99 protein-coding genes, 1 tRNA gene and 2 pseudogenes (2 of these 102 running past the window's edge) are annotated in these 114,047 nt (G+C 60.7%); 41 read left to right on the forward strand and 61 right to left on the reverse strand.

The window, feature by feature from the left end:
* The 3 genes from MHAR_RS03090 to MHAR_RS03100 all read right to left on the reverse strand — a co-directional run.
* Positions 1–198: the beginning of a class I SAM-dependent methyltransferase gene (locus MHAR_RS03090; protein ID WP_014586161.1), read on the reverse strand. Its footprint begins 591 nt before the window's first position; only the first 198 of its 789 coding nucleotides appear in the window; it begins with the start codon at positions 196–198; its stop codon lies off the left edge, out of view.
* 49 nt (positions 199–247) lie between these two features.
* On the reverse strand, positions 248–1,411 hold the full coding sequence (locus MHAR_RS03095; protein WP_014586162.1) for a Fic family protein: 1,164 nt from the start codon (positions 1,409–1,411) through the stop codon (positions 248–250).
* A gap of 93 nt (positions 1,412–1,504) precedes the next feature.
* The gene (locus MHAR_RS03100) at positions 1,505–2,854 is read right to left on the reverse strand and encodes a hypothetical protein (protein WP_143763250.1); all 1,350 of its coding nucleotides are present in this window, start codon (positions 2,852–2,854) and stop codon (positions 1,505–1,507) included.
* Positions 2,855–3,022: 168 nt separating this feature from the next.
* On the opposite strand from MHAR_RS03100, the gene MHAR_RS13205 reads away from it, so the two are divergent.
* Positions 3,023–3,910 carry a hypothetical protein gene (locus tag MHAR_RS13205; protein ID WP_014586163.1) on the forward strand — a complete coding sequence of 296 codons (888 nt, stop codon included), beginning with the start codon at positions 3,023–3,025 and terminating at the stop codon, positions 3,908–3,910.
* Positions 3,911–4,083: 173 nt separating this feature from the next.
* Here the strand turns inward: MHAR_RS13205 and MHAR_RS03110 are convergent, their stop codons facing one another.
* From MHAR_RS03110 to MHAR_RS03145, 8 genes are all read right to left on the reverse strand, one after another.
* Positions 4,084–4,596, reverse strand: a complete 513-nt coding sequence (locus tag MHAR_RS03110; RefSeq protein WP_338039956.1) for a heterodisulfide reductase-related iron-sulfur binding cluster — start codon at positions 4,594–4,596, stop codon at positions 4,084–4,086.
* Between the two features lie 75 nt (positions 4,597–4,671).
* Complete coding sequence (locus MHAR_RS03115; protein WP_014586165.1) at positions 4,672–4,893, reverse strand: type II toxin-antitoxin system HicB family antitoxin; 222 nt, start codon at positions 4,891–4,893, stop codon at positions 4,672–4,674.
* Positions 4,894–4,899: 6 nt separating this feature from the next.
* Positions 4,900–5,124 (reverse strand): type II toxin-antitoxin system HicA family toxin, encoded by a 225-nt coding sequence (locus MHAR_RS03120; protein ID WP_081472251.1) that lies wholly within the window; start codon positions 5,122–5,124, stop codon positions 4,900–4,902.
* 128 nt (positions 5,125–5,252) lie between these two features.
* Positions 5,253–6,140, reverse strand: coding sequence for a CoB--CoM heterodisulfide reductase iron-sulfur subunit B family protein (locus MHAR_RS03125; RefSeq protein WP_014586167.1), 888 nt, complete (start codon positions 6,138–6,140; stop codon positions 5,253–5,255).
* Complete coding sequence (locus MHAR_RS03130; protein WP_014586168.1) at positions 6,137–6,796, reverse strand: 4Fe-4S dicluster domain-containing protein; 660 nt, start codon at positions 6,794–6,796, stop codon at positions 6,137–6,139. Before MHAR_RS03130 ends, MHAR_RS03125 begins: the two co-directional genes overlap by 4 nt.
* Positions 6,793–8,139 (reverse strand): 4Fe-4S binding protein, encoded by a 1,347-nt coding sequence (locus MHAR_RS03135; RefSeq protein WP_014586169.1) that lies wholly within the window; start codon positions 8,137–8,139, stop codon positions 6,793–6,795. The genes MHAR_RS03130 and MHAR_RS03135 overlap by 4 nt, the downstream gene beginning before the upstream one ends.
* Positions 8,139–10,511, reverse strand: a complete 2,373-nt coding sequence (hdrA2, locus tag MHAR_RS03140; RefSeq protein ID WP_014586170.1) for a CoB-CoM heterodisulfide reductase HdrA2 — start codon at positions 10,509–10,511, stop codon at positions 8,139–8,141. Before hdrA2 ends, MHAR_RS03135 begins: the two co-directional genes overlap by 1 nt.
* A 219-nt stretch (positions 10,512–10,730) precedes the next feature.
* Positions 10,731–10,837, reverse strand: a tRNA-Met gene (locus MHAR_RS03145).
* Positions 10,838–10,937: 100 nt separating this feature from the next.
* On the opposite strand from MHAR_RS03145, the gene coaBC reads away from it, so the two are divergent.
* The 4 genes from coaBC to MHAR_RS03165 are packed head-to-tail and all read left to right on the forward strand — an operon-like array spanning position 10,938 to position 14,356.
* Positions 10,938–12,140, forward strand: coding sequence for a bifunctional phosphopantothenoylcysteine decarboxylase/phosphopantothenate--cysteine ligase CoaBC (coaBC, locus tag MHAR_RS03150; RefSeq protein ID WP_014586171.1), 1,203 nt, complete (start codon positions 10,938–10,940; stop codon positions 12,138–12,140).
* On the forward strand, positions 12,137–12,967 hold the full coding sequence (locus MHAR_RS03155) for a pantoate kinase (protein ID WP_014586172.1): 831 nt from the start codon (positions 12,137–12,139) through the stop codon (positions 12,965–12,967). The genes coaBC and MHAR_RS03155 overlap by 4 nt, the downstream gene beginning before the upstream one ends.
* Positions 12,960–13,724 carry a 4-phosphopantoate--beta-alanine ligase gene (locus MHAR_RS03160; protein ID WP_048144305.1) on the forward strand — a complete coding sequence of 255 codons (765 nt, stop codon included), beginning with the start codon at positions 12,960–12,962 and terminating at the stop codon, positions 13,722–13,724. Before MHAR_RS03155 ends, MHAR_RS03160 begins: the two co-directional genes overlap by 8 nt.
* Before the next feature lie 44 nt (positions 13,725–13,768).
* Positions 13,769–14,356: a hypothetical protein gene (locus MHAR_RS03165; protein WP_014586174.1), complete on the forward strand. Its 588-nt coding sequence runs from the start codon at positions 13,769–13,771 to the stop codon at positions 14,354–14,356.
* Positions 14,357–14,420: 64 nt separating this feature from the next.
* Here the strand turns inward: MHAR_RS03165 and uvrA are convergent, their stop codons facing one another.
* The 4 genes from uvrA to MHAR_RS03185 all read right to left on the reverse strand — a co-directional run bounded on the left by uvrA (position 14,421) and on the right by MHAR_RS03185 (position 18,742).
* Complete coding sequence (gene uvrA, locus MHAR_RS03170) at positions 14,421–17,354, reverse strand: excinuclease ABC subunit UvrA (protein ID WP_014586175.1); 2,934 nt, start codon at positions 17,352–17,354, stop codon at positions 14,421–14,423.
* A 229-nt stretch (positions 17,355–17,583) separates the two neighbouring features.
* Positions 17,584–17,865, reverse strand: a complete 282-nt coding sequence (locus MHAR_RS03175) for a nucleotidyltransferase family protein (RefSeq protein ID WP_014586176.1) — start codon at positions 17,863–17,865, stop codon at positions 17,584–17,586.
* A gap of 108 nt (positions 17,866–17,973) precedes the next feature.
* Positions 17,974–18,498 carry a hypothetical protein gene (locus tag MHAR_RS03180; RefSeq protein ID WP_143763251.1) on the reverse strand — a complete coding sequence of 175 codons (525 nt, stop codon included), beginning with the start codon at positions 18,496–18,498 and terminating at the stop codon, positions 17,974–17,976.
* A gap of 43 nt (positions 18,499–18,541) precedes the next feature.
* The gene (locus tag MHAR_RS03185) at positions 18,542–18,742 is read right to left on the reverse strand and encodes an AtpZ/AtpI family protein (protein WP_014586178.1); all 201 of its coding nucleotides are present in this window, start codon (positions 18,740–18,742) and stop codon (positions 18,542–18,544) included.
* 88 nt (positions 18,743–18,830) lie between these two features.
* Between MHAR_RS03185 and MHAR_RS14030 the strand changes: the two genes are divergently transcribed.
* Complete coding sequence (locus MHAR_RS14030) at positions 18,831–18,962, forward strand: hypothetical protein (RefSeq protein ID WP_266335537.1); 132 nt, start codon at positions 18,831–18,833, stop codon at positions 18,960–18,962.
* A gap of 259 nt (positions 18,963–19,221) precedes the next feature.
* On the opposite strand, the gene MHAR_RS03190 is transcribed toward MHAR_RS14030, so the two are convergent.
* Together MHAR_RS03190 and MHAR_RS03195 are read right to left on the reverse strand one after the other, a co-directional pair.
* Positions 19,222–21,174, reverse strand: coding sequence for a hypothetical protein (locus tag MHAR_RS03190; RefSeq protein WP_014586179.1), 1,953 nt, complete (start codon positions 21,172–21,174; stop codon positions 19,222–19,224).
* Complete coding sequence (locus MHAR_RS03195) at positions 21,165–22,106, reverse strand: hypothetical protein (RefSeq protein WP_048144306.1); 942 nt, start codon at positions 22,104–22,106, stop codon at positions 21,165–21,167. The genes MHAR_RS03190 and MHAR_RS03195 overlap by 10 nt, the downstream gene beginning before the upstream one ends.
* Before the next feature lie 164 nt (positions 22,107–22,270).
* Between MHAR_RS03195 and MHAR_RS03200 the strand changes: the two genes are divergently transcribed.
* The 3 genes from MHAR_RS03200 to MHAR_RS03210 all read left to right on the forward strand — a co-directional run bounded on the left by MHAR_RS03200 (position 22,271) and on the right by MHAR_RS03210 (position 24,031).
* On the forward strand, positions 22,271–23,011 hold the full coding sequence (locus MHAR_RS03200; RefSeq protein WP_052300980.1) for a class I SAM-dependent methyltransferase: 741 nt from the start codon (positions 22,271–22,273) through the stop codon (positions 23,009–23,011).
* 96 nt (positions 23,012–23,107) lie between these two features.
* Complete coding sequence (locus tag MHAR_RS03205) at positions 23,108–23,545, forward strand: DUF4870 domain-containing protein (RefSeq protein WP_014586182.1); 438 nt, start codon at positions 23,108–23,110, stop codon at positions 23,543–23,545.
* 57 nt (positions 23,546–23,602) lie between these two features.
* Positions 23,603–24,031 carry a PaaI family thioesterase gene (locus MHAR_RS03210; RefSeq protein ID WP_014586183.1) on the forward strand — a complete coding sequence of 143 codons (429 nt, stop codon included), beginning with the start codon at positions 23,603–23,605 and terminating at the stop codon, positions 24,029–24,031.
* Positions 24,032–24,074: 43 nt separating this feature from the next.
* Here the strand turns inward: MHAR_RS03210 and MHAR_RS03215 are convergent, their stop codons facing one another.
* The 3 genes from MHAR_RS03215 to mscL all read right to left on the reverse strand — a co-directional run bounded on the left by MHAR_RS03215 (position 24,075) and on the right by mscL (position 26,622).
* On the reverse strand, positions 24,075–25,661 hold the full coding sequence (locus tag MHAR_RS03215; protein ID WP_048144788.1) for a sodium:solute symporter family protein: 1,587 nt from the start codon (positions 25,659–25,661) through the stop codon (positions 24,075–24,077).
* Positions 25,661–25,849 (reverse strand): symporter small accessory protein, encoded by a 189-nt coding sequence (locus tag MHAR_RS03220; protein WP_014586185.1) that lies wholly within the window; start codon positions 25,847–25,849, stop codon positions 25,661–25,663. The genes MHAR_RS03215 and MHAR_RS03220 overlap by 1 nt, the downstream gene beginning before the upstream one ends.
* Positions 25,850–26,190: 341 nt before the next feature.
* Positions 26,191–26,622 (reverse strand): large conductance mechanosensitive channel protein MscL, encoded by a 432-nt coding sequence (gene mscL / locus MHAR_RS03225; RefSeq protein ID WP_048144789.1) that lies wholly within the window; start codon positions 26,620–26,622, stop codon positions 26,191–26,193.
* A gap of 285 nt (positions 26,623–26,907) precedes the next feature.
* Here mscL and MHAR_RS03230 point away from each other — a divergent pair, with 285 nt between their 5' ends.
* A complete protein-coding gene (locus tag MHAR_RS03230) occupies positions 26,908–28,305 on the forward strand; it encodes a cache domain-containing protein (RefSeq protein ID WP_048144790.1) in 1,398 nt (465 codons plus the stop codon).
* 131 nt (positions 28,306–28,436) lie between these two features.
* On the opposite strand, the gene MHAR_RS03235 is transcribed toward MHAR_RS03230, so the two are convergent.
* The 4 genes from MHAR_RS03235 to MHAR_RS03250 form a co-directional block, all read right to left on the reverse strand.
* Complete coding sequence (locus MHAR_RS03235; protein ID WP_228369600.1) at positions 28,437–31,196, reverse strand: NB-ARC domain-containing protein; 2,760 nt, start codon at positions 31,194–31,196, stop codon at positions 28,437–28,439.
* Positions 31,197–31,778: 582 nt separating this feature from the next.
* Entirely contained in the window at positions 31,779–32,852 is a 1,074-nt protein-coding gene (locus tag MHAR_RS03240) for a TRAP transporter substrate-binding protein (RefSeq protein ID WP_143763254.1), read from the reverse strand.
* A gap of 138 nt (positions 32,853–32,990) precedes the next feature.
* Positions 32,991–34,670 (reverse strand): DUF6909 family protein, encoded by a 1,680-nt coding sequence (locus MHAR_RS03245; RefSeq protein WP_014586190.1) that lies wholly within the window; start codon positions 34,668–34,670, stop codon positions 32,991–32,993.
* Between the two features lie 16 nt (positions 34,671–34,686).
* A complete protein-coding gene (locus MHAR_RS03250) occupies positions 34,687–36,033 on the reverse strand; it encodes an NCS2 family permease (protein WP_048144308.1) in 1,347 nt (448 codons plus the stop codon).
* A gap of 165 nt (positions 36,034–36,198) precedes the next feature.
* Here MHAR_RS03250 and ade point away from each other — a divergent pair, with 165 nt between their 5' ends.
* Positions 36,199–37,941 (forward strand): adenine deaminase, encoded by a 1,743-nt coding sequence (gene ade / locus MHAR_RS03255; protein ID WP_014586192.1) that lies wholly within the window; start codon positions 36,199–36,201, stop codon positions 37,939–37,941.
* Positions 37,942–38,010: 69 nt separating this feature from the next.
* The gene (locus tag MHAR_RS03260) at positions 38,011–39,159 is read left to right on the forward strand and encodes a TIGR04013 family B12-binding domain/radical SAM domain-containing protein (protein ID WP_014586193.1); all 1,149 of its coding nucleotides are present in this window, start codon (positions 38,011–38,013) and stop codon (positions 39,157–39,159) included.
* On the opposite strand, the gene MHAR_RS03265 is transcribed toward MHAR_RS03260, so the two are convergent.
* From MHAR_RS03265 to MHAR_RS03275, 3 genes are all read right to left on the reverse strand, one after another.
* Positions 39,150–39,488, reverse strand: coding sequence for a hypothetical protein (locus MHAR_RS03265; RefSeq protein WP_014586194.1), 339 nt, complete (start codon positions 39,486–39,488; stop codon positions 39,150–39,152). The genes MHAR_RS03260 and MHAR_RS03265 overlap by 10 nt on opposite strands.
* A 203-nt stretch (positions 39,489–39,691) precedes the next feature.
* Positions 39,692–40,339, reverse strand: a complete 648-nt coding sequence (locus MHAR_RS03270; protein WP_014586195.1) for an iron-sulfur cluster assembly scaffold protein — start codon at positions 40,337–40,339, stop codon at positions 39,692–39,694.
* A 3-nt stretch (positions 40,340–40,342) separates the two neighbouring features.
* Positions 40,343–42,502: a DHH family phosphoesterase gene (locus MHAR_RS03275; protein WP_048144791.1), complete on the reverse strand. Its 2,160-nt coding sequence runs from the start codon at positions 42,500–42,502 to the stop codon at positions 40,343–40,345.
* Between the two features lie 81 nt (positions 42,503–42,583).
* Between MHAR_RS03275 and MHAR_RS03280 the strand changes: the two genes are divergently transcribed.
* Together MHAR_RS03280 and MHAR_RS03285 are read left to right on the forward strand one after the other, a co-directional pair.
* Positions 42,584–43,120 (forward strand): tRNA (cytidine(56)-2'-O)-methyltransferase, encoded by a 537-nt coding sequence (locus MHAR_RS03280; RefSeq protein WP_048144309.1) that lies wholly within the window; start codon positions 42,584–42,586, stop codon positions 43,118–43,120.
* On the forward strand, positions 43,117–44,247 hold the full coding sequence (locus MHAR_RS03285) for an ATP-grasp domain-containing protein (protein ID WP_014586198.1): 1,131 nt from the start codon (positions 43,117–43,119) through the stop codon (positions 44,245–44,247). Before MHAR_RS03280 ends, MHAR_RS03285 begins: the two co-directional genes overlap by 4 nt.
* Positions 44,248–44,250: 3 nt before the next feature.
* Here the strand turns inward: MHAR_RS03285 and MHAR_RS14035 are convergent, their stop codons facing one another.
* Positions 44,251–44,373 (reverse strand): hypothetical protein, encoded by a 123-nt coding sequence (locus MHAR_RS14035; RefSeq protein ID WP_266335538.1) that lies wholly within the window; start codon positions 44,371–44,373, stop codon positions 44,251–44,253.
* A gap of 397 nt (positions 44,374–44,770) precedes the next feature.
* Entirely contained in the window at positions 44,771–45,856 is a 1,086-nt protein-coding gene (locus tag MHAR_RS03290) for a carboxypeptidase-like regulatory domain-containing protein (RefSeq protein ID WP_048144310.1), read from the reverse strand.
* Between the two features lie 365 nt (positions 45,857–46,221).
* On the opposite strand from MHAR_RS03290, the gene MHAR_RS03295 reads away from it, so the two are divergent.
* Positions 46,222–49,425 (forward strand): S-layer protein domain-containing protein, encoded by a 3,204-nt coding sequence (locus tag MHAR_RS03295; RefSeq protein WP_081472253.1) that lies wholly within the window; start codon positions 46,222–46,224, stop codon positions 49,423–49,425.
* A 168-nt stretch (positions 49,426–49,593) separates the two neighbouring features.
* Entirely contained in the window at positions 49,594–50,892 is a 1,299-nt protein-coding gene (locus MHAR_RS03300) for a phenylacetate--CoA ligase family protein (protein ID WP_014586201.1), read from the forward strand.
* A gap of 33 nt (positions 50,893–50,925) precedes the next feature.
* Here MHAR_RS03300 and MHAR_RS03305 read toward each other — a convergent pair whose 3' ends face one another.
* The 5 genes from MHAR_RS03305 to MHAR_RS12375 form a co-directional block, all read right to left on the reverse strand.
* Positions 50,926–51,249 carry a hypothetical protein gene (locus MHAR_RS03305; RefSeq protein ID WP_048144793.1) on the reverse strand — a complete coding sequence of 108 codons (324 nt, stop codon included), beginning with the start codon at positions 51,247–51,249 and terminating at the stop codon, positions 50,926–50,928.
* A gap of 214 nt (positions 51,250–51,463) precedes the next feature.
* On the reverse strand, positions 51,464–51,694 hold the full coding sequence (locus MHAR_RS03310; RefSeq protein WP_143763256.1) for a hypothetical protein: 231 nt from the start codon (positions 51,692–51,694) through the stop codon (positions 51,464–51,466).
* Complete coding sequence (locus MHAR_RS03315) at positions 51,691–52,650, reverse strand: trypsin-like serine peptidase (protein WP_014586203.1); 960 nt, start codon at positions 52,648–52,650, stop codon at positions 51,691–51,693. The genes MHAR_RS03310 and MHAR_RS03315 overlap by 4 nt, the downstream gene beginning before the upstream one ends.
* Positions 52,651–52,696: 46 nt before the next feature.
* Positions 52,697–52,867 carry a hypothetical protein gene (locus tag MHAR_RS13600; RefSeq protein WP_187287846.1) on the reverse strand — a complete coding sequence of 57 codons (171 nt, stop codon included), beginning with the start codon at positions 52,865–52,867 and terminating at the stop codon, positions 52,697–52,699.
* Positions 52,868–53,269: 402 nt separating this feature from the next.
* Positions 53,270–54,940, reverse strand: a complete 1,671-nt coding sequence (locus MHAR_RS12375) for a tetratricopeptide repeat protein (protein WP_014586204.1) — start codon at positions 54,938–54,940, stop codon at positions 53,270–53,272.
* Between the two features lie 847 nt (positions 54,941–55,787).
* On the opposite strand from MHAR_RS12375, the gene MHAR_RS03325 reads away from it, so the two are divergent.
* Together MHAR_RS03325 and MHAR_RS03335 are read left to right on the forward strand one after the other, a co-directional pair.
* Complete coding sequence (locus tag MHAR_RS03325) at positions 55,788–56,339, forward strand: choice-of-anchor E domain-containing protein (protein ID WP_187287847.1); 552 nt, start codon at positions 55,788–55,790, stop codon at positions 56,337–56,339.
* Entirely contained in the window at positions 56,336–62,746 is a 6,411-nt protein-coding gene (locus MHAR_RS03335) for a SpaA isopeptide-forming pilin-related protein (protein WP_014586206.1), read from the forward strand. Before MHAR_RS03325 ends, MHAR_RS03335 begins: the two co-directional genes overlap by 4 nt.
* A 255-nt stretch (positions 62,747–63,001) precedes the next feature.
* Here the strand turns inward: MHAR_RS03335 and MHAR_RS03340 are convergent, their stop codons facing one another.
* The gene (locus MHAR_RS03340; RefSeq protein ID WP_143763259.1) at positions 63,002–64,198 is read right to left on the reverse strand and encodes a hypothetical protein; all 1,197 of its coding nucleotides are present in this window, start codon (positions 64,196–64,198) and stop codon (positions 63,002–63,004) included.
* Between the two features lie 362 nt (positions 64,199–64,560).
* The gene (locus tag MHAR_RS03345) at positions 64,561–65,790 is read right to left on the reverse strand and encodes a TIGR00375 family protein (protein WP_014586208.1); all 1,230 of its coding nucleotides are present in this window, start codon (positions 65,788–65,790) and stop codon (positions 64,561–64,563) included.
* Here MHAR_RS03345 and larB point away from each other — a divergent pair.
* The gene (gene larB, locus MHAR_RS03350) at positions 65,780–66,631 is read left to right on the forward strand and encodes a nickel pincer cofactor biosynthesis protein LarB (protein ID WP_014586209.1); all 852 of its coding nucleotides are present in this window, start codon (positions 65,780–65,782) and stop codon (positions 66,629–66,631) included. The two genes, MHAR_RS03345 and larB, sit on opposite strands and share 11 nt — an antisense overlap.
* Positions 66,632–66,919: 288 nt before the next feature.
* Here larB and MHAR_RS03355 read toward each other — a convergent pair whose 3' ends face one another.
* The 6 genes and pseudogenes from MHAR_RS03355 to MHAR_RS12385 form a co-directional block, all read right to left on the reverse strand.
* Positions 66,920–68,281 carry an energy-coupling factor ABC transporter ATP-binding protein gene (locus tag MHAR_RS03355; RefSeq protein ID WP_014586210.1) on the reverse strand — a complete coding sequence of 454 codons (1,362 nt, stop codon included), beginning with the start codon at positions 68,279–68,281 and terminating at the stop codon, positions 66,920–66,922.
* Positions 68,282–68,289: 8 nt separating this feature from the next.
* Positions 68,290–69,075: a cobalt ECF transporter T component CbiQ gene (gene cbiQ / locus MHAR_RS03360; RefSeq protein ID WP_014586211.1), complete on the reverse strand. Its 786-nt coding sequence runs from the start codon at positions 69,073–69,075 to the stop codon at positions 68,290–68,292.
* Between the two features lie 10 nt (positions 69,076–69,085).
* Positions 69,086–69,367 (reverse strand): energy-coupling factor ABC transporter substrate-binding protein, encoded by a 282-nt coding sequence (locus MHAR_RS03365; RefSeq protein WP_014586212.1) that lies wholly within the window; start codon positions 69,365–69,367, stop codon positions 69,086–69,088.
* The gene (locus MHAR_RS03370) at positions 69,364–70,062 is read right to left on the reverse strand and encodes an energy-coupling factor ABC transporter permease (RefSeq protein WP_048144315.1); all 699 of its coding nucleotides are present in this window, start codon (positions 70,060–70,062) and stop codon (positions 69,364–69,366) included. Before MHAR_RS03370 ends, MHAR_RS03365 begins: the two co-directional genes overlap by 4 nt.
* An 89-nt stretch (positions 70,063–70,151) precedes the next feature.
* Positions 70,152–70,613 (reverse strand): annotated as a pseudogene (locus MHAR_RS12380) (DNA/RNA nuclease SfsA); the annotation flags it as partial.
* 15 nt (positions 70,614–70,628) lie between these two features.
* Entirely contained in the window at positions 70,629–70,874 is a 246-nt protein-coding gene (locus tag MHAR_RS12385; protein WP_081472256.1) for a hypothetical protein, read from the reverse strand.
* Positions 70,875–70,930: 56 nt separating this feature from the next.
* Between MHAR_RS12385 and xseA the strand changes: the two genes are divergently transcribed.
* Genes xseA through MHAR_RS03390 form a run of 3 tightly spaced genes read left to right on the forward strand, consistent with a single transcriptional unit; the run spans position 70,931 to position 73,014 of the window.
* Positions 70,931–72,127 (forward strand): exodeoxyribonuclease VII large subunit, encoded by a 1,197-nt coding sequence (gene xseA / locus MHAR_RS03380; RefSeq protein WP_014586216.1) that lies wholly within the window; start codon positions 70,931–70,933, stop codon positions 72,125–72,127.
* Entirely contained in the window at positions 72,127–72,372 is a 246-nt protein-coding gene (locus tag MHAR_RS03385) for an exodeoxyribonuclease VII small subunit (RefSeq protein ID WP_014586217.1), read from the forward strand. The genes xseA and MHAR_RS03385 overlap by 1 nt, the downstream gene beginning before the upstream one ends.
* A 6-nt stretch (positions 72,373–72,378) precedes the next feature.
* Entirely contained in the window at positions 72,379–73,014 is a 636-nt protein-coding gene (locus MHAR_RS03390) for an SGNH/GDSL hydrolase family protein (RefSeq protein WP_014586218.1), read from the forward strand.
* Between the two features lie 98 nt (positions 73,015–73,112).
* Here the strand turns inward: MHAR_RS03390 and MHAR_RS03395 are convergent, their stop codons facing one another.
* Positions 73,113–73,670, reverse strand: a complete 558-nt coding sequence (locus tag MHAR_RS03395) for a DUF5788 family protein (protein ID WP_014586219.1) — start codon at positions 73,668–73,670, stop codon at positions 73,113–73,115.
* A 417-nt stretch (positions 73,671–74,087) separates the two neighbouring features.
* On the opposite strand from MHAR_RS03395, the gene MHAR_RS03400 reads away from it, so the two are divergent.
* From MHAR_RS03400 to MHAR_RS03415, 4 genes are all read left to right on the forward strand, one after another.
* On the forward strand, positions 74,088–77,285 hold the full coding sequence (locus MHAR_RS03400; RefSeq protein ID WP_228369601.1) for a helicase-related protein: 3,198 nt from the start codon (positions 74,088–74,090) through the stop codon (positions 77,283–77,285).
* Positions 77,278–78,975 (forward strand): ATP-binding protein, encoded by a 1,698-nt coding sequence (locus MHAR_RS03405; protein WP_014586221.1) that lies wholly within the window; start codon positions 77,278–77,280, stop codon positions 78,973–78,975. Before MHAR_RS03400 ends, MHAR_RS03405 begins: the two co-directional genes overlap by 8 nt.
* Before the next feature lie 138 nt (positions 78,976–79,113).
* Complete coding sequence (locus tag MHAR_RS03410) at positions 79,114–82,140, forward strand: DUF1156 domain-containing protein (protein WP_014586222.1); 3,027 nt, start codon at positions 79,114–79,116, stop codon at positions 82,138–82,140.
* The gene (locus tag MHAR_RS03415) at positions 82,140–82,757 is read left to right on the forward strand and encodes a hypothetical protein (protein ID WP_014586223.1); all 618 of its coding nucleotides are present in this window, start codon (positions 82,140–82,142) and stop codon (positions 82,755–82,757) included. The genes MHAR_RS03410 and MHAR_RS03415 overlap by 1 nt, the downstream gene beginning before the upstream one ends.
* On the opposite strand, the gene MHAR_RS14175 is transcribed toward MHAR_RS03415, so the two are convergent.
* Together MHAR_RS14175 and MHAR_RS03420 are read right to left on the reverse strand one after the other, a co-directional pair.
* Positions 82,754–82,885, reverse strand: coding sequence for a type II toxin-antitoxin system HicA family toxin (locus MHAR_RS14175; RefSeq protein ID WP_081472356.1), 132 nt, complete (start codon positions 82,883–82,885; stop codon positions 82,754–82,756). The genes MHAR_RS03415 and MHAR_RS14175 overlap by 4 nt on opposite strands.
* An 84-nt stretch (positions 82,886–82,969) precedes the next feature.
* Positions 82,970–83,203, reverse strand: coding sequence for a type II toxin-antitoxin system HicB family antitoxin (locus MHAR_RS03420; RefSeq protein ID WP_048144799.1), 234 nt, complete (start codon positions 83,201–83,203; stop codon positions 82,970–82,972).
* A gap of 175 nt (positions 83,204–83,378) precedes the next feature.
* Here MHAR_RS03420 and MHAR_RS03425 point away from each other — a divergent pair, with 175 nt between their 5' ends.
* From MHAR_RS03425 to MHAR_RS03435, 3 genes are all read left to right on the forward strand, one after another.
* Positions 83,379–86,342 carry an ATP-binding protein gene (locus MHAR_RS03425; protein WP_048144800.1) on the forward strand — a complete coding sequence of 988 codons (2,964 nt, stop codon included), beginning with the start codon at positions 83,379–83,381 and terminating at the stop codon, positions 86,340–86,342.
* A gap of 24 nt (positions 86,343–86,366) precedes the next feature.
* Positions 86,367–86,582, forward strand: a complete 216-nt coding sequence (locus MHAR_RS03430; protein ID WP_048144316.1) for a hypothetical protein — start codon at positions 86,367–86,369, stop codon at positions 86,580–86,582.
* A gap of 171 nt (positions 86,583–86,753) precedes the next feature.
* Positions 86,754–86,933 carry a type II toxin-antitoxin system HicB family antitoxin gene (locus MHAR_RS03435; protein ID WP_014586226.1) on the forward strand — a complete coding sequence of 60 codons (180 nt, stop codon included), beginning with the start codon at positions 86,754–86,756 and terminating at the stop codon, positions 86,931–86,933.
* Positions 86,934–86,964: 31 nt separating this feature from the next.
* On the opposite strand, the gene MHAR_RS03440 is transcribed toward MHAR_RS03435, so the two are convergent.
* From MHAR_RS03440 to MHAR_RS03460, 5 genes are all read right to left on the reverse strand, one after another.
* A complete protein-coding gene (locus MHAR_RS03440; RefSeq protein WP_014586227.1) occupies positions 86,965–87,459 on the reverse strand; it encodes an RDD family protein in 495 nt (164 codons plus the stop codon).
* A gap of 109 nt (positions 87,460–87,568) precedes the next feature.
* Positions 87,569–88,951 (reverse strand): histone deacetylase family protein, encoded by a 1,383-nt coding sequence (locus MHAR_RS03445; protein ID WP_014586228.1) that lies wholly within the window; start codon positions 88,949–88,951, stop codon positions 87,569–87,571.
* Positions 88,948–90,630, reverse strand: a complete 1,683-nt coding sequence (locus MHAR_RS03450; RefSeq protein ID WP_014586229.1) for a hydantoinase/oxoprolinase family protein — start codon at positions 90,628–90,630, stop codon at positions 88,948–88,950. Before MHAR_RS03450 ends, MHAR_RS03445 begins: the two co-directional genes overlap by 4 nt.
* A gap of 174 nt (positions 90,631–90,804) precedes the next feature.
* Positions 90,805–91,338 (reverse strand): fasciclin domain-containing protein, encoded by a 534-nt coding sequence (locus tag MHAR_RS03455; protein WP_014586230.1) that lies wholly within the window; start codon positions 91,336–91,338, stop codon positions 90,805–90,807.
* Between the two features lie 279 nt (positions 91,339–91,617).
* Positions 91,618–92,202 (reverse strand): SOUL family heme-binding protein, encoded by a 585-nt coding sequence (locus MHAR_RS03460; RefSeq protein ID WP_081472257.1) that lies wholly within the window; start codon positions 92,200–92,202, stop codon positions 91,618–91,620.
* 254 nt (positions 92,203–92,456) lie between these two features.
* Between MHAR_RS03460 and MHAR_RS03465 the strand changes: the two genes are divergently transcribed.
* From MHAR_RS03465 to MHAR_RS03470, 3 genes are all read left to right on the forward strand, one after another.
* Positions 92,457–92,897, forward strand: coding sequence for a hypothetical protein (locus tag MHAR_RS03465; protein ID WP_014586232.1), 441 nt, complete (start codon positions 92,457–92,459; stop codon positions 92,895–92,897).
* Positions 92,898–93,002: 105 nt separating this feature from the next.
* Positions 93,003–93,155 carry a hypothetical protein gene (locus MHAR_RS13610; RefSeq protein WP_014586233.1) on the forward strand — a complete coding sequence of 51 codons (153 nt, stop codon included), beginning with the start codon at positions 93,003–93,005 and terminating at the stop codon, positions 93,153–93,155.
* A 7-nt stretch (positions 93,156–93,162) separates the two neighbouring features.
* The gene (locus MHAR_RS03470; RefSeq protein WP_014586234.1) at positions 93,163–93,693 is read left to right on the forward strand and encodes an Archemetzincin; all 531 of its coding nucleotides are present in this window, start codon (positions 93,163–93,165) and stop codon (positions 93,691–93,693) included.
* A 107-nt stretch (positions 93,694–93,800) separates the two neighbouring features.
* On the opposite strand, the gene MHAR_RS03475 is transcribed toward MHAR_RS03470, so the two are convergent.
* Positions 93,801–94,193, reverse strand: coding sequence for a tetratricopeptide repeat protein (locus MHAR_RS03475; RefSeq protein ID WP_143763261.1), 393 nt, complete (start codon positions 94,191–94,193; stop codon positions 93,801–93,803).
* A 205-nt stretch (positions 94,194–94,398) separates the two neighbouring features.
* Here MHAR_RS03475 and MHAR_RS03480 point away from each other — a divergent pair, with 205 nt between their 5' ends.
* Genes MHAR_RS03480 through MHAR_RS03490 form a run of 3 tightly spaced genes read left to right on the forward strand, consistent with a single transcriptional unit; the run spans position 94,399 to position 96,465 of the window.
* A complete protein-coding gene (locus tag MHAR_RS03480) occupies positions 94,399–95,418 on the forward strand; it encodes a cation diffusion facilitator family transporter (RefSeq protein WP_014586236.1) in 1,020 nt (339 codons plus the stop codon).
* 52 nt (positions 95,419–95,470) lie between these two features.
* Positions 95,471–95,896 carry an OsmC family protein gene (locus MHAR_RS03485; protein WP_014586237.1) on the forward strand — a complete coding sequence of 142 codons (426 nt, stop codon included), beginning with the start codon at positions 95,471–95,473 and terminating at the stop codon, positions 95,894–95,896.
* On the forward strand, positions 95,893–96,465 hold the full coding sequence (locus MHAR_RS03490) for a YbhB/YbcL family Raf kinase inhibitor-like protein (protein ID WP_014586238.1): 573 nt from the start codon (positions 95,893–95,895) through the stop codon (positions 96,463–96,465). The genes MHAR_RS03485 and MHAR_RS03490 overlap by 4 nt, the downstream gene beginning before the upstream one ends.
* Before the next feature lie 54 nt (positions 96,466–96,519).
* On the opposite strand, the gene MHAR_RS03495 is transcribed toward MHAR_RS03490, so the two are convergent.
* The 5 genes from MHAR_RS03495 to MHAR_RS03510 form a co-directional block, all read right to left on the reverse strand.
* The gene (locus tag MHAR_RS03495) at positions 96,520–97,161 is read right to left on the reverse strand and encodes a methyltransferase family protein (protein WP_014586239.1); all 642 of its coding nucleotides are present in this window, start codon (positions 97,159–97,161) and stop codon (positions 96,520–96,522) included.
* 28 nt (positions 97,162–97,189) lie between these two features.
* The gene (locus tag MHAR_RS03500; RefSeq protein ID WP_014586240.1) at positions 97,190–97,804 is read right to left on the reverse strand and encodes a methyltransferase family protein; all 615 of its coding nucleotides are present in this window, start codon (positions 97,802–97,804) and stop codon (positions 97,190–97,192) included.
* Between the two features lie 593 nt (positions 97,805–98,397).
* Positions 98,398–99,885, reverse strand: coding sequence for a class I adenylate-forming enzyme family protein (locus tag MHAR_RS12800; RefSeq protein ID WP_081472258.1), 1,488 nt, complete (start codon positions 99,883–99,885; stop codon positions 98,398–98,400).
* Positions 99,886–100,011: 126 nt separating this feature from the next.
* Complete coding sequence (locus MHAR_RS13210; protein WP_143763262.1) at positions 100,012–101,073, reverse strand: hypothetical protein; 1,062 nt, start codon at positions 101,071–101,073, stop codon at positions 100,012–100,014.
* 372 nt (positions 101,074–101,445) lie between these two features.
* On the reverse strand, positions 101,446–102,303 hold the full coding sequence (locus MHAR_RS03510) for a sirohydrochlorin cobaltochelatase (RefSeq protein WP_014586242.1): 858 nt from the start codon (positions 102,301–102,303) through the stop codon (positions 101,446–101,448).
* A gap of 247 nt (positions 102,304–102,550) precedes the next feature.
* Between MHAR_RS03510 and MHAR_RS03515 the strand changes: the two genes are divergently transcribed.
* On the forward strand, positions 102,551–103,024 hold the full coding sequence (locus tag MHAR_RS03515) for a hypothetical protein (protein ID WP_143763263.1): 474 nt from the start codon (positions 102,551–102,553) through the stop codon (positions 103,022–103,024).
* Positions 103,025–103,203: 179 nt separating this feature from the next.
* On the opposite strand, the pseudogene MHAR_RS14180 reads toward MHAR_RS03515, so the two are convergent.
* The 3 genes and pseudogenes from MHAR_RS14180 to MHAR_RS03525 form a co-directional block, all read right to left on the reverse strand.
* Positions 103,204–103,446: pseudogene (locus tag MHAR_RS14180) on the reverse strand (carboxymuconolactone decarboxylase family protein); the annotation flags it as partial.
* A gap of 176 nt (positions 103,447–103,622) precedes the next feature.
* Complete coding sequence (locus MHAR_RS03520) at positions 103,623–104,237, reverse strand: hypothetical protein (protein ID WP_014586243.1); 615 nt, start codon at positions 104,235–104,237, stop codon at positions 103,623–103,625.
* A 59-nt stretch (positions 104,238–104,296) separates the two neighbouring features.
* Positions 104,297–105,685, reverse strand: a complete 1,389-nt coding sequence (locus tag MHAR_RS03525; RefSeq protein WP_014586244.1) for a hydroxymethylglutaryl-CoA synthase family protein — start codon at positions 105,683–105,685, stop codon at positions 104,297–104,299.
* Between the two features lie 14 nt (positions 105,686–105,699).
* On the opposite strand from MHAR_RS03525, the gene MHAR_RS03530 reads away from it, so the two are divergent.
* The 5 genes from MHAR_RS03530 (at position 105,700) to MHAR_RS13615 (ending at position 110,528) form a co-directional block, all read left to right on the forward strand.
* The gene (locus MHAR_RS03530) at positions 105,700–106,056 is read left to right on the forward strand and encodes a hypothetical protein (RefSeq protein WP_014586245.1); all 357 of its coding nucleotides are present in this window, start codon (positions 105,700–105,702) and stop codon (positions 106,054–106,056) included.
* A gap of 122 nt (positions 106,057–106,178) precedes the next feature.
* Positions 106,179–106,664, forward strand: coding sequence for a pyridoxamine 5'-phosphate oxidase family protein (locus tag MHAR_RS03535; RefSeq protein ID WP_014586246.1), 486 nt, complete (start codon positions 106,179–106,181; stop codon positions 106,662–106,664).
* 199 nt (positions 106,665–106,863) lie between these two features.
* On the forward strand, positions 106,864–108,453 hold the full coding sequence (locus tag MHAR_RS03540) for an FMN-binding glutamate synthase family protein (protein ID WP_048144804.1): 1,590 nt from the start codon (positions 106,864–106,866) through the stop codon (positions 108,451–108,453).
* 296 nt (positions 108,454–108,749) lie between these two features.
* The gene (locus MHAR_RS03545; protein WP_048144320.1) at positions 108,750–110,012 is read left to right on the forward strand and encodes a Glu/Leu/Phe/Val family dehydrogenase; all 1,263 of its coding nucleotides are present in this window, start codon (positions 108,750–108,752) and stop codon (positions 110,010–110,012) included.
* A gap of 282 nt (positions 110,013–110,294) precedes the next feature.
* On the forward strand, positions 110,295–110,528 hold the full coding sequence (locus tag MHAR_RS13615; protein ID WP_014586250.1) for a type II toxin-antitoxin system HicB family antitoxin: 234 nt from the start codon (positions 110,295–110,297) through the stop codon (positions 110,526–110,528).
* Positions 110,529–110,575: 47 nt separating this feature from the next.
* Here the strand turns inward: MHAR_RS13615 and MHAR_RS03555 are convergent, their stop codons facing one another.
* Together MHAR_RS03555 and fdhF are read right to left on the reverse strand one after the other, a co-directional pair.
* Positions 110,576–111,493: a sulfide/dihydroorotate dehydrogenase-like FAD/NAD-binding protein gene (locus MHAR_RS03555; RefSeq protein ID WP_014586251.1), complete on the reverse strand. Its 918-nt coding sequence runs from the start codon at positions 111,491–111,493 to the stop codon at positions 110,576–110,578.
* 2 nt (positions 111,494–111,495) lie between these two features.
* A protein-coding gene (gene fdhF / locus MHAR_RS03560) for a formate dehydrogenase subunit alpha (protein ID WP_014586252.1) crosses the window boundary here: on the reverse strand, positions 111,496–114,047 show its 3' portion. The gene runs 199 nt beyond the window's last position; 2,552 of the gene's 2,751 nt are visible here — the last part of the coding sequence; its start codon lies off the right edge, out of view — the gene reads right to left on this strand; its stop codon occupies positions 111,496–111,498.

A 114,047-nucleotide genomic window follows, 5' to 3' on the forward strand; every position in this document is an offset into this window, starting at 1 on the left:
GAGCTCTTTTAGGATAAAGCCGGTCCCGCCGCCGAGGTCTGCGATGACGTCGGGGCGGGAGGCTTCGACGGCCTGGAGGATGGCGGCGGTCAGGGGCTCCGCCACCTGGGGGTCAGAGAAGTAGCGGTGGTGGAAGCCCTCCCAGCGGGCGCCGTGGACCCGCGCCTCCCGCAGGACCGAATCCTCTTTCCTGGTCAAACGATTCTCCTCCCGTCTCGTTCAGGGGTCCTCTGGGACCCCTTCGATATCAATCGCCATTATCCGGCATTGCCGATAAACCGCCGAGATATTGCCGATAAATTGCCGATAACTCGTAGCTTCTCGCCCGCTTCGAGGGGTCCCTCAACACCAGCCAGCCGTCACTAACCCAGCCGCGGATGAGCACCCGGGCCATCCGGTCGGAGAGCCCCAGGGCCTCGGCAACGTCGGAGGTCCTGATCCTCTCCATCTTCGTAAAGAGGGCGAGGACGGCTCTTGCCCGAGGGTCGAGCCTTCGAAGCTCCTCGGGCTCGGGAGAAATCCCCTCTCTGGCAGAGCGTTGGGCCCCTTCCCTGGCCATGCGAAATACCCTGGCGGTCGTCTCGATGAAGTACTCCAGCCAGGGGGTGAGGTCCGCCTCCTCCCTCCCCTCGTAGTAGTTGTGATGGGGATGGGTGGCCAGCGCCCGATAGTACCCTTCGAGGTCCTGGGAGTGGAGCTCCTCCAGGGAGATGAGGCCGTTGAGACCGTATCCGCCCCTCTGGAGGATGAAGGTCGCGATGAGCCGGGCCGTCCTGCCGTTTCCGTCGTAGTAGGGGTGGATCGTGACGAACTGGTAGTGGACCAGTCCGGCGATTATGGGGACGGGGAGCCCCTCCCTCTCCGCCTCTTGGGCCCACCCTACCATCTCCGCCATGAGGGCCGGGACGTCTTTTGCCTCCGGCGGGAGGTAGACGATGGCTCCTGTCGCGGAGTCCCTGATGACGTTCTGGCCGTCCCGGTAGGGCGTCGGCTTCGGCCTCGCTCCTCCTCTCGCCTCCCCCCTTGGTCCCGTCTCCGAGCCCGTGCCCTTCGTCACCAGGGCGTGGAGGCGGCGGATCAGCTCCTCGGAGAGGGGCTTCTTCTCGGCGGCCCACTCTTCGACCCTCAAAAGTGCCGCCCAATAATTTCGCACCTCGGCGACGTCCCTTTCCCTCCCCTCGATCTCCCGGCCCGAGATAGCCTCCTCCGCCTCGGCGAGTGTCAGCCGGTTCCCTTCGATCCTGGTGGAAAAATGGGTCGAGCGGATTCGGGCGAGGCGGCGGAGCTCCGCCTCGATGGCCAGGGGGAGGGGCGTCTCGGCCACCACAGCCCGGGCCGCCTCGATCTCCATCAGGGAACGGGCTATGGCGGGGGTGATGACGTAGCGGGGGTGCCAGGGGGGTGGGGTCATGGAGGATCTATTCTGGTTAGTGGAGCCAGATCTTATCGTCTTTCGTCAGAATCTGAGCCAAAATTTTGAGGAGTTTATATCCTATATGCCATCTTAGTCATTTTCTCCGTTTGCTTTAGTCAGATCGATGTCGATTTCACCGACTAACTCCTTCATATCGGTTGATAGCTTTTCTAATTCAGCTTCTATTAGGTCCATCCGTTCTGATAGAACCAACAAGAATTCTCCTTTTTTAATAGAGTTTTTAATATAGTTCAATGTATTAATATAATCACTATCTGAATACTTTACATATTTCATTAAATGCTGTATATCCTCTGTCGATTGAGATTTTTCCATCATATTTATTAAATTAATATTTTCTCTATTCTCAATAAATATTTTAAATTTTTTCATTTTTATTAAAGCATCGTACATATACTCCTCATTTAAACATCCTGAAAGGTAATCCGAGAAACTATAATTCTTCTCGGAGATGACCAAAAATTCATTCAGCATTTCCAGTTCCGATTTAATCGTTAAGAGCAAATCTTCTGCCTTGAAATCATCCCTTGATATGTCATTTTTGCTCATAAAACTGAGAATTTCTAGAAGAGCTATATATAGAAAATCTGTATTCCTCAAAAGAGTATAATTGTTTTCACCGATGTTTTTATTGAATTTATTAGTGCCAATTAAATTCTTCATGAATTGTGCGCCGGAAAATAGTATTATAATGCTATCATTTATTTTTTCGTTCAACTCGATTACATATTGAATCGCCTTTGCATCACGATAATTTTGAATGGTTTTATTTTTTCTGCCCCTCATCAATTTCATGAATTGATTTGGATCTTGCTCGTTAATTTCGCGAACTACATTTATATAGTCCATAAAAAGACCCGGCACTATGCTATCAGGCTTTGGGTTAATATAATTTCTCATTAAATTTTTAAATAGATCTATCCCGCCATAAAAACTAGGGCTGAACAAAAACACTAAATCTGGCGCCACCTTGCACAAAGAGTCAAGCAATTCTTTAGAATTCATTTCATTTATTGTATCAAAATGCGCGAAGATCTCATAAATATAATCTATTTTTGATTTGAAATCATTTTTATTATCTATTCTTTCGCTTAATGTAATAAAATCAATACATTCTTCCAAATATGGCGGCAATAATAAAATAGGAACTTCGTATAACATATTCGTCTGTGATAGCAAACCCCATCGACCGATCTCTCTTCTCAATACGCGAGTTTTATCTTCTATACGACGTTCAAAAGGGAAACAATGCTCAAATATGTCATAAAAATCCAACGAAACAATTATTTTATAGTTATATTCACTAATTAATTCAAGATCCCCTTTCAGCATCTCTAAAGATTTTTTATAATATTTTGCCCATTTTATAAATTCATCCCATTCTTCTGGATATTGTTTGAAACCATACTGATTAGGCATAGTAGCATTACAGGCGTTATACTATATCCTTTTTCTCTATACACAATCTACCGTGCGTTAATATATTAATATAAAATACTAATATTAATGTATTACAGTTTTCCGTAAAAAATATATCCTAGATATGGATGTATTAAAAACTACTAAAGCCCCGGAACGGTGGTATAAATGGGCGAAAATAATACCTGCTTTGTTATTGCTCCAATCGGAAGTCCAAACTCTGACATCCGAAAGAGGTCTGATAAAATCCTAAGGTATGTTATACAACCTGCAGCTGAGCAACTTGGTTTCGAGGCTATAAGGGCTGATAAGATTTCAGAGCCGGGAATCATAACTTCTCAAATGATTCAACATATAATTGGAGATCCGATGGTTGTTGCGGATCTAACAGGCTGGAATCCTAACGTATTTTATGAATTGGCTATTCGTCATGCACTTAGAAAACCATATGTTCAAATTATTCGGAGAGGCGAACATCTACCGTTTGATGTATCCTCTGTTCGTACAGTTGAAGTAGATATAACTGATTTGGACGATGTTGAGGCAGCAAAAAATGAAATATGTCGTCAGATGAGATCGATGATGAAAAATGAAATTGAAATAGACAGTCCGATATCTGTTGCAATCGACTTAGAAGTCCTTCGTCTTAGTGGTAATCCCGAAAAGAGGCAAATTGCAGATGTGCTTTCTTCGATCAATGAATTAAGACAAGAAATACAAAAGCTTGGGAATAGGTTAACTGATCCAAAGTCGCTTATGCCTCCTTCTTATATTAAAGAAGTATTATTAAAGGAAGTTGGGCTATTCGAAGATTCGATAACACCCATGAAAAATAAATATATAATTAATAATAAAATAAATAAAACATTAGACCAGCTTAAAAACCACCTTTTAAGTGTGGATAATTCGAATAAGCTTGATTTTGATTGGCTTAAAAAAGCACAAAATCTCGTCTCAGAATTGGATATTGATATTAAAAATTATATGACCTCTCTCGATTTTTACTCGCAATGCAACATCTTAGATTTCTTTGTTAAAGATGATGCGACCGAATAATTGCCTTGTCAAGTTGTGCGACGCACCTGCAGCAGAGCTGTGGGGTATTCGATAAAAATAACTCGCTCAGCAGAGAGCTTGTATTTGGAGACAAGAGCAAGAGCGCCATCAGCAGATTGCGGCACTATTCCAATTTTAGAGTTATATACTTCATGATCTTTCGGGCGGAGGCCTCAGCACACCTCCGCCCCTTCCTCCTCCGCTTCCTCGCCCTCGGCGCCCTCCAGCTTCTCCAGCACCGGCCTCGTGGAGACCGAGTTCATCGAGAGGCCCAGCTCCTCCGGGCCGAGGCCCAGGGCGAGCCCCGCCATCTGGGTGACGTATAAGACGGGCAGATTGATCTCCTCGCCGAACTTCTTCTCCAGAAGCGGCTGGTTGGCGTCCAGCATCAGGTGGCATAAGGGGCACAGCGCGACGACGAAGTCTGCGCCTGACTCCTTGGCGTTTCTCAGGATTCGGATGAGGGTCTCGGCGGCGCCCTCCTCCTCGGGCATGAAGATGGGGCCGCAGCGGCACTTCATCTTCAACCTGAAGTCGGTGGGCTCCGCGCCGAGGGTCCGGATGAGGTCTTCGAGGATCGAGGGGTTCTCGGGGCTGTCGATCCCCCCGCCGGGCCTCGTCAGGAGGCAGCCGTAGTAGGGGGCGGCCTTGAGGCCTGCCAGGGGCCTGGATGTGGTGGGGGCGATGACGTCTCGGCCGTTTGCCGATCAATAAAAAGTGAGATTGGGCTTTGTAATCGAATGCCCCTTCAGAAATCAAACTTAAACGGCCTCTACCCGAACCTTCCCTATGAAAAGGTTCTCTTCGATGGGGGCCGCCACCTCTTCCTCCTTCAAGGCCATGAGGTGAGCCTCGACGGCCTCCTTGGTGTTGCTCAGGGTTTCATCGATCGTCTCACCTTGAGAGTAACATCCCGGAAGCGCAGGAACTTCGGACCAGTAGCCCCCTTCTTCCGCTTGGTGTATCAAAATCGTATATTCCAAGATCCATCACCCCTTCAAGAGCGCGATAAACTCGTCATCATCCAGCCCGGCCTTTTTTATGGCAGACTTGAGAAGGCCTATCTTCAGATCGCCGGAGATGGGAATGGTGACGATCTGACCGTTTGGCATCTTGATATTAACGTGATCGCCTTTGCCGCGGCCCACAACTCCGCCCGCCTTGACAAAGGCTTTGACGGCGTCTTTGCCAGTCACACTCCGAAGTCTGCTCACAACAAGTCCACCTTTGAACTGCCCAAAACCAGATTAAATCTTTAAGACCTTTTTATACATGTATCTTTCGGGAAATATCCTACCGAACATCCCAGATAAAAATCCCTCCCGAAACTCGGGCGGCGGCCTCAGCAGACCTCCGCCCCCTCCTCCTCAGCTTTCTTCCCCTCGATCTTCTCCAGCTTCTCCAGCACCGGCCTCGTCGATACGGAGTTCATCGATAGGCCCAGCTCTTCTGGGCCTAGGCCGAGGGCGAGCCCCGCCATCTGGGTGACGTATAATACGGGGAGGCTGATCTCTTCGCCGAACTTCTTCTCCAGGAGCGGCTGGTTGGCGTCCAGCATCAGGTGGCATAGCGGGCATAGCGCGACTACGAAGTCGGCGCCGGAGGCCCTGGCGTTCCGGAGGATCCGGATGAGGGTCTCGGCGGCCGCCTCTTCCTCGGGCATGAAGATGGGGCCGCAGCAGCACTTCATCTTTAATCTGAAGTCCGTAGGCTCCGCTCCCAGGGTCCGGATCAGGTCTTCGAGGATCGAGGGGTTCTCGGGGCTGTCGATCCCCCCGCCGGGCCTCGTCAGGAGGCAGCCGTAGTAGGGGGCGGCCTTCAGGCCGGCGAGGGGCCGGACGACCAGGTCTTCTGGGTCCTCAGCCTCGGCGAGGGCTTTCGTGATCATCTCGATGACGTGGAGGACCTCCTTTTCTTCCTCGTACTTCTTCTCCAGGGCCTCGTTCACCCGCTCCCTCAGTTTTCGGTCCTTCAGGCGGATCATCGCCGCCCGGAGCCTGCTGTAGCAGATGGAGCAGGAGGCCATCACTGGAAGCTCCGTCCTCACCAGGTTTCGCGCCGCCAGGGCCGTCGAGACGACCTCGTTCGAGACGTGGGTGGCGCCGCAGCAGTTCCAGTCGTCGATCTCCGATAGCTCTATGCCGAGGGCTCGGGAGACCGCCAGGGTCGATATCTCGTACTCCCTCCCCGTCGACCGGGCGACGCATCCGGGGTAGTAGGCGAGCTTCATTTTTCTCCCTCCTCTTTTTCTCCGGCCTTCTCAGACTTTCCTTCTTTCCTCCCGTCGTCGCCGAGAAGCTCGAAGATCCGCCTCATCTCCTCCGTCCCCTCGATCCTCTCCCCCCTCGCCGCCTCAAAGCCGAGCTCGATCTTCCCCTTGGGGACGAGCTCTGCGCCGAAGGCCATGATCTGCGCCGCCGAGCTGGGGCTACGGATCATGTACTCCGCCGACAGCAGGAACTCCGATATCCTCCCATAGTCGCGGATCTGGCGGGCGAAGATCCCCTCGAAGACCGAGTCCTTGCACTTCAAGCCCTCCTCCTCGTAGATCGTCTTGAGGGCGGCGACGACCGCCATCGGCCTGATCTTCCTCGGGCAGCGGACGGTGCAGAGGAGGCAGGAGGTGCAGAGCCATATCGACCTGCTCGCCATGGCAGCAGCCTTCTCCCCTTCGAGGACCAGCTTTACGAGCTTTCGTATGGGCACGTCCATCAGGGAGGCGGTGGGGCAGCTCGCGGAGCAGGTCCCGCACTGGATGCAGGTTTTCACCTCGGCCCCGGCGAGGGCGAGGACCCTCTCCCGAAACTTCTCCCCCTCGGCCGTCATGATCGCCGTCGTCTTCATCGTCGTCACCGCCTCCGCAATGCTAGAAGCCTCCTTTGTCATCTCTCATCACCCCCTTCGGCCTCGGCTGCCGCCTCAGCTTTCGCCTTCCTGATCCTCTCGCCTATCTTCTCCCTCGCCTCCTCGATCCCGCCCCTCTCCCAGACGAACCTCACCTTGGGCTTGTTGATCACCGCCTCGACCCCAGCCAGAGCCTCGTTGATCTTCGAGAGGAGGTCTGGGTCCCTCGCCGGCGCCTCGATCTCGGGTATCGGGACCCGCTCGATCTCCGGCGGCAGCACGATCCCGGAGAGGTCCGGCCTCCTCCTCACCTTGGTGGTGATGGCGGAGATCGCCTCCTTCCACTCCTCCGCCCACGGCGTCTCCTTGACGGGGGTGTGGGTCACCGCCGAGCGGTCCACCTCCACGGCGAAGCAGTGGCAGGAGTTGGCGCAGGCCCCGCAGAAGATGCACTGATCCTTCTCCACCTTTATCCTGCCGTCCTCCCCGACGTACCAGCAGTCGGAGGGGCAGACGTTGAAGCAGGCGTGGCAGCCCATGGGGTCGCATAGTGGCAGCTGCCGCTCGACGAGCCTTATATCCCCCTCGAAGGGCTTGGTGACGTCCATGGCGTCGTAGGGGCAGACTAGGAGGCACCTGCCGCACCCGATGCACTTATCCTGGTCGACCTCGATCTCCCCGGAGAAGACAAACTCCTCCTCCAGCTCCAGGGGATTGCCCTCGACCTTGATCGCCTCCTCGGGGCAGATCCCGACGCAGAGGCCGCAGTGGTCGCAGAGCTCCTCGTCGACGAGGAGCTGCTCGAAGGGGACGAGGTCGGTGGGGGTGGGCTCCTTCTCCTGGAGGAGGAAGGCCTCGCAGAACTTGGCGCATTTCCCACAGAGGTTGCACTTCTCGGGGTCGACCTCGATCTTCCCCTTCCCCTCCCCCCTCTCCTCCTCCCGGAGGGGGCCGAAGACGTCCCTCGTCGGGCGGAAGACGACGGTGATCGCCTCCGTCGGACAGACCGGCTCGCAGAGGGCGCATGGAAGACACTTCTCGTTCGGCTCGGCCCGGGAGACGAGGTGGGGGTACTCCTCCATCTCTTTGTAGTCCCGGTCGTTGGCGGTCATCCTGTAGGCGTCGACGGGGCAGAAGGCGGCGCACATCCCGCAGAAGACGCATTTGTCGAGGTCGATGAGGACCGGAGGGGCGTCGAGGCCGGTGGCGATCTCGATGACGGGGCCGAGCTGGAGGGCGTTTACCGGACAGAGGGCGACGCAGATCCCGCATCCGTTGCACTTCTTGTAGTCGTAGTCCAGGACCTTCACCGAGTCCTCCGACCTCTGGATCGACCTTATGGTGGAGCCCTCCACCTCCATCTCCTTCTCGATCTCCATCGGCATCAGGAACCGCCTCCTACAGGCTTCGGGAGCCTGAGAGCAGCGAGCTCTGATCCCGCCGGCCCCATCTCCTTCAGCTCGCTGACGAACTTCCTGACCTCTTTTGCCAGGATCTCGCCCTCACTGGCGGCGCACCAGATGATCTTGACCCTCCCGGGGTTGATCCCCACCTTCTCCAGGACCCCCCTGAGGACCTGGACCCGCTGGTAGGCCTGGTAGTTCCCCTTGTTGTAGTGGCACTCGCCGAGGCGGCAGCCGGATATGAGAACGCCGTCGGCACCCCCCTTCAGGGCCTCGAGGACGAAGGCTGGGTCGACCCTCCCGGCGCACATCACCCGGATCGCCCTCATGTTCGTCGGATACTGGATCCGGGAGGTGCCGGCCAGATCCGCTCCGGCGTAGCTGCACCAGTTGCAGAGGAACCCGACGATGAAGGGGTACTGCCCCTTGACCGCCGTCGCCGCCCGGACCTGGGCCATGATCTGCTCGTCGGAGAAGAGGGTCATATCGATGGCGTCGACGGGGCAGGCGGCGGCGCAGGTCCCGCACCCCTTGCAGGCCGCCTCGTCGACGAGGGCGGTCCCGTTGACGGAGATCGCCTTCCCCGGACAGGTATCGACGCAGAGCTTGCAGCCTATGCACTTCTCCTGGTCCACCACGGCGACGACGGGGTCGAGGGCGAGCTCTCCTCTAACAAGAAGCCTCATCGCCTTCGCCGCCGCCGCCTCCCCCTGGGCGATGGAGACCTGGATCTCCTTTGGTCCCGAGGCGCAGCCGGCGATGAAGACCCCCTCGATGTGGGCCTCCACCGGCCTCATCTTGGGGTGGGCGATCTCGAAGAAGCCGTCGGGGCGCTTTGCGAGGCCGAGGAGGTTGCCGACGACGTCGGCATCCTTATTCGGCTCGAGCCCCGCCGAGAGGACGACGAGGTCGTAGGGCTTCGAACGGAAGCCGCCCAGGAGGGTGTCCTCGTAGTTGACGCGAAGGCTCCCGTCCACCTCCTCCACCTCGGAGACCCGGCCCCGGATGAAGTTGATCCCGAGCCGCTGGGCCCGCATGTAGAACTCCTCGTACCCCTCGCCCCCCGCCCGGAGGTCGATGTAGTGGATCGAGACCTCCGTCTCGGGATACTTCTCCTTGATCAGCTGGGCGTTCTTGAGGGCGTACATGCAGCAGACCCGGGAGCAGTAGGCGTTTCCGACCGTCTCGTCCCGGGAGCCGACGCACTGGAGGAAGGCGACGGACTTCGCGACCTCCCCCGTCGATGGCCGCACCACCTCGCCGCCGGTCGGCCCTGCGGCGTTGAGGAGCCTCTCGACCTGGAGGGCGGATATGACGTCTCTATACCTGCCGTAGCCGTACTCCTCCTTTCTGGCGGGGTCGAAGGACTGCCAGCCGGTGGCGACGATGATGGCGCCGACGTCGAACCTGAACTCCTCCTGCCTCTGGTCGTACTTGACGGCGTCGACGGGGCAGGCCTCGGCGCAGAGGCCGCAGCCGATGCAGGCCGAGGGATCGATGCAGGCGACGAGGGGGACCGCCTGGGGTATCGGCATGTAGATCGCCTTTCTTTTGCCGAGGCCGAACTCGTAGTCGTCGGGGACCTCCACGGGACAGACCCCGGCGCACTCGTTGAGGCAGCCCTTGCAGAGCTTCTCGTCGACGAACCGCGCCTTCCTGACCCCGGAGACGGTGAACCTTCCGACAGACCCCTCGATGTTGAGGATCTCGGCGTAGGTGACGAGGTCGATGAGGGGGTGGTTGTAGACGTCGGTCATCTTCGGCGCGAGGACGCAGATGGAGCAGTCGTTCGTCGGAAAGACGTCGGTGAGGAGGGCCATGTAACCCCCGATCGTCGGCCTCCTCTCGACGAGGTGGACGGAGAGGCCGCAGTCGGCCAGATCGAGAGAAGCCTGGATCCCGGCTACGCCTCCACCGATGACCAGCACCTCCCGGCTGACGGGCATCGTCTCCCCCTGGAGGGGGTTTAGGAGGGCCGCCTTCGCCACCGCCATCCGGATCAGGTCTTTTGCTTTCTCCTGGGCCTGGGGGGGCTCGTCCATGTGGACCCACGAGCACTGCTCCCGGATGTTCGCCATCTCCAGCATGAAGGGGTTGATCCCCGCCTCGGAGATCACCCGCCGGAAGGTCGGCTCGTGGAGCCGAGGCGAGCAGGCGGCGACGACGATGCTCTCCAGCTTATGCTCTGCGATGTCCTCCTTGATCATATCCTGGCCCGTATCAGAGCAGGTGAACTGGAGGTCCCGGGCGACCTCGACCCCAGGGAGGGTTTTGGCGAACTCGGCGAGGGCGGAGGGCTCCAGAACCCCTGCAATGTTCAGGCCACAGTGACAGATGTAAACTCCAATTCGCATCGACAGGACTCCGGTTAATCATTCGGAATCCATCGACTTAAAGGTACCTGTTAAGGTCGAAGGGGGCGAATCTGCCAAATTGTATCGGGATTTCTCTCCATCTCCGGCGTCGAACCGGCCACGTGAGGTTTGAAAATCGAAAATGACGGTTTTTTTCTCCGCCTATCCTCCACCCATAGGCGAGTACCCTTGCCCGGTGGCAGGATGGTAAAAGTTAGGTGCCGGGAACGGGATCCGAACCCGTGACTTCCAGATGCCTCAGGAGACGAGCGCCTCATTTTCGTTCCCTATGAGTCTGGCGCCCTAACCAGCTAGGCCACCCCGGCACAGCAGATCCCCTAGGGTGATTTGTTAGATAAACGTTGTGCTCATCCGCCGAGGGAGAACCTATTTCTAAGGGGGGCTGGATATGGGCGGCTGACCGAGATGACTTCGACCATATCCTGCACGGTGAGCGATTCCCTATCGGGGAAGTTGATCGTCCTCGCGGTGACGGGGTCCATCGCCGCGGTGAGGACCGTCGACCTCGCCCGCGACCTGATCCGGCGGGGGGCGGCTGTCCACTCCGTCATGAGCGGAGCTGCCACAGAGATCCTCCACCCTCACGCCCTGGAGTATGCGAGCGGAAACCCCGTGGTGACGAGGATCACGGGGAGGGTCGAGCACGTCGAGTTCTGCGGCGTCGGAGGGAGGGCCGACCTCCTCCTGATCGCTCCGGCCACCGCCAACACCATAGGAAAGATCGCCTGGGGCATCGACGACACCCCCGTCACCACCTACGCCACCACCGCCCTCGGCTCCGGCGTCCCCGTCGTCGTCGTCCCCGCCATGCACGAGGCGATGTACCGCCACCCCGCCGTCATGAGTAACCTGGAGGCCCTCCGGTCGATGGGGGTCGTCGTCCTCGACCCCCGGATCGAGGAGGAGAAGGCGAAGATCGCCGAGAGCAGGACGGTGGTCCTGGAGGTCGAGAGGCTCCTCGGACCCAACGACCTCGCCGGGAGGAGGGTCCTGGTGACGGGGGGCGCCACCGCCGAGAGGGTTGATCCCATCCGGATTCTGACGAACCGGGCCTCGGGGAAGACGGGCGCGGAGATCGCCCTGGAGGCGCGGAGGCGCGGAGCCGAGGTGACCCTCGTCCATCGAGGCCGCCTCGGCCTCCCCCTGAAGGAGGTGTACGTCGAGAGCGCCGAGGATATGCTCCGGGCGGTCCTGGCGGAGCTGGAGGGTGGCGGCTACGACGCCATCGTCGCCGCCGCTGCCGTCTCCGACTACACCCGCGACCCTTCCGCCGATAAGATAAAGTCCGGGGGGGAGCTGGTCCTCCGGCTGAGGCCGACCTCGAAGATCATCGCCGCCGTCAGGGCGAGCCACCCCGAGATCAAGATGGTGGGTTTCAAGGCCGAGACCTTCCTATCCGACGAGGAGCTGATCTTTCGGGCCCGGGAGTCGATGGAGAAGAACCGCCTCGACATCGTCGTCGGAAACGATGTCGGAAGGGGAGGGATGGGGACGGAGGATAACCGGGTCCTGATCCTCTCCCGGTCGGGGAGGGTCGCCGAGGTCGCCGGAAAGAAGAGGGAGATCGCGGAAGCCGTCGTCGACGCCCTGGCGGGGGAGCTATCATGAGAGCCTCCGCCCCCGCCCACATCACGGGATTCTTCGCCGCCCGCCCCGATCCCGACCCGAGGCTGGCGGGCTCCGTCGGCGGCGGCCTGAACCTGGACCTTTCGGCCGCCACCACCGTATCTAGGTCGGAGGAGACGGCCGTCCTCCTCAACGGGGTGGTCTCGGAGGCGCCGGTGACGAGGAGGGTCGTCGATACCCTGGCCCCGTCCCCCGTCCGGGTGGAGACGGAGCTCTCTATGCCCCTGGGTTCCGGCTTCGGGGCGAGCGGGGCGGGGGCCCTCAGCTCTGCCTACGCCATCAACGGGGCCTTCGGCCTCGGCCTCACCGCCAACGCCGTCGGCGAGGCCGCCCACGTGGCGGAGGTCGCCTCCGGGACCGGCCTGGGGGACGTCCTGGCCCAGAACACCGGCGGCCTGGTGGTCCGGCTCTCCCCGGGGGCTCCGGGGCTGGGGGTCGTCGACAGGATCCCGGTCCCGCCCCTGGAGGTGGAGCTTCTGGTGAGAGGCCCCCTCTCGACGAAGGAGGTCCTCTCGGACGCCGGGACGATGAGGGGGGTGAACCGGGAGGGGGAGCGGGCCCTCCGGGAGCTTCTGAAGAGGCCGACCCTGGAGAGGTTCGTCACCCTCTCCTGGGAGTTCGCCCGAAGGGCGGGGCTCGCCCGGGGATGGATGGAGGACGCCGTCGAAGCGGTGGAGTCCCGGGGAGGAATGGCCAGCATGGTGATGCTGGGGGATGCGATCTTCGCCCTCAACGGAGGGGACGCCTTGGCGGAGTTTGGTGATGTGATCAGAGCGAGGGTGAGCCTTGGGGGTGCCTCTCTTGAGTGACGTCCCCCCATCCCATCCGAGGTACGCCTCCCTCCTGACCCGGGAGAAGTTGGTGGAGGGGGTCGAGAGGGGGATCACCGGCCTGAACGGCCTCATCGCGCAAGGTAGGGGCGAGGCCCTCGACTACCTCCTCGGCGAGGTGACGACCCCTCCCGCCGAGGAGGCGGAGCGGGCGGCGGCGGCCCTCCTCCTCCTGGCGGAGAGGCCGGTCCTCAGCGTCAACGGGAACGCCGCCGCCCTCGTTCCCCGGGAGATGGTCGATCTCGCGAGAAAGATTGGAGCGCCCCTGGAGGTGAACATATTCTACAGGACCGAGGAGCGGGTCCGGAGGATAGCCGACCACCTCCGGTCCTTCGGCGCCGAGGAGGTCTTCGGCGAGACCCCCGACGCCTCGGTACCCGGCCTCGACCACGCCCGGGGGAAGGCGTCGAGGGGCGGGATCTTCGACGCTGACGTCGTCTTCGTCCCCCTGGAGGACGGGGACAGGTGCGAGGCCCTGGTGAGGATGGGAAAGCGGGTCGTCACCGTCGATCTGAACCCCCTCTCTCGGACCGCCAGGACCTCGACGGTGACGATCGTCGACAACGTCGTCCGGGCTCTCCCGAACCTGATCTCCCTGGTGGGGGAGATGGGGGGCCAGAGGGAGGCCGAGCTTCGGGAGATCGTCGCCAGCTACGACAACAGGGCCGTCCTCCGCCGGTCGGTGGAGGCGATGGTCTCCCACCTCTCCCGCCAGTTCTCCACCTTCGAGGAGTGATCCCCACCAAAATATTTTATACCCGGGTTGATTAACCTCCGGCCATGCCCAAGAGGGTCCTATCCCCCCGAGAGCTTCTGGAATCGGTCCACGCCGCCACCAGCGCCCCCTTCGAGTCGATCTACCCGAGCGATCGCTGCTACCTGGCCCTCTCCCTCTCGGAGGTCTGGGAGCTCGTCCAGTCCTTCGGTCCCGGATCGGTGAACGGAGATCGGGGGGAGACGGATCACCAGGCCCGGCGGCTCTGGTACGCCTTCAAGGAGATGGAGAGCCGGTCCGCCTGCGGGATGGTGAGGCTAAAAAGCCCCCAGCCCCGGGACGTGGTGGGGGTCGTCACCTTCGACGAGCTCTTCGCCGATCCGGGGCCGAAGGACCCCGCAGGCCTCGACGACTGCGTCATCAGCGACGACCTGGCGGAGTACGCCGAGGAGGGCTTCTCCAGCCGGACGGGCCCGAGCACCGGGAACGAGGCCGGAGGGTGCCGGAAGGACGGCGATCCCCTCCACAGCGGGATCGAGATGACCCTCATCGATCCCCAGACGAAGGACGTCTTCAAGAGGAGCCAGGGGGGGACCTTCGGCCCCGGCCAGTGGCGGGTCTCGGAGATCAGGGCGATCGCCGTCTGGTTCTGACGGGGTTCTTGAACCGCCAAAGATGGCGAAGAGCTGATCTAAGGCTTCGGTTCTGCGGGAAAGATCAGACCGTCTCCGACCTTCCAGCCTCCGCTCCGGAGGGGCCGCCCCGGCGGGAGACCTTCTCCTTCAGGAACCTGCCGGTGATGCTCTCCGGGACGGCCGCCACCTCCTCGGGGGTCCCCTCGGCGACGATCCGGCCGCCGGCGTTCCCCCCCTCGGGGCCTAGGTCGATGACGTAGTCTGCGGCCTTGATGACGTCCAGGTTGTGCTCGATGACGACGACGGTGTTCCCCCGGTCGACGAGGTCGTTCAAAACCCCGATCAGCTTCGAGACGTCCTCGAAGTGGAGCCCCGTCGTCGGCTCGTCGAGGAGGTAGATCGTCCTCCCCGTCGCCTTCTTGGAGAGCTCCCTCGTCAGCTTGATCCTCTGGGCCTCGCCACCGGATAGGGTGGTGGAGGACTGGCCGAGCTTGATGTAGCCGAGGCCGACCCCCATCAGGGTGTCGAGCTTGCTTCTGATCGCCGGGACGTTCTTGAAATGCTCCCTCGCCTCCTCCACCGTCATCTCCAGGACCTCGGCGATGGACCTATCCCGGTACTTCACCTCCAGGGTCTCGGCGTTGTACCTCGTCCCCTTGCACTCCTCGCACTCGACGTAGACGTCCGGGAGGAAGTTCATCTCGATCTTGATCAGGCCGTCCCCCTGGCAGGCCTCGCACCGCCCTCCCTTGAGGTTGAAGGAGAACCGGCCGGGCTTGTAGCCCCGGACCCGGGCCTCCTTCGTCCCGGAGAAGGCCTGCCGGATGGGGTCGAAGACCTTGGTGTAGGTGGCGGGGTTCGACCGGGGGGTCCTCCCGATGGGGCTCTGGTCGATGACGATCACTTTATCGATCTCCGAGTCGAAGGAGAGGCGGTCGTGGAGGCCGGGGGTCTCGGTCGACCGATAGATCTTCTTCATAAGAGCCCGGTAGAGGGTGTCGTAGATGAGGGTGGACTTCCCGGAGCCGGAGACGCCGGTGACGACGGTGAAGACCCCGATGGGGATCCTGGCGGAGAGGTTCTTGAGGTTGTTCTCTCTGCAGCCGGTGATCCGGACGAACTTATCGCTCCGCCTCCTCGCCGGAGGGGTCTCGATCCGTCTTTCGCCGGAGAGGTACATCCCCGTCAGGGATTCCGGGTCCGCCTCCACCTCCTCGGGGGTCCCCTCGGCGACGACCCACCCCCCGTGGATCCCGGCGCCGGGGCCCATGTCCACCACGTGGTCGGCGGCCCGGATCGTCTCCTCGTCGTGCTCGACGACGATGAGGGTGTTCCCCAGGTCCCGGAGCTTCTTCAGGGTCTCGATCAGCCGGGCGTTGTCCCTCTGGTGGAGGCCGATGGAGGGCTCGTCGAGGACGTAGAGGACCCCCATCAGGTTAGACCCGATCTGGGTGGCGAGCCTGATCCTCTGGGCCTCGCCCCCCGATAGGGTCCCAGCGCTCCGGGAGAGGGTGAGGTAAGAGAGGCCGACGTGCTCGAGGAAGCCGAGGCGCGACCTTATCTCCTTCAGGACCTGTCGGGCGATCTCCTCCTCCCTCTCGGAGAGGGCGAGGCCGTCGAAGAGGGCGAGGCTCTCGGATATCGATAGATCGGCGACCTCGGCGATGGACATCCCGGCGACCTTCACCGCCAGGACCTTCTCTTTGAGCCTCTTGCCCCCGCACCTCGGGCATGGGAGGACCTTCATGAACCTCTCCAGCTCCTCCCGCCGGTACTCGGAGCTGGTCTGGTGGTAGAGCCGCTCCGACTGGGGGATGAGCCCCTCCCAGTGGCCGTGGTGGGACCAGTAAGCGTCCCCATTCTTCATCGACATATCGAACCTGATCTTCTCTCGGGAGCCGTAGAGGAGGGAGGACCGCTGCTCCTCGGTCAGATCCTTGATGGGGGTGAAGATGCTGAAGCCGAAGTGCTTTGCGACGGCGGCGAGGTGCTGGCCCCTCCAGCCGTCGACGTGGTTGTGGTAGAGGGCGACGGCACCGTCGGCTATGGAGATCTCCGGGTCGGGTATGATGAGGCTGGGGTCGAACTCCATCTTGATCCCAAGGCCGTTGCAGGCCTCGCAGGCTCCGAAGGGGCTGTTGAAGGAGAAGGTCCGGGGCTGGAGCTCCTCGAAGACGATCCCGCAGAGGGGGCAGGCCATCTTCGAGGAGTAGATCCGATCCTCGCCGTCGGTGCCCACCACGATGAGGAGGCCACCGCCCCTCTCCAGGGCGGCCTCGACCGCCTCGACGAGCCTCGACCTCTCCTCCCGGGGGTCGAGCCGGTCTATGACCACCTCTATGTCGTGCTTTCGATACCGGTCGAGGTCGACCTCCTCGTCGGTCCTCTGGATCAGGCCGTCGACCCGGACCCGGGCGAAGCCCTCGTAGTCGAGGTCTTTTAAGAGCTGGCCGTAGGTTCCCTTCTTCTGCCGGATTATCGGCGCGAGGACGGTGACCATCCCACCTCCCGCCCCCCCTTCCATCTCCTCCCCCGACTCCTCCTCTCCCATCTCGGCATCGGAAGCGGCTCTGGCGGCGCCCCTTTCGGCCGCCTCGACGATCCGGTCGGCGATCCTCTCCGGGGAGCTCGCCTCGATCCTGACGCCGTGGACGGGGCAGTGGGGGACGCCGATCCGGGCGAAGAGGAGCCTCAGGTAGTCGTAGATCTCGGTGACCGTCCCGACGGTGGACCGGGGGTTCTTCGAGGTAGTCTTCTGCTCGATGGAGATCGCCGGGGAGAGCCCCTCGATGGAGTCGACGTCGGGCTTGTTCATCTGGCCGAGGAACTGGCGGGCGTAGGCCGAGAGGGACTCGACGTAGCGGCGCTGCCCCTCGGCGTAGATGGTGTCGAAGGCGAGGGTCGACTTCCCCGAGCCGGAGACCCCGGTGATGACGATCAGCCGGTCTCGCGGAAGCTCGATGGTGATGTCTTTTAAGTTGTGCTCTCTTGCACCTTTTATGACGATCGATTTCATCTCGGAATCTCGCTTGGCTATTGAAGGTCATGGCTAGGGCGAGGATGGGGTTAATAGTTTTCGGGCGGCTCCGGCAGCTCTCCCTTCCAGCTCTCTTCCATCCATCCATCAAAGAGCTGGGAAGCCCCGCTCGATATGGAATATCTGGGCGGAAAGGGGGGGATTTGGGTTGAGAAAATAGGTTCGGGATAGGTCCGGGATCACTCAGGGTATTAGGAGCTGGCCGTCTTTATTTAGACCAGACCACCTCTTTCTCTACGGCGGGACGGATGTAGGGGCTGAGCCCTCGGGTCGTCACCAGATCGACTTCTCTTCCAAACAGCTCCTCTAAAAAGAAGACGAGGCCCATGAAGTTTCGGAAGGTCGGCTCCTCAAACTCCACCAGGACGTCGATGTCGCTCGTCTCCCGTCCCTCGCCCCCGGCGTTGGAGCCGAAGATGCCGATCTTTCGCACGCTGAACCGGCTCTTAATCTCTCTCTCGTTCTCCTTTAGGGTCTCGAGGGGGTCCATCTCGGGGCTCCAGAAGCTTCGTTAAGCTGCTTGTGAAGATAGTCTAGATAGTCTAAATAGTATCTTCGATCGGTAATATAGGTATTATAGGTATTAAATCGCGCTGCCTCAGAGAGAAGGTGCTATCTCGTGATGATTTATTGATATGCTTTGATCTTCCTTCAATCTTCCAAAGGCCTCCAGGACCAGCCTCTTCGTGCGAAACTCGCCGTACTTCGCCTCGTCTTTCCTCTTGACGATGGGGAAGGTCTCGAGGATCTGGTCGAGGTCCTCCCGGTCGAGCTGGTAGAGGTGGCCATACAAACCGTCGAGATCGGCCCTGAGGGCCGCCCGCCTCTCCTCGTCCCAGCGGAAGGGCGCAGGTCTCCCCTCGCCGTCCAGGGGATTCTCCGGGAACCACCTCCTCCAGGCCTCCTCCCCCACCTCCTTCAGCACGTCCTCTGCGAAGGGGAGAAGGTCCCAGGCGGTGTAGGTCAGCTCCACCACCCTCGGGACGATGAAGTCGAGGATCTCAGGGGTGTAGCGGTCGGGCGGAATGACGGGGAGCTGCTTGAGGATGAAGTAGTTGAAGTTCTCCCCTCCAATTTTTTGACGGGCAACAAAATCAAACGGAATCGAATTTAAGTTTGCCAAAAGGCAGTTGATCATTGGAGCATTAGCAGCGGCTTCTTTCGACTTACCTGTACCTTCTGTAGAGGTTGTACGTCCCTGAAATGAGCCCCAGGACCGCTCCGATGACGAGGCCGATGTAGCCGGAGCCTTCGTCGAAGAATCTGCCGCCGACGTATCCGACGACGCTACCGATCAGTATCGAGATCGCCATCTCGATGCCGGCAGAGGCGGCCTTGAACGCCTGGTCTAGGTTCTCTATCTTCATCTCGGACGGTCCATCTCTTCTTCAATGATCCGGTCATGACCCAAATCGTTCGCCACATTTATCTAATATTCCCTAGCAGCGATATGGTATGAAGCGAAACGAGGCCCTCCGGGAGGCGCTCCAGCAGAACCCCTATCTCCGCTGGAGGTACACCATACTCTCCGCAGTACTGCTGGTGGCGATTGTGGCGTTCCTCCTCGTCTACGTCTTCTTATTCTGAGGCCACCGGTTGCCGCCGGATCGATCGGGCCGTATATCTCGGCGATCGCCCCCGGCGTTGGAGCCGAAGATGCCGATCTTTCGGACGCTGAACCGGCTCTTGATCTCTCTCGTGCTACTTTAGGGTCTTGAGGGGGTCCATCTCGGAGCTCCAGATCCTCTATGATAACCACGCCATCTTCGAAGTTCTTGATTGGTCCAGGTCCCGGAGTTCGAGGGTTCAGCGGATCATCGGCCAGCGATAATTCTATAAATATCTCTTATATCGCCCCGCCGGGAACCACCCCCTCCCAACCGCCGGGTGGTCCGTCGACGAGGATCTCGCCGTATCCCGGCAGCTCCCAGCCGGTTTCGTCACCTGAGGCCGTCGGCTCCTCGGCCCCCTCGCCTGCGGCCTCGGACGAGACCCCGTAGACCCAGGCGACCCCCTCGCCTCCCGTATCCGAGTTCTGGGACCAGGTGGCGGGGTCTGAGTCTAGGATCATATAATCGCCGGGCCCGATGGCCATGTTCGGCCGCGCCGTCCAGTAGGCGTCGGGGACGCCGCCCGAACCCGGCAGCCCCGAGGCGGGCCACATCCCCAACACCATCCCCCTTTCGTCCTGGAGGCCGATCATCCCCGGCGCCCTGCCCTGGCCATAGTTCCAGTGGTAGGTCTTGATCTCGGTGACCGTCCACTCCCGGTCGACGGCGAAGGTGGTGGGGCTGGTGGGGCCGTTCTGGACGGAGCCGAGGGTATTTCGCTCGAAGATCAGCTCCTGCTCTGAAGTCCGGTCAGCCTCTGATCCGTCTCCCGCTCCATCTTCAGCCTCGACACCTATTCTGTTGCCAAGGGTTGTCTCATCGCCCTCCTCATCTGCGCTCAGATCCAGGGTTCCAGCAAGGCTCCGATTGATGGTCGAAGTTCCGGATTTCAGATACTCGATCTCTCCACCCTCGGCGATCTCAGCTGTCAGCTTCGCGCCGGATCCAATGGAGACGTTCGTGAATGAAACGACCTTCGCTGAAGCCTCTCCAATGGGAGCGATGAGGTCGAGGTCCACGAGGCCGGCGCCGGTCCCCGAGATCTCCAGGCTGTATGCGAGGTCCATCGGGAGGAGGTAGATCTCCACCTCCCCCGACGATAGGACCTCTGCCCCCGGGATCTCGTTTATGACCCGGCCGCCGACGGTCCCCACCCTTCGCCCCGCGGGGTCGGTAAAGACGGCGTCGGCAGGACATCGGACCGCCGCCGCGAATCCCCCCTCCTTCTTTAGGGCCTCGATCCAGCTTTTCGCCATCTCCTTTAGACCCGGGAGGAGGGTGCCCGCCTCCTCCGGGGGCATAGTCCTGAAGACGGGGTTTGCGGCGATCTTGGTGGGGTCCCTGGACCCATACTTTTGTCCACCGCTCTGAACGGAGTAGTAGAGGAAGCCGTCAAGCCAGAGGAGGGCCACGGGCATCGGCTTATTCAGACTATCCAGATCTTGCGCAAGGGTGTTTGAGTCGTAGATGTAGACCTGCTTGTAGTCCTTCCCCTCCACCTCCACCAGCTTGTAGGCGAGGACGGCGTGGCCCCAGGTACCATTCCCGTCCGGTTTATTCCCCCGGAAGCTGATGATCAGAGGTCTCCGATCCTCTTTCAGGGAGCGCTTTACAGCTTCGTAGGTCCTGGCCTGGCTCTCGCTGCTGCTCGATCCGTAACCTCTATCGAAGTAGAGGTTCGCGTCCGAGAGGATCGACCTCATCACCGGGACCATCTGGGCGCGGTGGTAGATGTCTATATTCTGGCTCGCCTCCTCAAAAGACATCTGATGAGTCTTCTTCGATACCGGCCGCAGGGACGGATCGGAGAAGTAGAGGGCGGAGGTGGCGGCCATCCCGTAACAGTGGCCCCCAGCCCCCAGCATATAGCTCTCGTTGAAGTAATTCCAGAGGCGCGTGTAGGTGGTGGGGAAGAAGAGGCGGAGCCAGAGCTCCTTCTCCAGGGAGGTTGGGATGCCGGCGGCGACGGTGGCGATCAGCTCCTCGGCCAGCTCCTCGGTCTTGCTCTCGTTGAAGTTGTAGTTTCTGAAGCCGTAGGCATCGTCGACGGCGCTGTAGGCCCGCTCCCCGTTGGAGGCGTAGTAGACGTTGACGGTGATGGAGATGAAGTCGTCGTCGGGGTCGACGTCGACGGCTCCGGGGACGTAGGCCTGGGCGAATAAAACTTGTTGAAGATGAATTAGAAACAAATCCAGTCGACGTCGACGGCTCCGGGGACGTAGGCCTGGGCGCCCAGGACCGCGCCCTCCACGTTCTCTCCTCCGAGGTCCCAGTAGATCGAAGCGGCCCGTCCCCCTCCCGGCGGGACGCTCCCCACCGGTACGGGGTCGCCGAGCTTCGAGCGCTCTTCGCCGGGCATCTGGAGGTAGAACTGGATGTAGACGTTCTCGGCCACCTCATCTCCGGCGTTGAATACCTGGGCCTGGACCGCCTGCTCGCCGGCGGATTTCTCTTGAAGAGGCCTGTAGTTCTCGCCCCCCAGGAAGGATCCATGGTATTGGTAGCCCATGATCAGGCTCAGGTCCTCCCTCATCCTCAGGTTCACCTGGACCGCAGGCTTCGTCCTCGAGACCTTGTCCAGCCAGAGGGAGGCGATCTTCCTGTCGTTCTCGTCATGGCTCCCGAAGATGGTGCATGCCAGGTTCCTGTACCAGATGTAGGGGCCGGCGCAAGCCCCCTCGCCGCCGAATCGGCTGTCGAGGGGATCGATGACGTTCGAGACGTATTCGAACCCCTCTGGAGGAGGGATCTCGCCATAGACGTCCACCATCGTCTTCTCCCAGGCGGCCCTGGCCTGAGCCGCGGTCTCGTAGACGTAGACGGAGAGGAGGTAGTTTCCGCCGATGCAGTCGTAGACCTCCTCCGGGTCGGGCCTGCAGATGTTCTCGTGGACCTCGACGAAGGCGAACCTCTCCACGTCGGCCTTCCCGTCCCTCATGACCGCCGCCTCGGCGGCCCGGGCCTCGGCGCTTATATCGCCCGCGACGTGCAGGTCGGCGGGGAGGTCAGAGTCCAGGAGGACGTAGTCTGACGGATTTATCTCCTCGATCCAATCGGGGACTTTCGGCTCCTCATCCGCCATCCCAGGAGTTGCCGCCTGGCCCAAAAGAGCCGCTGCCAAAGAAATGAGAATCGCGACTCGAATACTTTTCCATCCTCCGCCGACGTCTTTACACATGTCTACCCCTCGATCAAGATCCTCTCTCTAAATCTCCACCGCAAGAAGTTATGGATATACCATGGCTTTATTTCTTTTCGATAACGACGGCATACCGAAGGAGGAAGATGATGGGAGATAGACCAGCCTGGCTTTACGACGAGACCAAACAGATAGGGACCGACTACGATGACGTCTCCGAGATCCGGATCTACGATCAGAGGATGGCGAAGATCAGGGACGTGGCAAAGGAGGTCGGGGAGGTCCTCGACCTTCTCGACCTCTCGCCGGAGGCGACGGTCCTGGAGCTTGGGTGCGGCACCGGCGAGTTTCCCATCGCTGCCGTGGGCCGGTGCTCCTGGGTGATCGCCGCGGACGTCTCAAAGCCGATGCTGAGGTACGCCCGCGAGAAGGCGGAAGAGAGGCTCCGGGAGGGGGGGGCCGGGGACCTCGATCGTATCGAGTACGTCAGGGGCGGCTTTCTCACCTACCAGCACCAGGGCGAGCCCCTTGACGCCGTCGTGACCCAGTTCGCCCTTCATCACCTCCCCGACTTCTGGAAGCAGGTGGCGTTGATCCGGATAGCAGGGATGCTGAAGCCTGCGGGAAAGCTCTTCATCCGGGACGTCATCTACTCCTTCGATGCCGCCGGCTACGAGGGCTTCTTCGACCGCTACCTATCGCGGATGGCGGAGATGGGCGGCGAGGGGACGCCCCGGGACATCCTGGTCCACATCAGAGACGAGCACTCCACCATCGGCTGGATGATGGAGGGGATGATCGAGAGGGCGGGCTTCTCCATCGAGAGGGCCGATTATCGGGCGGGGTTCATCGCCAGCTATCTCTGCGTCAAGGAAGGGCGGCGATGAAATGGTTTCGTCCAGACCCCGCCGTGCCTCGATTCGAGCCGCTGCCGCAAGATCTTAGTATATCCAGGGATATTAATTTCTAGGGAGGATTTTATCATGATCGAAGAGGACAGGGACGCCCGGACCTGGGCTACCCTCTGCCATCTGAGCGCCCTCTTGATGCTCCTGGGGGTCCCCCTGGGGAACGTCCTGGGGCCTCTGGTGGTCTGGCTCGTCAAGAGAAACCAGCACACCTTCGTCGACGACCAGGGGAAGGAGGCCCTCAACTTCCAGCTCTCCGTCACCCTCTACTGGGTCCTGGCGGGGATCCTGGTCTTCCTGTCGGTCGGGTCCATCGCCTTCTTCTGGCCCGCCGCTCATCCCGGGATGATCGACTTCTGGAACCCGATGGCCATGCCCTTCGCCATGATCTTGGGCTTCCTCCTCATCTTCGGCCTGCTGGCCTTCTCCGTCATCTTCGCCATCATAGCGGCGATCAGGGCGAGCAACGGCGAAGCTTATCGTTATCCCCTCACCATAAGGGGGGTTAGATAGGGTAGGTGAGGGCGGAGGGGTCCCGAGAGCGGTTGGTCGAATGGAGATCGGTTCTGGATGGTCGAAGAGGGGATGACTTTGGAGGACCCGTTGGATGGGATAAGGGAGCGGGTGGCGAGGGAGCCCTACTCCCGGATCCTCGGGATAAGGCTTGTGGATCTCGGCCCCGGCTGGGCGGTGACGGAGATGGACTGCACCGAGGAGATGGAGGACCTCCTGGGGATGACCCATGGCGGAGCCCTCTTCTCCCTCGTCGACGAGGCCTTCGGAGCCGCCGGAAACTCCCGGGGGAGCGTCGCCCTCGCCCTCAACGTCCAGATCACCTTCGTCGCCCCCCCCTCACCCCGGGAGATCCTCCGGGCGGAGGCGAAGGAGATCAAGCGAGAGGGGAGGATCTCCAACTTCGAAATCCGCGTCAAGGGCGAGGCCGGCCGGATCGTGGCGATGGCTCTGGGGACGGCTTACGTCAAGGGCGAGGAGCTCTAGCCCTATTTATTCCTCATTTGAATTTATTTGATTTGGGAGGGGATCACTTGATCCCCTCAAAGCACCTATCGAGGTGCTCGGATTCAGGAGGCTTCGTTGCGAGGCTGACGACGACGGTCGCTACGAAGGCGAGGGGCAGGGCCACCACGATCGGGTCGACGACGGGCCAGGGCATCGATGTTATTAGGACGTCCCTTCCCAGGATCATCTTGGCGATCCCCAGGGGAACCGCCTCCTTCTGATGGACGAAGACCAGCCAGAAGAGGCTGACGACGGTCCCGGTGACGAGGCCAGCGATCGCTCCGGCCCGGGTCGCCCTCTTCCAGAAAAGGGCGCAGGTATACATGGGGAGGAAGGCGGCGGCGCAGAGGCCGAAGAAGATCGCCGTACCGGGAGCTATGATGCTGGGGGGGAGGAAGTATCCCAGGATGACGGCCACCACCACGGCGATGATGATCCCGATCCGGGTTATCAGGATCGACCGACCGCCCCTCGTCCCGACGACGGTCTCGTAGACGTCCCTACCGATCGCCGTCCCCTGGGCGTGGAACTGGGAGCTCAAGGTCGACATCGCCGCTGCAAGGAGGGTGAGCATGAAGATGTAGACGAACCAGCTGGGCATAGCCGTGTTTATATAGACGGGGATGATGCTGTCGGAGTTTCCAGCGGCTGCAGCTATAGCTATGACGCCGTCCCTCTCGAAGAAGTAGACGTTGGAGAGGGCACCGACGACGAAGGCGACCCCCGTCATCATCAGGATGAAGACCCCGCCGATGAGGACCGCCCTGTTCAGCTCCCTGCCCGACTTCACCGTCATGAACCTGACGACGAGCTGGGGCATCGCCAGAACCCCGATGCCAACGCCGAGGACGAGGGTAGATACGAGGGTCCACCACCATGCGGACCCGGCGGCCGGCATAGCCGTCCAGCCCAGATGTCCCATGGCGGCGAGGTTTGCGGGGACGAGGGCCGCGAGGTTCGTCAGAGCCTGGTGGGCTTGTGTGATCCCTCCGAGATGGCTATAGGTCATCACCAGGAGGAAGGCCATCCCAACGAACATTATCGTCGCCTGGAAGGCGTCGGTGTACATTACGCCCTTGAGGCCGCCGATGACGACGTATGCGGCTATGATGAGGGAGAAGAGCATAAGGGCGAGGTTGAAATCAATGGCCAGGGTCGTCTCGATGAACCTTGCGGCCCCGATCAGGACGACAGAGGCGTACATCGGCATCCCGACGAAGATCACAAGGCCGCTGAAGTACTGGATGAACCTGCTCTCAAATCTCCTCGCCAGAAGCTCCGGGAAGGTCATAGCCGAGAGGTTGTAGCCCATCTTCCTCGTCCTTTTGCCGAATACGACAAAGGCGATGAATATCCCGACGAAGATGTTCAGGAAGGTGAGCCATAATAGCCCCATACCGAAGAGGCCTGCGGTGCCGCCGAAGCCGACGATGGCGGAGGTGCTGATGAAGGTCGCACCGTAGCTCATGGCCATGACGTAGGGGTGGATCTTCCTTCCGCCTACCATATAATCCTCGGAGTTGCAGGTCTCCCTCCATCCCTTATACCCCAGGTACCCCACCGCCAGAATGTAGACGAGAACCAGTATGTTGAGATATACTATGTCTATCAAAGCCCCAGCTCCTTATCGTCCATTCTAGCTTCCCCCTTCTCCCAGGAACATTCCTCACGAATTTCCTCGGCTTCCGTCTCCTGCCCTCTGTTCCAGTTGGCGAGGCCGTAGGCCACGCAGAGGAGAGCGCTCAGAACGGATAGGAGATAGACCCCCAGGATCCACGGATCGTTTATGCCCAACATGGTATCACCAAATACCGAAAGCTCGAAGATCTCTCTCGTTTAAGTGATAGCACGTTTCATACTACCACGTTATTAAAGATAACGATCGAACATTATGAACTTTCGTATAAATTTCTATCGAGACGGAATGGATCCTGGGGCGGGGGTATGATGGTCCCGGCTCTAATTGAGCCTCCAATTGCCTGCCGTCCCCATCCACGATCTTTGAAACGCTCCCCATCCCCCATCCCCTGGGGAGATGGGGGGGTGAAAAAAATATTTTGCCGGCCGGGGGATGGGGGGCCAACCCACGGATCAGCCGTTCCCCAGAACCGCTCCCACAGGTCCGGTCCTCAAGATCCTCAGCTGAGCTCCGAGGTGCAGTGGGAGCAGCGGGTTGCGGCCAGGGGGATCGTCTCCTTGCAGTAGGGGCATTCCTTGGTGTTCGGGGGTGCTGCCTCCTCTTTCCTCTTCATCTTGTTCACCTGCCTCACCATCAGGAATATGACGAAGGCGACGATCAGAAAGTCGATGATGGTGTTGATGAAGAGGCCGTAGTTTATGGTGGGCGCCCCGGCCGCCTGAGCCTCGGCGAGGGTGGCGTAGGAGGTTCCGGAGAGGGATATGAAGAGGTTTGTGAAGTCGACTCCTCCCAGGAGCATCCCCACCGGCGGCATGATTATGTCGTTGACGAGGGAGGTTACGATCTTTCCGAAGGCCAATCCCAGGATGATGCCGATAGCCATGTCCAGGACGTTCCCCTTCATGGCAAATTCCTTGAACTCTTTAATCATTCCCATATTCGTTCACCTTCTGAAAAGCTGATCAAATTGTCTCCGCAAAGGTTATTGGATCTGTTGCCATATAAGCGTATTCATCGTCGCCGTCTCCCCATCCAGGCCGAATTAACCCCTCGGCTCGGCCGGACCAGCCCTGGAATACAATTAAAATTAGTATGAGAAATGCCTTAAAGATCGCCCCTCAACTGAAGAGGAAAAAAGGCTGAGTCTTCGGCCCCGCACCCTCGAGGCGGGAGAAGATCCGGATTATTGATATACGCCGAAATCGTAAGCACCTTCATGCAGGCCAGATCTTTATCCTTCACCTTTCTTGTGATGGCGGTCCTCTCGGCCGGAGCCGCTCCCCTTCCGTCGGCGGAGGCGGGGGAGGTCGGCGGGATGGACCTGACGGACCTCCCCGAAGAGTCCCGGAGCCTCGTGGAGTTTGCAGACCGGGCCCTCGAGTACGTCCGGGAGAACGGCCGGGAGAGGGCCCTGGAGGAGTTCAACGACCCCAGGGGCCAGTTCGTCGTCGGAGACCTCCGCTACGTCTTCGCCTACGACTCCAACGGCACCTGTCTAGCCCAACCCTTCAGGCCGGGGTCGGTGGGCAAAAACCAGATCGACCTCAGGGATGAGAACGGGTTTCTCTTCGTCCAGAACCTCAATCGGCTGGCCTCCCAGGGCGGTGGCTTCGCCTACTACGTCAGGCCCAACCCCCTCCACCACGACAGCCCCGAGCTGAAGCTCTCCTACATCGCCAGGGTCGACGACGACTGGTGGCTCGGAACTGGAGTCTGGCTATCGGACGTTTCGGCGGTCTTCAGCGCCGATGCTCGCCTCGATCTGGTGAGGTTCGTCGACGGGGCGGTCGATTACGCCCGGGAGAACGAGAGAAAGAGGGCTCTTGAGGCGTTCAACGACAGGAACGGCAGCTTTGTAGACGGCAACCAGTACCTCTTCGCCTACGACTTCGACGAGAACCGGGTCCTAGCCCACCCCTTCCAGCCGGATCTGGTGGGGAAGGTCCGACGGGGGGGGCTGGATATCTACGGGTTCGCCATGGATCCCTCCGTTGAAACCGGTCTGGGCGGCATAAGAGAGGTGGCTATAGACGGAACGGGCCTCGTCTACTACATGTATCTCGATCCGGCGAGGGATACGACCCCCGCCATCAAGCTCGGGTACGTGAGGGCCGTCGACGACGACTGGTGGCTCGGCTCGGGGATCTATCCGGCTGAGGGCGACCAACTCGGAGCCGAAGGCGCATCTTCGTCCTATCAGCCACCAGCAACGAAAGAGGAGCTGGCGGCCTTCGTCGAGGCTGCGGCCTCCTTCGCCCGGATCTTTGGCAGGGATCTCGCGACGAAGGACTTCATGGACCTCCAGGGGCCCTTTGTGCGGGGAGACGTCTACATCTTCGCCGCAGATTTCAACGGTACGAGCCTCGCCCTCCCCTTCCTCCCCTCAGCGGTCGGGACCAACCGCCTCGACCTTCAGAACTCAGAAGGGGTCCGCATCAACCGGGAGATGAGAGCCATCGCCGAAGACGGGAGCGGCTTCTTCGAGTACCTCTGGACCAACCCCCTCACCGGCGGGGAGGAGCCGAAGACGAGCTACGTGACGAAGGTCGACGACGGCTGGTGGCTGGGGGCAGGGATCTACCTCAGGGATGAGGAGAGGGCGACAAAAGCGTGAGATAGGAAAAAACGTCGGATCTGAGGCCCACCTTCTCGGCGTCAAAGGTGAGGACCTTATTTTTTCCTTGGAAGTTTCAATAGGTGCTTTCTTATACACACCATTTTTTTAATGAGATGGGATTTGCGAATTTAATCAGCATTCTCCAGCCGGAGTAGGTGGATTCTCCCCGACGACTCGCCGGCTACAATGGTGGCGCCATCGGGCGCTATGGCGCAGCAAAGGATCGGACCGTCGGCGGTGAAGGTGGCGATGACTTCGCCCTTCCCCAGGTCCCATACCTTGAGGGTCTGATCATCGGAAGCAGATACCGTTTTTTGACCGTCTGGGGTCACCACTACAGCGTTGACCCAGTCTGAATGACCTTTCAGGGTCCGCAGCTCTTCTCCCCTCTCGAGGTCCCACACCTTGAGGGTCCGATCATCGCAAGCCGATATCGCTTTTCGACCGTCGGGGGTCACCGCCACCGCACTGACCGAAGCTGAATGACCTTTCAGGGTCCGTATCTCCTCGCCCTTTTCCAGGTCCCACACCTTGAGGGTTTTATCACCGGAAGAAGATACAGCTTTTCGACCGTCGGGGGTCAAAGCCACCGCGCTGACTGAAGCTGAATGACCTTTCAGGGTCTGCAGCTCTTCTCCCCGCTCGAGGTCCCATACCTTGAGGGTCTTATCACCGGAAGAAGATACAGCTTTTCGACCATCGGGGGTCACCGCCACCGCGTTGACCCAATTTGAATGACCTTTCAGGGTCCGCAGCTCTTCTCCCCGCTCGAGGTCCCATACCTTGAGGGTCTGATCACCGGAAGAAGATACAGCTTTTCGACCGTCTGGGGTCACTGCCACCGCTCTGACCGAAGCTGAATGACCTTTCAGGGTCCGTATCTCCTCGCCCTTTTCCAGGTCCCACACCTTGAGGGTCTGATCACCGGAAGCAGATACAGCTTTTCGACCGTCCGGGGTTACTGCCACCGCACTGACCGAAGCTGAATGACCTTTCAGGGTCAGTATCTCCTCGCCCTTTTCCAGGTCCCACACCTTGAGGGTCTGATCACCGGAAGCAGATACAGCTTTTCGACCGTCTGGGGTTACTGCCACTGCTCTGACCGAAGCTGAATGACCTTTCAGGGTCAGTATCTCCTCGCCCTTTTCCAGGTCCCAGACCTTGAGGGTGTTATCGTATGATCCCGATACCGCCCTCCTACCGTCCGGGCTGACCGCTACCGCACTGACCCAACCGTAATGGCCTTTCAGGGTCCTTATCTCCTCGCCCCGTTCCAGGTCCCAGACCTTGAGGGTGTTATCGTATGATCCCGATAACGCCCTCCGCCCGTCGGGGCTGACTGCCACTGCACTGACCCAATTGGAATGGCCTTTCAGGGTCCTTATCTCCTCGCCCCGTTCCAGGTCCCAGACCTTGAGGGTGTTATCGTATGATGCCGATACTGCCCTCCGACCGTCAGGGCTGACCGCCACCGCGTTGACCCAACTGGAATGGCCTTTCAGGGTGCGGAGGAGGGGGGTTCCCGGCGGCATCAGGTTCGGGGTCAGGGGGCGGATCCAGGGTTCGTCTCCTTTCTCCCCTGCCCCATCGAGCAATGCCTGTATCGAGGAGGAGGGCAGAGCCATCAGACGGCCCAAGATCTGGCTTGCGAGCTGAGCTTTGTCGACGGAGATGACGTGAGCCGAAAGCCGGAGAGCATCTCGAACAAGGACCGCATCAGGATCGGTGAGAAGATCGTAGTCCACCAGAAGGGAGGGGACGTCTGTGGCCGCGAGCTTCGCCTTGATCCAATTGAAATCGAAGAGAAGAGCCCGCAGCTCATCTTCCTGCCCCGCCTCTTTCAGATGGCGGGCAAGATGCTGGAAGAAGTAGCCGTCTTTGGGGCCTTCGGCCCAGGCACTGGGGGATCTACTATTATTTAAATACTTCGCACTATATGACTCCAGAAGTTGGTCGTGGAGAGTCTTCAGGTCTCCAGCCTGCTTTCTCACGTAGTCGAACGTGAGGTCGTGGAGGCTGAGGCGGCCTTCGTCGTCCCTCAGAAGCAGCGACCGATCGACCAGGAGCTTGATCACCTCGGGAGGAGTGAACTCTTTTCCTTCCCAGAAAGTCTGGAGCGCTGCCTCCGGGATGGGGATATCCTCTGGAAATACGGCCAGATCGAGGTATCGGGCCCGAAACTCCGGCTCCAGCGCATCCACGCTGACTTGAATGGCCTTCAAGAGGTCTGGATAGGGATAATCCGGGAACTGCTCTCTGATCTTCTCCAGATCGGCGTTTTGTAGCCTCTCCAGCGCGACTGTCCATAGATCCGGCATCCCCTTGACCATAGCTCCCACCATGGCCAGTGCCAGAGGGAGGTTCCCGCACTCCTTTGCCACTTCGAGGGCCAGAGAAGGCAGCTCTTCTTTGGATTGGCCGGTCCACTTTGCCAGGAGCGACAGAGCTTCGTCGTCGTCCAAAACGCCCAGCCTGTGCTCCTGGGCGTCGAGGGCTGTGATTATCTTCGCGTCCCGGGTGGTGATCAGCATCTTGGAGCCCGATCCCAGGATGTTGAACCCTTCGACGTGCTCGACGTTCCAGACGTCGTCCAATATTATAAGACAGACCTTATCGGCCAGAAGGCTGCTGAGATGAGATTTGCCCTCCTGGATATCGTTGAAGGCATGGGGGACGTCCCCCAGCATCACCGCTAGGTCGGACTGCCTCTGGAGGAGCTTAGGATTTATGCCCAAGGTCAGCCACAGGATACCGTCGGGAAAGGCCCGCTGCGTCTCCTCATCACGGGCCACCGCCGCTGCCATCACCGACTTTCCTATCCCGCCCATGCCATGCAATCCGACCTTGGATGCTCCGGTGACCACCACTGGTTCGTCGGCTTTGGCCAATATCAAGTCCTTTATCTTATCGAGATCGTCAGGACGGGGCAGGAAGTGGGGCGGCAGCTCCGGGACGTTGATAATCTTGGTTTTTGGCTTGCTCCTGTCGGATTCGTCCCCACTAGTCTTCTTTCTTAGCCATCCTACAATTTTATCTTTAATTTTACTCAGCATGTGGTATGTCCATTCGATCAGAGCGAGCGCTGCTGTTAGAATCGCAATTATTACTGCAATTATTTCATAAGAAATATCATAACCAAAAATATTCAAATAACCGCTGGAAATGCTTTTGACGATATCCGATACCATACTCCCATTCTGCCCATCGTCTCCAGCTTCGATCTCCTCGGCTTGGGATGAGGGCTTGCTGTCTATGATCGCCGGCTCATCGCTGGCATAAGCTGAAGACAGCACCAGTGCCAGCACCAAGAGAAGCCAGAATTTCATCTTTCCAAGATCTGCATCTTGCTATTACTTGAAAAATGCTGCGTTGGTATAAAAATTGAAGGATCCGAGGTCCTCCCTTCTCGCAGTCGAGATCCGCTGCATCGAAGGGTTGGACCCCGGATCTCTCTCCACAGCGGTTTGCGCCTACCTCCACTCCGGGGGGAAGGCGACGCAAACGACCCCGCGCTTCTCGCACTCCTCGTTGAAGATCTCCACCGCCTCCCTCGCCGGAAGCCCCTCCGCCTCAAGCTCTGCGACCCACTCTCTCGTCACGTTCGAGAAGGCCGCGTGCCAGCGCGCCTCCTCCTCGGGCGGGAGGGAGGTGAAGACGACCCCGCTCTCGTTCAGCTCAGCGATGATACTGTCGTAGGTCCCTTTCGTCATCCCGCCCGTTGTCCGGTAGGGGTTTTCGCAGACCTCCTCGATGATCCCTTTGAGGTCCTCGGGGGTCCTCTCCCAGGCGTCCTGGTTCATGAAGAGCCCCTCGCCGACGCAGCCGAAGGTGACGAGGGTGCAGTGGCGGGCGACCCCATCGAGGCCGAAGGGCTGGATCATGGAGGGGCAGGTGACGATCCCGTCTATCGTTCCATTCTCCATCGCCACCCGGACGGCGTCGAGGGGGATGAAGACCGGGACCGCCCCGAGGGCCTCGATGCACCTGGTCTGGAGGCCGCCGGGGGTTCTGATCCGCAGACCCGCGACGTCTTCGATCGTCTCGACCGGCTCATTCGTCCAGAGGTGGGAGTTGACGCAGGGGTTCACCTCCAGAACCTTCACGCCGGCGAACTCCCCCCTAAGGGCCCGGCCGTAGACGGCTCTTCCGATCTCCGTCGCCGTCTCCTTCCCCTCGATGGTCGCCGGGAGGGATAGGACGTCGGATAGGGGAAACCGTCCCGGGGTCCAGGTGAGGGTGGCGTACCCCATATCGGAACGGCCGGAGGCGACGATCTCGTAGTGATCGGGCCCCGACCCGAGGGCTCCGACGTCGAATAGGTTGCAGGAGATCCTGCCGCCGCTCCTCTCCTCCAGGGCCTGGAGGACCGGGAGCCAGACGGTCTGGACCTCGAGGCTGTCGTGGAGGTGCCAGGTGCTGAAGTTTATGCTCATCCTCCCCCCATCCTCCGGGAGGTCGGAGGGGTTGATGGTGCCGATCCCGCCGGCGACGAAGAGGCAGGCCAGGAGGATCGCCGATGGTAATCTCAAGCTCCTCATTCTCATGCTCCTCCTCCAGGTCCTCTCACCCTTTCAACCTGTTCATCCAGATGGGCGGGCTTGGGCTCTGCCGCGTGTCTCCGGTCCGGACTCGTCCGGCAAGGTCCGCCCTCATAAGCAGCTATCCCTCTCCCCATGCCTCCCTTATCTCCTCCGGAGCCGGTCGGCCTCCGCCCCCAGGATCCTCTCCAGGATGGCGAGGGCGCAGGCGTAGGTAGCCTCGATCCCCTCGTATCCGAGGCTCTTGCTGAGGAGGCTCGCCCTCTGGCTGTAGGGGGTGTCGGAGGCGTAGTGGAGGATTCCCAGGTCCAGATTGCCCCCGCCAGGGCGCCCCGAGATCTCGCCGCCACCGACCTTCCCTGGCATCCGTTCCCGGAGGGCGGAGAGGTAGGGGCCTGCCTCCATCTCGATGCTGTTGTAATCTTCCCGTTTGAACTCCTCCATCATCTCCCGGTTGTGGAGGAAGGTGCCCCTCACCGTCACAGCCTTCTGGTCGTCGAAGACGGCCGCCTCCCGGAGATGGCCCCTCACCTCTGTAAGGGTGAAGCAGTTCTCGAACTGGAAGAGCCGTCCTGAGTGGACGTCCCAGACGGCGGTCGGGATCATCACGTCCCCCAGGCGGCCGTACATCGTCGCCGCCTTCCCCATGACGTAGACTCCCCGGAGGTCCGGGAGGGCGAGGATCACCTCCGAGAGGAGGCGGTGGGCGGCGAGGCCCAGGGGGTAGTCGACGTTCAGGATCAGGGCCCGGCTCTCGGCGAGGGTGGAGGCGCCCCTGACGGGGAGCCGCCCGTCGATCCGGTCGGGATCGAGCCTCCCGATCTCGACGATCTGAGCCCGGAGGTCGAAGAACCTCGACCTCTCGTACCGCCGGATCCCCACCCCCTCCTCGGCGGATCGGAGGGCGGCGGAGAGCCTCCCGCCGGACCGGAGATATCCCTGGGCGGAGTAGTAGAGGAGGTCGTCGACGAAGGCGGGGTCGTCGTCTCGGAAGATCTCCCACCTCTTCCTGAGCCGCGGGTCCCGGAGGGCGAAAGCCAGGATCTCCTCCCGGTTATCGGCCACAAATCCGGAGAGGAGGTTCGGGAGGCTGTGGTCATTGCTGGAGACGAAGTAGACGGGGCGACCTCTGGCCCCCAGATCCCGAAAATGTTGGAGGAGCTCCTCCAGCCAGGAGGCTATGGGGACCCGGCCACCGCCGGGGAGGGCCGGGGCGAGCTCGAGGGTGATATCCTTGGGTCCTCTGGCGATGGCCGAGAGCTTCTCCCTCCATCCCTCCCCCCAGGTCTTCGTCATCATCTCCCAGTCCTCCCTCGATATCCTCAGCACCCGTCTCGCCTCCTCCCCTGAGCCGGGCTCGGGGCTCTTCGATATCCCCCTTCCTAGGTCGGAGCCGGCGAGCCGTGCGTGCATCTTGTTCCACTCCATCTGATAGCAGGTGAGGGCGGGGACGAGGTCGTCGAGGTCCGAAGGGCTGGATATGGCGGCGGCAAGGATCGATCGCCCGTCGAAGAGGGTCAGGCGGCGCCGGGAGAGGGCCCGGACATGCCGGCAGAGGGAGGGCTCGATCAGCCCCGAGGATCGGAGGGCCTCGTCGCCGTCCCCCATCACCACCCTATCGACCGCCGCCATGCAGTCGGGAAGCCTCCTCGCTGAGTAGAGGAAGGCGGAGGCGTCCACCTCGCCGGAGGGGGCCAGGTGGTGGAGGCTCGATCCCATCCTGGCATGCCCTTCCTCCAGGAGGCGGAGCCTGAGGGGCCCCCTCCTCAGGAGGTCGCGGTAAAGCCTGACGTGATCCTCGATCGGCCCGTCCTTCAATCTCATCCCCGACCGCACCCTTTCAATGAACGAACCGCTCCAGGTCTATCAGCAGGAGGAGGGAGAGGAGGGCCATAGCCCACATCGCCGGGGGCACCTGTCCCCTCTTGCCGCAGGCCGCCTTCAGGACTGTCCAGCTGAGGCACCCCCAGATTATCCCCTGGGTTATCGAGTAGGTGAGGGGCATCAGGAACATCGCCAGGAAGAAGGGGATGGCGTCGTCGAGCCTCTCCCACCGGACCCGGACGAGGGGCCTCAGCATGAAGACCCCCACCAGGACTAGGACCGGGGCCGTCGCCAGGGGCGGGACGAGGGCCAGGAGGGGGGATAGGAATAGGAACGGCAGGAAGAGGAGCCCCGCCACCACCGCCGAAAGGCCCGTCCTCCCCCCCTCCTGGACCCCGGCGGCGGACTCGACGTAGCAGGTGGCCGGGCTGGTCCCGAGGAAGGCGGAGGCGATCACCCCCAGGGCGTTCGCCTTCAGGCTTCTGCCGAGGTTTCTGGGGTCCCCCTCCTCGTCGATGAGGTTTCCCGCCTCGCAGACCCCGACGCAGGTGGCGAGGCTGTCGAAGAGGCAGGACGAGAGGAAGACGAAGATGATGGGCCAGAGGGCGATCCTCAGGGGACCCCAGAGGTCGAGCCGGAGGAGGAGGCTGAAGTCGGGGGAGGCCCACCATCCGCTCGCGATGGAGGGCGGGCCCATCCCCAGGGCCGCCTCCATCCCCCAGGCGAGGAGGGCGGTGGCTCCGATCCCCAGGATGAGGCTTCCCCGGACCCTCCTCACCATCAGGACGGCGGTGAAGATGAAGCCGGCGAGGAAGGTGAGGGTAGCGGCGTTGATCTTCCCCCAGCCCATTACCCCGCTCTCCAGGGGGAGGACGAACCCCGCGGACTGGAAGCCCAGGGATGCGATGAAGAGGCCGATCCCTCCGGCGAAGCCGTACCGGAGCATCGGAGGGACGGCCTCGAGGATCAGCTTCTTTCTGTCGAGGAGGGTCAGGAGGAGGAAGATCGCCCCGGCCCAGAAGACGCAGCCGAGGGCCGTCTCCCAGGGGACGGCCTCCACCTCCACCACGGTGTAGGCGAAGAGGTAGTTGATGCTCATCCCCGGAGCCACAACAATCGGGTTTTTGGCGTAGACCCCCATCAGGATGCTGGAGAAGGCGCTGACGACGACGGTGGCGGTCAGGACGGCGCCGTAGGGGAGCCCCGCCTCCGAGAGGACGGCGGGGTTCACGAGGATTATGTACATCGTCGCGAGGAAGGCGGTGGCCCCCGCCAGAGCCTCGGTCTTGATATCGGTCCCGTTGTTGTAGAGGTCGAAGATCCTGGAGATCCTCGTCGTCAAGTCCAGTTCCATCCCTCCCATCCATCTTTGCCGATCCGATCCGCGCCGATCCGATCCGCTTCTTCTAGTTCTCTTCCGTCCCCCGAAGTTAAGACGGTTTTGACCCGGGCCGATCCGGAGGAAAAGGATAAAGACCGGCCCTGACCTTCGTCCTCGAAGAAGAGCGGATCAAACCGGTGAACTCCCATGAATCTCGAAGAGCTGATCGCCGCGGCCCGCGGCGAGGTGGAGGTCGACCTCCTCCTGGAGGGGGCGGATCTGGTGAACACCCTCTCCGGCGAGGTCCATCGGGCCGACGTGGCGATCTTCCGAGGGATGGTGGTGGGGTTCGACCCCTCCAGCGCCCGCGAGACGATCGACCTATCCGGGAGGGTCCTGGCGCCGGGGTTCATCGACGGCCACGTCCACCTCGAGTCGGCGATGGTGACCGTCCCTGAGTACGCGAGGGCCGTCGTCCCCCGGGGGACGACCGCCATCGTCGCCGACCCCCATGAGATCGCGAACGTCCTGGGGGCCGAGGGGATCAGGTACATCATCGCCTCGGGGAGGTCGTCGCCCCTATCGGTCTACGTGATGCTCCCCTCCTGCGTCCCCGCAACCCACCTCGAAACCTCAGGCTCCAGCCTCGACGCCGGGGCCCTCTCGGAGCTGATCGACGAGGAGGGGGTCCTGGGGATCGGGGAGGTGATGAACTACCCGGGGGTGATCTTCCGGGACCCCTCAGTCCTGGCGAAGATCTGCCTCGCCGGGATGAGGCGCAAGGACGGCCACAGGCCAAGGATCGACGGCCACTCCCCCCTCCTCTCTGGGAGGGACCTGGCCGCCTACGTCGCCGTCGGGATCGGGTCGGACCACGAGTGCACCTCTTCCGAGGAGGCGAAAGAGAAGCTCCGGCTGGGGATGAGGATCATGATCCGGGAGGGGACGGCGGCAAAGAACCTCGACGACCTCCTGCCTCTGGTGACGGAGGCGAACGCCAGAAGGTTCCTCTTTGTCTCCGACGACCGCCACCCCTCCGATATCCTCCGGCAGGGGCACATCGACTCCATGGTGAGGAGGGCGGTGGGGGCAGGCCTCGACCCCGTCGTCGCGATCTCGATCGGAAGCCTCAACGCCGCCGAGTACTTCGGCCTCTCGGACCGGGGCGCCGTCGCCCCGGGACGGAGGGCTGACATCGTCGTCCTCGACGACCTGGATGGGTTGAACGTCCAGAAGGTCCTGAAGGGAGGGGCCGTCGTCGCAGAGGGCGGCCGCATGATCGTACCCCTCCCGAGGGCGCCGTCGCTCCGATCGTCATCGATGAAGCTCGCGGGGCTGGGTCCCGGATCCTTTGATATAAAGGCCGAGGGGGACCTGGTGAGGGCGATCGGGGTGATCCCGGACCAGATCATCACGAGGTCGCTTCTGGCCAGGCCGAAGGTTGAGGGGGGAAAGGTGGTCTGTGACCTCGACTCCGACCTACTCGAGATGGCCGTGGTGGAGAGGCACCGGGGGACGGGGAACGTCGGCCTCGGCCTCGTCTCCGGATTCGGCCTATTGAGGGGCGCCATCGCCACCTCCGTCGCCCACGACTCCCACAACATCGCCGCCGTCGGGGTGAGCTCGGAGGAGATCTTCGCTGCGGTCTCGGCGGTGGCAAAGATGGGGGGCGGCCTGGTCGTGGTGGACGGAGGAATCGTCGCCGCGTCCCTATCGCTCCCCATAGCCGGCCTCCTCTCGGACCGATCGATGGAGGAGGTGGCAGAGAAGATCGAGGAGGTGACGGGTGCCGCTAAGAGCCTCGGCTCCGCCCTGGACGACCCCTTCATGACCCTCTCCTTCCTATGCCTGCCCGTCATTCCGGAGCTGAAGCTGACGGACAGGGGGCTCGTCGACGTCACCAGGTTTGATTTCGTCCCCCTCTTCGTCGGCGATGGCGAGGAGGCCTGAGGGGTCGGATCTCGTGCCGGGGAGATCTTTGCTGGATCGGGGTGGCGGCGGAGTTCCGGGGCTGGGAAGATGAGCCCCAAGAAGAGGCCCCTCGACTCCAGCCCCGCTGGAATCTGGTTTCGCTGGAACAAGAGGAACAGCTACAGCATCGCCGCCCTTCTTCCCCTGGTGGAGGGAGCGGGGCTCGCCGACGGTCCCCGGGACGGGATCATGCTCTACAGCTTCGCCACCGCCCAAGCCGAGGAGGTCTATCGGGAGGTCGCCGGCTCAAAGGTCAAGGCGGTCTATGTCGCCGGAGGGCCTCACCCCTCGGCGAGGCCGGAGGAGGCGCTCCGCCACTTCGACTACGTCGTCATCGGGGAGGGGGAGGAGACGCTTCCGGAGCTCCTAGGCGTCATCAGGGGTGGGGGCGACCCCGAGGGCGTCCGCGGCATCGCCTATCGGCGGGAGGGGGCGGTCAGGATCACGCATCCGCGTGAGCATGTCGACCTCGACCTCTACCCACCTTTCAAGCCGCCGATCTTCTCCCCCCTGGAGATCAGCCGCGGATGCCCCTGGGGGTGTGCCTACTGCCAGACCCCCTGCCTCTTCGGGCGGAGGATGCGCCACCGGTCGATCCCAGTGATCCTGAGGTACGCCCGGTGCTACTCGGACCTCCGGTTCACCTCGCCGAACGCCCTCGCCTACGGCTCCGACGGAGTCCACCCCCGGATCGATAAGGTAGAGCGGCTCCTTGCGGCCCTGTCGGATCTGGGAAAGCCGATCTACTTCGGGACCTTCCCCTCCGAGGTGAGGCCTGACTTCGTGACGGAGGAGGCGGTGGAGCTTTTGGCGAGGCACTGCACCAACCGGACCATCAGCATCGGGGGGCAGTCCGGAAGCGATAGGATCTTGAAGATGGTAGGAAGGGGCCACGACGTCGAGGCGGTGAGGAGGGCCTGCGACCTCTCCCTCGCCGCCGGCCTGGTCCCGAACGTCGACCTGATCGTCGGCCTCCCCGGGGAGACGGCGGAAGATCAGGCTCTGACCCTCGACCTCGCCCGGGAGGTGGTCGGGGGAGGCGGCCGGGTCCGGGCCCACCACTTCACCCCGCTGCCGGGAACCCCCCTGGAGGGGAGAGAGCCCGCCCCCCTGGCGGCGGAGGTGGAGAAGGCGATGGGGGAGCTCGCCCTCCGGGGAGTTGCGACCGGCCGGTGGGATGCGGCCGGTCAGAGGTAGAAGCGGCGGAAGGGGGTCCTGTAGTCGTCGAGGAGCTCGTACTTCACCACGATCCGGTCGTTCTCGACGTGGATCTCCCTCACCGCCTGGGAGAAGAGGTACCAGGCGTACCCCCGGTCCGGGATCTTCAGCCTCTCCGGGAGGCTTGCGGAGAACTCCGTCTCGTTCAGGATGTAAGATCGGAGGAGTTCGCTCCCCGAGGCGAAGAGGAAGGGGAAGCCCACCCGCTCCACCTCCTCCGCCATGCAGGGGTCGGTCAGCCTCAGCCTCTGCTTCAGATGCTGCCGGTACTCCTCCTCCGTGATGACAAGCTCTTTCAGTTCGCTCAACGTCTGTTCACCCCCCAACCCTGAAGCGAGATGAGAGATAAAAATTGCGGGGCCGGGGGAGGCCCAGGCCGATGAGGAAAAGGGAGATCCCTTCCCGGGCGGGCGGCGGTCGTTGGCCAAAAAGGAGGGAGGGCCTGGGCCGCCACGCCTTTCGGGGGATGGACCCGGGGGACGATCCGGAAGGTTCGCGCTCCGCCCACTGTTCATTTATCCTGCGCCATCTCACCGGAGCCGGGAGCTCCTTCGACGGAGACCTCCAGGTCCAGCCCCGAGAGGGCGCCGACGACGTCCTGGGCCATCGTCGCCCTCGTCTCCGGGTCGAGGTCCTGGGATAGGACGACCCTGACCCTCCTCCCCTCCACCTCGATCCCGTCGACCCTCTTCGCCGCTACGATGTTCAGCCCCTTCGCGGGGTCGAGGACCCCCGTCATCATCCTCCGGACGAAATCCTCGTCTATCGACCTCTTGCCCTTTATCGCCTCGTACTTCATGATCGCCGCCTTCAGGCCGGATGTCGCAAGCTGGGCGCAGTGGACCTTCTGCTTGGGGAGCCCCCCCAGCTCCTCCACCACGTCCTTGAAGTGGATCCCCCTCGCCTCCTCCAGGGTCTTGCCCTTGGCCAATTCGGTGGTGGCGCTGGTGCTGGCGATGTTCGCGGCGCAGCCGAAGCTCTCGAACTTGATATCCTCGATCACCTCCGTCTCGGGGTTGACCTTCATGTAGAGCTGGACCATGTCGCCGCAGGCGGCGCTCCCCACCCTCGCCGTCACGTCCGCGTCCTCAATCCTCCCGGGGTTCCTCGGGTTTTTGAAGTGGTCCAGGACCTTCTCGGTATATCCAAGGTTCGTCATTTATCAGGCCTCCACCTTCTGCTCCTGCCTTCCGCCCGAAATGCCGGCGGCGTCGGCGGGACAGGCCGCTATCTTCTCGACGAGCTTTGCGAGGACCTCCTTCCTCATACCGCCGACGAACTTGATCGACCCGACGACGAGGTGGCCGCCGCCGTTGACGCCCCCCGCGGCGATCTCCTCCCGGAGCTCCCGGACCATCTTCGGGATGTTCATCCGGACCCCCCGGCTCCTCAGGACGGCGAAGTCGGGGCCGTAGCCGATGGTCACCACCGGCTTTCCCTCATACCTCTTGCAGAGGAGGTCGTGGACCTCCCCGGAGGTCTTCCCCGGCGGCGGGAAGGTGAACTTGTGGGCGTAGTTCTCGACGTCCAGGACGTTCATCACGGCTCCGTTCGGGAGGGTCTGGGTCTTGACGTGGGCGAGGGAGGCCCGGAGCTGCTCGTCGATCGCCTCCTTCGCCTGCTCGCAGAGGAGCTGGACGATCTTCCTGTGCCGGTCGAGCCTCCCGAGGCAGAGGATGTCGTTGACGAGGCCGCGACCATCGTTGAACCGGAGCCAGAAGGCCTCGTAGTCCAGGGCGAGGGCGATCTTCTTCAGGTCATCGATGGAAAACCGATCCTCCACGAGGCGGATGTACCGGGCGGCCTCGGGGGCCTCGCTCCGGTCGCCGACGGCGGAGACCGCCGGGAAGTGCTTGATCTTCTCCTCCACCTCGGGGTTGATCATCCTCGCGATCTCCGTTCCTATCATCCCGGTGGTGATCCCGAAGTCCCCCCCCTGGTGGGCGGGGTTGACGTGGGCGATGAGGTACTTGTCGACGGCCTCGTCGGGGTGGTGGTGGTCGACGACGAGCATCTCCAGGCCGTAGATCTGGGCCTGCTTCATCGCCGGGACGTCCTCCTCGGTGGAGCCGTTGTCCATCAGGACGATGAGGGGCATCTTCTGGTCGTGGCGGGAGTGGTCCTCCAGGGCGTAGGAGAGGTCCTTGGTGACGTCCTCCAGCTCGTAGAAGGGGGCCTTCGACGGCGCCCGGCGATAATTATAATATTCGGCGTCGGCCCCTCCCACCTCCCGGATGAGGGGGAGGATCGCCGCCTCGATCGCCACCGCCGCGCTCATCCCGTCGGCGTCGGCGTGGTGCCTCACCACGATCGGCTTCGACTTGAGGATAGCCCGCCGGATCTCCTTCGCCACCTCCCTCATCTTAGGCCGGAGCCTCGATATAACCTCGCTCTCCACCAGGAGAGGGAGGTCGGCGGGCTCGGCTCGCTCGTCGATCGCCCTCTCGATCCGGTCTTTGACGCCGGAGGCCTCGCCCCCCCAGAGCTGCCTCATCGACCTGATCTCGATCTGGATCTGGCCGTTTCTGACCGAGACCTCCCCGATCGCCCTCACGATCATCTCGGTGTCGACCTCCGGGTAGGCCCGGACCCCCGCCCTCTCGAAGGCGGCGCAGAAGACGAGGCCGCTGTCGTCGGCGACGGTGAAGATGGTGGGGCCGCCGGTCTGCTTCACCTGGATCACCTCCCCCTCGATGGAGACGATCTTTCCGACCCGGCCCGGCAGCTCAGTGACCCTGGTCCTGGGGAGCTCCTTTCTCACCTCCAGGGTGTGGTGCTCCCCCACCTCCACCGGCTCCAGCTCGATGTTGCCGTTGGGGGCGATGTTCCTCACCCGGACGACCATCTCCTCGCCGACCTCGGGGGTCCTCTTCAAGAACTTGTTGTGGGCGAGCCCCCGGACGTGGTCGTTCAGGTCGACGAAGGCCCCGAAGTTGGCGATCCCTGAGACCTTCCCCCGATAGATGTCGCCGATCACCAGGTCCTCGGTGTCGCAGGCCCTCTCCAGGACGTGGACGACGGGCTTTTTGGAGCAGTTGGCGCAGAGCTCGCTCCGGGTGGAGAGCTTGGCGCCGCAGATGGCGCAAGAGTACTCCCGCCCGAGGCCCCCGCAGGCCTCGCAGGTCTCGGTGACGGGGATCTTCCCCTCGCCCTTGCAGACGGTACATCTCGTCGCCCCCTTCGTCACCAGCTCGTCTATCTCGCTGGCAGAGGCCTCGCCAAGGCTGACGGACTCGATCCTGCCGGTCCCCTTGCAGTTCGGACAGGCCTTCTCTCCGGTGACCGAATAGCCTTTGCCCCCGCATCTATCGCAGAGCTTCATCGCCGGGGAGAAGGCCTCCAAGGGATTTATCGGTTTTGGAGGAGACGAGGGGATAAATAGCATCTCCGACCTCTCCCGGCCATGCGAGTTGTGGTCTTGCGCCTCGGCCACCGGCCGGAGCGGGACAAGAGGATCACCACCCACGTCGGCCTCGTCGCCCGGGCCTTCGGGGCTGAGGAGATGATCCTGGCGGGGAGGGACGAGCGGCTCGTCAGCGGCCTTGAAGACGTCGTCCACCGATGGGGCGGGGAGTTCCGGGTGAGGTCCGTCGGGAGCTGGCGGGGCGAAGCTCGGCGGTGGAAGGAGGCGGGGGGGAGGATCGTCCACCTCACCATGTACGGCGAGCCGATCTCCGAGAAGATGGATGAGATCCGGTCTTCAGGGGATCTGATGGTGGTGGTGGGGGCGGAGAAGGTCCCCGCCGAGATCTACGAGATGGCGGACTGGAACGTGGGGGTCGGAAACCAGCCCCACTCGGAGGTGGCCGCCCTCGCGGTCTTCATGGACCGGCTCTGGGAGGGGGAGGAGCTGGCGCGGGAGTTCTCGGGGAAGATAGAGGTCGTCCCCAGCCCCCGTTACAAGACCGTCATCGAGCGGCCCGAGGGTGAGGGGGGGTGAGGGGAGATAGGCCCCGGCGGGTCCTCGTCGTCGGCCAGTCCGTCCGGCCGATCGCCCTCTCGGCGGTCCGGGCGGGGCATGCCGTCTTCGCCGCGGACTGCTACTCCGACCTGGACCTGGTGGAGTCCGTATCGAGGTCCGTCCACCTCGACTGGGATCCGGCGAGGCCGGAGGCCCTCCCCCGGAAGGCGAGGGCCGTCATCGAGGCGGCGATCGATGCCGGCTCCATCGACTGCCTCGTCCTCGGCCCCGGGGCCGAGGGGATGAAAGTCGATGGGGTCAGAGTACTGAACAACCCGCCGGAGAAGTTCGCAGAGGCCTCCGACAAGCTCCGCCTCGCCCGCTGGCTAGAAGAGGAGGGGTTTGCGGCGGTTCCGACCTGGCGGGTCGGTGACGCCCCGACGGCCGACTTCCCCCTCATGGTCAAGCCCCGGCGGGGGGCGGGCGGGGGCGAGAACCGGCTCGTCTACGCCGAGGAGGAGCTTGCCCTCCTCGAAGGGGATCTGATCGTCCAGGAGTTCGTCCGAGGGACCCCCGCCAGCGTATCGGTGATCGCCGACGGGGAGCGGGCGGTGGCGATCTCCGCAAACGAGCAGCTGATCGGGACCGAGTGGCTCGGCGGAGCAGGCTATCGATACTGCGGCAACATAACGCCCCTGGCCCTCCCCCCCGACGCCTCCGCGGAGATGATGAGGATCGCCGAGGAGATCGCCTCCCGCCTCCAGCTCGTCGGATCCAACGGCGTCGACTTCATCCTCGCGGCCTCTGGACCCCTCGTCCTGGAGGTGAACCCCCGGTTCCAGGGGAGCCTCGACGCGGTGGAGATATCGACGGGCCTAAACCTCTTCCAGGCCCACCTCCTCTCCTTCGACGGCCTCCTTCCCAAAAGGCCCCAGCCCCGGAGGTCTGGAGGGAGGGGGGTCTTATATGCTGAAGATGGGCTGAAAATAGATGGGGACCTCCGGGCCGTCAACCGATGGATCGCCGACGTCCCCAGCCCCGGATCGTCCCTTAAGCGGGGCGACCCCGTCACGTCGATCCTCTCCTCGGCGGCGGACCGGGATGGAGCCCTGGCCCTTCTCCGGAGGAGGAGCTCATCGATCCGCAGGGCCCTTAGAGGCCTCTGAGGCTCACCAGGACATGACCCGGTAGAACCAGTGGGAGATTATGGTGATGAACTTTTCAAAGCCGCTTCCCTTCTCCAGCTTCTTTCGATCCTCATCCCGGTACTTCTTATCCTTCATCCAAGACATGATTTTTGGGTTGTCGATCTGGAGATATAACGATATCGGTCTTTGGCCCAAACCGGCAGGCGGCCAGGAGGCGGCCTGCCCATCCATCTGGAGCTTCGGCGGACCGGGACGGCGGCTTTGGGGAGGATTTCGGAGTTTTTGGCCGGCCCCTGAAGAAGACGTCGGCGCGAAACCAAAATCTTTATGATACATAAGAGCGGCTCTCATCCCCAGTGATAGATATGGATATAGTAACCACCATCCAATACCTTCAGGCTCTGATCGTGCTGGTGCTCTTCTTTGGGATTCTGGCCGTCGGGTTCAAGGTCTGGCGCTGGAACTACGCCTGACCCCGCCCCGAGGATCTCTTTTTTTCGTTCCGCCGCCCACCCTCAGCCGTAGCTTCGCCGGCCCTCGGCTAGTAGCTTCCCAGGACGACCACCTTCGTCCCCTGGAGGTCGAGCCTGGAGCCCTGGCCGGGGCGTATCTGGACCGATGCGGAGCTGAACTTGTACCCGGCGGCGTAGACTGAGATCGAGTGCCATCCGGGGGCGAGGGATGCGCCGTAGCCTCCGTCCCGATCGGTGGTGACGGTGAAGATCCCGTCGATCCGGACCGTCGCCCCGGGGACGGGGGCTCCGCTCCTGTCGGTGACGACCCCCTCCACCCAGCCTGCTTCATACGCTCCGGGGTCGGCCTCGGGGGACCAGCCTGTCTGGTACCCCACCACCGTCCCCGCCGCCGAGACCGCCCCGGTCCAGACCCGGGCTGTCGAGGGGCTGAAGGTGAACCCCTCCTTCTCCGCCGTCACGGTGTAGCTCCCCGAGGGGACGTCCATCCCGTAGTAGCCCTGGAGGTCCGTGGCGGTGGTGAAGATCCCGCCCGCCGATCCTGTCATCCTGACGAGCGCCCCCGGGATCCCGTTCCCGCGGGTGTCCACGACCCTTCCCACCAGGCCGTAACCGGTGGGGTAGCCGGCGGAGCTGACGGCTAGGGGGACGGGGTTGCTCCACCTGCTGGTGTTGAACTGATAGCGGTGTTCCTCCAGGGTCTCAGCATATTGGTCGATCCGGTACCAGCCCCGGGTCACCAGCCCCTGGTACAGGATCCTCCTCCCGCCGTCGTAGACGGAGAGCGGCCCCCACTCGCCGACGTAGAGCCAGAGGGTGTAGGGGGAGCCGAGGCCGACGACCCCCTCCGTCACCAGGAGGCGACCGGACTGGAGGTAGAGCTGGTTTCTGCTCGAGACATCGGCGCCGATGGAGAGGTTGTATTCCGGGGCGAAGGGATCGGCGGAGACGATCCGAGGAAGGTCTCGGCTCTCGGGGGAGAAGGGGTCCCAGGGGGGCCTCCCAGGGTAATAGGTCGATTCGTAACCTGGGCCGAAGGGGTCCCATTCGGGCCTATCGGCGGCGAAGGGATTTGGAAGAAAATCCAGCATCGTCATCTCGTCGGCGGCGGTGCCGCCGGCGGTAAAGGCTGCAGCATAGACCAGCACCAACATCCAAAACGCAGATCCTACGAATGATCTCAAGGCTTGAACCTCCCCAAAATAAACGACTACCGCCATCGACTTAAAGATTGCGGGTTTGGAGAGCCGACCGTATCCGGCGAACCCTAGCCGCCGGGGACGGAGGATCTTTAGGATCCGTCACCAGGGCTCGAAGTCCTCTGAAGAAACGTCCTTTTACGAAAACGCTTAACTCAGAAAAGGTCGATTTCAGGGCGGCCTGGATTGGATCCGTCAACTAAAGGCGGACCTGTATCTCCCTCCCCGGCGAACGAGGCGGTGGAGGCGGCACCAGGGAACACATATATAAGCCCGAAAGAAGGCCATCATATAAAGTCTATATTGTTTGGAGGAGAGTCATGAACCACCGTAGGGCTGGAGGACTGCTTTGCCTGCTCCTGGTCACCGTGGCGGCAGTTCTGCCAATGGGAGCGTTGGCGCAAGTAGGGGATGCTCCAGATGAATCGGTCCTTACCGGGGCCGGCCCCTCGAATGAAACGGGCGCTGTAAACGATACCGCTGAAGAGGAGGCCGGAGTGGAGGAGCTGCCTCCCGGAGACGTCGAGGAAGGGGTGGAAGATCTGGCGCCTGAGGGATCCGAGGCGGGTGCGGAGGATCTTGCGCCCGAGGGATCGGAGGCGGGTACAGAGGATCTTGCGCCTGAGGGATCTGAGGAGCCGGTTGCAGAGGATCTGTTGCCGCCCGAGGGATCGGAGGCGGGTGCAGAGGATCTTGCGCCTGAGGAATCTGAGGAGCCGGTTGCAGAGGATCTGGCCCCTGACGGATCCGAGGAGGTTGCAGAGGATCTCGTGCCTCCAGAGCCGGTCGACGAGGCGCCGATGATGGATGCGCCGATGGAAGATGCCCCCAGGGACGACGTCCCTCTCGCAGAAGCTGCCCTGGCGGCGGCCGTCTCCGATCTGAACTCATCGGAGGAGAATGAGACGGTGGAGGAGGAGATGGTCGAGGAGAACGAGACGGAGGAGGAAGAGGTGGAGGAGGCGCTCTCAGAGACCGATAGGATCTGGCGCGAGGGGAAGAACCCGGCCACCTACACCTGGACCCCCCAGACCTTCTCGGGGTTCTTCTACGACCTCGACGACGACGTGGGGACTGAGACCCTCACCGTTCACCTGAGGGAGTCGGGGGGAAGTTACGACCGGTCCATCCGAGAGGATGAGCTGGAGTACGTGACGGAGGCCGATTCCATAACCTATGAGTTCAGCGATTGGGGCCAGTATCAGGTGATAGGCTTCATGGCTCAGAAGTACTTCGCCGGATATGAGGGGACGGACTCCGCCGTGGTGAGCAAGGGGATCAGCCTCCTGGACGAGGAGGAGCTCCACGAGGTTCTGATCGACGACGATCAGGAGTACACCGTCGACACCGGCTCGGTCCTCCCCCTGGGCGAGGGCTACGAGCTCCGGATCAAGGAGATCGACCTCGACGGGAACAAGGTCTGGCTCGCCCTCGCCAAGGACGGCTCGGAGGTGGACAGCCGAGTCGTCGACCCCACCAGCCTCGGATCTTCGACCTACAAGTACGAGGCCGACCTCCGGGGCGATAAGTTCCCTCTGGTGATGGCCCACGTCAGAAGCATCTTCAGAGGGGCTGAGACGAGCCTCGTCACCATCGACGGCCTCTTCCAGATCTCCGACAAGTTCGTCACCGTCGCGAGCGGCGACACCTACGGGAGCATGGAGGTCGACTCGATATCTGGAAACACCATCAGGATGGCCAACGACAGGACCATCACCCTCCGGATGGGGAGGACCGTCCCGGTGATGGGGGACGTCAGCTTCCTGGTGGCCGACGCCAGCGAGCTCCGGTTCGCTCCGACGGTGAAGAGGACGGGGAGCTACGAGATCCGGGGGACGATCGTCGACCCGGCGGAGGGCGAGTTCACCTGGACCCCCTACAACTTCGAGGGGTTCTACTACGACATCGACGACGACGTGGGGACGGAGACTCTGACGGCCCGGTTCTCCGGAGAGAGGATCGCCGACGGAGATCTGACTTACGGGACCTATCCCCAGTCGGTCCCCTTCGAATATGCCGAATGGGGGAGCTACAACGTCATAGGCTTCTTGGCCGAGAAGTACTTTGCAGGGTACAACTCCGAGACCGTCTTCACCAACGAGTTCAGCCTGATAAACGAGGGGCAGCTGAGAAAGGTCCTGATCGACGACGACCAGTCCTACACCGTCAGGAGCGGCACCACCTTCCCCCTGAAGGAGGGGTATGAGCTGCGGATAAAGGAGGTGGACCTCGACGGTAACAAGATCTTCCTCTCCATCACCAAGGACGGTGAAGAGGTGGACAGCAAGGTCGTCGAGCCGGGGAGGACCGTCACCGGCTCCACCTTCACCTATGAAGAGCGGATCAGCGGCGAGAGGGTGCCGATCGTCGCAGTCCACGTCCAGAGCGTCTTCCGGGGGAGGGAGGAGGATCTGGCCACCATCGAGGGGATCTTCCAGATCTCCGACAAGCCCCGATCCGTCGAGGAGGGCGAGACCTACGACAAGATGGAGATCGATAGCGTCTCTGACAGCGGCATAGTGATGACGAACGACGGCTCCATCAGCCTCGGCAGGGGGAGGACCGTCTCCATCATGGAGAACATTATGTTCAGGATCGCCGACAGCGACCAGAGGCTGGTAGTCCCGATCGTCGAGGTGAAGGCGGATCTGAAGCCGATGACCCTCGGTATCCCGCAAGCTGTGGTCGGGACCCCCGCCGAGATCAGGGCGACCTCGGAGGGAGCTCCGATCATCGGGGCGATCATCACCATCGACGGCGAGGAGGTCGGAACCACCACCGCGGATGGGATCTACCTCTATACCCCGCCGGCGGCCGGAAGCTTCGAGATCTCGGCGAAGAGGGACGAGTACACCGAGGTGAAGGGGGTCCTCGTCGTCAGCGAGGTCGCGGAGGAGAGGATCCTGGCCGTCACCGCGCCTCAAGAGGTGATGAAGGGCGAGAGCTTTGTGATCAAGGCCACCATCGGAGTCGACCTGAGGCCGGTGGAGGGCGCGGATATCGGATTCGAGAACGTCACCATCGGGACGACCGACTCCCTCGGGACTTTATCCTACGCCTCCGATTCCGTCGGCTCTTACACCATCACCGCCTCCAAGGAGGGTTATGAGAGCGGCTCGAGGAGGATCGTCGTCGCATCCCCCATCAGAATAACGGGGATCGAGATGCCTGAGACGGTCCGGGCCGGAAAGACGGTCGAGATCACCGCCACCGCCGAGAACCCGGGGGCTGTCAGCGACACCACCACGGTGGAGCTGAGGGTGAACGGGGTCCCCGAAGGGACGATGGAGGTGACCGTTGGCCCCGGCGAGACGGGATCTGCGGCCTTCGAGTACCAGCCTCTGGAGCCGGGGCTCTACACCGTGGAGGTGAGAGGGATTCAGAGGACGTTGACGGTGGAGGAGAAGAGCTCCGCCGGGACCATCGTCGGGATCCTGGTGATCCTCTTCGCCCTGGGTGGAGGAGCTTACCTCTACTCCACCGGAAGGCTGAACGAGATGCTGGGGCAGATCAAGAACCGCTGATCCTGCCCCAAACCATTTTTTTCGCCCACCATCCGAACCGGAGGTCTCTTTGGGTGGGGTGGAGGCGGAGGGGTCCCAGGGAATGATTGATATACCCCTGGCGGGCTCTCTCACGGCAGAGTGTAGCATATCGGTTTCGGCCGACTAAAATTTCAGGACAGTATTCCCATGAACTTCTGGCAACCGAAGATCGAGACGATGAAGAGGTCAGATCTGGAGGATCTGCAGCTGAGACGTCTGAAGGAGACGGTGAAGAGGGCCTACGATCGCGTCCCCTTCTACCACCAGAGGATGAAGGATCTGGGGGTGACGCCCTCGGATGTCGCCTCCCTGGCGGATGTGAGGATCCTCCCGGAGACGAGGAAGGGGGACCTCCGGGAGAACTACCCCTTCGGCCTCTTTGCGGTCCCGAGGGAAGAGGTGGTCCGGGTCCACGCCTCCTCCGGGACGACCGGCAAGCCGACGGTCGTCGGCTATACCGCCCGGGACATCGAGACCTGGTCGGATATGGTGGCGAGGGACCTGGTGATGGTCGGCTGCACGAAGGAAGATGTATTCCAGAACGCCGTCAACTACGGCTTCTTCACCGGGGGGCTCGGGATCCACTACGGTATCGAGCGGATGGGGGCGATGGCGGTCCCCAGCGGCACCGGGAGCACCAGGCGGCAGATCGAGATCATGATCGACTTCGGCGTCACCGCCCTCCACTGCACCCCCTCCTACGCCCTCTACCTCGCCGAGACGGTGACGGATATGGGCCTCGCCGACGACCTCTCCCTGAGGGTGGGGTGCTTCGGGGCCGAGCCCTGGTCGGACAGGGCCCGGACGGAGCTGGAGGAGATGCTGAATATAAAGGCCTACGACTCCTACGGCCTGTCGGAGATGTTCGGCCCCGGGGTCGCCTTCGAGTGCCAGGAGCAGAACGGCCTCCACATCTGGGAGGACCACTTCCTGGTGGAGATCCTCGATCCCGACGGCCTGCCCTGCGCCCCCGGCGAGCGGGGGGAGCTGGTCCTCACCTCCCTCACCAAGGAGGCGATGCCCCTCATCAGGTACCATACCGGGGACGTCACCTTCATGATGGCGGAGGAGTGCCCCTGCGGGAGGACGAGCGTCAAGCTCCACCGGTTCCTGGGGCGGGCCGACGACATGCTCGTCGTAAGAGGGATCAACGTCTTCCCCAGCCAGATCGAGGACGTCCTCCTCAAGATCCCCGAGATTGGGGACTACTTCCAGGTCGTCGTCGACAGGAAGAGGCACGGCCTCGACGAGATCTCGATCAAGGTGGAGATGAGCGATCGGGCCTTCACCGGGGAGCTTGCGGACCTCGCGCGGCTCCAGAAGAAGGTGGAGGACGAATTGAAGTCGGTGATGAAGATCAGGTCGAAGATCGAGCTGGTGGAGAAGGGGAGCCTCCCCCGGACCGAGGGGAAGTCGAAGAAGATCGTCGACCTCCGGGATCTTTAGCGCCGGCGACGGGGGCGGAGGTCCCGTCCCCCTCTACGGCCGGAGATCCGCCTTTTCTTTCGCCATCTCGGCCACCCTTTCGGCGAGCCTCTCCAAGATCCCCTTCATCCTCTCGGAGTTCTCGCAGTGGGAGCCGGTCTTGGGGTTGCAGACCGAGAGGGCGTCCATCGCCCGGTCGGCGAGCCGATCCTCGCCCATCTCCTCGAGGCTCATCAGAAGCTCCGCCATCCTCCGGTTGAAATCCCGGCACTTCTCGGCGTCGCAGATGGCGTCGCCGTGGAGCTGGCGGAGGGCCTCGACCTCTTTAAAGAGGGATTCCCAGGGAACCCTCTCGGCCTCATCGAGATCTAGGCTCATCTTCACCGATGTACTCCCCTCCCTTCACCATGATCTGCTTTGGACGTAATATTCATTCATCGGCATCTTGTATCCATAAGGTATAACCATGATCCCGATCAGCCACCTGAAAAATTCAGTAAAATATACAGCGGCCAGAGATTTTGGAGCAAAAATGAAAAAATGAGTTATGAGGCCCCAGCCTGGCGGTCTATTGGGTGAGGATCTGCCCCTTTTAGAGGAGCTCGATCGAATCGGCGAGGAGGGCTTTTGGACCTGAGATGGTACCATCGATGGCGATGCGAACGTGATCCTTTATCTCCATCGCTCCTGCAGGATGGCCTCTCCGTTTTATCTTTGTATCGGGATGAAGCCCGATGTGATACAGTCCATCGGCTGCCTCGATCGATAGCTGAAGCGGCCAGGTTTCGTACACCTCGACTACTGTTCCTTCTATCCTCATCATAGGTTCTTCCAGTTGACGAGGTTATTAAAGACATCGTCGTTGATCCGTGTAGCACCGTTGTAAGGCGACCCTCCCGTGGTATGAATGCCTATGATATGCCGCTGGCCGTCCTTATAACGCCATACAGGGCTTCCGCTCTGTCCTCCCATGGTGTCGATGCGGTAGTATAACCTTCGGCCGGTCACCGCCAAGATGTTGTTGGAATTCCACCATTGGGTACCGTAGGGCTTATCGCCGGGATAGCCTGAGCTGTTGACGTTGAGGCCGAGGAGGCTCCCCATCGAGAGGTTTGCCAGCCCCATCCAACCGACGGTGTTGCCAAGCTTCTGGTTGGCGGGGAGTATTATGACGGCGTAGTCGTAGTCGCTATCTTTGTTGTTCACCCATCCTTTGACGCTGGTGTACTGGGTAGCGTCGGCGTACCCATAGGGACAGACGCTGCTGGTTCCCGAGCTGGGACAGGATGATCCACCGTTGCGCCCTGGTATTACCCGGATCTTCCGGGCCCATCCACCGTCTGCATGGAGATAAACACAATGCCCTGCGGTGAGGACGACCCGGGGCCCGATGAAGGCTCCAGTGCCTATGTAAGCCTTGCCGTTGGGAGCGGCTATCTCCAGGTGGCAGATGGTCCGCCAAGGATAGACGGTGGTGTTGCCGACCCGAACCCTGTCGTCGGCCCCGTGGATGATCTCTATTACGTCAGGGATGGTGGGCGGCTCCACCTTGAAGCCCGAGACCTCCACAATCCCTGATACGTCTGCGGCTTCAACAATGACCTCCTCAAACCTCTCTGCTTCGGCGAGGGCCATCTCTGGGGTCATTTTATCCACTTCTGGCGCAGGGCCGAACTCAGACCCGCCCTTGACGGGGCTGTGGCCATCCTCTATCGATTCCTTCTTCGTCTCTTCTTCGACCGCGGCTTCGATCTGAAGCCATCTCTCTCTCATCTCCATGGTATTATTCACCTCTTCGTCTCAGCTGTGATCTTCAGTTCAAGAATTAATTGTTATATTTATCCTCCAGCATAGTTCTGTATTCTGAAATACTTTCTTCATCATATCCTGCTACTTCTGTGGGATTAGCCATAGATATATCTCTAAATATAGTTAAAATTTCTTCTGTTTGAATCTCACCGATAAAGCCATCTACCTTCTTATCCATCATCTTCACCGGACTAACATGTTATCTTTCTTCATATTTAAGAGTTGCCAAAAAACTTATATATATAAATAAGATGCAAAGTAAAATTTTAATTATTTTAGCTCCATATCGGAAGAAAATTTATTTAATTTATATCTCTGATTTAAGGCCAGAAAATTAAATTAGTCTTAATCGCATTTTCTATAAATGGGTGGAATATATAACCTCCGGATGGAAAAATAAAAAAATAAAACAACGTATCTGTGAAGGATGGAACTGCCACCCGGGTTCATATCGACGACCACAGACGGCGTGCCCATCTGCGGGCCATGAGCAATAGGCCCCTGGAAGAGCCGGTCTTCTGGAAAAGATCTTGGTCCTGTATGAGGTCTTCAGCCCGGGGAGGGCTTGGATTATTCCTCGGCCTCGGCGTTATCCCAGGCCCCTCGCCCGGTCGAAGGCCTCCTTCGCCGCCTCGTCCTCCCCCAGCATCTGGTGGGCCCAGCTCTTGCTGCTCCAGGCGGAGGCAAGGCCTGGATCGATCTCCAGGGCCCGGTCGAAGCACTCGAGGGCCTCGGAGTAGCGGCCGAGCCTGTTCAGGGTCGATCCCCTCCGGTTCCAGGCCTCGGCGAACTCCGGGTCGATCCTGAGGGCCTCATTGTAGCACGCCATAGCATCTTCAAACCGCAGGAGCATCTGGAGGGCGTTCCCCTTCCGGCACCACCCTGCCGCCGAGGCGGGATCGATCTCCAGGGCCCTCTCGTAGCTCCTGAGGGCCTTGTCGTACCTGCCGGTCATCATCAGCCCGTCCCCCTTCCCGGCCCAGGCGGCGGCGTTGGCGGGATCGATCTCCAGGGCCCTCTCGTAGCAGGTTATCGCCTCGGGGTACCTGCCGGAGCCGAGGAGGGAGTCGCCCCATCTCGTCCAGTCCCCGGCCGTATACAAAGTGACCTCCGGAGGTTCATCGACCGGCTCTTCGGCGGGGGGCTCCCCGGCGGCGGACTCGTTCGTCTCCTCCTCGCCCCGATCGGCGTCGACGATCCCATCCCCGGCGGCGGGGGCGAAGGGGTCGATAGCGGCCTCTTCCTCCTCCTCTTCCTTAACCTCAGCCTCCTTTGCCTCCCCCTCCTGGGAGCCGCTCCGGCTCTGGCTCAGCTCGATGATGCTGATCTGGTGCCTCTTCCTGGATTCGGGGGCTGCCGGGGCTTCAACGGTGAGATTCGATGGAGGGCTCTCTACAGTAGACCGGTTCATCGGATCGATCTCGGTCTGGTTTAGTCCTCCGTCCCCCGGGGCGCCGCCGTCCCCGGAGGGGGCAGGATCTGGCCTCAAGGCCAGATCCTGGCTTTCAGCCTCCTCCCCGGCTATCGCCTCCGTTGCCGGCCCCGATCCTGCGGCATCCTCCGCCTCCACCGGGGGCTCAATGGCGGCCTCCTCAGGGCCGGAAGGAGAGCGGTCGACGCTGGACAATCCGCCCACCTCGTAGAAGGGCCGGGACCCGTCGTAATCGTCGTAGAAGTTCCCCTCCCAGAGGTTCGTCCCCAGGTCGAAGGCGTTGCGGTTCTCGTTCTCCTGGAGGACGTTCTTCCTGACGAGGTTGCCGCTCGACCCGGCGTTGATCCATATCCCGTACTTGTTATTCCAGATGACGTTCTCCTCGATGACGCACCCTTCCGCCCCGTCGAGGTAAATGCCGTACCACCGGTTGTCGGTGATCAGGTTTCCCCGGATGGCGTTCTCCTTCGACCTCACCTCAATCCCGGCCCAGCCGAAGCCTCCGTTTTCGAGGACGAAGCCCTCGATAGTGGCGCCGTCGGCGAGGAGGGTGACGGCGCTCCCCCCTCCGGCGGCGTCGACGATCGGCCGGTCGGTGCCGTCTCCGGCGTCGCGGAGGGCGATGGGCCTGTCCACCACCAGGGTCTCGCGATAGGTGCCGTTCTGGACGGAGACGACGTCTCCGGGGCGCGCGGCGTCGATGGCCTCCTGGATGCTGGAGTGGTCGCAGCCCTCAGGGCCGACGGTGATGGTGGCCGCCTCCGCCGGGGGGAGGGCGAGGATCGCCATCATCAAGACTAATATGGATAGGGTGGTCTTCGAGGTCATGGAGCCTCCCGCCTCTGGAGGTCCTTTGTACCTCGATCTAAGAAAATCTTTTGGTGAGGGCCGGGGTTTTTGTCTCATGAAGGCAGACAACGTAATCGCCGCAATTTATGAAACGGGGGTTTCGCTCCCCCTCCACCATGGTCCTGGGGAGGGGTCTTCGACTCGGAGGTCCCTCCGGAGGGGCCCCTGGATCCGGGTTGGTGCGAGGAGGCTCGTATCCAGTCACAGATCTAATAAAAACGGAAATTATATTTATAAATGATAAAAATACCCGGCTCTATGGATATCGACTCCCTCCTGCGGATACTATATATCTTTTATTTATAAAAACCACTGAAAATCCGAGATTTTAATCAAATCTAAAAATACTACATATCGCCGTCGGGATCCGACGACCCGGATCGGGACTTAAATCCAGTAATAACCGCAATTTCTGGATAGTATGGGCGATTCTTCCTCTGAATTGAAAGGCAAATCAACTGAATTCTGTTTTATTGATTCCTATTTGATAATTATTTATCTCTGGAGGTCCAAAACGTTATCTGCGAGTCAATTTTGTCATAGAAGGGAATTAATCTCCTTTTAGAGAAAAGTACATATATCAAGAAATTATTGTTTATGTTCATATAATCTAGGGCTCTGGAGGGAGCGATCACCCATCTTATGACTCGAGTGCAACCTATAATCGGGGCTGGAGCATCATCGAGAGTGCTTGTTGATGGATATAACCCCCATAGAGCCTTTACCGCTTCAAAACACAATTTTATATATTCGGGGTGGGAAAAATATGAATATATATAGGTCCATATTATTGCTATCTCTATTAGCAGCGACCCTATTGCCATCGGTGGCAGAGGTGGATACGATAACCTTCTGCGACTCGCTGCCCCCCAAGGAAGGGGGCTGGTCAGACCGCCACATCCTCCCTCTCTTCGATCCGACCATGGGCGAGCTCCTCCGGGTCGATCTCTCCGTGGACCTGGTGGTAACGCAGGATTTTCAATTTGAGAACGAGGGTCCTGCCGGCGCGACCGTAGACGTCGACTCGGTTTTTGAGCTATCGATCACCATGCCCGACTCCAGCAACATCACCGCCGCCGCCACCAGCTCCATCAGCGAGGACCTGGCTGGCTTCGACGGCGAGGTGGACTTCTCGGGCCCCTCGGGGAGGACGATCAAAGGGCTCGCCTCCACCGGCTCAGTTGCGGAAGAGTACCTGGAGCTGGCCGCCTTCGTCGCCTCCATCCCGGACGAGACGATCAACCTCCCCGCGAGGGCTTTAGCCAATAGCAAGACCCAGCTGTCAGGAAATACCGTATCCAGGATCTCCAGCCTTGTGGGGTCAAAGGTCTGCGTCACTTATACTTATGATGCAGATGCTGGAGGTGAAGGACGATGAGACCTATGAGAAATATCCTCCTCTTCGCCACCTTAGCTCTGATCTTGGCCCCCGCCGCCCTGGCCACGGAGAGCATCACGTATTGCCAGCAGTTGACGCCCTTGAATACGAATTGGGATCGGCAGAGCGTCCTTCCGAAGTTCGACCCGAGCCTGGGAACTCTGGTCAAAGTTGAATTGAACGGTACGCTGAACTGGACCCAGCTTGTGAGGTTTGAGCACGTCGTTTCTGAGAGTGATGCCAACATCACAATCGAGCAATGGGTATATTTCGAGTTGACCATGCATGACAATACTCTCCTCACCAATGAGTGGGAGAACTATAGCGAATGGTATGTCACTAAATATGATAATGTGACAGATTATGGTGGCACTTCCGGGTTCAACTTTACAAATGTAAATCTCACGTCTACCTCGAGGAAGAACTACACCGATTGCGATGATATCAGCGAGTACATCGCCAGGTTCCCGGGGGAGACCAAGAGCTTCAGGACTAGGGCCAGGGCTACTGTAGGTGCTGACGGCTCTGGAAACTACGTACTCTCCCCCACAACATCGGCCAGCTCCATAGTCTGCGTCACCTACTACTATGACCCTCCGACCTGCATCGAGGGCTACAAGCTCGACGCGGCGAACAACCAGCCTCTGGAGGGCTGGAACATCACCCTCCAAGACTGTGACGGGAAGGTCATCGGGTGGGATATAACCAACGAGACCGGCTTCTGGAAGATCTGCGGCCTTCAGTGCTGCAACTTCTCCGTCTGCGAGATATTGAAGCCTGGATGGATCGCCGTCGATCCGGCATCCGGATGCTATTTAGATCTAAACGCCTCGGAGGGGAACCTCACAGGCTACAACTTCACGAACAAGAACCTATCCTGCATCTCGGGCTACAAGGTGATCGACTGCGAGGACGTGGACCTATCGGGCTGGAATATCACCCTCTACAACGAGACCGATGTCCTCATCGATACCACTACGACGAACGAGACAGGCTACTACCAGTTCTGTGGCCTCGATCACGGGAACTACAAAGTCTGCGAGGAGGTGAAAGATGGTTGGCAGAATCTGACCGATATCTGCATAGATGTGGACCTCGGATACGATAATGCCACCGATAAGAACTTCACCAACGTCCCGCTGTTGTGCATCGAGGGCTACAAGGTGATCGATTGCGAAGGGTTTGACCTCTCGAACTGGACGATCACCCTCACCAACTCGAGCGGCACCGTCGGAACGACCCTGACTAACGCGACCGGCTGGTACCGGTTCTGCGACCTGGTTCCGGGCAGCTACACGGTCTGCGAAACCCTCAAACCCGGTTTCACGAACGTCACGCCGACCTGTCTTGATGTGCCTTTGACCTGCGATAACGCTACGGATAAGAACTTCACCAACGTTCCGCTCCTGTGCATCGAGGGCTACAAGATCATCGACGGGTGCGAAGGAGCCGACCACTCGAACTGGACGATCACCCTCACCAACTCGAGCGGCACCGTCGGAACGACCCTGACCAACGCGACCGGATGGTACCGGTTCTGCGACCTGGTTCCCGGGAGTTACACGGTCTGCGAAACCCTCAAGCCCGGTTTCACGAACGTCAGCCCGACCTGTCTTGATGTGCCTTTGACCTGCGATAACGTTACGGATAAGAACTTCACTAACATCCCGCTCCTGTGCATCGAAGGCTACAAGATCATCCATGGTTGCGAAGGAGCCGACCACTCGAACTGGACGATCACCCTCACCAACTCGAGCGGCACCGTCGGAACGACTCTGACCAACGCCACCGGATGGTACCGGTTCTGCGACCTGGTCCCCGGCATCTACACGGTCTGCGAAACCGTCAAGCCCGGTTTCACGAACGTCACGCCGACCTGTATCGATGTGCCTTTGACCTGCGATAACGTTACGGATAAGAACTTCAGGAACGTCCCGCTCCTGTGCATCGAAGGCTACAAGATCATCGATGGTTGCGAAGGAGCCGACCACTCGAACTGGACGATCACCCTCACCAACTCGAGCGGCACCGTCGGAACGACTCTGACCAACGCTACCGGATGGTACCGGTTCTGCGACCTGGTCCCCGGCATCTACACGGTCTGCGAAACCGTCAAGCCCGGTTTCACGAACGTCACGCCGACCTGTATCGATGTGCCTTTGACCTGCGATAACGTTACGGATAAGAACTTCAGGAACGTCCCGCTCCTGTGCATCGAAGGCTACAAGATCATCGATGGGTGCGAAGGAGCCGACCACTCGAACTGGACGATCACCCTCACCAACTCGAGCGGCACCGTCGGAACGACTCTGACCAACGCGACCGGATGGTACCGTTTCTGCGACCTGGTCCCCGGCATCTACACGGTCTGCGAAACCGTCAAACCCGGTTTCACGAACGTTACACCGACCTGTCTTGATGTGCCTTTGACCTGCGATAACGTTACCGAAAAGAACTTCAGGAACGTCCCGCTCCTCTGCATCGGCGGCCACAAGATCATCGATTGTGAAGGCTCGGACCTCTCGAACTGGACGATCACCCTCTACAACGCCACGACGAACCAGCCGATCAATACGACGACGACTAACGCCACGGGCTGGTACATCTTCTGCGATCTCGTCCCCGGCGATTACGCTGTAGAGGAGACGGTCAAGCCCGGCTACGTGAACTTCAGCGCGAAGAGGGTTCCCGTGACCCTCGACTGCGACAACGTCCTGGACAAAGACTTCGAGAACGTCCCGCTCCTCTGCATCGGCGGCCACAAGATCATCGATTGTGAAGGCTCGGACCTCTCGAACTGGACGATCACCCTCTACAACGCCACGACGAACCAGCCGATCAATACGACGACGACAAACGCCACGGGCTGGTACAGCTTCTGCGGTCTCGTCCCCGGCGATTACGCTGTAGAAGAGACGATAAAACCCGGCTACGTGAACTTCAGCGCGAAGAGGGTTCCCGTGACCCTCGACTGCGACAACGTCCTGGACAAAGACTTCGAGAACGTCCCGCTCCTCTGCATCGGCGGCAATAAGACCAACGACACAGGCGCCAGGCTCCCCGGCTGGACGATCGAGGTCTACGTCAACGGCACCCAGACCAAAGTCGGCGAGAACACCACCGACTCGGAGGGTGAGTGGATCGTCTGCGACCTATTGCCTGGGACCTACGACGTCAAGGAGGTTGTCGATGCCGGTTGGACCCCCATCGACCCCGCCGACGGCTGGCATCGGGGAGTTGTCCTGGATTGTGAAAAGACGACTCTCGGGATCGACTTCGTCAACAGCAACAAGTCCTGCCTCGGCGGCAAAAAGACGAACGACACAGGCGCGAGGCTCCCTGGCTGGACGATCGAGGTCTACGTCAACGGCACCCAGACCAAAGTCGGCGAGAACGTAACCGACTCGAAGGGTGAGTGGATCGTCTGCGACCTATTGCCCGGGACCTACGACGTCAAGGAGGTTGTCGATGCCGGTTGGACCCCCATCAACCCCGCCGACGGCTGGCACCGAGGCGTCGTCCTCGGCGGCAGCGAGACGAACCTCGAGATCGACTTCGTCAACAGCAACAAGTCCTGCCTCGGCGGTAAAAAGACGAACGACACAGGCGTGACGCTTCCCGGCTGGAAGATCGAGGTCTACGTCAACGGCACCGAGACCAAGGTCGGCGAGAACACCACCGACTCGGAGGGTGAGTGGATCATCTGCGACCTGCTTCCGGGCGTATACGACGTCAAAGAGGTCCTCAAGGTCGGTTGGGAGCCGATCGATCCAGTAGACGGCTGGCACCGGGGGGTCGTCCTCAACGGCAGCGAGACGAAGCTCGAGATCGACTTCATGAACAACTTCACTTCCAGATGCATAGATGGTCACAAGTACGATTACTCCAATAAGACCCCCCTCGAAGGCTGGAACATAACCGTCACAGATAGCTCTGGCACGGTGGTTGGAAACGCCACCACCGACGATGAGGGATACTGGAAGATCTGCGGCCTCGCTTTCGGCGAAAATTACACCGTCTGCGAAGAGTTGAAGGAAGGGTGGACCTCGATAATTCCTCCCGACGGCTGCTTCTACAACGTCGTATTGGTCTCAGATCAGAACCTGACCTTGGACTTCTACAACGACCCCCGTAACCTCACCATCAAGAAGGTGGCGGACAAGTACGAGGTCCAGGAGTGCGACGAGGTCACCTACACCATCACCGTCTGCAACAACGGCGGCGTCCCCGTCAGAAACGTCACCGTCTGGGACAGGTTCGATAAAGAAGTCGAGATCCTCTCGATGACCCCCGCCCCCGGCCCCGACCGGAAGTGGCACTTTGACGAGATTCCAGCGCGGACGTGTGTGACGATCACGATAAAGATCAAGGTCCCCGAGCGGCAGGACTTCGAGTTTGGGATGGAGCAGGGCGTCCGCGGCGAGGGCTTCGTCAAGGTGGCCAACGACTACAGCACCACCTTCAAGGAATACTGCATCTGTAACTGCGCCTACGTCACCAGCGACTGGAACGAGAAGCCGCTCTCCGATTGTGTCTGTATTACAGTAGGCGCGGATATCGGAACGGAACTCCAGACCCGGGAGTACGGCTCCGGCCTCTTCGAAGCCGAGGAGCGGGTTGCGGTCTTCACGAAGAACAAGTCGATCGAGTGGGAGGAGGACGTCTCGGCGACCTACAAGCCTACCTCGATCACCCTCTACCAGAACCGCACCGTCGACTACGACTCGGCCTGGGTTAAGAAGGCGAGGGCGAAGAACTACGTCACCGGGACGACGATGACGGAGACGTACCACGACGCGACCTGGCTGGACCGGGAGTCGAGGATGTTCCTCGACAAGAACCAGTCGGTGATGGAGGTCGACAGCTCCTTCGACGGCCGGGGCCACGTGGGCTTCCTCAAGATGCCGACGAACAGGTCGTCGCCCCAGACGACGCCGCTGATCGAGGTCCGGGAGGACTACGTCGGGAGCTTCAAGGTCGTCCAGAAGATCGACGAGTACGGCAAGGGCGTCTCCTACGAGAAGGCGGCCTCCGGCGGCGGCCTGGTGGTGGGCGACCGGCGTATCGGAGGGAGCCAGAGGAGCTACGAGTCGGGGTCGGGCGCCTACGACTCCGAGGAGGTCATCGAGACCTATACGAACTACATAGCAAAAGACATCAGCCTCGTTTACGCCCCGACGACGACGAGGCTGACCGACGACGTCTGGATCAACAGCTCGATGAAGTGGAAGGAGGGTCTCTATTCGAGGGTCCCGGCCAGAAGCTACATCGGCGAGGAGTACACTGGGGTCACCGAGCTGGATAAGGAGACGGTGGCGAGGGGCTTGAACGAGATGGAGACCTCGGCCGACTTCTCGGGGCAGGCCCGGTACAGGGCGGTGTTCGCCGATCCGAACGATACGAAGAGGCCTTTCGTCGAGTTCGATGAGGTTTACGCCGGCGACTACTCGATCGAGCGGCGGGTCCTCCTAAAGGGTACGTCCAAGTACGACCGGCCCCACCTGAACGTCACCAAGACCCTGGACGGGATCGTCGAAGAGAAGGACAAGTGCGACGGCGACAACTGCAGCAAGACGAAGTACATAGCGACCTACACCATCCGGATTGAGAACGACGGGAACAGGGCGTTTATACCTGTCAACGTCCAGGACCTCTTCCCGCCGGGGGCGGTCTTCCTCGAGTCGTCTTTGAGGCCGACGGAGCTGACGGATAGTTACGCCAACTGGAACCTGACGCACCTATCGATAGGTGACGTCGCGGTGATAACCCTGAAGCTCGACGTTGCCAAGTACTATCCGTCGGAGCTGGTGAACAGGGTCGAGGTCTGCGGCGAGTACGATGGCGAGTGGATCTGCTTTGCTAACTCCAGCGCCCTGGAGGTGAACTGGCTTACATGTTGTTTGAACGAGACGGTCTCGGTGGTTAAGAGCTGCGAGGTCGACGGTGCTGACGGGATGGTGGTCCTGTACCGGATCGATATCGAGAACCACGACGACGTCACCCGGGTGGCGAGGGTCACAGACCATCTGCCCGAGGGGATGACGTTCCTCGACTCTTCGACACCGGTCGCCTCTTACGATGGGGTCGAGGTCGTCTGGAACCTGATCGATATCGGGCCGTTCGAGACGAGGACGATCGAGCTCTCGGCCCGGGCTTCGGCCCCCGGCCGGTACACCAACGTCGTCATCGTTGACCCAAGGTCCGTCGACGGGCCCGTCGTCCAGCCGGTGACCGCCTCTTGCGTCGTCGAGGTCGGATCCCTCGAGGAGTGCGGACCCACCTCCTGCGAGATCTGGAGCCCGCCGAACTGGGACCTCCAGCACATCGGATACGAGCCGGCCGAGGTCGCCTCCGAGGGTCTGGCCTGCGCCGGCTCCGATGGGAGGGGGTCGTGCCCTGCGCCGTGAGGGGGCGCTAGGTCCCGACTATTTTTCCATCCACCCCAGAACCATTTGGGGCGAATTTGGCCCCCTTCCCCCTCTTTTCCGGGAGATTTGACAAGCCCCTTCGGCCCGGGATGATCTGGGCATGGAAGATGGAGCATATCGGTGGAGTTGGTTCCCGCAGGACCCCGCGATCGGGGGATCTTGAAGACGGGGTGGCTGGGAGGTTGGAAGAAAAATAGATGGGGGAAGATATGGGCTGTTAAAGCCGTCTCCCCTTCAGCAGTCCACTCCGCCGCAGGGACATCTCCCCTCCTCAGCGGTCGGATTCTCGTGGAACTTCAGCTCCCTCAGCACCTCGAAATCCCCCGAAAACCTTTCTCGTCTCTTGATATCCTTGTAGAAGATCTTGTGGAGTCTCGAATCTGTCCCCCACATCCCTTCAAAGCTGTTTTGGGTATTCGATCCCACCGTCCGCCTGATGGTGGAGTTGCTCGTCGTCCCCAGAAAGACCGTCTGGTCGGCCTCCATTCGTCGGACGCTGAAGTTCTCGTGGATATCGGCGCCGATCCCCCCGTAACGTTCTATGGATCTGATCGACCTGCTGCCGACGAGAGGGGTCTCGCCCTCGTAGACGACCTTCGTATTATCGAAGAAGTTGAGCCTCTGCATGGTGGTTCCATTGGGGTCGCTGCAGTTCGGTATTGGCCTTCTGAGCTTGTTGGGCTCCTGTGAATAGACCTGGGCCGACTCGAGGCCTATATCCCCTTCCCCGAAGATCTTGTTCTGATAGTCCATCGCCAGCTTCTTGTCCAGGACCGAGGTCTTGACGTCTAGATACCCCGATCCGGTGACCAGCTGACTCTCGCAGAACTGCTCGTACTGGCGTGGCTCGTCGTGGAGGGCGCGGTAGTTTCCGGAGTTGAGGTCCTTTATCGACCTATCGGTTATGGTGACCTTGGCGGGCCTCCGGGATGAGATCCAGCCGATCTCTCCCCTGGGCGGGCGCTCGGATATGTAGTAGGTGCCGGCGGACAGGTTGCAGATCTTCCAATACCCGTGGATGTTGGTGGCCGTCCACCAGGTGGTGGACTCCCCATCAACGGTGATCGTCCAGCCGCTGAGATCCCCCTCCTCGGGATCTCGCTCTCCGTTCTGGTTCTTATCCCAGTACTTGCGGCCCGATAGGCAAAATTTTGGTGGCTCCGTGCTCACCCGGTCTTCTTTGTCATCGGTTCGAGGAGGCGTCTGGCGTACCATCCATCGGCCGCCATCGTCGGTCCGCCCTGGAGAGGGCGCCTCCTCCTCTTGAGATAGGACGCTTTCATCCGCCGGCAAAGGCTCCGAAGGAGACTTGCCGGCCGGCTTCTCGCAAACGACCTCCTCATCGGCGATACCGGTGGCTGCATGGATCAGCAGGATGAGGAACGCAATGGTGAGCCTATGAGTTAGAGCTGAGCTGCTACTCCCTTTCATATGAGATATCTCTCCCCCCTTCGACTGAAGCTTCCAGGGCTCCCCTTCTGGCTCCAGGCCCGCCCTTCTCGAGCTGGAGACGATCGGTTCTCTTAAGTTGAGCCCTGAAGCTTCATCTGTACATGCCTTTTAAAGAGATCTCTTCTACCCTTCGGTATATACCCTTTTATATCCCCCCACAAAGTACTTAACATTTTCTGGAGGACCCCCCCCCGGGGCGGAGGATCTCGTACTCCGTCACCCCGAAGCTCAGCCCCCCCCTCGAAGATTGATCCCCTCGGCTCTGGATCCCGCCGACGATCTCGTCGGTATAGTCTCCTCCTCCCCCCGGCGGAACGATGAGATGTGACCTCCTTCCCCCTCTAAAAATCGAAGATCGACCTCTGCTCCTCGCCCCTCTTCTTCCCCATCCTCTCCCCTCTCACCCCCTCCTCCCCGGAGGCCCGGAGGGCGATCGTCCCGTACTTTCCACCTCCTCCTGGCTCCACCACCACCTCTCCGGACCTGAAGGCGGAGATGGCTTCCACCACCCTCTCCTCCCCAGCAAGCTCTGAGAGGTCGGCCTCCAGAAGAACCTCGATCTCGCTTCCTCCCCGGATCAGCTCCTCCCAGGTTCTCTGGACCCTCGCCGAATGGACGCTCTTCACCCCCAGGGCCATGGCGATGATCTCGGCGAGGGGAATCAGATGCACGTAGGGAGGGCGGTGGTCGGGATGGACCGGCTCGGGAAAGTCGGCGAGCATCTCGACCCTATCCCTCACCCCCAGCTTTATCAGCCCACCGCACTCGCACCTCCCCCTCCTCTCGGCCATCTCCCCGGGGGAGTAATGCCGATAGCATCGAGTGCAAGCGGTCCTGTTATACTTTCCCTCTTCGGGGGGAAAGCCGACGTTGAGGGTGGGTCGGAGCCCCTCCTCCCGCCCGATCGCCCTCCTCAGGTCCTCGAAGGAGAGGTCCTTCATCTCCATCTGGTTGAACTCCCTTCCGAGCTTATCCGGCCACGGCGAGTGGGCGTCGGAGTTGGTGAGGAAGGTCATCACCCTCAGCTCGGCTATCCGGTCGGCGTAGTCGGAGTCGGCGCTCAGCCCCAGCTCGACGTACTTTATCCGATCGGATTGGTCCTGGTAGCATTCTGCGAGGGAGGGATAGTGGGCGTACATACCGGTCCAGGGGGTGAAGGCGTGGCTCGGACCGATGAGGCAGCCGGCCTCCAGGGCGGCGTCGGCTATCTCCGGGGGGGTCATGGGGAGGGTGGGCCTCCCGTCGGATTCAAGGTTCCCGCCCCGGCACGAGAAGGCCTCCGCCAGCTCCAAGGCCTTGGAGAGGTCGGGGACGATGATGAGGTGGTGGACCTTCGCCGAGTCCTCCACCTCCGCGGTGAGGACGAAGGCCGTCCCTCCGAGCCGAAAGAGCCCTCCCTCTTCGGGGAGCTCCCTCACCTCCGCCATCCACCCAGGATGGAGGCAATCCCCGGTGGCCACGACCCCGATCCCCTTCTTCGCCGCCTCCCTCCCGATGGTGGGAAGGTCCATATTGCCGGAGGTGGCGGCGGAGTACCGGGAGTGGATGTGGAGATCGAGGTTGATCTTCATCGTCCTTCAGATCGAACGGCCCAGGATAAACCATTTATCCCCAAAAGAGAAGGTGCATCTGTTGACTAGAAACCATAGAGCCGTCCTGGAGAGGTTCGCCCGGGGCGAGATCTCCTTGGATGAGGCCATCCGGGAGGTGAACCTCCTCTCCTATCGGGAGGTGGGAGAGATGGCGAAGCTCGATCCCCGCCGGGTAGACAGAATCGGGGTTCCAGAGGCGATCCTGGCGGAGGGGAAGGGCCCCTCAGACCTGGTGGCGATAGCCCTCTCCTTCCTGGAGGCTTCGAGGGCGGTCCTCATCACCAGGGTATCCCCCGACCAGCTCGCGGCCCTGAGGGAGGCCCCCCTCCCCGCCGGCGCGGAGCTCCGGGTGGAGGCGAGGGCGAAGGCGGCGGTGATCTCGAAGGGTTGGCCTCCTGAGCCCTCGGGGGGGAAGGTGGGGGTACTCTCCGCGGGGACCGCTGACATCCCCGTCGCCGAGGAGGCGAGGGTTACCGCCGAGATGATGGGCTGCAAGACAGCGGTCGAGTACGATGTGGGGGTTGCGGGGATCCACAGGCTCTTCCCGTCCCTGGAGAAGATGCATGATATGGACGCCCTGGTGGTGGCCGCAGGCCGGGAGGGGACCCTCCCCGCGGTGGTGGCGGGGCTGATGGAGGCTCCCGTGGTGGGTCTCCCCGTCTCTACGGGGTACGGCGCCGGCGGCGGGGGCGAGGCCGCCCTCCTATCGATGCTCCAGTCCTGTTCTGTGATGGTCGTGGTCAACATCGACGCCGGGTTTGTGGCTGGCGCTTTTGCGGCAAAGATCGCGAAGATGGCGGCGAAATGTAGAAATATGTAATGGAAGTTTTGAATTATTGGCCGGAAAACTATTTATATGATAAGACAGAGGTATAAACACGAGCGGGTAAACTAATTTTTCACTAACCCCCACTCCCCTACCCGCTCACACCTACTTATGTCTCGATGCTTCTATGGTGGTTGGATGGGGCCGTTGGTTCTCCATATTGTGTTATTTATCAATTCGGATTGATAGAATAGTCAGCGACCGATATCTTATGAATAATATTGCTATTAAGAATTAATCTCCGCCTCCGGCGATGATCTCTCTCGAGGGGGGGAGATCCCCTCAACCCCCCTTCCCTGGGTCGGCGGGGGCGGGCACCGGCTTCTCCACCGCCCGGTCCTCCTCTCTGCCGACGACGGAGACCTCTATCTTCATCCCGCTCTGGCGGCAGTACTCCTCGATCCGCCGCCTCGCGTGCTCCACCATCCCGCCGTTGGTGAGGATGAGGACCGCCTCTCCGCAGAGGGCCCGGAGGACCGTCCTGTCTATGACGTTCGATCCTATATCTGGAACGATGCCCCTATCCTCGGCGAAGGCCCTGCTCTTCGTCCCCATAACCCCCACGAGGTCTATCCTGGCGCCATCGAGGAGGCTGGAGAGGTCTTCGGGGTCCCCTACCTGGGTGTCGTATATGACCACCCGGCCGATCCTTGTCGGCCTCTCTAGGGGCTCCACCACGGCTCTCCCGTCCTCGAGATGGATCACCCTCATATCACCGGGCCTCTCCCCCCCCGATCTTCCGCTTCCCGTCCCGTCGGGAGAGACGGTCTCGCCCACCTTGGTCCCGGGAGGGACCCTCATCCAGCGCAGGTTCGGCGGGCTGAGGTGGCCGACGAGCTCCGGGACCGTCCTCGGCCTCTTTCCGGAGGCAGCAAGGTCCCTCTTCGAGATCTCGTCGTAGACCTCCAGGATGAGGGGCTGCCGGAGCCTCGATCCGGAGAGGAGCCTCAGATCTCCGAAGATATCCTCGGGCCGCCCCTCGTCCACCACCCTCCCGTCGGCGAGGAGGTAGATCCGATCGGACCAGCGGTAGGCGAGGTCGACGTCGTGGGTGGATATGATGATCGTCGTCCCCCTCTGGTTCAGCTCCTCCAGAAGCTCCATCACCTCCTCCGACCCCGCCGGGTCGAGGTTGGAGAGGGGCTCGTCGAGGATCATCACCTCCGGCTCCATGGCCATCACCCCGGCTATCGCCGCCCTCTTCTTCTGGCCGCCGCTGAGGTGGTGGGGGGGGCGCCCCTTCAGCCCCTCGATCCCCACCCCCTCGAGGGCCGTATCCACCCTCCTCTCCACCTCCTCCTTCGGGAGGCCGAGGTTTGCGGGGCCGAAGGCGACGTCCTGGCGGACGGTGGGGGCGAAGAGCTGGTCGTCGGAGTTCTGGAAAACGATCCCCACCCTCCTCCTCGTCTCCCGGAGGGATCGGGGGTCGTACTGGAGGGGCCTGTCGCGGAGGAGGACCTCTCCCGCCGAGGGGCGGAGGGTCCCGTTGAAGAGGAGGAAGAGGGTGGACTTTCCCGAGCCGTTCGGCCCGACGAAGGAGATCCTCTCCCCCTCCTCGATCCTGAGGTTGATCCCCCGGATCGCGGGGTTTCCGTCGGGATAGGCGTATCGGAGGCCTCTCGTCTCCAGAAGGGTCGCCGTCATCGGAAGCCTCAGATCAGGGCGGTTCCCCGGGTGAGGTAGGCGAGGGCTGCTATGGCGGCGACGTACCCGCAGGCCCCCAGGAGCTCCTGCGCCTTCACCGGCCTCTTCTCCTCGAAGAGGGAGAGCCTCCCGTCGTAGCACCTCGCGTCCATGGCGGTGCAGAGCCGCTCCCCCTGCTCCCAGGACCGGATGAAGAGGGTCCCCGCCATCATCGAGAAGGAGCGGATCGACCGGAGAAAGCCGTCGTAGCCGAGCCTCATCGCCTGGGCGTGGGTCATGCTGATCGCCACCTCCAGGAGGACGAAGATGTACCTGTAGATCATCATCGAGAGCTCGACGAGGGAGTCGGGGATCCTGAGGCCCTTCAGGAGGGCGAAGAGCTCCACCATGGGGGTCGTCAGAGCGAGGAAGAATAGGCAGCTCGTCCCGCTGACCGTCCTGGATAAGACGAGGAGGGAGAGCTCCGCCCCCTCGACCGTCGCCCCGAGGCTCTGGCCCAGAAGGCTGAAGGAGAAGATCTCCGGGCCGGACCCGAAGAAGAGGAGGATGACGGCGGTCCCGAAGAGGGCGAAGGCCAGGGGCGGAGCCAAGAGCTTCGCGTAGAAGCCGGCCGGGACCTCTCCGAGCCGGATAGAAGCGAAGCTCATGGTGAGGGCGATGAAGAGGGGGGCGACCGGGGAGGTGGAGGAGATCCCCACCAGGAGGGCCGCCGCCACTATGGCGAGCTTCAGCCTGCTGTTCTTATGTCGCAGAGGGCTCTTGAGAGCGTAGTCGTCCAGGATCGATGGGTGCAAAGGAGATACCTCATGCCGACCGTCTTCCCCGGTAGTAGCCGAAGAAGTACCCGATGACGATAGCCCCCAGAGCCGCCTGGAGGCTGAAGAGGAGGCTCTCTATCTCGCCGCTCGGCGGCTCCCATAGGGGCTGAAACCAGGGCTCATAAGCTCCCCCGGTCAGCTCTGCGATGACACCTTCCGCCTCGCCGTCGGCCCCGCCCCACTCGGCTCCGGTGTTGGAGGCGGATACGTAGAGGAAGAGGGCAAAGAAGAGGATGACGGCAAAGCCCGCTATCATCTCACCCCTCATGCCGGGATCGCCCCCTTCAGCTCTCCCAGCCTCTTCTCGTCGATGACCCTCAGCCTCACCATGACGTCGCCTTTCACCTGGATTATGTACTTGAAGATCAGGGCGATCACCACCCCCTCGAGGATGGCGAGAGGGATCTGAGTTACGGCGAAGATCGCCCCGAAGGCGTAGAAGGACCCCACCACCCCTCCGGTCGCCGAGGGGAAGGCGAGGGCGAGCTGGAGGGAGGTGACGATGTAAGTGGCCAGGTCCGCCACGGTGACCGCAAGGAAGATCGAGATGTAGAAGTTCAGCTTCAGCTTCCCGGCGGATCTGTAGATGAGATAGGCGACGGCGGGGCCTGCGATCCCCATGGAGAAGAGGTTAGCCCCCAGGGTGGTGAGCCCGCCGTGGGCGAGGAAGAGGGCCTGGTAGACGAGGACCACGAGGCATAGGACTGCGGTGATCGCCGGGCCGAAGAGGATCGCCCCCATCCCGGCCCCGGTGGGGTGGGAGCAGGAGCCGGTCACTGAGGGGAGCTTGAGGGAGGAGAGGACGAAGATGAAGGCCCCGGCGAGGGCCAGGAGGGGGAGGGTCTCCCTCCTCTCCTTGACCAGCTGGTTCATCCTGTAAATTCCGTAGACTACGACGGGGAGGGAGAGGGCGTACCACGCCTCCCACCAGGGATGGGGGAGGAAACCTTCCATGATGTGCAAAATATCACTTCCTCTTCGATGATCGGGTCTTCCTCCTGGAGGTGGGCATCATGGCATATAAAGTTTGCTTGAGATGGGATCAATTAACTTTATTTGCGGCCGTAAAGGTCGACGGCGACCCTCCCGGAGAGCTCTACCCACCCATCTCGGTACCGGGCGGCGAGGGCCATCGCCTCGACGCCCCCGGCCGCCGCCTCCCGGAGGGCGGCCCCGAAGGCGGGGTCGGTCTCGTCGTTGGGCCTCAAGGCCGGAGCGCCGCCCCTCATGACGACGAAGACGATGGCGGCCCGGCAGCCCTCCCGGACCGCTCCTGCCAGCTCCTGAAGGTGGCGGCGCCCTCGCTCGGTGGGGGCGTCGGGGAAGAGGGCGACCCCATCCCGGACGAGGGTGCAGCTCTTCGCCTCCAGGAGGCAGGGCCTCTCGCCCGCGAGGAGGAAGTCGAGCCTGCTCTTCCCCCGGGCCGGCTCGGACCTCACCAGCTCATACCCCTCAAACTCCAGGAGCTCCCCGGAGGAGAGGGCGACCCCCAGGATCTGGTTTGCAACCCTCGAGTCGACGACTACGGTCTACCCATCGGCGACGGCGGCGAAGACGTCGAACTTCGTCTTCCGCCCCGGATCTTTTGCCGGCCGGAGGAGGATCTCCGCCCCCGGGACGAGGAGCTCCCGGAGCCTGCCGGGGTTTGGGAGGTGGCAGCTCTGCTCCTCTCCATCCGCCGGACCCTCTGCCACCTCCGCCGTCACCGAGAACCGGCTCGTCCTGGAGAGGAACCTCCCCCGGACCATCTCCCCCTCGATCTTCATTCGGGCCATCTCTTTCGCTCTGCGCCGCGAGCCCTTAAATATGGTAGAGCTCCCCTATCCCCCCATTGAACCGAGCATTCACCGTCACCGAGCTGAACCAGAGGATCCGGGACCGGCTGACCGGCGACCTGAGGCTATGTGATCTCTGGGCCCGGGGGGAGCTCTCCAACGTCGTCAACCACCGCTCCGGCCACCGATACTTCACCCTCAAGGACGGAGAGTCTCAGATCCCTTGCGTCCTCTTCCGGGGGAACGCCTCCCGCCTCGACTTCGACCTCGCCGACGGCCAGAACGTCCTCGTCTTTGGGGACGTGGAGTTCTACCGCCCCCAGGGAAGGGTCCAGATCCTGGTGAAGGCGGCGAGGCTCGACGTCGGCCTCGGCGAGAAGCACCGGGAGCTGGAGCGTTTGAAGGAACGGCTAGCCGCCGAGGGGCTCTTCGACGCCGAAAGGAAGAGGCCGATCCCCGCCCATCCCGCCTGCATCGGGGTCGTCACCTCCCCCGACGGAGCCGCCCTGAGGGACGTCCTGAGGGTCCTCGGCGCCTGCCCCGCGCGGATCGTCATATCCCCGGCGGTGGTCCAGGGGGACTCTGCCCCCGCGTCGATAGCCTCGGCGATATCCGCCCTCCAGGGGATCGCCGACGTCATCATCGTCGGCAGGGGCGGGGGCTCGGCGGAGGACCTCTCCCCCTTCAACTCGGAGTTGGTGGCGAGGGCGATATATCAGTCGGCCCCGCCGGTCGTCTCCGCCGTAGGCCACGAGACGGACGTGACGGTGGCCGACTTCGTCGCGGACCTCCGGGCCCCCACCCCCTCGGCGGCGGCGGAGATGGTGAGGCCGGACCTCGAGAGGCTCCGGGAGGCTCTGGCGGGGGCGGAGGCGAGGATGGTCCGGTCCCTGGCGGCGAGCCTGGAGCGGAGGCGGGCGAGGTACCTCGCCTTCGGCCGCCTCCTCGCCGGTCGCAGGATGATGGCTATAGTCTCGGAGGAGCGGCAGAGCCTCGACCGGATGACCGACCGGCTCGTCTCGGCGGAGGATCGGCGGATGGAGCTCTTCGCCGGAAGGCTGGAGGTGGCCGCAGGAAAGCTCGACTCCCTCTCCCCCCTATCGACCCTCCGGAGGGGCTACTCTATCGCCCTCGCCGATTCAGGGGTCATAAGGCGCGCCTCGGATCTCGCTCCGGGCGAGCTCTTCGAGCTCGTCTTCGCCGAGGGGAGGCTCCTCTGCCGGTCGGTGAAGGTGATGGCGGATAGGAGTTGATGGGTTTGAAGGATGCGGTATTGACCGATTTGAACGCCCCGGAGGATCTCAGCCTCGAGGCGTCTCTGGCGGAGCTGGAGGGGATCGTCCGGTCCCTGGAGGAGGGGGAGCTGACCCTGGAGGAGAGCCTGAAGGCCTTCGAGCGGGGGGTCTCCCTCATCAGGAGGTGTAACTCCCTCCTGGACGGGGCGGAGCAGAGGATAGAGATCCTCGTGGGGGAGCTCCCCGAGGACCTGGCGAGGTGACCTGCCATGGGTGAAGCCGAACTTTGTCGGTCCTTCACTCGGCGGACGAGAGCCCTCCTGGAGGCGGGGGCGGAGGCGAGGATCGTCCTCTTCGGCGACTCCATCACCGCCGGATTTGCCGTCCGGAGGGGCTTCGACCATTTCTGGCTATCGATGCTGAAGGAGAAGTACCCGAGGGCCGGGATCGCCATGCAGAACCAGGGGGCGTGCGGAGCCACGAGCTTCGACGGCCTCGCCCGCCTCGACTGGTCGGTCGTCGCTCACAACCCGGACCTCGTCACCGTCAACTTCGGGATCAACGACATGTATATGGGGATCCGGCTCGGCGAGTTCAAGGGCAACCTCATCGAGATCGTCGAGAGGATCCTGGAGGGTCCTGGCTCAGGATCGGGCCCCGAGCTTCTCCTCCTCAGCTCCGAGCCCCTGATGACGCCAAAGTTCGATAGGATCGTCCTCAGCTACTATCAGGTCTTAGAGGACGTCGCCGAGGAGATGGGGGTCGGCTTCGTCGACGTTTACGGGGCGTGGATGCGGCGGGTCGGCGAGGGCGTTCCTTTAGACAGCCTGATCCTCCCCGGGCTCGACCACCCGAATGAGCTGGGGTACAGAATCATCGCCGAGGAGCTGATGCGCTTCTTTTAGCTCCTGCGGCGACAGAAAGCCCTATTCGCCCTCCTCTTCCTCCTCCTCCTTATAGAGCCCATCAAGCCCCAGTCAAGCCCCCGGCTTCGCCCCGCCTTTCACCTTTTCCCCTCCATCGAGTCGACGAAGGCGTTCCACCTTTTGACGTCCTCCACCTTCTTCTTCGCCACCTCCCGGCCCAGGTCGGTCCTGTGCTCCCTCTTCGTCAGGATCTCCCGCAGGTCCAAAAGGGTCCTGATGACGGCAGCCGTCTCCTCGTAGATCCGGTGCGCCTCCTCCCGGGTCAGCCGCGCCTCTTTCAGCATCTCCTCGTCGGCTGCCTCCTTCGCCTTCAGGACGCGGATCAGCTCCCTCACCTCCATCTCCTCCTTCTCCGATAGCTCCGAGAGGTGGATCAGCCTCCATACGAGGTGGCGGAGGTCGACGGTCCCCGTGGCGGGGTGGACCTCGGGCGGGAGGTCGGCGGGGGCGATCCGGTCTCTTGCCATCTCCTCCTTCAGGAGGTCGGGGTCGATCTCGAGCCTCTCGGGGTCCTGGACCCCGAGCCAGACGAGGGTCCGGTGGAGGTTGGCGAGGAGCTGGCCTCTCTCTCGGTCGGTGAGGAGGTCGGCAGGGGCGGGGGATTCGGGGTCGGGGTTGGAGGGATTTGGGGGCATGGTCATTATATTCTGCTTTCCTCATCATTTAACGTATCGGCGTTTTTTACTATCTGCCAATCGGGCGGTCCCATTTAGAGTATATGCGAATTTGTTTTGGAAAGTTTTATCAGCGTTTGGACCAATCGTACAAGACTGCCGAGCTGGCGCTGCAGGAGGGGAAATGAACTGAAAAATAAATGTTCGGATCTGGGACCAAATGCCATCGTCGAAGGGCCCATCTTCCCCGAGCCGATCGAGATAAGCATGACGGTGTCCATGGGGGAGTCCGTCAAGATAATCGGCAAAGGGCTTAAGACCGGCCGGTTTTATGATCCGGTTCTGTCTTCAGAACAGCTGAAGACTCTCAGAAATATCGGATCAAATATGGAATCCTTCGACGGGGACGCCTTTAACTTCCGTTTGGGAATCGAGGCTATGAGGCTGGGAATGGCTCACGAGTACGACCCCTTCTTCAGCCTCTCAATCGCCCGGGTGGACCCTCTTCCCCATCAGCTGGAGGCTGTGTATGACTACTTCCTCAAGCTCCCTCGCATCCGTTTCCTTCTAGCAGACGATCCTGGAGCTGGAAAGACCATAATGGCGGGGCTCCTTGTCAAGGAGCTGAAGATGAGGGGCCTGATAATGCGAATTCTGATAGTCACCCCTGCAAATCTCACCTTTCAGTGGCAGCGAGAGATGAGGGAGAAGTTCGGGGAGCGGTTCGAGGTGATAAGAGGCGTCGTCTTGAGGGCGAACTACGGCACCAATCCCTGGCAGGAGAGGGATCAGGTCATAACATCGATGCCGTGGGTGGCTCGGATCGAGGATGCCAAGGAGAGCCTGCTTCACAGCCATTGGGATCTGGTCATCGTTGACGAGGCTCATAAGATGAGTGCTTACTCCTCCGAGAAGAAGACCCTGGCCTATCAGCTTGGCGAGGCGCTCTCGGAGATGACGGATCACTACCTCCTCATGACCGCAACCCCCCATAAAGGCGATCCCCAGAACTTCTGTCTCTTCCTCCGGCTTTTGGATGAGGATGTTTACGGTGACGTGAAGAGCCTGGAGGAGGCGATGCGTCGTCACGAGGCGCCCTTCTATCTTCGGAGGGTCAAGGAGGCGATGGTGACCTTCCCAGATCCGGATACTGGGGACGCAAAGACCCTCTTCACCAAGCGGGACGTTCGGACGATCGAGTTCGAGATAGATAGCGATGAGCTGGATTTCTACGATGAGCTTACGAGGTACGTGGAAGACCAATCGATCAAGGCCTATGAGGATGATTCGGCACGGGGCCGGGCGCTCGGGTTCACCATGGCGATGCTCCAGCGTCGGTTTGCCTCGAGCATTTACGCCGTGAGGAGGAGCCTTGAACGGATGCGCGATCGTCGAGAGAAGATCTTGGCAGATCCCGATGGCTATCGGAGAAAGCTCGTCCTCAAAGGGGTTCCCGAGAACTTCGACGACCTCCCCGAAGAGGAGCAGCAGAGGATCATCGAAGATCAGGAAGAAGCGGTAGCATCCCTCAACCCTGCCGATCTGAAAGCGGAGATTAAGGAGCTCGCCCGGCTTATCGATCAGGCCCGAGCATTGGAGGAGAGGGAGATCGAGACGAAGCTCGCAAAGCTGAGGGAGGTCATCACCCAGGAGGGGATCTTCTCGGACCCGAAGATGAAGCTATTGATCTTCACCGAGCACAAGGACACCCTCGACTATCTGACAGAGAAGCTGAGGGGCTGGGGTCTTTCAATAACCCAGATTCATGGCGGGATGAAGGCGGGGAGCAGGGACGAGCCCGGAACTCGCCTCTCTGCGGAGCGAGAGTTTAGGGAAGATTGCCAGGTGATGGTAGCGACTGAGGCTGCTGGCGAGGGGATCAACCTTCAGTACTGCTGGTTCATGATAAACTACGACATCCCCTGGAACCCGGTCCGGCTGGAGCAGAGGATGGGCAGGATTCATCGCTACGGTCAGGAGAAGGACTGTCTGATCTTCAACTTCGTGGCCATCAATACCCGGGAGGGGCGGGTTCTTCAGAAGCTCTTTGAGAGGATAGAGAAGATCGAGATGGATCTCGATCCGGATCATACCGGCAAGGTCTTCAACGTTCTCGGAGACGTTCTGCCCTCAAACCAGCTGGAGAAGATGTTGAGGGAGATGTACGCTCACAACTTGACCGAGGACGTGATCAAAAGCAGGATCGTGGAGCAGGTGGATTCTGCCCATCTTAAGAAGATCACCGACTCGACTCTGGAGAACTCCCTTGCCAAGAAGGAGCTGAACCTTTCGGCCATCGTAGGCAAGAGGGTGGAAGCGAAGGAAAGAAGGCTAGTTCCGGAGGTCGTCGAGGACTTCTTCGTTCAGGCGGCACCTCTGGCGGGGATGAGGCCGAAGGAATCGAGAGCCGATCGCCACATTTACCAGATCGGCAAGGTTCCCCGATCGTTAAGGGCGGTTGGGGACCGCCTGGAGTCGGAGTCGAGGTGTGGCCCTCTTGGAAGCGAGTACAAATGGATCGTCTTCGACAAGGACCTTTTACAGGAGGACGCAACCCTCGAATGGGTGACGCCCGGCCATCCCTTATTCGAGGGCGTGAGGATGCACACTCTCGATTGTGTAGAGGATGATCTCAGGCGGGGCGCAGCCTTCTTCGATCTGCATCGAGAGAAGCCCGCAAGGTTGGACGTTTACTCGGCTGCTCTAAAAGACGGGCTGGGCGCCACCCTGAATCGAAGACTCTTCGTCGTCGAGACGGGTCTGGACGGCCAGATGTCGGTACGTCAGCCGACCCTTTTTCTGGATCTGGTGCCGGCGCCTCCGGGTACGAAGGTTCCAAAGGTTCCTGGTGGGGAGGAGCTTCCCGGCAGGGAGGAGGTGGAAAGATTCCTTTACGAGGTGGCGCTACAGCCCTTCAGGGAGGAGGTGAGCTCCCAACGAAGGAAGGAGGTGGAGACTGTATTGCACCATGCTGAGATCAGCCTTAACACCATCATAGATCGGGTGCAGTGTCAGTTTGCGGATCTTCACCTGAAGAGAGAGTCCGGCTCGAAAGAGCCGGGACTGGAGGGAAGGATCAAGCTCTTCGACGATCGGCTAGCCGATCTGAACAACCGCCTTGAAAGGAGGAGGGCTGAGCTGGAGAAGGAGCTTCACTGCACCATCTCTGATCTTCACCGGCTGGGATCTGCCTGGGTGATCCCCCATCCAGAGAGGAACGATCCCGGAATCGCGCCGATGGTCCGTGATGAAGAGATCGAACGGATCGCCGTCGACGCGGTGATCGCCCGCGAGGAGGCCCGGGGCTGGAAGGTTGAGAGCGTCGAGAGCGAGAATCGAGGATTTGATCTGATCTCCCGGAGGCTCCATCTTGAAGATCCGAAGACTGCGTTGGAGGTCCGGTTCATCGAGGTGAAGGGGAGGGCGACGGTAGGCGAGGTCGCCCTGACCGAGAACGAGTACAAGACCGCCGCCCGTTTGAAGGAGGACTACTGGCTCTATGCCGTCTTCAACTGCGCCAGCGAGCCCGAGGTGAAGCCGATCCGAGATCCCGCCAGGCTCGGCTGGTCGCCGGTGGTGAGGGTGGAGCATTACAGACTGGGGGCGGAGGAGATCCTGGGGGAAAGAGATGATTGATCACCATCGACTTCTGGAGCTGATAGCGTCGGGGGAAGCTCTCGATATCGAGTTCAAGTCGGATCGTCGAAGGATCTCAGATCGTGAGATCTACGAGGAGGTGGTCGCCATGGCAAACACCAGAGGAGGTGTTCTCCTGATAGGGGTGGAGGACGATGGCCGGGTTACGGGCGCGTCCCCAAGACACGGAAAGACGACCGATCCACTGAAACTACAGTCTGCCATATTCAATAATACGGTCCCCAATATCAACACGCGGATCAGCTTGGTCGCGGATGCGGATCCAGAGGGAGAAGTTCTGGCCATCGAGGTGGACTCTTATCCAGAGCCCTGTGCCACAACGGAAGGAAAAGCTCTTCACAGGACTATTAAGGCAGATGGTAAACCTCAGACAGTCCCATTCTATCCTCGAGATCAACGATCACGCCGGGTTGACCTTGGTCTCCTCGATTTCTCGTCTCAGGTGATGGAGGAGGTCTCTTTTGACGGCCTGGACCCCTTAGAGTTTGAACGACTGAGACAGACGGTATCGAGGCTTCGTGGCGATCGAAATTTGTTGGAACTCTCTGACGAAGAAATAGCCAAAGCACTCAGGCTCGTCGAAACCAAAGATGGACAGCTCATCCCCAACGTGGCAGGTCTCTTGATACTCGGCCGAGAGGATGTCCTCATGAATTATCTGCCCACAAATGAAGTCCACTTCCAGGTTCTCGATGCTCAGGGCAACGTTAAGGTCAACGATGCCGTTCGTTGGCCTCTACTCCGTCTAATACAAGAAATTGAGGCGAGATTTGTTGTTCGTAACCAGGAGAATGAGACTGCAGTGGGATTTTTCCGGGTGCCGGTTCCTGATTACTCTCTTGAGGGCTTCCGTGAAGCGTTCAACAATGCAATCCTTCACCGGGATTATACCCGCTTGGACGCGGTTTATGTCCAATGGCATCACGATCACATTTTAATGACCAACCCGGGAGGGTTCCCGGCGGGCATTACGGTGGAAAACATTCTCGTCCACGAACCGAAGCCCAGAAACTCGAGGTTGGCAGAGGCCTTCAAAAGGATTGGCATAATCGAGCAGACCGGAAGAGGTGTGGATAAAATCTATATGGGACAGCTGCGGTATGGGCGGCCTGCACCAGATTATACCAGAAGCGATGCCGATAGCGTACGAATCGTCCTTCATGGTGGAAAGGCATCTCTGGAGTTTTCTGCGTTTGTCTACGAGCAAGAGAAACACGGTTCCCGATTGAGCTTAGATGAACTTATGATCCTCAATGCCTTGTTCTTCGATCGCAGAATTGACTCTGAGGCTGCAGGTCGTCTCATCCAGAAAGGCGCGACGGAGGCGAGACGGACTTTAGAGCATCTCCATGAAATAGGGCTGGTTGAGGGTAAAGGAGAGGCACGAGGGCGAGTATACCATTTGAGTGCGGATATGTACCGCAGACTTGGCCAGCCGGAGAGCTATGTGCGGACCCACGGAATCGCTCCCATAAGGCAAGAAGCGATGGTTATGGAGTACGTCCAGGCCCACGGTCGGATAGAACGAAAGCATGTTATGGAACTGTGTGGGCTGACGAGTCCACAGGCTGGTCGCATCTTGAAGAAGATGGTCCAGAATGGGAAGCTCAAGCGACGAGGAACCCCGCCCAGGTGGACGTATTATGTCATAGCAGAGGAGGAATCTTGATCGTCCTATCGTCCTATGATGCAGCTATAGACGTTCTTTCGACATGTTCGATATCTCTATCGACGCGTCGATAGAACTTGCGTTAGAAATGCGTTAGAATTGCGTCAGAGATTCACGAGTTCAGAAGGTAACCCAAAGATGACTCATACCGCGACCCATCACCCCAAGCGGCTGATCGAGGTGGACCTGCCGATAAAGAGGATCAGCGAGCACGCTCGGCGGGAGAAGTCGATCCGGCACGGCCACATATCGACGCTCCACATCTGGTGGGCGAGGCGCCCCCTCGCCGCCTGCAGGGCCGTGGTCTGCGCCTCCCTCTGGCCCGACCCCGCCGATCCCCTCTGCCCGCCGGAGTTTCGAGAGGCCGCCGCATCGGCGATGCGCCGGTTTGACGAGGTCAGCCGCGACCCCCTCGGCCAGGACCCCCGAGACCTCGACGACCCCGACGAGCTCCAGAGGGCGCTTCTCGACTTCATCGCCGAGTTCGCCAACTGGGACCGCTCGACCGACCAGGCCTACCTCGACGCCGCCCGGACCCTCACCCAATCCGCCCACGAGGCGCTGGGGGGCCTTTCCGGCACCCGGCCCCTGGTCGTCGATCCCTTCGCCGGGGGCGGCGCGATCCCCCTGGAGGCGCTGCGGGTCGGGGCCGACGCCTTCGCCTCGGACCTGAACCCCGTCGCCGTCCTCCTGAACAAGGTGGTCCTGGAGTACATCCCCCGGTACGGCCAGGCCCTGGCCGATGAGGTCCGCCGGTGGGGCGGCTGGATCAAGGAGGAGGCCGAGCGCGAGCTGGCCGAGTTCTACCCCACCGACCCCGACGGCGCCACACCAATCGCCTACCTCTGGGCGAGGACGATCACCTGCGAGGGGCCGGGCTGCGGCGCCGAGGTCCCCCTCATCCGCTCCCTCTGGCTCGCGAAGAAGCAGAACCGCTCCGTCGCCCTTCGGATGGTCCCGAGGATGGACGAGCGGAAGGTCGAGTTTGAGATCCTGGAGGGTGTGAGGGCGAGGGAGGTCGGCGAGGGGACGGTCCGCCGGGGCTCGGCGACCTGCCCGGTCTGCGGCTACACAACGCCGGTCGCCTCGGTCCGAAGGCAGCTGAAGGCCCGCCGGGGCGGCGCCGCCGACGCCCGACTCTTCGCCGTGGTGACGACGAGGCCCGGCGAGCGGGGGAGGTTCTATCGGCTCCCGACGAGGCAGGACCTCGCGGCGGCAAAGAAGGCGGCCGAGGAGCTTGAGCGGAGGAAGGCGGAGCACGTGGGACCTCTCAGCCTGGTGCCGGATGAGCCAACCCCCATGGGCGGCGGAAGCGGCGCGGGCCGGGCCTTCTCCCAACGAAATTACGGCATGGACCTCTTCGAGGATCTCTTCACGCCTCGTCAGGCTCTGGCGCTGACGACCCTGGCGCGGCTGGTCCGAGAGGCCGGGGAGAAGGTGGCCGAAGAGCAGGAGAACGGGCTGGCGGCGGCGGTGCAGACGTGTCTGTCGTTAGCGATTGATAGATCGGCAGATAAATTATCGTCTCTAGCTCGCTGGGATACTTCAAGGGAAAATCCTCAAGGAACATTTAGTCGTCAAGCTTTGCAAATAGTTTGGGATTTTGATGAAGTCAATCCACTTTCAGGTTCTGGTGGAGATTGGAATACAGCACTAACATGGATTTCGCTGGTTTCAGAGAGCGTATCATCATTTTTTCTTGATTTCCAAGGGCATGCAGAATCGAAATCTGCCAATAAAAATGATCTTCCTGACGAATTCGCCCAAATCCTCTTCACCGATCCGCCTTATTACGACGCCGTGCCCTACGCCGACCTCTCAGATTTCTTCTACGTCTGGCTGAAAAGGACTTTGCCGAAGCCGCTCCGCTCTCAGTTTTCTGATCCTCTGACCCCTAAGGGCGACGAGATCATCGTGGACGAGGTGAAGGGAAAAGATAGACCCTACTTCGAGTCCACCATGACCCAGGCCCTGGCCGAGGGCCGACGGGTTCTTGCACCCGAGGGGATCGGGGTCGTCGTCTTCGCCAATAAGACCACCACGGGCTGGGAGGCGATGCTCCAGGCGCTGCTGGACGCTGGCTGGGTCATCACCGCCTCCTGGCCCATCGACACCGAGATGGGGACCAGGCTTAGGGCCATGAACTCCGCCGCCCTCGCCTCCTCCGTCCACCTCGTCTGCCGCCCGCGCGAGAATCCGGACGGGACCCTGAAGGAGGAGGTCGGCGACTGGCGGGACGTACTTGCAGAATTGCCGCAAAAGATCCACGGCTGGATGCCCCGCCTCGCCGAGGAGGGGGTCGTCGGCGCCGACGCCATCTTCTCCTGCATCGGCCCCGCCCTGGAGGTCTTCTCCCGGTACTCGCGGGTCGAAAAGGCGAGCGGCGAGGCCGTCGCCCTTGGAGAGTATCTGGTGGAGGTCTGGGCGGCGGTATCGAGGGAGGCGCTGAATATGATCTTCGAGGGGGCGGACGCTACCGGGTTTGAGGAGGATGCGAGGCTGACGGCGATGTGGCTCTGGACGTTGTCCACAGGCGCGAACGGAAACGGCAACGGAAACAACGGCGGCTTAGGGGGCGAAGAAGACGAGGCCGGTGGAGAGGTCGGGGGCCGGTCCGGAAGGGCCGTCCGGGGCGAGTATTCTTTGGAGTACGACGCCGCCCGGAAGATCGCCCAGGGGATCGGAGCCCACATGGAGACCCTCCCAGACCTCGTCGAGATCAAAGGCGGCTCGGCACGGCTCTTATCCGTCGCCGAGAGGTCGGATCGCCTCTTCGGAAAAGGAACAGGAAAAGGCGCAAGCCCGGCCGAAAGGGCCGGGCCGAGGCGAACCGGGAAGAAGAGGCAGGCCCAGGCCAGCTTCGAGGAGGGCGAGATGGTGGTGCCCCTGGGCGAGGACGGCTTCGGGGCCGGAGGCGGGGGCAGCGGCGGGACGGCTGCTCAGCCCGTTCTCGCCGAGACCGTCCTGGACAGGGTCCACCAGGCGATGCTCCTCTTCGCCGAGGGGAGGAGCGAAGCCCTCCGGTCTTTCCTCGTGGAGGAGGTGGGAGGCGACCAGAGGTTCTGGAGGCTCGCCCAGGCCCTGGTGGCCCTCTACCCGGCATCGACCGAGGAGAGGCGGTGGGTCGAAGGCGTCCTGGCGCGGAAGAAGGGGCTTGGTCTCTGATGGAAGCCGCCAAAATCGCCCGCCGCTGGCAGGAGGCCTTCCTTCAGGCGCTTCGGCCCCTTGAGAACTCCCGGCCCCTCAAGGAGGCCGCAGCCTCTGGAAATCTGGGCGGGTGGACCTCCGCCCTCACGAGTCTCGTGGTCAAAAGCTGCGAATCCCTGGGCTGGCAGGCCGCCGCCCTCGGCCATCCCTGTCGGATTCTGCCCGTATCCAGGGAGGAGTACCTCTCCCTGGACGTGGTGGCCTTCGCCCCCGCCGCCCCCTCGAGCGGCGGCGGGGATCGAAAAGGAGGGAGATGGCCCACCCCCCTGGCGGCGATGGAGCTTGAGAACAGCAGATCCGACGACGCCGTCGCCTACTCCCTCTGGAAGACCCTCTGGACGAGAGCCGACCTCCGGGTGGTCTTCTGCTACCGGCAGACCGACTCTGAGGGCGGATCCCTCATGAAGATCCTCCAGGAAGAGGTCGTCGGGTCGATGAGCATCGAGGAGAGGGTCGCCCTCGGAGGCGAGACCCTGGTGGCCGTCGGCATAAAAGAGAGGCTTGCGGCCTTTCCCTACGGCTACTTCAAGTGGTGGCGGCTGGACAGCCAATCGGGAAATTTTTGGCTATTCTAGAAGAGCTCCTCCAGCTCGTCTTTTCCGATGCCCGCCTGCTTCAGAATGGCGAGGGCGGTTCCCGTTGGCAGACTCTTTTTGTGGAAAGGGACGACGACTCTCCTCTTCGTCTCAGGGTTGAGGCAAATCCGATGGCTTCCTCGGGTTCTGTCGAGGACAAACCCCTCTTTTCCAGCACTTTGATGATCCTCGGAGGGGTGAGGTCGGACACTTTAGGCATGAGCCTCTACAGAGAGGGCGTACTCCAGGGCGTCCTCCTCTGTCGGTATCTCTTCTCCGTCCTCTCTCAGGCTCTCCAGATACAGCTCGATCGCCTCTATTGCCATCTTCACCGCCTCTTCGATGGTATCTCCATAGGTGACGCAACCAGGAAGCGAGGGGACGGTCACGGTGTATCCGCCTTCTGGCTCTCTTTTGAGCAGGACCCTGTAGGTCAATGTGCTCATGGTCATTGCTAAACGCGTTTATGATATTAGAAACTCACTGAGGATCGACGCTCCACGAGAACCAGGGCTCACCGAATCGCCGGACCCTTTCAGATTTTTACTTACGGTGAATTTAAGTCCTGAAGATCTGATAAGAAACAGGAGACCTTTGGAATCAGATGGAAGGAGGGAGAAGATGGCGCTCAAACCCTGGTACAAAGTAGTGACGCCGAGAGAAGATCTGAGATTGGCAAAACCCCTGGACGCCTCGGAGTTTGCAGTCCACCTGGACAAGGTCCGGGACGAAAGCGCCGCCGAAGATTATCGAAACCCGGAGAAGTTCTTCGAGCGGACATACCTCACAATAAATCTGGCCTCCATGGCCGCCGAGGTCGTCCGGCGCCTCTCCGGCGAGAAGACCGAGGCCTCTGCCGTCTTCAACCTGAACACCCAGTTCGGCGGCGGAAAGACCCACGCCCTCACCCTCCTCTACCACCTCGCCAAAAACGGTCCCAAGGCCGAGAGCTGGCCCGGCGCGAATAAGATCCTGGCCAAATCGGGCGTTCGGGGGATCCCCGAGGCCGTCACCGCCGTCTTCGTGGGAACTGAGTTCGACTCCATCAAGGGGCGCGGCGGCGACGACGGAACGCCCCTTCGAAAGACGCCCTGGGGTGAGATCGCCTTCCAGCTCGGCGGCGAAGAGGCCTTCGCCACCGTGGCCGAGCACGACCGGCTGATGAGAGCCCCGGCAGGAGACGTCATCCGCCAATTCCTGCCCAAAGGTCGCCCCTGCCTGATCCTCATGGACGAGCTGATGAACTACGTCAGCAGAAACCGCAAGACTGACCTCCCATCCCAGCTCTATAACTTCATCCAAAACCTGTCGGAGACAGTCCGGGGCGAAGACCGGATGGTCCTGGTCGTGTCCGTCCCCGCCTCGGCGACGGAGATGAATCCCGAGGACCACTCCGACTACGACCGGCTCAAAAAGCTCCTCGACCGGCTCAGCAAGGCCGTCATCCTCTCGACGGAGACCGAGATCTCCGAGATAATCAGACGCCGCCTCTTTGAGTTCGACTCCAAATCCCTGGACCTGAACGGCAAGATCGTCCTCCCCGACGAGGCGAGAGCCGTCTGTGAAGAGTACGCCCGATGGGTGCTCGACCACCGCCAGCAGGTACCAAGCTGGTTTCCCGTCGACAACGCAAGAGCGGCCTTCGAGGCCGCCTACCCCTTCCACCCCATGGTCTACTCGGTCTTCGAGAGAAAATGGCAGACCCTTCCTCGGTTCCAGCGGACCCGGGGCGTCCTCCGTCTCCTCGCCCTCTGGATCTCCAGAGCCTACAACGACGGCTACAGGGGCGCCCACAGCGACCCCATAATCGGCCTTGGAACCGCTCCTCTCGATGACCCCTTCTTCCGGGCGGCAGCTCTGGAGCAGCTCGGCGAAGAGCGCCTGGAGGTTCCCATCACCACAGACATCTGTGGTGCCGGCGACTCTCACTCCATCCGCCTGGACGCGGAGGCGGTCGATTCTATCAAAAAAGCCAGGCTCCACCAGAAGGTGGCGACGTCCATCTTCTTCGAGTCCAACGGCGGCAGAACCTCTGGCACAGACGCCACCATCCCTGAAGTACGCCTTGACGTGGCCGAACCAGGCCTGGACATCGGAAACGTGGAGACCGTTCTGAGCGCCCTCGAAGCCACCTGTTACTACCTCAGGGCTGACGGGAGCCGCTACCACTTCAGTCTGAAAGTGGGGCTTCCCAAGCTCATCGCAGATCGCAGGGCGGGAATCTCTCAGCCAAGGATCAGAGAGCGGATCATGGCCGAGATATCCCAGGTCTTCGCAAAAGGCCCGGAATTGGATCGGGTCTTCTTCCCTCAGAAGAGCAACGATATCCCGGACCGAGCCTCTCTGACTCTGATCGTCCTTCCCCCAGATAGATCGATGCAAGACCGAGAAGCCGTTCTCCGTTCAATCGATTCGATGACCGCAGAGCACGGAACCTCGGGAAGGACCTTCAAGAGCGCCCTGATATGGTCGGCGGCCGAGAGCGATTCTCATCTCGATCACGTCGCACGCGATCTTTTGGCCCTGGAAGAGATACAAGACGAGGAGTTGAAGCTCCAGCTCGATGACTCTCAGAAGCTACAGCTGAAGGATAACCTCAGGAGATCTGAGCGAGACCTGAGGGAGGCCGTCTGGCGGACCTACCGGTATGTGGCCCTCCTGGGAAGAGAAAATGTGGAGATCATAGACCTGGGGCTGGTCCACTCCAGCGCCGCAAGCTCCATGGTGGACCTGATAATCTCGAAGCTGAAGCGAGACGACCTGGTGGCGGATTCTGCAAGTCCCGGCTTCCTCGTCCGTAATTGGCCTCCTGCCTTCAAGGAGTGGAGCACAAAGGCGGTGCGAGACGCCTTCTTCGCCTCGCCCATCTTTCCGAGGCTCTCAAATCCAAATTCGATCAAGGAGACAATCGCCCGAGGGGTCAGCGGCGGAGTCCTCGGATACGTCGGCAAGATCGGCAGCAAGTACGATCCCTTCCTCTACAAGGAGGGAATTTCCGTGGCGGAGGTGGAGATCTCCGAGGAGATGTTCATCATCACGGCTGAGACGGCGGAGGATTACATAAGAGACCATTCAGATCCACCGGTTCTGACATCGATCGAGATCTCTCCTCGAACCTTCCAGCTCAAGCCCGGGGATGTCCAGTCCTTCGTGGCCAGAGGCTTTGATCAGCGAGGCAATGATTATCCCTTGGATCAGGTCGCCTGGACCGCCACCGGCGGCGTCATCGGAGATAGGGGCAACTTTCAGGCTGGTGATGATGACGGTCGCTTCACAGTGACGGTGAGCAGCAAAGGGGTCAGCTCCTCGATAACAATCACGATCGCTGCTGACGGAGGAAGCAAAGTCATCGACGAAGGCGGAGATGACGGATCTGTCAAGACCGCTTCATGGAAGGGAGAGGTCCCCCCTCAAAAATGGATGAACATATACAGCAAGGTCCTCTCCGGATTCGCTCGGGAGGGCAGCCTGAGGCTGACCCTCAATGTAGAGATCTCATCTGAAAAGGGCATACCCAAAGATAGGATCGAGGAGATGAAAGTCGCATTGAGGGAGCTTGGCCTGAACGACGAGATAACAATCTAAAAGCCTCTGAAGTAAGAAAATAACATGACCTCAATTGCGTTCGAAAAGCAGTACGTAGTAAATGAAAAGGGCGACCGAATAGGCGTCCTCCTCAGCCTGGAGGATTACAAAAAGCTCCTCGACGAGCTGGAGGAGCTGGACTCCCTTCGAGCCCGCGATGCTGCCAAAGCATCCGGCGAAGAGGCGATCCCTTTCGAGGAGGCCATCGACGATATCGAACGTGAGAGAGATCGTCTATAGCATTCTCGTTCTTCCATCCAGCTGCTTGGTCTTATAAGGGTCTGGCGCCGCCAGCGCGGGACCTCGACCCTCCTTCTCCCTTCTGGGGAAATAGGGGATCAAAGGCCATCTAGCGCCCATTCCCTGCGCCGGCAAGAAAACGTTTTCAACCAAGGAAGCCAACTCTCATCCATGAAGCTCAAGGTGACCCTCGAAGAGGCCGAGGAAGGGGGGTACATCGTCAGCTGTCCGGCACTGCCGGGCTGCCATTCTCAGGGGGATACCGCCGTGGAGGCCCTGGAAAATATCAGGGAGGCGATAGAGGGCTGCCTTGAATCCTTCTCGGAAAATTTGTTCATCTCGAATAGATGAAATGGGCTGCGGAAGTAGCGGAGAGGAGCCGCTACCCCGGCCTCACGTACCGCACCCCCTCCGGCGCCGAGTCGTCGACGAGGACGACGATCGTCTCCGAGAGGCGGTTGAAGAGCCGCTGCCCCGACCCCGGCATCGCGATCCAGCCGATGAGAACGTCCACGGGGAGGAGGAAGGCCTTCCCGAAGGACTGGATGGCGGCCCGGGAGAGGTCGATCGCGTCGCCCCGCCGGTCGGTGACCTTCAGGCCGAGGGCCATCTTTCCGAGGGACTGGCCCCGGGTCCCCTCCAGGACCGTCCAGTAGGCGAATAGGATGAGGGCGTCGCCGGAGCCGAGGTGGACGAACCAGGCGGAGAAGATCGGCCCCGGCGGGAGCCAGAAGTGGAACTGCGTGATGGGTCCGGCCGCCCCCGCCAGGAGGTCCCAGAGGATCCCCACCAGGATTATGTCGATCAGCCAGGCTCCGACCCTCCGCCGCCAGGAGGCGATCCGAACCTCCCGAACCTCGCCATCTCTGCCGTTCATCCGATCACCAGCCAGACCGTATCAGGAAGAGTTATTTGTTTTTTTGGGTGTGGTGGCCTCGCGCCGGCCGCCGCCGGAAGCGGCGCCTCCGCCCGCCACCTTTCGCCCCTCAGTAGACCCGCTCGTTGTGCATCCTCGTGCTGTAGAGCCGGTATTCGTCCCTGTTCTTCTCCTGGAAGAAGATGTAGTTGTACCGGGAGTCGGTCTTGTGGGCCTCGTACTCCTCCCTCGCCTCCTCGCGGCAGCTCTTGCAGGCGAATAGCGGCACGAATACCCCAAAGCCGCTCTCCGACTGGCCGTATCCCCTGACGGCATCGGTGTCGATGGTCATGTAGCCGGGGCAGCTTCTGTCGGGGCACATCTTCACCGATTCGGTCTGCCGCTCCCGGATCCCGTCGGTATCGTAGAAGATGTTCTTATGCCTCCGGAAGAAGGGCCCCGCCCTCTCGACGGCCTTCTCCGTCAGCTCCTCCCTCGCATCCCAGACCCCCTGGAGGTACTCGACGGTCCCGGTGATGTTCGCCTCCATGGACCTCGACATCGAGAACCTTCCGGGGTGGTAGTCCGGCTCCCGGACGTTGGAGTAGTCGAGGCCGGCCATGGCGAGGATGATCCCGCAGTTGACGTAAGGTAGGGCGGACTCGATGGCGTACCCCCCCTCCAGGACGGCTATGTCCGGCGCCAGCATCTCGTTGAGCCGCGCATACCCCTGGGCCGAGAACCGCATATTCGCCAGGGGGTCGGTGTAGTGGTTGTCCTGGCCTGCGGAGTTGACGACGAGCTGGGGCCGGAACTCCTCCAGGATCGGCAGGACCAGCTCCTCCAGGACGTAATGGATCCCCTCGTCGGGGGTCTCGGGCGGCAGCGGTATGTTGATCGTCCTTCCCATCGCCTTGGGGCCGCCCTGCTCGTCGACGAACCCCGACCCCGGATAGAGGGTCCTTCCGTCCTGGTGGAAGGAGATGAAGAGGACGTCGGGGTCGTGGTAGAAGATCTCCTGGGTCCCGTCGCCGTGGTGGACGTCGGTGTCGATGATCGCCACCCTCCGGATCCCGTACTTCCGGCGGATGTACTCCACCATGATCGCCTCGTTGTTGACGTTGCAGAAGCCGCGGTTCCCGTGGGCGACCCTCATGGAGTGGTGGCCCGGGGGCCTCACCAGGGCGAAGGCGTTGTTGATCTCGCCCTTCATGTAGGCGTCGGCGAGGACGAGGGTGGACCCGGCAGCGATGAGGTGGGCCTCGGTGACGAGGGCCTCGACGGAGGGGATGCAGAAGTGGACCCGGGCAATGTCCTTATGCTCCGCGAGCCGCGGCTTGTACTCCTCCACCTCCGGGAGGTCCATCAGCCCCTCCTCGAAGATCTGGTCTCTGGTGTAGAGGAGCCGCTCCTCCCTCTCCGGGTGGGTCGGGGTTATCGCCCAGTCGAAGGCGGGGAAGAATATCAGCCCCATCTTCCTCGCCCCGCCGTTCAGCTCTCGGGGGCTCTTCATCCTCTACCACCCCCCGTCCACTCGGGGATCAGCCCCGCAGGGATCTGCATGGTGACGTCCAGGATCCGGCCGCTCGTCGACCACCCCCGGACCATGTTGAAGACCTCGCTAGCCGTCAGGACCGCCTCTGCCGCGTACTCTTCTATCCCCATCCTGCCGGCCCGATCGATTATCAGCCTCTTTGCCATCTCCTCCGCCTCCTTCTGGCCGAACTTTCGGTCCCGGATCTCTCCGGTCGTTCCGTCCTCGGCGACGGTGTAGAAGCCCCGCTCGGTGTCGGCCCTGAAGGTGAGGGTGAGGGTGGGCCGAGCCACGGCGGCTCCGATGGCGTTGGCGACGGTGGCGTTCTCGGGGATGATCCCTCGGGCTCCGAGCCTCTCCGCCACCAGGGGGACGAGGCCTAGGGACCCGCCCCCGACGCCGACGACGTTCTGGGGCCGGATCTTCTCCTTCTGGAGGATCTCCCAGACCCTATAGGCCGGCTCCTCCTCCCAGGCGAGGAACATCCCCTCGATCTCGCCGAGGAGCATCTCGACGGCAGCGTCCACCACCATCTGGGCTGCCTCTCCAGCGGAGCATCCGATCTCCCGGCCGAGCTTGGCCATCGCCTCCTCGGCCCGCCCTCTCTCGCCGATGGAGATCAGGTTCAGGAGCCTCATGGCGTCGGTGGGGGTAGGCTCCGGGCCCCCCAGACAGAAGGCGGGACCCGCCCTATCGGGCCCTATGGCGACCCTACCGCCTTCCGCCCTCACCCTGCTGTCGCCGCCCAGGGCCACCGACTTGACGGCAAAGGCCCGGATGTGCGTTAGATAGCTGTTCACCCTCGCCCCCTCCGAGGAGATGAGGGGCGATCCGTCCAGGATCAGGGCGAGGTCGGTCGTCGTCCCGCCGATGTCGACGACGACGGAGGTCTGGCCCGCCGGCGTGAGGGCGAGGACCCCCATGGTGCTGGCGGCGGGCCCTGAGAAGATAGTCTCGACGGGGTGATCGACGGATGTCGCCAGGGGCAGGGTTCCGCCGTCGGCCTTGAGGATGTAAACCGGAGCCTCTATCTTCCGGCCGGCTACGGCCTTGGCCACCTCTTCGGCGAACTTTCGGTACTCGTCCATGGCGGCAGCTTTCAGGGCCGTCGTCGCCGCCCTCCGGGGGAAGTTCAGCCTCCCCGAGGCCTGGTGGCCCATCTCGACGTGGACCCCGGGGATAGTCCCCAGGGCGATCTCCCGCATCCTCTCCTCGTGGGCGTGGTTCCTCTGGCCGAACTTGCTCGCCACCGCCACCTTCCTGTAGCCCCGCTCGGCTATCTTGGCCGCGGCCCTCTGGACCTGATCTTCGTCCAGGGCCTCGATCTCCCTTCCCCGGTAGTCGATCGCCCCCCGGACGATCTGGACCTCCCCCCCCAGGGAGTAGCCTTCGGGGTTCATCCCCGGCCCCGGCTCGATGATCAGGGCGACGGGGTCGGTCTTCCCCTCGGCGATGAGGTTTGTGATGAGGGTGGTGCTGAGGACTACCCGCTCTATCCTCTCCGGCGGGACGCCCCGGACGATCTCGTCGAGGGCGGTCAAGAGACACTCCAGGAGGTGGTCGTGGTCGGTCGGGACTTTTGACGTTTTTATGACTTTTCCTTCGTCTATCAGAACCGCATCTGTAGTGGTTCCGCCGACATCGATTCCGATCAACATGATTTTATCGCCTTCGCCGATCGGATTGGCCCGGGGGTATATCGCGCTTTTGGTTTGGATGATGCCTTCTGGAAAGAGCGGTCCCGAGGACGGGAAAAATAGACGGCGAGAGGCGGAGGACCAGACCTCTCCGCCTCGATATCCGATTCGAATAAATCTATCTATCTTGAGGTCTCAGCAGGAGGCACCTTCGGTCCCCTTCGCCTCTTCATCCACCTCGATGGGCGTCTCCTCCGCGGGAGGCATCAGGACCGCGTCGATGACGTGGATGACGCCGTTGCTGCAGAAGATGTCGGCGGTCGTGACCTTGGCGCCATTATTGACCAGCACACCCTCGTCAGTGGCCTCAACGGTGAGGTTTCTGCCTTGGAGGGTGGGGATCGTTGCCATGTTGAGGGCGTCCGCTGCCATGATGGCGCCGGAGGCGACGTGGTAGGTGAGGATCTCGGCGAGGGTCTCGGCGTCGAGCTCGTCAAGCCCTTCCACAGCGGCGAAGGCCTCATCCGTGGGGGCGAAGACGGTGAAGGGCCCCTCCCCGTTGAGGGTATCCAATAGTCCTGCGGCCTCCACTGCAGCCACCAGGGTGTTGAAGTCCCCGGCCTCTACAGCAGTCTCTACGATCGTCTTTGCTGCTTCATCCTCGGCTGCTGAAAGTCCCATCGACAGCATCGAGACGACGAAGAGCACTATCAACGCTCTTTTCATCATATGTCTAACCTCCACTTTCTTTTTATATAGGCCTTTTTGCATCAAAGCTGAATATAATCTTTTCCGTCTCCCGGATAAAATTCTAAAAAGATAATTCTCCCAGCAAATTGGACTAATCGCCCCAGATCCGAGTCCATATGCTGGCGACCATCATGCCGGAAAATTCTATAATATCCGGGTCTATCGGTTCACTATCGGCGCGAGGGTCTGGTCGTTCATCGGTCCCCTCTCTACCATCTCAAACTTCCATGCCGGGCGGACCTCCATCTCAAAAGAGGCTCATGCCACCTCCATCGCCACCTCGTTTCGCCGGATGAAGGGGGGCGTCCAGGGGTCGTTGTACTGCATGAGGACCGGCTCGCCTCGGGCCATCATCCCGTGGGCCTTCAGGGTCTCATTGAGGGCGCTGAGGTGTCTCTTCTGGCTCTCCTCGGTGGCGTATCCTGAGAAGCGGACCGCCGCCATCCTCCTCCCCTCCACGACCTCGATCTTCACCCTCTCGTCTTGGGGTCGGGGCGTCCCCTCCAGGTCGAACCCCTCGGGGATGACGAAGGCGATGAACGGCCTGCCCTCAGCGACGCCCGTCACCACCGGCGCCGTCATCTCGATCTTCCTCCCCTCATCGTTGGCGCCGGAGATGTATCTGAAGAGCAGGCCAAATCCCCGGTCCTGATCATCAGCGAGGGTTACAGCCCAGATCTGGTCGGCGTACTCTCTGATCTCGACGTCGTTTTCTAGGGTCTGTATGACCTGGTAGGGGGGCTCTTTGACGCTCATGGATACGATCGCTCCGTAAAGGGTCCAGAGGAGGAGGGCCGCCAGGATCGCGACGGCTGCCTTCTGGATCTTTGACATCCTTTTCATCTCATCAGCTCCGAGTTCGATTGATCCAGTTTCCGCGTTCAGGGCCGAACCTATCAACTCATCCTCCAAATTTCGAGATCAAAAGCAATAACCCTTTCGATACCCCTGATGATGGAGACAAAGGGATAAAGGGGTAGGTGCATCACTTCCGAATGTAAGCCGGCAGGAGAGAATCGCCCCGGGGGTTCTCGGGGCTTCTAGGCGAATCTGGAGTTCCCGGAGATGGGTCGGTCCATGCGGTGAGGAGGACTATAGTGAAAAGAGAGGTGCGCCCTGAAGAGGGGCCCGAAGAGGGCGCTTTCCGCGGCTTCATAGAGATAGCCGGCCGCAAGATTGAGATGAAGCGGGCCCGGGGGGGCCTTGTCGCCACGGCGGGCTTCCTCCTCTCCCCCGTCTCCTGGTGGAACGACCTCTTCGTGAACATACCGATCGCCTACGCCTTCGGGGCCCTCGCCGGCCTCGTCTCCGAGGAGCTCTTTCTCCCCGCCATGGTCTTGGGATACTGGATCACCAACGTTCTGGGCCTGTTTCTCATGCACAGGGGCTTGGAGGATCTCCTCTCCAAGGACGGGAGGTCCGGGCGGCGTCGGAGGCGCATCCTCACTGACCTCTCCGTCTCGGCCGCCTATACGATCGTCGTCGTCCTTCTGGTGGAGGCGGGGGTCCTCCGGCTTCCTGGCGAGTACTTCCCTTGACGGTCCGTCCTGGGGATCCTCGACGGGATGGGCCTAGGCTGGCGGAGGCCGTCGCCCCCACTTTCCTTCGTAAATTCCTTATACCATCCGGACAGCCTGAAGGCCATGGCTGCAAGTTGTGAAAGCTGCCCCATCAGAAGGCGGGCCGAGAAGAGGCCGAACTCCCTCATCGCCAGGATCTGGAGGTGGCACACCGGCTGGTGCCCCGGCTGGAAGGCCTACCAGAAGTCCCTCGCCGAGGAGCCTCGAGCCGACTAGAGCGGCTATGACCACCATCCTCCTCCAGCCGCTGGGAGCCGTCGACTTTGACCTGATATACTCTCTTCAAGGTGAGCTGGGGTCGCTCTTCGGAGCCGTCGAGGTGAGGCCGGAGGCGCCGATCCCCGAAGCCGCCCGCATCCCCGGGAGGGGCCAGCTCGCAGGCGGCCTCGCCCTTTTGGCCCTGCCGGCGCCGGAGGGGGCGGAGGCCGTCCTGGGGGTGATCGAGGAGGACCTCTCCGTCGCAAACCTCGACTTCGTCTTCGGCCTGGCCCTGGGGCGGAAGGCGATGATATCCCTGGCGAGGCTCAGCCAGGAGTTTTACGGCCTTCCTCCTGACAGGGGCATCTTTCGGGAGAGGGCAGAAAAGGAGGCGGTCCACGAGCTCGGCCACGTCTTCGGCCTCCCCCACTGCCGCAACGCGGGTTGCGTCATGCGCCTATCGAGCTCCATCGCTGAGATCGACTTCAAAAGCTCGCGGTTTTGTGGGGGGTGTCGGAAGGTCCTGGAGAGGTCTCGCACGCTGCCGATGGCCTGACCGGCAGGATCTGCCCAGGCCGCCTCTGGCAGTCCGGGGCGGCTGGCCACCCCCCCCGTCTGGAGCCCTCCCTCTCGTCGATCCAAAGGGGCGTTGACGCCCCATCTTCAGCCCACGCCCAAGCGATCGGCCCTCTCGAAGGCCTCCTCTGCCTCCTCCACCCGACCGAGCCCTTCGAGGACGAGCCCCTTGTTGTGCCATCCCTCCCCCAGGTCCGGGTTGAGGGTCAGGGCCTCGTCGAGCCGTTCGAGGGCCTCCTCGTACCTCCCGAGCTGGTAGAGGGAGAGCCCCCAGTTGTTCCAGGCGTGGACGTAGAAGGGGTAGATCCTGACAGCCCTCTCACAGCACCGGGCTGCCTTATCGTACCTCTTCCTGTCGGCGAGGATCAGCCCCATGGCCATCCAGAAGTCGGAGTTATCGAGGATGAACCTCTTCGCCAAGGCCGCGGCGACCGCCGCCGCCAGGAGGAGGGCGAAGAGGGCGAGGAGGATTGGGTCCATATCTAGCCTTAGGGGCGCGACCTCCAATATACTTTCCTCCGGATCTCCTCTTCCCACGATTCCGCCCTCCCATCCTCTATCCCCCCTCCCTTCCCCCGAACCTCGACCCTCTCCTTCTGAAGGCCTCCTCCCTCCCGAGATCCTCCTCGGTGGGAGAGGTCGCAGATTTATATCGGCGGTAAGACAATCTTATTATGATGGGAAGATGATGCCGAAGAACCGCCTCCGCTCCGAAGAGGAGGGGCACCTCACCAGCCGAGGGTTCCACCTCCACGCTCACGGCGCCGCCGACCCCGCCCTCCTGGCGGCCGAGAGGGGGATTTTGGCCGTCAAGGTCTCCTTCATCGCCCTCCTGGCGACGGCCCTGGTCCAGGTGGCGATAGTCCTCCTCTCCGGGAGCGTCGCCCTCCTCGCCGACACCGTCCACAACCTCGGAGACGCGGCGACGGCCATCCCCCTATGGCTCGCCTTCCGGCTGGGCCAACGCCCCCCGACCGACCGGTTCACCTACGGTTACGGCCGGGCCGAGGACCTGGCGGGGCTCGCCATCGTCCTCGTCATCGTCGTGAGCGCCCTCTTCACCGGCTACGAGGCGGCGATGAGGCTCTTTAACCCCCGCCCCGTCGGCCACCTGGAGGCGGTGATCCTCGCCTCCCTCATCGGCTTTGCCGGCAACGAGGCGGTGGCCCTCTATCGGATGAGGGTGGGGAGGGAGATAAACAGCGCCGCCCTCGTCGCCGACGGCCTCCACGCCCGGGCCGACGGCCTGACGAGCCTGGCCGTCTTATTCGGCGCCTTCGGGGTCATGGCCGGCCACCCCCGGGCCGACCCCCTGGTGGGGCTTCTGATCGCCGGCGTCATACTCCAGATAGGCTGGAAGTCGGGGAGGGTCGTCCTGACCAGGCTCCTCGATGGGGTCGACCCAGAGGTCGCCATCGAGGTGAGGGAGGCGGCAGCCGGCGCCCCGGGGGTCGAGGAGGTGGCGGAGGTGAGGGTGAGGTGGCTGGGGATGAGGCTCCACGCCGAGATCAACGTCGTCGTCGACCCCGATATGACCGTCGAGAGGGGGCACCAGGTGGCCGAGGAGGTCGGCCATCAGCTCCACCACGCCCTCCCCTACGTCTCCAGGGCCACCGTCCACGTCGACCCGCCCCGGGCCCCCGGGGATGCCTATCATCGGCAGGCAGGCCGTCCCGGCGGGCCTTCCGGCCGCCGGCACCGCTGACGGTTAAAGGCTGCGGAAAGGGATAATAGCGGGAAGCCATAAAGAGAGCATCATGACCGAAGAGCTCTCTTTTTACAATGAGGTGGCCTGGGAAGGTGGGGCGGTGGGGGAGGTGGCCTTCCCCTCCGATCACCAGATAAAGGTCGCCCTACCGGCGGAGTTCGGCGGCGTCGAGGGGTTCCCGTCCCCGGAGGACCTCTTCGTCGCCGCCGCCAACGCCTGCGTCTTCACCACCACCCTCGCCGTCGCCGGGAGGAGGAACGTCCGACTCCGGTCCTACACCTCCGAGGCGGAAGGGGTCCTGGAGAGGCTGGGGGACGGGCGGGAGGTGACCAGGATCGATATAAAGGTCAGGGTCGCGGCGGATGAGGACCCCTCGGTCCTCACCGAGATCTTCTCGGAGGTGGCGGATAGGGTTCCTGTCATAAGGTCGATGACATCCTCGGTGAGCATCGATTTTGAGCTGGTGGGGCCGTGAGGACCCTTCCGCTCATCCTCGCCGCCTGGGCGATTCTGGCCTCGGTATTCGGGGCTGCGTCCCCTCTGGCGGCGTCTGCCGCAGACGCCTCCGACGAGGCGGCAGAAGATCCGGGCCGCCTCGACCTCCAAGTAGCCCTGGGCTTCGACATCTTCCCTGAAAGGTACACCTGCGACGGCGAGGACCTGTCCCCGCCGGTCGAGATCTCTGGCCTGGAAGGATCCGTGGCGTCTATCGCCATGATCCTGGAGGATCCGGACGCCCCCCGGGGGCCTTTCGTCCACTGGCTGATCTGGAACCTCGCGCCCCCGGTGTCGATCCCCGAGGGGATATCCCCCCTGGAAGAGGTCGCGGCGCCGGAGGCGCTCCAGGGGAGGAACGGCTTCGGGTCGATCGGCTACAGAGGCCCCTGTCCGCCGCCGGGGGACCCCCACAGGTACGTCCTGAGGGTCTTCGCTTTGGACTCCGAGCTCGACCTTCCGCCGGGCTCCGGGAGATCTGAGCTGGAGGCGGCGATGGAGGGTCGCGTCCTCCAGTCGGGCAAAGCCGCGGCCACCTATGGCGGGTGAAGCCCTCGCTGCCCGGGCGGTTTGGCTCGGATCCGGCGGGAGGCCGAGATCGGGCTATCGATCACCATCGAGGCGATCCCGGTTCGGACCCTGGCCCGCCGTCTCGGGATAGCGGCACCTGGGGCTGGGGATGAACCTGGGCACCTCATCCCGGTATTCCAGGTATGCCGCCCCGAACTTCTCGGCGAGGATCCTCTCCTCGTGGACCGATCCGAGGATGAAGTAGACGGTGGCGATGAGGTAGAGGACGAGGAGGTTATCGGTCATGATGGGGGTGAGCCAGAGGACGAGGAGGGCGAAGAGGAAGAGGGGGTTTCTCGTCCTGCAGTATAACCCCCGGACGATGAGTTTGCTTCCGCCGTCATCGGGGCGGATTCCCAAAAACTGGAGGGGTCCTGCCGCAAGGAAGGTCTTTGCGAAGGCGAGGGCGGCGATCCCCTGGCCCGCCACCATCCCCCACCGCCAGGGGGCGGGGACGGAGTAGAGGACCTCCCCCGGATTTAGATAGAAGAGGCGGAGGAGGGGGAGGAGGGTCGCGACAGCGACGAGGGTGAAGAAGAGGCGGTACCACCTCATGGCACCGTCGCCGAGGGCCCGGCGGGCCCTCCCCTTCGCCCAGAGGCTGGCGAGGAGGCTGTGAAGGGCTGCAAAGCCGACGAGGTATAGGGCGAGGATGAGGGTGGATATCGTGAACATGGGATTTGCCTCTCTGCCACCTATCCCATCAACCTTCGGGGCGGAGCCTTCCCCTCCAGGGTACGGCCCTCGGGACCCGCCTCTGATACGAGCGGTACTCGTCCCCGAACTGGGCGAGGAGCCTCCTCTCCCAGTGGAGGGACCCCAGGTAGAGGTAGAGGGTGACGGCGACGTATAGGATCAGGATGTTCGTCGTCATGAAGGGGGTCAGCCAGATGATCAGAAAGCCCGATAGGAGGAACGGATCTCTTATCCACCGGTAGACCCCCCTGGGCTCCAGGCCCTCCCCCCCGGCGGCCCCGGGCCCCAGAAGCTGGAGGGGCACCTTGAACCGGTGGGGGGCGTCGACGAAGGCCCTGACCGAGAGGAGCCCCGCCAGGAGCTGCCCTGCCACCATCGCCCACCGCCAGGGGGAGGGGACGATGTATAGGATCTTGCCGGGGAAGAGGTAGACGAGGTAGACCAGGGGCGCGATCATCACCAAGGCGGAAGCCGAGAAGATCGCCGGATACCACGGGTCCATCCGCCTTCCCAGGATCTTCGCGGCCCTCCTCTTGAAGGGGAGGCTGGCCATGAGGCTGTGGACGGCGGCGAAGCAGGCGAGGTAGAGGACGAGGAGGAGGGCGGAGTCGGTGGGGGACATCGATGGGTTATTTCGTCGGGATGGTATTTGGGGATGGTGGCAGGTAGATGAGAGGAGATAGGCCGAAGCACCAAGCGCGAGCAGGGTTATCGCAATTGATTCTGTGGATAGCCATAATAATGGCATCTATATAGTACACATATGTTATTACATCGGGAGCGCGGAGGGTCACGAATACCCCAACCTTTAGGTTGGGGATGAAGTGAACCCTCGCCCGGTATTCATATTTTCTTAGATTGATTAACAAGGCTGCTCCGGTAGCCGAAAGCAGAGTCACAATAATTTCTGAGGTGGAGATTTGGGCAAACGAAGACTCGACGATTTCGGATTCCGTCAAACCGGGGCGCGCGGCCACCCCGCCCTTTAGGGCGGGGTGGCCGCGCGCAGTTTGATTGGTTAAGGGAGAAAACGCGATGTAGTGGTAGGCTTGGTAGCAAGTCCTCTGAGCTTGGCCGGATTAAAATATTGCTGCGCAAATCTCAGGGTGGGCTTCGCTTTCATCTCAGGCCTAAAGATCGGGGATTTCCCGCTCCGCCCTCTCCCCTCCCGCGAGTTCAGAACTATAGGTGCGAAATGTGGGATATAAAATTAATTTATTCTATGAAGAGATTTTTTAATTTATTTTTATAATTTTCTCCAACTGCACTTTTCGGAAATTTGTCAATAAATTTTATGTATTGAATCTTTTGATTTGCACTTAATCCAGCATTTATAGTATCAATCAATATATTCTTATCAATATCATTAGTCTTTAATCTTATGACGGCTGCCGGTACAGTACCTTCCTCAGACTCTAAGCCAACGACTTCAACTTGCTCAACACATGACAATTTTTGGATCTTATGTTCAAGTTCAATAGTGTATATTCTTTCATTATTTCGGATGAAAGAATTATTCATTCTATCCTTGATATAGAAATATCCTTCTTCGTCTCTGAGTCCAAAATCATCGGAAAAAATAGTATCGCCAATAATATATATTGAGCTTAGATCATATCTTTTATTGTAGCCACTAAAAGCGCAATTCGTTTTTCCGGCTATGCGTCCTATTTCGTTGTCTGGCAGCTTATTATTATTTTCATCCATTATGAAATTATCATCACATAAGAAAGGTCTTCCTATAGAATTTGGCCTAATTTCAACGTCGCTTGCTTCAGTAATCGTCCCTAATCCTTCCGAATTTCCCCAAGATTCAATGATATCCACAGATAGTAAATCTCTGGTCTCTTTCTTTAAACCAAGTGGGACAGGTTCTCCCATTATTAGTATCTTATCACCCATATATATTCTCAGGTGATGGGACTTTATATAGGAAATAAATTCCTGTAATCCGCTGGGCGAAAAGAAAGAAATATCGATATTATTTATTTTCAAATATGAGCTTAAAATTTCAGATGAATGATTTCGAAAATTTACCACCGTTCCACCCGTCATTAGCGATGTCGAAGCTAGAACCAATCCTGCGGTTAAATAAGGCGGTATTGAGGTGTACAAACGAGTTTTTTTTGTCATCTCTAATTCGATGAACCAATGCATCAACTCACAAAAAATTGAGATATGTGATAGAATAATTCCTTTAGGAATGCTCGTAGTTCCAGATGTATAAACAATTCCCCAAGGATCATATGGATTTGGTAAAGACCAGCTTGCTTTAGCAGGTATTTTATCTAATTCAGATAAATATATCGTCATATTAGGTATATCAAGCTCTTTGATGATGCTATTACTGATTATTGAAGTCTCTTCATCAACCAATAATAATTTCGCATCACAATCCTGAACGCATGATCGAATATTTTCTATAGCCAGTTCAGCATTCATGATACAAGCTACATTATTGCTGCGTAATATGGAGATTAATGAAATAAAAAAAATTATAGGATCAGTTTGATAGATAGCGATCCGCTTATTTGAACCTTCATAGGCATTTAACCTTTGAGCCAAGGATTCGACAGCTTTATCTAGATCATTATATGTTATAGTTCTTGTCTCAGAAATGACCGCTGCTTTATTTCTGCAGTATTTCCCCCAATGCAAAATTGCTTGCGAAAGACCCATTCTAAAATTACCCGGATTACTCATAATATTCCCTCATATTTTTTCGCGGCAGGTTAATATCCAGATTCGACTCCGTACAACAGAATAAACTAATTCCTTTGTAAGGCTCCCTCAATCCCAGATCATCCTAATCAAGCTTGATAGCAGCACTCAATGAGTAGCAAACCAACCAATCCACAAATTAATAAATATAAAGCAAAAAATAAAAGTTATTACCGAATATTTATCAAATCTTCGAGATAAATTTATATTATTTTTAAAACTATACAAATAGTACGATATAGAAGATCCGACCATGGATAGAAATATTGTTACGATCCCTGCAAAAGTTATTGTGTCAGCTAAGGTCAAATAATTAACTGCTGGTTGCAAAGCCAGTACATTGTAATAATTGGCTACAGCTGCAAAAAGGGCACCAACACCAACTATAAAGCGAGGTGCAAAATTTGGTCTCAAAGTAAATGTAATCATTGCCACAGCAACTGCCACAAATAAGCCCTGGAACAGCTTGAAGTAAAATCCCCAGCCATCTCTCACTAATCCGATGCCTAGCCTAATTTGAGAATATGTTGAAGGCATTTGCTCTTGCCAAGGAGATCCAAAATCGGTTGGATATTTGTGATTTTCTACTATCGTAGGCAGGGATTTACTTTTATATCCTGGAATGTAAATTTCTTCGCTGCAGCTTGTGTTTTGAAGATTTTCAGGAATATATTGAAGCCAATAAATGGAACTAATACAATCTTCAATCTTGATTATCAGCTTGTGATTATCAAATGGATAAAGCATAACATCAAATGGTTGTATTATGCTTGCACTTATTTGATATTGTTCATAATTAGTATCATTTTCATGCAATTCAGCTTGTAGCTCCATAGAATTAATTTCGCCATTGATGATCTCCATACCCTCACCAGGAGCGACATCATCGCCTTTCCACTTGAACCAAACATAAAAGTCCACATCAAAATTAGATTCCTTCATAGAGAGACGAGAAATCTTGGTGATATAAGCCCCAAAGAGAACATCAGTATGAAGTGGTGTATCATTGCTACTTACTGGGACTAAATTCAAGTTAGTATGATCATTAGAAGCTATCTCATGGTGTTCGAACATCGAGGATATTGCATAACTCGCGATCGCGGTCAGGCAAATCAAGAAAATTATCCAGATGGGAATAACCAAGGGATAAATATCTCTCTTTTGAGTCATATCATTAGCTCATATCATCCTAGAAGATTTCACTCCTAATATGCATCGATCTTCTATTTATAGCCATCGTCCATCAACAGTTTTTTTATTTTTAAAAAATTTTATATAATTTAAAATAATTATATTACCTAAATCTCTGGGAGGATTGAGATCGTAAATGAGGCTGTAAAAATGATTGCTTAGGAAGGTCTTCAAGAGCCTCATGTTTGCCTGCCCGCCAGAATAGCGATAGAGAGAATGATAGCTACGCATTCATGGAGGATCAAAATTAGTGTCAAAGGCTGGAATAATCGCTGGGCATGAATTCCCGAACACCATAAGGCCCATCAATTTACTAGCGCTCAGCGCATTACATAGCCCCCAGGGGCCGGATCATGGGCCCCTCAGGCCCCTCTCCAGAGCCTGTCTTGTGTGCTCGATTAAGATCTCCACCACCCGGGGGGTATCTCCCATCCCATGTAGGTTTAAATCGACCTCGAATCCCGCCTCCTCGAAGGCGCTCTTCCAGGATTCGGGATCGTCCCCGGCCAGGTCTTTCGTGGCGTGGCCTCCAGCCACCAGGAGGAAGGGAAGGAGCCTCACCCTTCGGACGTCGGCCGCCTTCGCCTCGGCCATCACATCCTCCAGCCCCGGAAAGCCGTCGATCGTCCCCAAAAAGACGTTCCTGTGATCTCTCTTCAAAACCCGCGCCATCCGGGAGTAGGCGGCGTCGGCGGGGTGGGCGGTCCCGTGGCCGACGAGGACGACGGCCGTCTCCTCCGGGTTACGCTTCGAAGCCGCGCCCTCGCCCTCGCCCCCGGCGGTGGTCCGGTCGAACTCCGGGGCTAGGGCTTTTGAGACCGCATCGTAGTCCGGCCCCGATGCCAGGAGCGGCATCCCCATGGAGAGACTGCGGAAGCCGAGCTTCCCCCGGACGGTCCCCAGGGCGGAGACGAGGGCCGCCAATTCATGAAACTCCGATCCGGGGGCGACGTGCAGCGACTGGACGACTACGTCCTGGTAGCCGGCGTCGTGAAGCTTTGCGAGGGCCGTCAGGGGGCTGTGGACCGCCGTCCCCTCGCCTCCGGCGAGCCGTCGGCGGATGAAGCCGGCGGTGAAGGCGATGTCGACGGCCGGGGCTTCAAATTCACGTCTGTATACGGCTCTTATCCTTTCGTAGGTCTTCCTCGCTTCGAGGTCGAGGCTCCCATAGGCCACCAGGACGATGGCGGGCGGTTCATCGGCAGACAAATTCTCAGTCCTCCCATCTTAGAAATAGATGTATCCTAATAATTATAATAGCTTGTGGTTAAAATAGATGGAACAAGTCTCATTTATTCGTCCTGTTGTGCATCCAATCCAATTGTAATTCAATTGAATTATATAATGTTTAATTTCGGTTAAAACTACACATGATTTACATTACACCAAAAACTATAAGTTGATAAACCTAATTAATAAGCCATCGGCCATGATGGCCGATCGAGGAGGCAAAAATTTGGAGCACAAATCGATATTGTTGGTCGCCATTTATCTCTTGATGGCAACTGCATATGCTTATGAGGGGACGCCCCAGATAAGGCTCTTTATAGAAGGGCCGACAGATGAATTTTCAGGTACTGGCTGTACAGATTCGGTCTCGTATCTTATTAGGGTTTATAATATTGGAACGGATTCCACAGCGAGAAATTTGGATATAAATCTGTTTGGAATGAACTTGCAAGTGGCGGATTACCAGGATTGGCTGGGCAACATGGGGGCACCTTATATGGAAGTAACGGCTCCGGGTTCATCTTACAGTCCTGACTGGGCTATGACTTGGTATGTCGGAGATTTGAAATACGAAGAAGAACGGGACCTATTGGTTACTTTTTGTAAGTTGGACGATTTTACTACCATTAGTGGTAGCGCTTGGTTTGAGGGCGCGTTGGACGCCGTAAACGCGGAAAAAAGAGAATGGATGGCTGTGTAAATGAGGAAAAAAAGACTGTTATTAAAACGTCCCTTAAGCAAGCTTTAGCAAGAAGGTGTGAACTCATCTCAATTTGGTTTCGAAAGACCTCTGAATCATGAATTGGCGTCTAATCTATCTTCCGTATATTTAACGGAGGTCTCCAGATCGGAGGTCAATCGGAACAATCTGGATTTCTCTCAATTCTCGAAGGGACCATCTACCGTTCGCCCCTCAAAGATCTCATGGAAAGTTCTGGGGTACAGCGCCAGGATCTTCTTCTCGCCGATGGCGATGAATAAAACGTCCAGGGTCTCGTCCTTCGATCCGCCGTCCCTCCGGGAGGCGTTGATGTGGACCTTGATGCACTTTTCATCTCCTGCTCTGGCGGCAGCGGCGATGGTGACCAGCTCAGCAGTCCAGGCGTCCAGGCTCTCCGGCCGTAGGGCGTTGAAGTCCTTTGAGTCTCCTTCGGAATCTCCTCTCGCACGAAGTCTGCGCTCCCCTGGAACATTTAGATCAGATCGAGCTTTCCCGGCTTCATCGTTGTCGGCGCCTTTGGCGGATGATCAAGCTTATCCAGGGATTCTGTCCCCTAAGCTGATACGAATCCTCAATATCATCGACTCCGGATTAGGCGGTTTTCCTCTCGGAGCCGCTTCTCCTCCCTCTCCCTCCGCCTCGCGGCGGAGATGAGGATGGCGGCTCCGGCGGCGATCGACCCGAAGAGGGCGGCGAGGCCGAGGCCGATCTTATACAATGCTCCTCGGAAGAAGTCCGTCCCGATCGCCAGGACGGCCTTCGGCCCCTCCGATCCTGCGGGGTATCCGCTATCGATCCTGAAGGTGCCGGGGCGTTGGACCTCGAAGGTGGCGATCGACCTTCCCGAGCGGCCGGCGAAGTCGTAGGTGACCTCCCCTGCGGGGGGGCGGAGATCCACCCCCTCGCCGGAGGTGAGGTCGACGACCTCGATCACGAGCCCCGGCGGGACCCCCTCCCCTGCAGAATAAAATCGGCCATCTAAGAAGCTTCTGTTCTCGTAGTAGATGGTGTAGTCGCCGACCTCCTGGAGGTTGAGTTCGGAGGTCCCGGGAGCCTCGATTCGGGTCAAGCCGTCGCCGATCTCCGATATGGCCGAGAAGATCGTCCAGCCGAAGATGAACAGCCCCGCCAGGACCACCAGGGCGGCGAGGCCGAGATTCCGCCGATCGATGAGGGGGGAGGATTCCGCCATCTAATAAACACCAGGGGCGGGTATGTCGCAAGACCTATATAAAATATTTGAAGACTCCATCAGCCGACGAGATCGTAGTGTCTGTACCCGTCGCCGCCGATCCGGAGGAGGGCGAACTCCCCCGCCGGGGGGATGACGCTCTCCTGCCGCGTGCCATCGTGGAGGAGCTGGTAATCCTTAAGGCCGATCTCCACCCGATCCTCGAGCCGTTTTAGGATGCGGTCCCTGGCCAGGGACCGGACGCCCTCTCCGACCACCCCAGAGAAGAAGGCAGCAGAGCAGCCGCTCCCGTAGGAGCCGAGGCCGATCCGCGCTCCCGGGGTGAGGAGGTCCTGCGCCAGGAGGCTCGCCAGGCCCAGGTAGATCGAGCCGGTGTAGATGTTTCCGACGGCCGAGGAGATGAGGGTCGAGGGTTTGACCTTCCTCTCGTACGCCTCCAGAAACTTCGCCGACTTCGAGAACCTCCTCTGGTAATCGGCCGACTCCTTAGCCCCCTCTTCGCCTCCGACCTCCTCGGCCGCCGGCTCGGCCCCGATCTCCTCCTCTACCTCCTGCCACCGGGGAAGGGGCCGCCACTCCCGGCGGAAGAACGAGGCGGCGGCGTACTCCGCCATCCGGGGGTAGGGGATGTGGAATATGATCTGGCGGAGGTGGTCTGATAAGCACCCGCCTTCTCCTATGCGGATCATCCCCCGGGAAAGGGCTCTCCTCTGAAAGGAGGAGAAGGCTCCGTCCATCGCCGCCAGGTAGCACTGGTTGCTGTACTTCCCGTTGACGACGGCGCACCTCATCCCGACGGGCCGGAAGAAGTCGTTCTCGTCTCGAGTATAGACCCCCATGACGGGGTCGAGGGCGAGGATCCTCGGGTTTCTTTTGATCAAAAGGGCGACGGAGCCCGCCCCCTGGGTGTACTCGCCGGGGGAGCCGAGCTCGTAACGGGCAACGTCCGTCGCCACCACGATCCCCACCCTCCCCCGCCTCCTCCCCGGCCCGTCGGCGTCTTCGCCTCCTCCATCGTCTCCGGCCTTCAGCCAGCAGGCGACGCTCTCCAGGGCGTGAGTGGCGCCGATGCAGGCGGCCTTGAACTCGACGGTGGAGCACTCCGAGAAGGTGCCGGGGCCGTAGACCCGCTCCAGCATCCCGATGACGTAGGTACCGATCGCCTTCGCCTCATCGACCCCCGACTCGGTGCCGATGTATATCTTTCCCACCTCGGCGGGGCGGAGGTCGTTCTTCTCCATAAGCTCCAGGGTCGAGGCGGCGGCGAGGGTGGCGGCGTCCTCGTGGGCGTCGGGGACGGCCATCTTCTCGACCCCGATACCCCGGGCAAGCTTAGCGGGCTCGATCCCCCTCGCCCTCGCAAACTCGCCAGTGGTCGATATGAAGAGCTTTGGGAAGGCAGCGGCGATGTCGTCGATCCCGACGGCAGAGTTGGGCGAATCTATCATGGTGATCTCCTCGTATGGGCGGCATCTCCTCGGCGGTTCTCTTCGATGGTATTTATGGTCTGGGGTTTTCGGCAAGGGCTATATCCCAGGAGGTATCGACCTGGACCGAGGCGTTCAGATTGCTGGAAGAGATAGAGCAGCTTGCAAAAAGGCTTGACGCCCTCGGATCGAAGGACCGGATCGAGGCGGCGGCGCTGTTGAAAGAGTACGCCGGGGGCGAGATGAGCCTGGAGGAGGTTCACTATAGACTTCTGGACGAGGGGCTGATCCCGATGCCCGCAAGGTGCACCATGCGCCAGAAGCCGCCCATCACCCCCGAGGCGGAGGAGGCGGTGAAGGCCCTCATAAGGGAGAGGATCCCGGGCCGTTGAGGCCTCCGCCCCCCGGAGGTCCGGTTCCTTCTCGGCCCTCCTCCTGACCTGGCCCATCCCTGAATACGCTTCTGGGGGCTTTAAATACAATCCGATCGTAATTTTGTTCTGAGGAGATCGTCTTGGACGTTGTCAAGATCCCGAGGATGGATAAGGGGGAGCGCGACCGGCTGATCGAGGAGGAGCACCTCTGCAGGATAGCCTTCCGGGGGGATAGATACCCCCACATAGCTCCCTTCGTCTACTTCTTCGACGGACGGTTCATGTACTTCTTATCGACGAAGTACGGCAGCAAGATCGAGTTCTTCCGAAGAGATCCCCACGTCTCCGTAGAGGTGGAGCGGTACGCCCCGGACCTCTCCAGCTATCGGTTCGTCACCTTGCGGGGCCGCCTTGCCGAGGTCTCTGACCTCCAGGAGAAGAGGCGCGTCCGGGAGGGGTTCGTCGATCTGATCCGGAGAAAGGACCTCTCTTTAAACGTCCTCCTCGCCCTCGGCCACTCCCCCGAGGACCCCCTAGATTCGATCCTCGAGGAGGAGAGGTCCCTCATCTGGAAGCTCGCCGATGTCGAGAAGGTCGTGGGGCTGAAGGGCGGGGACGGGATCTGACCCTACCCCGAGTCCTCGAAGATCTGGGAGCGTATACCTCACCTCTCTAAATCCTCCCCTTTTTATTCCCAGGAGCCCTCCGCCTAAGCCAAGAAATCTTTATATATAAGTTGGCCGGAAGTCCCATTCTGGTAAACCCTCCCTCCCCGGGGCGGGTCCCGCCCTGGGGGAGATGATCTGGAGACTTATGGTGGATTTTATGAACCTCAGACAGCCAAACGCCAACGAAGCGATCGGGACCTTCAACCGGTCGAGGAACGTCGCCCCCATGTCCGGGATCTGCACCCGATGTGTCGACGGCTGCAGGGGCGGCTGTGACATCTGGTTATCCTCCTTCCGAGGCCGGGAGGTCCTCTACCCCGGCCCCTTCGGCGAGGTGACCGCCGGGGCTGACAAGGACTATCCCATCGACTACTCTCACATAAACATCCAGGGGTACGCCGTCGGCGCCCGGGGCCTCCCCCCCGGGATCGAGGGGAACCCCGACACCGCCGTCTTCAACGAGGTCGATACCGAGACCGAGTACGGCTGGGATAGAAAGGTGAAGATGAAGGTCCCCATATTCACCGGAGCCCTCGGCTCCACCGACATCGCCGGGGCGAACTGGGAGCACTTCGCCATCGGTGCCGCCATATCGGGGATCACCCTCGTCTGCGGCGAGAACGTCTGCGGCGTCGATCCGGAGCTCGTCCTCGACGGCAGGGGGAAGGTCTCCCGGTCTCCGGAGATGGACCGGAGGATCGAGACCTATAAGCGGTTTCACGAGGGGTACGGCGAGATCCTCGTCCAGATGAACGTCGAGGACACCCGCCTCGGGACCGCCGAGTACGTCTCGATGAGGCACGAGCTGGACACCCTGGAGCTGAAGTGGGGGCAGGGGGCAAAGTGCATCGGGGGCGAGATCAAGGTCCGGTCCCTGGAGAGGGCCCTGGAGCTGCAGAAGAGGGGCTACATCGTGAGGCCCGACCCCTCCAAGAGGGAGGTCCAGCAGGCCTTCCGGGACGGGGCGATAAAGGAGTTCGAGCGGCACTCCCGCCTCGGCTTCGTCACCAAAGAAAGCTTCCTCGAAGAGGTGGACAGGCTCAGGGACCTGGGCTTCAAGAGGATCACCCTCAAGACCGGGGCCTACTCCATGGCGGAGCTCGCCATGGCCCTCCGGTACGGGTCGGAGGCGAAGATAGACCTCCTCACCATAGACGGCGCCCCCGGAGGGACGGGGATGAGCCCCTGGCCGATGATGAACGAGTGGGGGATCCCCACCTTCTACCTCCAGTCCCTCGCCCGGGAGTTCGCAGAGCGGCTCGGAAAGAGGGGTATGAGGGTCCCCGACCTCGCCATCGCCGGAGGCTTCTCCTCCGAGGACGGGGTCTTCAAGGCGATCGCCATCGGCGCCCCCTACTTCAGGGCGGTCTGCATGGGCAGGGCTCTGATGATCCCGGGGATGGTCGGAAAGAACATCCAGAAGTGGATCGGCTCAGGAGAGCTTCCCAAGTCCGTCTCCAAGTACGGGACGACCGCAAAGCAGCTCTTCGTCACCTACGAGGAGCTGGCCGAGAAGTACGGAAGAGAGGTCGAGGAGATACCCCTGGGGGCGATGGGGATCTACACCTACGCCCAGAGGTTCCAGGTCGGCCTCCAGCAGCTGATGGCCGGGAGCAGGAACTTCAGCCTCAAGAGCATATCGAGAAACGACGTCATGGCCCTCACCGAAGAGGCGGCCCGGGTCAGTGGCATACCCTACGTCATGGACGCCTACCGGGACGTCGCCGAGGAGATCCTCGACGGCTGAGGCGTCCCTATTTGGCGGATGAGGGGATGGGGCCGGGATCGGCTCGACGGCCGAGCCGCCGAAGATCCCCCCCCGCTGCCAAATACAAATTTATTAATAAAGTATTATCTCTTTTATTCTCGTCCCTCCTCCGCCCCGCCATCCAGAATGCTTAAATATTAATTCCCGGCCAGGATGGTCCATTTAGTCATAAATAAATGTTACTCATAAGATTTAACTATGGGTTGCAGACATGGCCTTCCTCCTAACTCGTTGTGATCGATGGTTTGGCGGAAGCCAAGTAGGGTGATATAGGGATGGCAGAACTCAACCCATTTGAGATAGCTAAAGAGCAGCTGGATAACTGTGCAAAAATAATGAATCTGAGTGAGGGCGTCCGCGAGATGTTGAAGCACCCCATGCGGGAGCTTCACGTCTCCATCCCGGTCCGGATGGACGATGGAAGCACCAAGGTCTTCCAGGGGTTCCGGGTCCAGTACAACGACGCCAAGGGGCCGGCTAAGGGCGGCATCAGGTTCCACCCCGATGAGACGATCGACACCGTCAGGGCCCTCGCCGCCTGGATGACCTGGAAGTGCTCCCTCCTCGACCTCCCCCTGGGGGGTGGGAAGGGCGGCGTCATCTGCAACCCCAAGGAGCTCAGCATGACCGAGCTGGAGCGGCTCAGCAGGGGGTACATCGACCGGATCTGGCAGTTCATAGGCCCCGAGAAGGACGTCCCCGCCCCCGACGTCTACACCACCCCCCAGATCATGGCCTGGATGATGGACGAGTACTCGAAGATCACGGGGAAGAACGAGTTCGGCTGCATCACCGGAAAGCCCCTCTGCATAGGCGGCTCCTGCGGCCGAGACGACGCCACGGCCCGGGGCGGCATGTTCACCATCCGGGAGGCGGCAAAAGAGCTGGGGATCGACCTCTCCGGGGCTACAGTCGCCATCCAGGGGTACGGGAACGCCGGATGCCATGCCTCCTTCCTCTGCCGGGAGCTCTTCGGCTCCAGGGTGGTGGCGATCAGCGACTCCAAGGGCGGGATCTACAACAAGGACGGCCTCGACCTGGAGCTCGCCTGCAGCGTCAAGAAAGAGACCTGCACCGTCGTCAATTCCCCGAGGAAGACGACGGTCAAGATCACCAACGAGGAGCTCCTGGAGCTCGACGTCGACATCCTGATCGTCGCCGCCCTCGAGAACGTCATCACCAAGGAGAACGCCCCCAGGATTAAGGCGAAGATCGTCGCGGAGCTCGCCAACGGCCCCACCACTCCCGAGGCGGACGAGATCCTCTACAAGAAGGGGGTCCACGTCATCCCCGACTTCCTCTGCAACGCTGGCGGCGTCACCGTCTCCTACTTCGAGATGGTCCAGAACATCGACAGGTACTGCTGGGACGTCGAAGAGGTCCGAAAGAGGCTCGACGCCAGGATGACCCGGGCCTACCACTCCGTCCTCGAGACCTCAAAGGATTACAACATAAACATGCGCCAGGCAGCCTACGTCGTCGCCGTCGGCCGCGTCGTCGAGGCGATGAAGATCCGGGGCTGGATCGGGACCGACTGACCATCTCTCTTCTCAACAGCCAGAGGGGAAAAAACGGGACGGCTCGGAAGATGGTCGCCGGGGAGGGTCCGATCCTCCCAATTTCTCTTCTTTTTTCCGTCTCGCTTCGCCACCTTCGCGCCGGACAGGCTGGAGGAATGGGCGTTCCTGATGGGGATAATATATCATTTTCCCCTCAAGTTCCGCCGCCGGGGTCGAATTTTTCCATCAGACGGAGAACTGATATATTGATGGAACGACCACGCCTAATAATTGTTAAAGTTCGTGACGGAGGAACGTAAGATGAAACTGAACCTTACCGCCGAGATATGGGAGGGGGACCGGTCTTACATCTCAAAATGCCCGGAGCTGGGGATCTCAAGCATAGGCGCCACCCCCGAGGAGGCCCTCGGCCGGCTGGAGGAGGCGGCCTGGTTCTACCTCGAGGATGCCGAGAGCCGGGGGGTCCTCGGCGACGTGGAGTCGGCTGCGATCTCCCCCCACAAGTTCGCCACGAGGATAGAGCTGGTAAGATGAGAGTTCTGACCAGAAAGATCTCGGCTCTATTTACATTATGAGACGGCCTAGCTGGAGCAGGCAGCCTTCTTCTTATTCTTCTCCTCGGACCTCCCCAGGGTGGGGTTCAGAGCCTGGGGCGCCAGCTCCACCAGCCTGTGCCAGTTATCCCTCTCCCAGAGCATGTGAGACCGGTCCTCCTCGGGGATGAACTGGCGGAGCCGGAGGGCGAGGGTCTCCCAGTTGACCTGGTGGCCGTCGAAGTCCGGGCCGTCGACGCAGGCGAACTTCGTCTCTCCCCCCACCTCGACCCGGCAGGCGCCGCACATCCCGGTCCCGTCCACCATCAGGGGGGTGAGGCTGACGATCGTCTTGACCCCGAAGGGCTCGCTCGCCCTCGCCGCCTCCATCATCATGAAGGGGCATCCGTGGACGAAGATCCGTTCGATCTTCTCCTCCGCAAGCCTCCGCTTGATGAAGTCGTTCGTCCATCCGGCATCGCCACAGCTTCCGTCCCCCGCCAGGATAACGACCTCGTCGCTAGCCTCCCTCAGCCTATCCTCCCAGAAGATGAACTCCCGGCTCCGCCCCTCCACCGCCGTAATCACCCGGTTTCCCGCCTCCTTGAGGGCCTTTATCAGGGGCATGGTGGGGCCGATCCCGAAGCAGCCGCAGGCGCAGATCACCGTACCGAAGTTGCCGACCTCGGTGGGGGTCCCCAGGGGGCCCGCCAGGTTGAGGACGGAGTCCCCCACCCGCAAGGTTCCGAGCTTCATGGTGGAGGTCCCCAGGACGTAGAAGACGATCTCGATCGTCCCCTCTTCAGCGTCCCAGCCGGCGAGGCCCATCGGTACCCTCTCGCCCGTCTCGTCCACCCTGATGATCACAAACTGGCCGGGGCGGGCGGCCTTGGCGACCTTGGGGGCCCTGATCTTCAGGTAGATGATGTTGGGGACGAGGGCCTCCTTCTCGACTATCTGGTACATCTTCAATCACCAACCGCTTTGGATAGGCTGACGGCGCAGACCTTCAGCTCGGGGATCTTGGCGACGGGGTCTAGGGCCGGGTTTGTCAGGACGTTGGTGGGGGTCTCGGCGAAGTGGAAGGTCATGAAGACGACCCCCGGCGAGGACTTCTCCGTCAGCCTCGCCTTCGCCCTCACCTTCCCCCTCCGGGAGGAGACCTCCACCAGGTCTCCGTCCCCGATCCCCAGGACCTCCCCATCCCCGGGGTTTATCTCCACCAGCTCCTCGCCCCGGAGGTAGTTCAGCCCCGCCACCTTCCTCGTCATCGTCCCGGTGTGGAAGTGGCAGAGGACCCTCCCGGTGGTGAGGATGAAGGGGTAATCCCCGTCGGGAAGCTCCGCTGAGGGGCGGTAAGATAGGGGCGTGAAGAGCCCCTTCCCCCGGGTGAACCCGTCTTTGTGGAGGTACCTCGTCCCGGGGTGGTCGGGTCCGGGGCACGGCCACTGGAGCCCAGCTCCCGCGATCCTCTCGTAGCTGATCCCGCCGTAGCTGGGGGTGAGGGAGGCGATCTCCTCCATGATCTCCGAGGGGTGGGAGTAGGAGAACTGATCCGGGTACCCCATCCTCCTCCCGATCTCCGAGATGATCCTCCAGTCGGGCCTCGCCTCCCCCGGCGGCGGGACCGCCCGCCTCACCCTCTGGACCCGCCGCTCGGTGTTGGTGAAGGTCCCGTCCTTCTCGGCGAAGCTCGCCGCCGGAAGAACCACGTCGGCATGCATCGCCGTCTCCGATAGGAATATCTCCTGGACGACGAGGAAGTCGACCTTCTCCAGGGCCTCGACGACGTGGGTGGAGTCGGGGTCGCTGATCTGGGGGTTCTCGCCGATGATGTACAAGACATCTACGCCCCCGGCGTGGATGGCGTTGAAGATCTCCATGAGGGTGAGCCCCGGCCGCTTGGGGAGCTCTCTATCCCAGCGGGCCTCAAACTTCCTCCTCAGGTCGTCGTTCGTCACCGCCTGGTAGCCGGGGAGGACGTTGGGGAGGGCACCCATGTCGCACGCCCCCTGGACGTTGTTCTGGCCCCGGAGGGGGTTTATGCCGCTGGAGGGCTTTCCGAGGTTTCCGGTCATCATCGCCAGGTCGGCGAGGGCGAGGATGTTCTCGGTCCCGTGGGAGTGCTGGGTTATCCCCATGGAGTAGACGATAGACGAAGGGCCGTTTGAGGCGTAGATCCGGGCCGCCTCCTCGATCAGACCGACCTCTACGCCGGTGATGGCGGCCGCCTCTTCCAGGGTGACCCCGGCCAGGGATTCCCGGAACTCCTCGAACCCCTCGCACCGCTCCCCGATGAACTCCTCGTCGAGGAGCCCCTCCTCCAGGATCACCTTGCAGAGGGCGAGGACGAGGGGGACGTCCGTCCCCGGGGTCTGCCTCAGCCAAACGTCCGCAAATTTACAGAGCTCGATCCACCGGGGGTTGGCGACGATGATCTTCGCCCCTCTCCTCTTCGCCTCCTTGATCCTGAGGGCGATGACGGGGTGCTGCTCGGTGGTGTTCGACCCTATGATCAGGATGCACCCCGCGTCCGCCAGCTCCTCGATGGAGTTGGTCATCGCCCCGCTCCCGAAGGCCGTCGCCAGGGCGGCGACGGTGGAGGCGTGGCAGAGGCGGGCGCAGTGGTCGACGTTGTTCGTCTCCATCACCAGCCGCGCGAGCTTCTGGGCGAGGTAGTTCTCCTCGTTGGTGCATTTGGCGGAGGAGAGGAGGGCGAAGCGGTCACCTTTGGCGCGGGAGAACCTCTCGACGACGACCGAGAGCGCCTCCTCCCAGGTGGCGGGGACGAGCTCCCCTCCCTTCCGGATGAGGGGGGTCTTCAGACGCTCCCGGCTCTCGACGAAGTCGAGGCCGAACCTCCCCTTGACGCAGAGCTGGCCGCGGTTCGGGGTCTCGCCCCTCTTCCCCCGGATCGTGACGATGTGTCCGTCCAGAACGCCGAGATCCATGACGCAGCCGACGCCGCAGAAGGGGCAGACGGTGGTGACGGTCTCCTCGGGCCTCCCCCACCTCTCGGCCCTGGCGAAGAGCGCCCCCGTAGGACAGACGTCGACGCAGGCGCCGCAGAACTTGCACTCCGACTCGAAGAGGGAGACCGGTCCGATGGTGTGGTGGTGATGGTAGTTGACGTCGAAGGTGAGGACCCCCTCCCCCCTCACCTCCTGGCAGGTCCGGACGCACCGGCTGCAGAGGATGCAGAGGTTGTAGTCGCGGTCGAAGAAGGGCTCCCGGAGGACCGGCTGGTTTCGGTAGCTCGTTTCGTACCTGATCCTCTCCAGGCCGACGTACTCCACCACATCCTGCAGCTCGCACCGGCCGTCGTTGGGACAGTACTTGCACCCCACCGCCGCGGGAAACTTCCTCATGCACTCCCGGAGGTCTGAGCACTCCTCCTTCCGGTCGCAGAAGAGGCAGCTCGTCGGGTGGTGGGTGAGGGCGAGGATCAGCTCCAGGGCGGATCGGCGCATCTCCTGGAGCTCCTCCGTCCTGGTCAGGACCACCATCCCCTCCTCGGCCA

Origin of the sequence: Methanothrix harundinacea 6Ac (assembly GCF_000235565.1) — an archaeon.
GTDB classification, from domain to species: Archaea; Halobacteriota; Methanosarcinia; order Methanotrichales; family Methanotrichaceae; genus Methanocrinis; species Methanocrinis harundinaceus.

Excerpts from the sequence above, each read along its gene's own strand:
- MHAR_RS03095 (WP_014586162.1), bottom strand. The coding sequence starts at position 1,411 with ATGACCCCACCCCCCTGGCACCCCCGCTACGTCATCACCCCCGCCATA.
- MHAR_RS03100 (WP_143763250.1), bottom strand. The coding sequence starts at position 2,854 with ATGCCTAATCAGTATGGTTTCAAACAATATCCAGAAGAATGGGATGAA.
- MHAR_RS13205 (WP_014586163.1), top strand. The coding sequence starts at position 3,023 with ATGGGCGAAAATAATACCTGCTTTGTTATTGCTCCAATCGGAAGTCCA.
- MHAR_RS03125 (WP_014586167.1), bottom strand. The coding sequence starts at position 6,140 with ATGAAGCTCGCCTACTACCCCGGATGCGTCGCCCGGTCGACGGGGAGG.
- MHAR_RS03130 (WP_014586168.1), bottom strand. The coding sequence starts at position 6,796 with ATGACAAAGGAGGCTTCTAGCATTGCGGAGGCGGTGACGACGATGAAG.
- MHAR_RS03135 (WP_014586169.1), bottom strand. The coding sequence starts at position 8,139 with ATGCCGATGGAGATCGAGAAGGAGATGGAGGTGGAGGGCTCCACCATA.
- hdrA2 (WP_014586170.1), bottom strand. The coding sequence starts at position 10,511 with ATGCGAATTGGAGTTTACATCTGTCACTGTGGCCTGAACATTGCAGGG.
- coaBC (WP_014586171.1), top strand. The coding sequence starts at position 10,938 with ATGACTTCGACCATATCCTGCACGGTGAGCGATTCCCTATCGGGGAAG.
- MHAR_RS03155 (WP_014586172.1), top strand. The coding sequence starts at position 12,137 with ATGAGAGCCTCCGCCCCCGCCCACATCACGGGATTCTTCGCCGCCCGC.
- MHAR_RS03165 (WP_014586174.1), top strand. The coding sequence starts at position 13,769 with ATGCCCAAGAGGGTCCTATCCCCCCGAGAGCTTCTGGAATCGGTCCAC.
- uvrA (WP_014586175.1), bottom strand. The coding sequence starts at position 17,354 with ATGAAATCGATCGTCATAAAAGGTGCAAGAGAGCACAACTTAAAAGAC.
- MHAR_RS03175 (WP_014586176.1), bottom strand. The coding sequence starts at position 17,865 with ATGGACCCCCTCGAGACCCTAAAGGAGAACGAGAGAGAGATTAAGAGC.
- MHAR_RS03185 (WP_014586178.1), bottom strand. The coding sequence starts at position 18,742 with ATGAAGATAGAGAACCTAGACCAGGCGTTCAAGGCCGCCTCTGCCGGC.
- MHAR_RS14030 (WP_266335537.1), top strand. The coding sequence starts at position 18,831 with ATGAAGCGAAACGAGGCCCTCCGGGAGGCGCTCCAGCAGAACCCCTAT.
- MHAR_RS03200 (WP_052300980.1), top strand. The coding sequence starts at position 22,271 with ATGATGGGAGATAGACCAGCCTGGCTTTACGACGAGACCAAACAGATA.
- MHAR_RS03205 (WP_014586182.1), top strand. The coding sequence starts at position 23,108 with ATGATCGAAGAGGACAGGGACGCCCGGACCTGGGCTACCCTCTGCCAT.
- MHAR_RS03210 (WP_014586183.1), top strand. The coding sequence starts at position 23,603 with ATGGTCGAAGAGGGGATGACTTTGGAGGACCCGTTGGATGGGATAAGG.
- MHAR_RS03220 (WP_014586185.1), bottom strand. The coding sequence starts at position 25,849 with ATGTTGGGCATAAACGATCCGTGGATCCTGGGGGTCTATCTCCTATCC.
- mscL (WP_048144789.1), bottom strand. The coding sequence starts at position 26,622 with ATGATTAAAGAGTTCAAGGAATTTGCCATGAAGGGGAACGTCCTGGAC.
- MHAR_RS03230 (WP_048144790.1), top strand. The coding sequence starts at position 26,908 with ATGCAGGCCAGATCTTTATCCTTCACCTTTCTTGTGATGGCGGTCCTC.
- MHAR_RS03240 (WP_143763254.1), bottom strand. The coding sequence starts at position 32,852 with ATGAGAATGAGGAGCTTGAGATTACCATCGGCGATCCTCCTGGCCTGC.
- MHAR_RS03245 (WP_014586190.1), bottom strand. The coding sequence starts at position 34,670 with ATGAGATTGAAGGACGGGCCGATCGAGGATCACGTCAGGCTTTACCGC.
- MHAR_RS03250 (WP_048144308.1), bottom strand. The coding sequence starts at position 36,033 with ATGGGAGGGATGGAACTGGACTTGACGACGAGGATCTCCAGGATCTTC.
- ade (WP_014586192.1), top strand. The coding sequence starts at position 36,199 with ATGAATCTCGAAGAGCTGATCGCCGCGGCCCGCGGCGAGGTGGAGGTC.
- MHAR_RS03260 (WP_014586193.1), top strand. The coding sequence starts at position 38,011 with ATGAGCCCCAAGAAGAGGCCCCTCGACTCCAGCCCCGCTGGAATCTGG.
- MHAR_RS03270 (WP_014586195.1), bottom strand. The coding sequence starts at position 40,339 with ATGACGAACCTTGGATATACCGAGAAGGTCCTGGACCACTTCAAAAAC.
- MHAR_RS03275 (WP_048144791.1), bottom strand. The coding sequence starts at position 42,502 with ATGAAGCTCTGCGATAGATGCGGGGGCAAAGGCTATTCGGTCACCGGA.
- MHAR_RS03280 (WP_048144309.1), top strand. The coding sequence starts at position 42,584 with ATGCGAGTTGTGGTCTTGCGCCTCGGCCACCGGCCGGAGCGGGACAAG.
- MHAR_RS14035 (WP_266335538.1), bottom strand. The coding sequence starts at position 44,373 with ATGTCTTGGATGAAGGATAAGAAGTACCGGGATGAGGATCGAAAGAAG.
- MHAR_RS03290 (WP_048144310.1), bottom strand. The coding sequence starts at position 45,856 with ATGTTGGTGCTGGTCTATGCTGCAGCCTTTACCGCCGGCGGCACCGCC.
- MHAR_RS03295 (WP_081472253.1), top strand. The coding sequence starts at position 46,222 with ATGAACCACCGTAGGGCTGGAGGACTGCTTTGCCTGCTCCTGGTCACC.
- MHAR_RS03300 (WP_014586201.1), top strand. The coding sequence starts at position 49,594 with ATGAACTTCTGGCAACCGAAGATCGAGACGATGAAGAGGTCAGATCTG.
- MHAR_RS03305 (WP_048144793.1), bottom strand. The coding sequence starts at position 51,249 with ATGAGCCTAGATCTCGATGAGGCCGAGAGGGTTCCCTGGGAATCCCTC.
- MHAR_RS03310 (WP_143763256.1), bottom strand. The coding sequence starts at position 51,694 with ATGATGAGGATAGAAGGAACAGTAGTCGAGGTGTACGAAACCTGGCCG.
- MHAR_RS03315 (WP_014586203.1), bottom strand. The coding sequence starts at position 52,650 with ATGGAGATGAGAGAGAGATGGCTTCAGATCGAAGCCGCGGTCGAAGAA.
- MHAR_RS12375 (WP_014586204.1), bottom strand. The coding sequence starts at position 54,940 with ATGACCTCGAAGACCACCCTATCCATATTAGTCTTGATGATGGCGATC.
- MHAR_RS03335 (WP_014586206.1), top strand. The coding sequence starts at position 56,336 with ATGAGACCTATGAGAAATATCCTCCTCTTCGCCACCTTAGCTCTGATC.
- MHAR_RS03340 (WP_143763259.1), bottom strand. The coding sequence starts at position 64,198 with ATGAAAGGGAGTAGCAGCTCAGCTCTAACTCATAGGCTCACCATTGCG.
- MHAR_RS03345 (WP_014586208.1), bottom strand. The coding sequence starts at position 65,790 with ATGAAGATCAACCTCGATCTCCACATCCACTCCCGGTACTCCGCCGCC.
- MHAR_RS03355 (WP_014586210.1), bottom strand. The coding sequence starts at position 68,281 with ATGACGGCGACCCTTCTGGAGACGAGAGGCCTCCGATACGCCTATCCC.
- MHAR_RS03365 (WP_014586212.1), bottom strand. The coding sequence starts at position 69,367 with ATGAGGGGTGAGATGATAGCGGGCTTTGCCGTCATCCTCTTCTTTGCC.
- MHAR_RS12385 (WP_081472256.1), bottom strand. The coding sequence starts at position 70,874 with ATGGCCCGAATGAAGATCGAGGGGGAGATGGTCCGGGGGAGGTTCCTC.
- MHAR_RS03385 (WP_014586217.1), top strand. The coding sequence starts at position 72,127 with ATGGGTTTGAAGGATGCGGTATTGACCGATTTGAACGCCCCGGAGGAT.
- MHAR_RS03390 (WP_014586218.1), top strand. The coding sequence starts at position 72,379 with ATGGGTGAAGCCGAACTTTGTCGGTCCTTCACTCGGCGGACGAGAGCC.
- MHAR_RS03395 (WP_014586219.1), bottom strand. The coding sequence starts at position 73,670 with ATGCCCCCAAATCCCTCCAACCCCGACCCCGAATCCCCCGCCCCTGCC.
- MHAR_RS03400 (WP_228369601.1), top strand. The coding sequence starts at position 74,088 with ATGAGGCTGGGAATGGCTCACGAGTACGACCCCTTCTTCAGCCTCTCA.
- MHAR_RS03405 (WP_014586221.1), top strand. The coding sequence starts at position 77,278 with ATGATTGATCACCATCGACTTCTGGAGCTGATAGCGTCGGGGGAAGCT.
- MHAR_RS03410 (WP_014586222.1), top strand. The coding sequence starts at position 79,114 with ATGACTCATACCGCGACCCATCACCCCAAGCGGCTGATCGAGGTGGAC.
- MHAR_RS03415 (WP_014586223.1), top strand. The coding sequence starts at position 82,140 with ATGGAAGCCGCCAAAATCGCCCGCCGCTGGCAGGAGGCCTTCCTTCAG.
- MHAR_RS03420 (WP_048144799.1), bottom strand. The coding sequence starts at position 83,203 with ATGAGCACATTGACCTACAGGGTCCTGCTCAAAAGAGAGCCAGAAGGC.
- MHAR_RS03425 (WP_048144800.1), top strand. The coding sequence starts at position 83,379 with ATGGCGCTCAAACCCTGGTACAAAGTAGTGACGCCGAGAGAAGATCTG.
- MHAR_RS03430 (WP_048144316.1), top strand. The coding sequence starts at position 86,367 with ATGACCTCAATTGCGTTCGAAAAGCAGTACGTAGTAAATGAAAAGGGC.
- MHAR_RS03435 (WP_014586226.1), top strand. The coding sequence starts at position 86,754 with ATGAAGCTCAAGGTGACCCTCGAAGAGGCCGAGGAAGGGGGGTACATC.
- MHAR_RS03440 (WP_014586227.1), bottom strand. The coding sequence starts at position 87,459 with ATGAACGGCAGAGATGGCGAGGTTCGGGAGGTTCGGATCGCCTCCTGG.
- MHAR_RS03445 (WP_014586228.1), bottom strand. The coding sequence starts at position 88,951 with ATGAAGAGCCCCCGAGAGCTGAACGGCGGGGCGAGGAAGATGGGGCTG.
- MHAR_RS03450 (WP_014586229.1), bottom strand. The coding sequence starts at position 90,630 with ATGTTGATCGGAATCGATGTCGGCGGAACCACTACAGATGCGGTTCTG.
- MHAR_RS03455 (WP_014586230.1), bottom strand. The coding sequence starts at position 91,338 with ATGATGAAAAGAGCGTTGATAGTGCTCTTCGTCGTCTCGATGCTGTCG.
- MHAR_RS03460 (WP_081472257.1), bottom strand. The coding sequence starts at position 92,202 with ATGAAAAGGATGTCAAAGATCCAGAAGGCAGCCGTCGCGATCCTGGCG.
- MHAR_RS13610 (WP_014586233.1), top strand. The coding sequence starts at position 93,003 with ATGGCTGCAAGTTGTGAAAGCTGCCCCATCAGAAGGCGGGCCGAGAAG.
- MHAR_RS03470 (WP_014586234.1), top strand. The coding sequence starts at position 93,163 with ATGACCACCATCCTCCTCCAGCCGCTGGGAGCCGTCGACTTTGACCTG.
- MHAR_RS03475 (WP_143763261.1), bottom strand. The coding sequence starts at position 94,193 with ATGGACCCAATCCTCCTCGCCCTCTTCGCCCTCCTCCTGGCGGCGGCG.
- MHAR_RS03480 (WP_014586236.1), top strand. The coding sequence starts at position 94,399 with ATGATGCCGAAGAACCGCCTCCGCTCCGAAGAGGAGGGGCACCTCACC.
- MHAR_RS03485 (WP_014586237.1), top strand. The coding sequence starts at position 95,471 with ATGACCGAAGAGCTCTCTTTTTACAATGAGGTGGCCTGGGAAGGTGGG.
- MHAR_RS03495 (WP_014586239.1), bottom strand. The coding sequence starts at position 97,161 with ATGTTCACGATATCCACCCTCATCCTCGCCCTATACCTCGTCGGCTTT.
- MHAR_RS03500 (WP_014586240.1), bottom strand. The coding sequence starts at position 97,804 with ATGTCCCCCACCGACTCCGCCCTCCTCCTCGTCCTCTACCTCGCCTGC.
- MHAR_RS12800 (WP_081472258.1), bottom strand. The coding sequence starts at position 99,885 with ATGAGTAATCCGGGTAATTTTAGAATGGGTCTTTCGCAAGCAATTTTG.
- MHAR_RS13210 (WP_143763262.1), bottom strand. The coding sequence starts at position 101,073 with ATGACTCAAAAGAGAGATATTTATCCCTTGGTTATTCCCATCTGGATA.
- MHAR_RS03520 (WP_014586243.1), bottom strand. The coding sequence starts at position 104,237 with ATGGCGGAATCCTCCCCCCTCATCGATCGGCGGAATCTCGGCCTCGCC.
- MHAR_RS03525 (WP_014586244.1), bottom strand. The coding sequence starts at position 105,685 with ATGATAGATTCGCCCAACTCTGCCGTCGGGATCGACGACATCGCCGCT.
- MHAR_RS03530 (WP_014586245.1), top strand. The coding sequence starts at position 105,700 with ATGGGCGGCATCTCCTCGGCGGTTCTCTTCGATGGTATTTATGGTCTG.
- MHAR_RS03540 (WP_048144804.1), top strand. The coding sequence starts at position 106,864 with ATGAACCTCAGACAGCCAAACGCCAACGAAGCGATCGGGACCTTCAAC.
- MHAR_RS03545 (WP_048144320.1), top strand. The coding sequence starts at position 108,750 with ATGGCAGAACTCAACCCATTTGAGATAGCTAAAGAGCAGCTGGATAAC.
- MHAR_RS13615 (WP_014586250.1), top strand. The coding sequence starts at position 110,295 with ATGAAACTGAACCTTACCGCCGAGATATGGGAGGGGGACCGGTCTTAC.
- MHAR_RS03555 (WP_014586251.1), bottom strand. The coding sequence starts at position 111,493 with ATGTACCAGATAGTCGAGAAGGAGGCCCTCGTCCCCAACATCATCTAC.